Consider the following 111,166-nt stretch of genomic DNA (forward strand, 5'->3'; position numbering starts at 1 on the left):
CGCTCGGGCGAAATCCGCCTGGTGCACGTCGATTGCCGTGCAACTGTTGGTGAAGTGGGTAATGAAGAGCACTCCCTGCGCAAGCTGGGTAAAGCAGGTGCTTCTCGTTGGCGCGGCATCCGCCCGACCGTTCGCGGTACGGCGATGAACCCGATCGATCACCCGCACGGTGGTGGTGAAGGCCGCACTGGCGAAGGCCGCGTGCCGGTTAGCCCATGGGGCACTCCGGCTAAGGGCTTCCGTACCCGTCGCAACAAGCGTACCGACAACATGATCGTACGCCGTCGCTATTCCAACAAAGGGTAATTGACAATGGCACGTTCGCAGAAAAAAGGCCCGTTCGTTGACCTGCATCTCCTGAAAAAGGTTGATGCGGTACGGGCAACCAGCGACAAGCGTCCGATCAAGACCTGGTCCCGTCGTTCGACCATCCTGCCGGACTTCATTGGCTTGACCATCGCTGTACACAACGGTCGCACTCACGTTCCCGTCTATGTTTCTGAAAACATGGTCGGTCATAAACTGGGTGAATTCTCGCTGACTCGCACCTTCAAAGGCCATGCTGCCGATAAGAAGGCGAAGAAGAAGTAAGGTGAAGCGATGAGAGTATCTGCAAATCTGAAAAGTGTTCGCCTGTCGGCACAAAAGTGCCGCCTGGTGGCCGATCTGGTCCGCGGTCAATCCGTGGCCCAGGCGCTGAATATCCTGGCCTTCTCCCCGAAGAAGGGCGCGGTAATCATCAAGAAAGTGCTGGAATCTGCAATCGCTAACGCCGAGCACAACGAAGGCGCTGACATCGACACCCTGCGTGTCACCAGCATCTTCGTTGACAAGGGCGCTAGTCTGAAGCGTTTCACTGCCCGTGCTAAGGGTCGTGGCAATCGCATCGAAAAGCAGACCTGCCACATCTCGTTGACCGTTGGCAATTAAGGGGTAAGAAATGGGTCAGAAGATTCATCCGACGGGATTCCGTCTTGCCGTTAACAAAAACTGGTCTTCCAAGTGGTTCGCGTCTTCGAAGAACTTCCCGGAAATGCTGAAACAGGATATCGAAGTTCGCGAATTCCTGAAGAAGCGTCTGGGTCATGCTTCGGTTGGCCGCGTTACCATCGAGCGTCCGGCCAAGTCCGCCCGCATCACCATTCACAGCGCCCGTCCGGGTGTCGTGATCGGTAAGAAGGGCGAAGACATTGAGGTTCTGAAGCAAGAACTGCAAAAGCGCCTGGGCGTTCCGGTACACGTGAACATCGAAGAAGTTCGCAAGCCGGAACTGGACGCGCAAATCATCGCCGACGGCATCGCTTCCCAGCTGGAGAAGCGCGTGATGTTCCGTCGCGCCATGAAGCGCGCGATGCAGAACGCCATGCGTCTGGGTGCCGAAGGCATCAAGATCATGTCCTCCGGTCGTCTGAACGGTATCGACATCGCGCGTAGCGAATGGTACCGCGAAGGCCGCGTTCCGCTGCATACCCTGCGCGCCGACGTGGATTACGCTACCTCGGAAGCCAAGACTACCTACGGTATCATCGGCATCAAGGTATGGGTATACAAAGGCGAGCTGAAGCCGGGCCAGGTAGTGGCCACGCCGGCAGCTCCCGAGAAGAAAATGAGAAAGGGTGCCCGCAATGCTGCAGCCAACTAGACTCAAGTACCGCAAACAGCATAAAGGCCGCAACACGGGTATCGCTACTCGTGGCAACAAAGTGAGCTTTGGTGATTTCGGTCTGAAGGCTGTTGGTCGTGGTCGCCTGACCGCGCGCCAGATTGAAGCTGCGCGTCGCGCGATGACCCGCCACATCAAGCGTGGCGGTCGCATTTGGATCCGCATCTTCCCGGACAAGCCGATCACCTCGAAGCCCGCAGAAGTGCGTATGGGTAACGGTAAGGGCTCTCCGGAGTTCTACGTGGCCGAGATTCAGCCTGGCAAGATGCTGTACGAAATGGATGGTGTTTCCGAGGAACTCGCTCGTGAAGCTTTCCGTCTGGCCGCAGCTAAGCTGCCGATCGCCACTGTGTTCGTAACCAAACAGGTAGGTCAGTAATGAAAGCGTCCGAACTGAAAGCCAAAACTGTTGACGAGCTGAAGGCGGAACTGCTGAGCCTGCTGAAGGCCCAGTTTGCGCTGCGCATGCAGCACGCTACTCAGCAACTCGCCAAGACCTCTGAACTGAAGAAAGTGCGTCGTGAAATCGCTCGCGTTCGCACCGTTCTGAAAGAAAAGGCAGTTTAAGATGAGCGAAACCAAAGTGGTACGTACGCTGACCGGTGTGGTGGTCAGCGACAAGATGGATAAGACTGTTACCGTCCTGGTCGAGCGCAAGGTTAAGCACCCGATCTACGGCAAGATTATCCGTCGCTCCAAGAAGTTCCACGCACACGACGAGAACAACGAGTTCAAGGCGGGCGACCTGGTAGTTATCAGCGAGTCCCGTCCGCTCTCGAAGACCAAGTCGTGGGTGGTAACTGGCCTGGTTGAGAAATCTCGCCAGGTATAAAGCTTGCAGAGGACTTCGGTCCTCTGTATAATGGCCACCTCTTGCATCTACTTTCGCAAGAGTTCCGCCCTTACGGGGTCCAAAACTGGCCGTTGGATACGCCACAGTTTTCTGTGGCGTTTCGTCTGTATGGTCTTGCTTTTATGCGAGAAACCGGCAGGTGAAAGTGACGGATAAAGTTGGATTAGAAAGGTAATCATCAAATGATCCAAATGCAGACCATGCTTGAGGTCGCTGACAACACTGGTGCGCGTCACGTTATGTGCATCAAGGTGTTGGGTGGCTCCAAGCGTCGCTATGCTAGCGTAGGTGACATTATCAAGGTGAGCATCAAGGATGCCGCTCCGCGTGGTCGCGTCAAAAAAGGCGACGTCTACAATGCGGTCGTGGTACGCACTGCCAAAGGCGTGCGCCGTCCGGATGGCTCTTTGATCAAGTTTGACAGCAACGCTGCTGTTCTGCTCAACAACAAGCTTGAGCCGATCGGCACTCGTATCTTCGGGCCCGTTACGCGTGAACTGCGTACCGAACGCTTCATGAAGATCGTTTCGCTGGCTCCTGAAGTGCTGTAAGGAGGTCACATGCGCAAAATTCGTAAAGGTGATGAAGTCGTAGTAATCACCGGCAAAGACAAGGGTAAGCGCGGCACCGTCCTGCGTGTTCTGGACGAGAAGCTGGTCGTCGAAGGCGTCAACATCGCCAAAAAACACCAGAAACCGAATCCGGTACGTGGCGTGGCTGGCGGCATCGTTGAAAAAACCATGCCTGTGGACGCATCGAACGTCGCGATTTTCAATCCGGCAAGCCAAAAGGCTGACCGCGTGGGCTTCAAGGTTCTTGAAGACGGCCGTAAGGTACGCGTGTTCAAGTCTAGCGGCGAAGTTATCGGCGCCTAAGGAGCAAACATGGCACGTCTCTACGATTTCTACAAAGACAGCGTAGTGCCGGAACTGATGAAACAGTTCGGCTACAAGTCGATCATGCAAGTTCCGCGTATCGAGAAGATCACCGTGAACATGGGCGTGGGCGAAGCCGTTGCCGATAAAAAGGTAATGGAATTCGCCGTGGGCGATATGGAAAAGATCGCCGGCCAGAAGCCGGTTGTCACCACCGCCCGCAAGTCCATCGCCGGCTTCAAGATCCGCGACAACTACCCGGTAGGTTGCAAGGTAACTCTGCGTCGCGAACGCATGTACGAGTTCCTGGACCGCCTGGTAACCATCGCGCTGCCGCGCGTTCGCGACTTCCGTGGTGTGTCTGCCAAGTCCTTCGATGGCCGTGGCAACTACAACATGGGCGTCAAAGAACAGATCATCTTCCCGGAAATCGAGTACGACAAGATCGATGCTCTGCGTGGTATGAACATTACTGTCACCACTACGGCGAAGACTGACGAAGAGGCCCGCGCACTGCTGGCCGCGTTCAAGTTCCCGTTCAAGGGTTAAGCACATGGCAAGACTTGCACTGATTAACCGTGAAGAGAAGCGCGTCAAGCTGGCTGAAAAGTATTCCGCCAAGCGTGAAGCCCTGATCGCCACCATCAACAACCAGAGCCTCTCGGAAGAAGAGCGTTTCGCCGCCCGCCTGCAACTGCAGCAACTGCCGCGCAACGCTTCCCCGGTACGCCAGCGTCGTCGCTGCGCCATCACCGGTCGTCCGCGTGGTGTATTCCGCAAATTCGGTTTGGGTCGTAACAAGCTGCGTGAGATCGCCATGAAGGGTGAGATTCCGGGTGTTGTTAAGGCCAGCTGGTAATAGGAGACACATAAATGAGCATGCACGATCCTATTTCCGATATGTTGACCCGCATCCGCAACGGCCAACGCGCTTCCAAGGTGGCAGTTTCCATGCCGTCTTCCAAGCTGAAGGTTGCGCTGGCGCAGGTGCTGAAAGAAGAAGGCTACATTGAAGATTTCGCCGTTGCCGGCGAAGCCAAGAAGCCTGTTCTCGATATCCAGCTCAAGTACTACGCTGGCCGTCCGGTGATCGAGCGCATTGACCGCGTTTCCCGTCCTGGCCTGCGCGTGTACAAGGGCTCCACCGAAATCCCGAAGGTCATGAATGGTCTGGGCGTGGCGATCTTGTCCACTTCCCAAGGCATCATGACTGACCGTAAAGCGCGCTCCACCGGCATCGGTGGCGAGTTGCTCTGCGTCGTGGCTTAAGGGGGTCAAATGTCTCGCGTAGCTAAGAATCCCGTAGCCATTCCGGCTGGCGTTGAAGTGAAGTTCAATGCTGCAGAAGTGATTGTAAAGGGGGCCCTGGGCACCCTGAGCACCGCTCTGTGCGAACAGGTAGAAATCAAGCTGGACAACAACCAGCTGACTTTCGCTGCCAAGAACGACAGCAAGTTCGCGCGTGCCATGTCCGGCACCCTGCGCGCCCTGTTGAACAACATGGTTAACGGCGTATCCAAGGGCTTCGAGAAGAAGCTGCAACTGGTAGGCGTGGGCTATCGTGCCCAGGCTCAGGGCGATATGCTGAACCTGTCTCTTGGTTTCTCCCACCCGGTAGCTCACAAGATGCCCGAAGGCATCAAGGTTGAGACTCCGACTCAGACCGAGATCCTGGTTAAGGGCGCCAACAAGCAGCTCGTAGGCCAGATCGCAGCTGAAATCCGCGCTTACCGCGCTCCCGAGCCTTACAAAGGCAAGGGTGTTCGCTACGCTGATGAAGTTGTGGTTCTGAAAGAAACCAAGAAGAAGTAACTGAGGCACTGATATGGACAAGAAACAAGCTCGACTCCGCCGCGCACGTAAAACCCGTGCCCGGATCGCGGAGCTCAAGATGGTGCGTCTCACTGTGTACCGCACCAACAGCCACATTTACGCCCAGATCGTTGATGAGACCGGCAGCAAGGTACTGGCAAGCGCTTCCTCGCTGGAAGCCGACGTACGCGCTGAACTCTCCAACGGCGGCAACGTGGCAGCTGCGGCCGTGATCGGCAAGCGCATTGCCGAAAAGGCAAAAGCTGCTGGCATCGAGAAAGTTGCTTTCGATCGTTCCGGTTTCAAATACCACGGTCGCATGAAGGCACTGGCTGACGCCGCTCGCGAACACGGCCTCGTATTCTAATTCGGAGTGAAGAATGGCTAAGCACGAAATGGAAGATCGCGGCGACGGTCTGGTCGAGAAAATGATCAGCGTCAACCGCGTCACCAAAGTGGTCAAGGGCGGCCGTATCATGGCTTTCTCTGCCCTGACCGTAGTTGGTGATGGCGACGGCGGTATCGGCATGGGTAAGGGTCGTTCCAAGGAAGTTCCGGTTGCCGTACAAAAAGCAATGGAACAGGCCCGCCACACCATGGTCAAGATCCCGCTGAAGAACGGCACGCTGCAGCACACTGTAGTGGGCAAACACGGTGCAACCACCGTGTTCATCCAGCCGGCCAAAGAAGGTACCGGCGTGAAGGCCGGTGGCCCGATGCGCGCGATCTTCGACGCAATGGGTGTTCATAACGTTTCGGCCAAGATTCATGGTTCCACCAACCCGTACAACGTGGTTCGTGCAACTCTGAACGGCCTGAGCAACATCAGCACTCCGGCGCAAATCGCCGCCAAGCGTGGCCTGAGCGTCGAGGACATCCTGGGGGTGGTTCATGAGTAACGCCAAGACTGTTAAGGTCACTCTGGTAAAGAGCCTGATCGGTCGCCTGGAGTCTCACAAGGCCTGCGCCCGTGGTCTGGGTCTGAAGAAGATTCGCCAGACTGTTGAAGTGCTCGATACCCCTGAAAACCGTGGCATGATCAACAAGATCAGCTACCTGCTCAAATTCGAGGGCTAAGAGATGCTGCTGAACACCGTACAACCGGGTGCCGGCGCCAAGCATGCCAAGCGCCGTGTCGGCCGTGGCATCGGTTCCGGCCTGGGCAAGACTTGCGGCCGCGGCCACAAGGGTCAAAAGAGCCGTGCCGGTGGTTTCCACAAGGTAGGCTTCGAAGGCGGTCAAATGCCGCTGCAACGTCGTCTGCCGAAGCGCGGCTTCAAGTCGCTGACGGCTCGCTTCGTTTGCGAAGTTCGCCTGTCCGAACTGAACCTGCTGCCGGTCGATGAAATCGATCTGCTGGCTCTCAAGCAAGCCGGTCTGGTGGCTGCTCAGGCACTCGTTGCCAAGGTAGTCCTGTCCGGTAAGGTTGAGCGCGCGGTCAAACTGCGTGGTATCAGCGTTACCGCTGGCGCCCGCGCTGCCATCGAGGCTGCCGGCGGCAGCATTGAATAAGGCATAAATTTGTGGCGAATACTTCTCTAGTGGCGAATGCCAATAAGTTTGGTGATCTGAAGCGTAGAATCTGGTTCCTGATTGGAGCATTGATCGTTTACCGTATCGGTGCGCACATTCCGGTGCCAGGTGTGAACCCTGCCGAACTAGCGAAGTTGTTCCACACATCGCAGACGGGCCTGCTCGACATGTTCAACATGTTTTCGGGCGGTGCCCTCTCGAGGTTTACGGTTTTTGCCCTGGGCATCACACCGTACATCTCGGCTTCCATCATTCTGCAGCTCGCGGCCGAGGCATTGCCCAGCCTGAAGCAGCTGAAGAAGGAAGGCGATGCGGGACGTCGCAAGATAACCCAGTACACGCGTTACGCCACCGTGCTGCTCGCGACTTTTCAAAGTTTCGGCATCGCGGTGATGTTGTACAAGCAGCCAAACCTGGTGATGACTGCTCAGTGGGAGTTTTACCTGACATCCGTGGTGTCTCTGGTCACCGGAACCATGTTTCTGATGTGGTTGGGCGAACAGATCACCGAGCGCGGTATCGGCAACGGTATCTCGCTGATCATCTGCGCCGGTATCGCGTCGGGTGTTCCGGCTGCCATCGGTAAAACCCTGACTCTTACCAGTCAGGGCTCGTTGCCTATCCTGTTTGCGATCGTGCTGTTTGTCGCGGTGATCCTGGTGACTTTCGTGGTGGTCTACGCTGAGCGTGGCCAACGCAAGGTTCTGGTGAACTACGCCAAGCGTCAGGTTGGCAATCGCGTCATGCAGGGCCAGAGCACGCATCTGCCGCTCAAGCTCAACATGGCAGGGGTGATTCCTCCGATCTTTGCATCCAGCATCATTCTGTTCCCGGCCACCGTTCTCGGCTGGTTTGGCCAGGGTGAGCACATGTCCTGGTTGAAGGGTGTGGCCGACAAACTGCATCCGGGTCAGCCTATCTATGTGCTGTTGTATGCTGCTGCAATCATCTTCTTCTGCTATTTCTACACGGCGTTGGTTTTCAACCCGAAGGAAACGGCAGACAACTTGAAGAAGAGTGGGGCGTTCATTCCAGGCATCCGTCCAGGTGAGCAGACTTCCCGCTACATCGAGAAGATCATTCTGCGACTGACACTGATCGGTGCGATCTATATCACGCTGGTCTGCCTGCTGCCGGAATTCCTGATCCTGAAGTGGAACGTGCCGTTCTACTTCGGTGGTACATCGCTGCTGATCATGGTGGTGGTGACCATGGACTTCATGGCTCAGGTGCAGTCCTATGTGTTGTCGCATCAGTATGAGAGCTTGCTGAAGAAGGCCAACTTCAAAGGCAACGCCCTTACCCGCTGACACACGAGTTCACGCTGGGTGTGGCTGAGAAGACACTATCCAGTTTCACGACTGGGTCCCGGGGAGTTCCCCGGAGCCTGGCTGGAAATGGACACGTGGTACTGGGATATATCTCTGGGAAGATGCGGATGTCCTGCATCCGCATTCTGCCAGGCGAGCAAGTGATGATGAAGCCCGCTTCATTTGATCAGTCCCGGGCGCACATTGTGTTCCGTGCGAAGTAACGCATTCGCTCTTTATTTGGATTTGAAAGGATCTGAACATGCGAGTACAGCCTTCTGTAAAGAAGATTTGCCGTAATTGCAAAATTATCCGTCGCAATCGCGTAGTACGCGTGATCTGCACGGACCCGCGTCACAAGCAAAAACAAGGCTAACATTTGTTAGACCTCGATTTGCGTGATACAATCGCAAACTTTTCAAGGTCTTAAGGCTTAAGGAAAGAGTATGGCCCGTATTGCAGGGGTAAATATCCCCAATCATGCGCATGCCGTTATCGGCCTGCAGGCAATCTTCGGCATCGGTCAGACTCGCGCCCAGCAGATTTGTGCTGCTGCCAGCGTGAATCCTTCCACGAAAGTGAAGGATCTGACGGACGCCGAGATGGAAACTCTGCGTGATGCAGTGGCGAAGTTCACCGTTGAAGGTGACCTGCGTCGCGAAATCACCATGAGCATCAAACGTCTGATGGACATGGGCTGCTATCGCGGCATGCGCCATCGTCGTGGCTTGCCGTGCCGCGGTCAGCGCACTCGCACTAACGCTCGTACCCGCAAGGGACCGCGTAAGGCGATCGCCGGCAAGAAGTAATCTTAAGGAACACAGAGAATGGCTAAAGCAAACACAGCTGTCCGTGTACGTAAAAAAGTGCGCAAGTCTGTTAGCGAAGGTATCGTGCACGTTCACGCTTCGTTCAACAACACCATCATCACTATCACCGACCGTCAAGGCAATGCACTGTCTTGGGCTACCTCTGGCGGCGCTGGTTTTAAGGGCTCGCGCAAGAGTACACCCTTTGCTGCTCAGGTAGCTGCAGAGCACGCTGGTAAAGTTGCCCAAGAATATGGTGTGAAGAACCTCGAAGTTCGTATTAAAGGCCCGGGCCCGGGTCGTGAATCCGCTGTTCGCGCACTCAACTCGCTGGGCTTCAAGATCACCAGCATCTCCGACGTGACGCCGGTACCGCACAACGGTTGCCGTCCGCCCAAAAAACGTCGTATCTAATTCGGAGAGTGTGAGAACATGGCACGTTATATTGGCCCGAAGTGCAAGCTCGCTCGTCGTGAAGGCACCGACCTTTTCCTGAAGAGCGCGCGTCGTGCACTGGATTCCAAATGCAAACTGGACACCCCTCCTGGTCAGCATGGCGCCCGTCGCGGCCGCCTGTCCGACTATGGCGTCCAGCTGCGTGAAAAGCAGAAAATCCGCCGCATCTACGGCGTACTCGAGCGTCAGTTCCGCAACTACTTTGCGGAAGCTGTGCGCCGCAAGGGCTCTACGGGTGAAAACCTGCTGAAGCTGCTTGAGTCCCGCCTGGACAACGTTGTATATCGCATGGGCTTTGGCTCCACTCGCGCCGAAGCGCGCCAGCTGGTAAGCCACAAGGCTATCGTTGTGAATGGCCAGGTTGTGAACATTCCGTCGTACCAGGTTAAAGCCGGTGACGTAGTGTCCGTCCGCGAAAAAGCCAAGAAACAGGCTCGTATCGCTGAAGGCCTGGCTCTGGCCGAGCAAGGTGGCTTCCCGTCTTGGGTGTCGGTTGACTCCAAGAAAATGGAAGGCGTCTTCAAATCCGCACCGGAACGTTCCGAACTGTCTAGCGATATCAACGAACAACTCGTTGTGGAATTCTACTCCAAGTAATCGCTAGCTCTTAGGGAATGACTATGCAAAACAGCGCTTCGGAATTTCTGAAACCCCGTCTCATCGACGTACAGCCGGTTTCCGCAACTCACGCTCGCGTGTCGATGGAGCCGTTCGAGCGCGGCTATGCCCATACCCTGGGCAATTCGCTGCGCCGTATTCTGTTGTCGTCGATGCCGGGCTACGCTCCGACCGAAGTGACTATCGCTGGCGTTTTGCATGAGTATTCCGCACTTGACGGCGTGCGGGAGGATGTCGTTGACATCCTCCTCAACCTCAAGGGCGTAGTGCTTAAGCTGCATGGTCGCGACAGTGTCGTGCTGACCTTGAAAAAGGACGGTGAAGGCGCTGTCTTGGCTAGCGATATCGAGCTGCCGCATGATGTGGAAGTGATCAATCCGGAACACGTGATTTGTCACCTCTCGTCCGGCGGTAAGATCGACATGGAGATCAAGATCGAAAAGGGCCGCGGTTATCAGCCGGTGTCCGTTCGATCCAGCCATGATGACAACCGTTCCATCGGTACCATCCAACTGGACGCTTCCTTCTCGCCGGTTCGCCGCGTGAGCTTTGCTGTGGAAAGCGCCCGTGTGGAGCAACGTACCGACCTCGACCGCCTGGTTCTCGACATCGAGACCAACGGCGTCATCGAGCCGGAGCAGGCCGTGCGCAACGCGGCCCGCATCCTGATGGATCAGTTGTCCATCTTTGCAGATCTTCAGGGCACAGCGGTTGAAGAAGTCGTTGAAAAGGCGCCGCCGATCGATCCGATCCTGCTGCGTCCGGTAGACGATCTTGAACTGACGGTTCGTTCGGCCAACTGCCTGAAAGCTGAGAACATTTATTACATCGGCGATCTGATCCAGCGTACTGAAACCGAGCTTCTGAAAACTCCGAACCTCGGCCGCAAGTCGCTGAACGAGATCAAGGAAGTTCTCGCTTCCAAAGGCCTGACTCTCGGCATGAAGCTGGAGAACTGGCCGCCTGCTGGCCTCGAAAAGCCGTAAGGTTTGAGATAAAAGGACATTAACAATGCGTCATCGTTACAGTAATCGTAAACTGAACCGCACGACCAGCCATCGTCTGGCGATGCTGCGCAACATGGCCAACTCGCTGCTGAAGCACGAAGTAATCGTGACCACGCTGCCGAAAGCCAAGGAACTGCGTCGTGTGGCCGAGCCGCTCATCACGCTCGGCAAAAAGCCGTCTCTCGCCAACCGTCGTTTGGCGTTCGACCGCACCCGTGACCGCGATATCGTGGTCAAGCTCTTCGACGTACTCGGCCCGCGCTTCTCCGCCCGCAATGGCGGTTACGTGCGTATCCTGAAGTACGGTTTCCGCAAGGGCGACAACGCCCCGATGGCTCTGGTAGAGCTGGTGGACCGTGCTGAAGATGCCGTTGCCGTTGTAGACGACTCCGCCGAGTAATCGGCAGGGTTGAGAAGAAAGCCAGCTCGCGAGAGCTGGCTTTTTTCATTTCCGTGCTCGATCTGGGCGCTTCAGAAGATCGACAGCCCGGTGCGGGTGGTAAAGCGGTCCAGCGCTTCCAGTCCCAGCACCGAATTGCCGCGGCGGTCCAACTGCGGGCTCCATGCTGCGATGCTCATCTTGCCGGGAATCACCGCCAGCAATCCGCCTCCGACGCCGCTTTTCACTGGCAGCCCGACGCGGTAGGCGAATTCGCCGGCCGCATCGTAGGTGCCGCAAGTCAGCATGACGGCGTTCACCTGTTTGGCCTGGCTGCGGCTGAGGTATTGTTGCGCGGTATTGGGCGACAGGCCATGGTTGGCGAGGAACAGGCCGGCGCGGGCCAGCTGGCTGCAGCTCATCTCTATGCTGCAATTGTGGAAGTATTGGTCCAGAACCTGCTCCACCGGATGGTCCAGATTGCCGTAGCTTTTCATGAAGTGGGCCAGCGCCGCGTTGCGGTCGCCGTGTTCGCGCTCGGAGGCGGCGATCTGTTCGTTGGCCGATAGCCGGGGCGCGCCGCTTTCCGCGCGCAGCCAGTCGAGCAGCCGGCCGTGGGCGGCGCCGAAATGGCGGATCGCCCGGTCGGTCACTACCAGCGCGCCGGCGTTGATGAAGGGATTGCGCGGAATGCCGTGCTCGTACTCCAGCTGCACCAGCGAGTTGAACGGGTTGCCGGACGGCTCTTTGCCGACATGCCGCCATAGCGTTTCGCCTTCGGCCTGCAGCGTCAGCGCCAGCATGAAGGCTTTGCTGATGCTTTGGATCGAGAAGGGGGTGGCGGCATCGCCGCAAGCGTAATGCTCGCCATCCAGCGTGCAGATGGCGAGGCCGAACTGATGCGGTGCGACGGACGCCAGGGCGGGGATGTAGTTGGCGACGCGGCCCTGGTCGTAGAACGGCAGCACCTGCTGCCGGATATCTTCAATGAGTGCTTGCAGATTCATTCAATGATTGTAAGCACCCTACGCCGCTTCAGTCTATAAGCTGTAGCGCTGCTCCAGGATTTCCAGCGGCGCGCCCAACTGCAGCATGCCCTCGTTGCGGGCCTTGAGATTCATGCCGAAGCACACCCCTTCTTCCAGCCGGCGCGTGCGCACCAGCGTGCGCAGCGGTTCGCTGTCCGGGTTTTTCTCGCCGCTATCCGGATTCACGGTGGTCAGCACGCAGCGGGCGCAGGGTTTCATCACGTCGAACTCCACTTCGCCGATGCGGATCACCTGCCACTCGTCCTCCATCCATGGGTAATCGCCGTTCACCACCAGATTGGGGCGGAAGTGGCGCAGCGTCACCGGTTGCGCCAGCTGGCTGTTGAGGTCGTCAAGCGAGGCCTGGTTGACCAGCAGGAAGGGGTAGCCGTCGGCGAAGCTCATTTTTTCCGCGCCGCCCTTGAGCGCCCGTCCGGACTGGGCGCCCAGCCACAGCAGCCGGCATTCCTGGCCCAGGATGGCGGCAAACCAGGCGTCCAGCCGCTGGTCGCCGTGCCAAGCCTGGAAAACGTCTTTCCATACCTGGGCGCGATGGGGGCGGGTGAAGACGGTGGTCATCGCGAAGATGGGCGGCTTGCCTTCGTAGTGCAGTAGGATGCCGCCCGGCAGCAGCTCTACCCGGACCCGAACCAGCTGTGGATGGGAACGGGCGGTGATCTGGTCGCCGTCGGGGGTCACCAGCAGCCATTCGCGGTCGTGCAGCAGGCCTAGCTTGCCGGCGAACGCGCGCTCGAAGGCGATGCCGCGGGTCGACTTGAGCGGATGGACGAACATGCCGGTCAATTGCATTGCTATCTCCATATTACATTCAATATGGATGCTACCACTGTGCGGCGATGGCGTGTTGCGGCGCCGGCGCCGCGAGTAGGCGCGCCCGACAATGTTTTTAATCAAAACAGCAGGCGGCGGTGCGGTTGTTTGTAAGGGAACCATTGCATATATTCGCCTGGCAATTTAAATTGATTGGCCAGGCGCTTATTGTCGGATTGTTCTGATGTTGTCCGAAGGGCCGTTCGATGCGGAGATTTTATGATCGGGATCAAACGCCGCCAGTTTGTGTCATGACGGTGTCGATGCAGAGTGAAATCGGGCGTTGAGCTTTGTTCGGTTAGCGACTAAACCAGAGAAGTAATACATCATAACAGTGCCTGACACAGCGGGGCCAAAGCTGTGGCGGCGCCGCAAGTGATTGGGGATAAGGAGAAAGTGCAATGCGCTCTTTGCGTGTCAAACTGATTGCTTTTATTGCCCTATTGTTGGTGGTGTTGGGCGTGGTGATTACGGTTCTGGTGTACAGCCAGATGCGTAGCGAAATAGTCCACGGCGTGGAAAACGAGCTGGACGGCACTTCCAAGGGCTATGCCAGCCTGGTGAGCGGCTGGTATCAGAGCAAGCTCAAGGTGGTGCTGGCGGGCAACCAGGTGCTGGCGATGCCGGAACCGATGCCGATGCTGGCGCGGCTGAGCGACGCCGGCGGCTATGCGATGACCTATATCGGCACCGCCGACCACCGGATGATCCGTTCCGACTTCAAGCCGCAGCCGCAAGGCTACGATCCGGTGGCGCGCCCCTGGTACCAGCAGGCGCAGGCTAGCGGCCAGCCTGGCGTGTCCGATCCTTATGTCGATTTCGACACCAAGAAGCTGGTGGTGACCTTTGTCTCCCCGGTGAAGGACGGTAGCACGCTGAAGGCGGTGATCGGCGGCGACATCTTCATCGACGATCTGGTCAAAACGGTGTTGTCGGTCAAGCTGCGCGGCAATGGCTATGCCTTCCTCACCGACAAGAGCGGCAAGGTGATCGCGCACCCGGATAACAGCCTGACGTTGAAGCCGCTATCGGAGAAGGTGCCGGAACTGACCGGCGAGCGCCTGACGCAACTGGCCAGCAACAACGAGATGGCCGAGGTGGGCATAGGCGGCGAGAGCAAGCTGGTGGAGGTGCAGCCGGTGGAGGGCACCAATTGGCTGCTGGGCGTGGTGACCGACGAGTCGGTGGTGACCAGCCCGCTGCACACCCTGCTGATGACCATCATCGGCCTGGGGGCCTTGTGCGTGGCGATCCTGATTCCGCTGGCCAGCGTGATGCTGAGCAAGATGTTGTCGGGCCTTGGCCGCCTGCGCGGCGCGATGCTGGAAATCTCGCAGGGAGAGGGCGACCTGACCCGCCGCATCCAAGTGAGCGGCCAGGATGAAATCGCCGAGACCGCCACCGCGTTCAACCGCTTCATCGGCCAGCTGCAAAGCATGTTCGTGGCGGTGAAGAGCGAGGCGGAGCGGGTGACCGGCGGCGTGGAGAGCGTGACCCAGACGGTGGACAAGGTGGCCCATGATTCGCGGCAGATCGCCGACGTGTCCAGCTCCAACGCCGCCACGCTGGAGGAGATCACCGTCAGCATTTCCCACATCGCCGACGCTGCGCGCGAGGCGGACAGCCTGGTCAACCATACCGGCGAAGTCTCCAGCGAAAGCGCCAGCGGCATGCAGCGCATCTCCAGTGAAATGAACAGCACGGTGGAGGCGGTGAAGGGGCTGTCCAGCATGCTGTCTTCGCTGGATCAGCGCTCGCAGCAGATCAGCGGCATCACCAATGTGATCAAGGACATCGCCGACCAGACTAATCTGCTGGCGTTGAACGCGGCGATCGAGGCGGCGCGCGCCGGCGAAATGGGCCGCGGCTTCGCGGTGGTGGCGGACGAGGTGCGCAAGCTGGCCGAGCGCACCGGCCAGGCCACGGTGGAGATCTCCGGCATGGTCAGCACCATCCGCGAGGAAACCAGTCAGGCGGTAAGCAATATGCAGCGCACCGTCAGCTCGGTGGACGGCGGCGTGGAACTGACGCTGGGCGCGGTTGAGCGCATCGAACAGATCCAGAAGGCGATGGAGGAGGTGATGGCCAAGATGAACGAAATCACCCTGTCCACCAGCGAACAGCACAAGGCCACCACGCTGATCGCCCAGAGCACCGAGCAGATCAACGGCCGCATCGTCGACAGCGACGACGCGCTGCAGACGGTGCGCGAAACGCTGAGCGAGTTGTCGCACTCCGCCAGCAGCATGCGCCAGCTGTTCTCCAGCTTCCGCGTCTGAGCGCGGCGACGCCGCATCCCAAGCCCGGCTTCGCCGGGTTTTTTGTTGCCGTGGAGCCGGCAAATCGACATGGCGGGCATCGGCGTCGGTTCCTAGAATAAGTCCATAGTAGAAATATCAAAACAAGCACATCATGGATATGTGCCAGGGGAGGGAGCGGGAAATGGCAAACGCGGCGGGCATGAGCTTGAAAACCAGACTGTTCGGCCTGATGGCGCTGGTGGTGCTGGTGGTGTGCGCATTGGGCGCGGCCTCGGTGCTCAACCAGCGCCAGACCATGATGCAGGACCGCCAGGACAAGGTGCGAAACCTGGTCGAGAGCGCGGTGACGTTGGTGTCCACCTATGAGCAATTGGCCCAGAGCGGCAAGATCAGCGAGACGGATGCCAAGCGCGCAGTGTCCAAGGTGCTCAGCTCCATGCATTACGACAAGCGCGAATATTTCTTCTCCTATGACTCCGACTGGAACTACGTGGCGCATGGCGCCAAGCCGGAACTGATAGGCAAGAATCTGGCCGGGGTGAAGGACGCCAACGGCGTCGAGCTGCTGGGGCTGTTCCGCGATGCGATCTCCTCGCCGGCGGGCGGGGGCTTCGCCGAATACGTCTGGAGCAAGCCCGGTTTCGATCAGCCGCAGCCCAAGCTGTCGTATGTGACCACCACGCCGCGCTGGCACTGGGTGGTCGGCACCGGCATCTACCTGGACGACGTCGCCGCTGCCTTCCATAAGCAGCTGTTGTGGCTGGGCGGCGTGCTGGCCTTGGCGCTGCTGGTCTTGCTGGGACTGGGCGGCATGGTGCTGCGTAATGTGCTGGGCCAGTTGGGCGCCGATCCGCTGGAGACGGTGGCGGTGGTCAAGCGCATCGCCTCCGGCCAGCTGGCGGAACCGGTGGAGCTGAAGGCCGGCGACCAGACCAGCCTGATGGCGGCGGTCAGCGGGATGCAGGAGGAGCTGCGGCATCTGGTGCGGGACATCATTGCCGATGCCAATCAGTTGTCGCAAGCGAGCAGCGAGGTGACCGGCGAAGCCGCCGCGGTGGGGAAGGGTTCGGAGCAGCAAAGCGAGGCGGCCACCGCGATGGCGGCCTCGATCGAACAGCTGACGGTCAGCGTCAACCATATCGCCGACCGTTCGCAGGATGCGCGCGATCTGGCCGGCGAGTCGGGCACGCGCTCGAAGAGCGGCAGCGCGGTGATCGCCGAGGCAGTCAGCGAAATGCGCCGCATCAACGAGGCGGTGGATCAGACCTCGGGCATCATCACCAGCCTGGCCGATAAGACTGAGACCATCTCCAGCATCATGCAGGTGATCCGCGACATTGCCGACCAGACCAATCTGCTGGCGTTGAACGCGGCGATCGAAGCGGCGCGCGCAGGCGAGCTGGGGCGCGGCTTCGCGGTGGTGGCCGACGAAGTGCGCAAGCTGTCGGAGCGCACCGCGCAGGCGACGCAGGAGATCGCCGCCATGATCCAGGACGTGCAGCAAGGCGCGCAGAATTCGCGCAGCAGCATGGAGGAGGCGGTATCCCGGGTGAAGGCCGGACTGGGGCTGGCGGAACAGGCGGGCGAGGAGATTTCGCGGATCCAGGACAGCGCCAACGGCGTGATCGCGGTGGTCGGCGACATCTCCTTCGCCTTGCAGGAGCAGAGCGTGGCCAGCCAGACCATCGCCCAGCACGTCGAGCAGATCGCCCACAGCGCCAGCAGCAACGCTGCCGCTTCGCAGTCGGCGTCGCGCGCCATCCACAATATGGACCAGCTGGCGTCCAATCTGCGTCAGCTGGTGTCGCGTTTCTCCGTCGGCGAGCGGCGCTAGCCTAGTGCCTGCCGCGCCGGCGCCAGCCCAGCAATAGCGCGGCCAGCAGCAAAACGCCGCAGCCCAGCACCACCGGTAGGTTGCCGGTCCGCATGTACGGGGTCAGGCCCTGGCGGCTCTGGGCGAAGCCGGTCAGCACCTGGGCGGTGAACGGCGCGGCGATGGCGGAAATCTCGCCGTTCGGGCGGATGATGGCGGTCATGCCGTTGTTGGTGGCGCGCAGCATGTAGCGGCCGGTTTCCAGCGAGCGCGCCTGGGACAGCTGCAGATGCTGGCTCATCGCCTCGCTCTTGCCGAACCAGGCCAGATTGCTGACATTGGCCAGCATGCCGGCCTGCGCTGCCGGTCCCGCCAGCTCTTCGCCGAAACTGTCCTCGTAGCAGACGTTGAACGCCACCTTCTGGCCGGCCAGCAGCAGCGGCGGCTGATTGGCGCCGCCGCGGCTGAAGCCGGACAGCGGCATGTTCATGTACTGGTAGATCCAGCCGATCAGGCCCGGCAGCGGAATGAATTCGCCGAACGGCACCAGGTGGTCCTTGGCGTAATAGGGCATTTTCGGATCGGACAGCGCCACCACCGAGTTCAGGTAGCCGCGGCCGTCGTTGGTGCGGCGCGGAATGCCGCTGGCCAGCGCCATGCCGGCGCGGCTGGCTTCGCCGCGGATCATGGTCAGATAGCCGATCGGCAGGTCGTCGAGAAACAGCGGCAGCGCGGTTTCCGGCAGGATCATCAAGTCGGCGCGGGTCATCGCCACCTGGCGGTAGTAGGTGAGCAGCGACTGTTCCAGGTTTTCCGGCGTCCATTTCAGCTCCTGGGCGATATTGCCCTGCCCCAGCGCCACGCTGATCGGCTTGCCCTGCGGGGTGGTCCATTCCACGTCGCGCAGCCAGAAGCCGCTGCACCACAGCAGGGCGGCGACAATCAGAATGCCCAGCCGCAGACGCATATTGCTGCGCGCCAGCATCATCAACGCGCCGGCCGACAAGGCCACCAGATAGCTTACCAGGTGGATGCCGCCCAGCGGCGCATAGCCGGACAGCGGGCTTTCGGTGATCTGCGAATAGCCGGCCGCCGCCCAGGGGAAGCCGGTCATCACCCAGCTGCGCAACCACTCGCCGAGCTCCCAGGCGGCGGGGAAGGCCACCAGGTAGCGCACCCAGGGGCGCGGGTCGATGCGGCAGGCCACCCAGGCGGCCAGGCCGGGGTACAGCGCCAGGTAGGCGGGCAGCAGCAGCACCAGCGGCGCGGCGATCGCCGCCGGCAGTCCGGCGACGTCGTGCAGGCTGGCGTACAGCCAGTGGAAATTGCTGGTGTAGGCGGCCACGCCCCAGACATAGCCCAGCCAGAAGGCGCGGCGCGGCTCGCGCTGGATCAGTTCCATCAGCGCGGCCAGGCACAGCGGCATCAGCCAGAACAGCCGGTAGGGGGCGAAGGAGAAGACGGTGAGGGCGCCGGCTAGCGCGGCGGCCAGAAGCAGGATCAGTATTCGCATGGGCTAGCGTATTGCCAAGTGTAATGGATGGGCCGGGCAGCCGGCGCAAGGCAGGCTGCCTTCAGCATAGGTCTTATTCGACCTGGCTGGCGGACAGCTGGATGCGTTCCACCAGCAGGCTGTCCAGCCGGCGGCTGTCGGCGCGCAGCACGGTGAAGCGCAGGCCGGCGGCCTCGATCTTTTCGCCGCGCTTGGGCAGGTGGCCGGTGAGCGAGATCACCAGGCCGCCGACGGTGTCGACGTCGTCGTCGGCGTAGTCGGTGCCGAAATAGTGGTTGAAGTCTTCAATCTCGGTCAGCGCCTTGACGCGGTAGCGTTCGTTGCCGCGCACCGGCACGATGTCGTCCTCGTCGTCCTCGATGTCGTACTCGTCCTCGATGTCGCCGACGATCTGCTCGATCACGTCCTCGATGGTCACCAGGCCGCAGACGCCGCCATATTCGTCCACCACCACCGCCATGTGGTTGTGGGTGGCGCGGAAGTCGCGCAGCAGCACGTTCAGCGGCTTGGATTCCGGCACGAACACCGCCGGCCGCAGCACGGTCTTCAGATTGAAGGTGGCCGGCGCATGGAAGTAACGCAGCAATTCCTTGGCCAGCAGGATGCCTTGCACGTCATCCTTGCTTTCGCCTATCACCGGGAAGCGCGAGTGGCCGGAGTCGATCACGGTCGGCAGGAAGCGGGAGATCGGGTCGTCGATGTTGAGCACATGCATCTGGCTGCGCGGGATCATCACGTCCCGGACAGTCAGTTCGCTCACTTCCAGCACGCCTTCTATCATACCGAGGGCTTCGGCATCCAGTAGGTTGCGCTCGAAGGCGTTGTGCAACAGCTCGATCAACTCCTCGCGGTCTTCCGGCTCGCGCAAGAGCATGGTGGACAGGCGTTCAAGCCAGCTGGGTCGCGGTTTACTGGGGTCTTCCATTTCTTAGAACTGCTCCTCGTGGTAGGGATCGGGATATCCTAGCCGCTGAACGATGACGGTTTCAAGCGCTTCCATCGTTTCGGCCTCATCATTTTCTTCATGGTCGAAGCCCTGCAGGTGCAGCATGCCGTGCACCAACAGGTGCGCGTAGTGCGCCATCAGGGCCTTGCCCTGCTCGGCGGCTTCCTGTTCGACGACCGGCGCGCACAGCACCAAGTCGCCGAACAAGGGCAGGCCTGCCACTGTTTCGCCCTCGTTCAGCGCGAAGGACAGCACATTGGTCGCATAATCCTTGCCGCGGTAATCATTGTTGAGCTGACGCCCTTCAGCGGCGTCGACGACGACGATGCTGATTTGCGCCTGCTTGACGTCGCGCTGCAGCGCCGCCTGGCAGGCGCGGCGGATCAGCGCCGGCGGCGGGAGGAAGGCGGCGTCGCTGCGCACGTCCAGGGTCAATTGCAGCCGCGCCGCCAGGCGGGCGAGCAGCGGGTTACGTTTGGCTTGTTTCATCTTGCTGGCTTTGGTAGTTGTCGTAGGCGTCGACGATTTTCTGCACCAGCGGATGGCGCACCACGTCGAGGCTGGTGAAATGGTGGAAATGGATGCCGCGCACCTGGCCCAGGATGCGCTCCACTTCGACCAGGCCGCTCTTCTGATGGCGGGCCAGGTCGATCTGGGTGACGTCGCCGGTGATCACCGCACGCGAGCCGAAGCCGATGCGGGTGAGGAACATCTTCATCTGTTCCGGCGTGGTGTTCTGCGCCTCGTCGAGAATGATGAAGGCGTGGTTCAGCGTGCGGCCGCGCATATAGGCCAGCGGCGCGATCTCGATCAGGTTCTTCTCGAACAGCCGGGTGACGCGGTCGAAGCCCATCAGGTCGTACAGCGCGTCGTACAGCGGGCGCAGATACGGGTCCACTTTCTGCGCCAGATCGCCGGGCAGGAAGCCCAGCTTCTCGCCGGCTTCCACCGCCGGGCGTACCAGCACGATGCGCTTGACCGCGTCGCGCTCCATCGCGTCCACCGCGCAGGCGACGGCGAGATAAGTCTTGCCGGTGCCGGCCGGGCCGATGCCGAAGGTGACGTCGTGCTGCAGAATGGCCTTGATGTAGCGGGCCTGGTTGGGCGTGCGGCCTTTGAGGTCGCCGCGGCGGGTGGCCAGCACCGGCGATTCCTCTTCTTCGCCGCTGGCTTGGCGCTGGTGCAATTCCACCAGCGACAGTTGCACGTCGTCGACGGAAACATCCTGGCTGGCGGCCAGCAGGTAAAGCCGGGTCAAGGCCTCCACCGCCAGCTTGGCCTGCGGCCCTTGCACGCGGAATTTCTCGCCGCGGCGCTGCACGGTGACGTCCAGGCCGATTTCGATCTGTTTCAGATTTTCGTCCAGCGGGCCGGCCAGGCGGGCCAGCCGCTCGTTGTCCACTGGGTTGAAGCTCAAGGGTTCTGTCGTGCTCATGCGTTCCGCAGCTGTTGGCTAAGCGTTGCAAAAATGGCGGCGTGGCTGCCATCGGATACTTGGCAGGCGGCGATGCCCAGCCTCCGCGCCGGGACGATGTCGCGTTCGGCGTCGTCGCCGACCATCAGGCAGGCTTGCGGGGGATGGCCGGCCAGCGCCAGCGCGTGTTGAAAGATGCGCTCGTCCGGCTTGGCCGCGCCGGCGGTTTCGGGCGTGACCTGATGCCGGAAATGATGGTCTATGCCCAGGAATTCAAGCTTGGCCCGCTGCTGTTCCGCGCCGCCGTTGCTGACCAGGATGCGCGTTAGATGACGGGTGGCGTCGAGAAAGGCCGCCGCGCCCGGCAGCAGCCGGCGGTGGCGGCGGTAGGCGTCCATATACGGCTGGAAGACGCGGGCGGCTTCTGCCTCGCTCATCTGAGGCTGATCCAGAAAGTCGCGCAGGCGCTCATGGCGCTGCTGTTCTATGCTCAGCTCGCCCTGTTCGAAGCGGCGCCAGTGGCGGTCGATGCAGGCGCGCCAGCGCGCCTGCAGCTCGGCGGGACCGAGGGCGAAGCGGCGGGCATGAGGGGCGATGAACGCGGCGAAGGCCTGCGCGGTGGCGTGGGCGTCATCGAACAGCGTGTCGTCCAAGTCCAGCAGTACGGCCCTGATGCCCTGCAGCTTCATGCTTCCTGCAGTCCTTCCAGTCCGGCCGCGGTCATGCCGGGAACGAACTCGATGATGTCGTAGCGGGCCACGCCGTTCTGCGCGAACGGGTCCAGCGCCAGCCGCGCCTCCAGCGCCGCGCGCTCGCCGCGGGCCAGGATCACGCCGCCGCTGCGCGGCACCTTGCGGCCGGAGGCCAGGAACAAGCCATCGGCGTAGGCCTGCTTCAGCCAGCCGACGTGCGCGTCCAGCAGCGCGTCGATATCGGACAGCGGGGCGGTATAGCTCAGCGAGACGACGAACATCATGGTTTCTCCGTGTTGGGACGAAGCACAGCATACGCCCGACGCCGCGCCCGCGATAGCATGACAATGGTGTGCACGCGGCTCAGGCGCTTTCGTGAACCAGCACCTCGCCGGCTAGCGAGTGCGGGCGGGCTTCGGTGATCCTGACGTCTATCATCTGGCCCAGCAGCCGCGGATGGCCGATGAAATTGACCACGCGGTTGTTGGCGGTGCGCGCCGCCAGCATGGCGGCATCCCGGCGCGACACATTTTCCACCAGCACGCGCTGCACGGTGCCGACCATCGCCTGGTTGATCTCGAAGCCCCTGGCCTCGATGACCTCGTTCAGCGCTTCCAGCCGGCGCACCTTTTCCGCGTGCGGAGTGTCGTCCGGCAGATTGGCCGCCGGGGTGCCGGGACGCGGACTGTAGATGAACACGTAGCTGAAGTCGAACTCCAGCTCCTTCACCAGCTTCAGCGTCTGCTCGAAATCGGCTTCGGTCTCGCCGGGGAAGCCGACGATGAAGTCCGAACTCAGCGCCAGGCCGGGGCGGATAGCGCGCAGCTTGCGGATGATGGACTTATACTCCAGCGCGGTGTAGCCGCGCTTCATCGCCATCAGCACTCGGTCGGCGCCGCTCTGCACCGGCAGATGCAGATGCGAAACCAGCTTGGGCAGCTTGGCGTAGCAGTCGATGATGCGCTGGGTGAATTCGCGCGGGTGGCTGGTGGTGAAGCGGATGCGTTCGATGCCGGGCACCTCGTGCACGTATTCCAGCAGCAGCGCGAAGTCGGCGATCTCGCCGTCGGCCATCAGGCCGCGGTAGGCGTTGACGTTCTGCCCCAAGAGGGTGATTTCCTTGACGCCCTGGGCGGTCAAGCCGGCGATTTCGGTCAGCACGTCCTCGAATGGACGCGATACCTCTTCGCCGCGGGTGTAGGGCACCACGCAGAACGAGCAGTACTTGGAACAGCCTTCCATGATGGACACCATGGCGGCGGCGCCGTCCACCTTGGCCGGCGGCAGGTGGTCGAACTTCTCGATCTCCGGGAAGGAGATGTCGACTTGGGCCTCGCCGCTTTCGCGCTTGGCGCGGATCATTTCCGGCAGCCGGTGCAGCGTCTGCGGGCCGAACACCACGTCGACGTAGGGCGCGCGCTTGACTATGGTGTCGCCCTCCTGCGAGGCGACGCAACCGCCCACGCCTATGATCAGGTCGGGGCGGGCTTCCTTCAGCGGGCGGACGCGGCCCAGGTCGGAGAAGACTTTCTCCTGCGCCTTTTCCCGCACGCTACAGGTGTTGAACAGGATGACATCGGCTTCTTCCAGATTGTCCGTCTTGACCATGCCTTCGGTACTGCCCAGCACGTCCGCCATCTTGTCGGAATCGTACTCGTTCATCTGGCAGCCGAAGGTCTTGATGTATACCTTCTTCATTGCTACTCGGGTTTCCAGCGGTTCGGTTTTAAGGCGCGGCCTGGGTCTGGCGTTGCTTCAACGCCGCAATTTCATCGTCGCCCAGCACCCAGATGCGGTTGATATTGCCTTGAGGATCGAAGGTCACGCCCACGGTGCGGTCCTTCAGATCGTTCAGTTGTCCGCTCAGCATAAAGCGGTTGTAGGCGTCGAAGACGCGCAGGCCCGGCGACAGCGCAAAGCGCGGCGGCGAGACGGCGATCAATCCGCCCAGCCGCTGCAAGAAGGTCTGGTCGGCGCGGACGAAGGCGATGCCTTCGGCGTTCTGATCGCCCAGCTTGCCCATCACCAGGCTGTCGGGCAGCAGCCTGCCGGCGAGAGCGGGCAGGACCAAGCATAGCAGGCACAGCGTGGCGACGAGTTTTTTCATAGCAAATTGAACACTTTGCGCGCGATTCTACCATAGGCGGCCGGCCGGGTCGGCCCGGCCGAAATGTTTATAGCATTTCCCGCGCTCACTCGGCGACCGGCGCCGCCGGCCGGTAGCGCTCCGCCAGCGCGAACATCATTGGGTTGAGCAGGATGGAGACGATCGCCCCGGCCAGGATCAGCGCCTGGCCGCGCGGGCTGAGCAGGCCCAGCGACATGCCCAGGCCGGCCAGGATGAAGGAGAATTCGCCGATCTGCGACAGGCTGGCGGCGATGCGCATGCTGGTGGCGTGGCTGCGGCGGAACAGCCGCACGATGCCGTAGGCGGCCAGCGACTTGCCCAGCACGATGATCAGCACGGTGGTCAGCAGGATCAGGGTGTCGTCCAGCAGCACTTGCGGATCCAGCAGCATGCCCACCGAGACGAAGAACAGTACCGCGAAGGCTTCGCGCAGCGGCAGCGACTCTTCGGCCGCGCGGTGGCTGAACGGCGACTCCGCCATCACCATGCCGGCGAAGAAGGCGCCCAGCGCGAAGGAGATGTTGAACAGCTGGGTGGCGCCGTAGGCCACGCCCAGCGCGGTGGCCAGCACGCCCAGGCGGAACAGCTCGCGGTTGCCGGTGTGGACGATGCGCTCCAGCATCCACGGGATGAAGCGGCGGCCGACCACCAGCATTAGCGCGACGAAGGCCGCCACCTTGCCCACCGTCAGCGCCAGCGTCCAGCCTAGCTGGCCTAGCGTGGGCGCGGCCTGGCTGCCGCCCAGCGCGCCGGCGACTGCCGGCAGCAGCACCAGGGTCAGCACCATGACCAGGTCTTCCACTACCAGCCAGCCGACGGCGATCTTGCCGTCCTCGGTTTCCAGCCAGCCGTGTTCCTCCAGCGCGCGCAGCAGCACCACCGTGCTGGCCACCGACAACGCCAGGCCGAATACCAGGCCTTCGCCCAGCGGCCAGCCGAGGAAGCGCGACAAGCCCATGCCGAGGATGGTGGCCACCGCGATCTGCACCAGCGCGCCCGGCACCGCGATGGCTTTGACCGCCATCAGGTCCTTGATCGAAAAATGCTGGCCGACGCCGAACATCAGCAGGATCACCCCCAGTTCGGCCAGCTCCGGCGCCAGCGCGGTGTCGGCGTGAAAACCCGGCGTGAACGGGCCCACCAGGATGCCGGCGCACAGATAGCCCACCAGCGGCGGCAGGCGCAGGCGCAGCGCCAGCATGCCGAAGGCGAAGGCGAATACCAGGCCGCCGACTATGGTGGAGATCAGGGGGGTGTCATGGGGCATGGGCAGAATTCCGGTTGAATGACTGAGTGTTATAGAGACGGGATATCGAAAGCCTAGTTCCAATTGATTTGCTTATATGTTTCATCTGATTGGCGGCGTTCGACCCGCCCGAGGGCGGATCGTTCGAACAATGGGCCATGCCCCATTGTACTGGATTGAGGTTTCCGCCTGGCGGGGGATGCCGCCGCGAGGCCTGCTTTCTCACAGGCCCGGAGGCGGAGTGGCTTCACGCCGGTTCGGCGAAAAAGCTCTGCATTTGCAGCAGCCGCGGCATCACCGCCAGTGGTGGCAACTGCGGCTGATGGGGCGTTTCGGCCAGGCCCAGCGTGGCCAGCGTGCGCTGACAGATGAACTCCTTCCAGCGAGCCGCTTCGATGCCGGTCCAGACCTGGCGGGTCGGCGCGTCGTGGCTGTCGACAAATTGGATCAGGCCGTCATTCCGGCCCAGGCTCAGGCAGCGGAACACGTAGCGGAAGACGTAGTCCGGCGCCGGCTGGCCCAACAGGCGCGCGCGCAGCGTATTGGCGATGCCTACCGCCGCCGGCAGAGCGGCGGCGCAGCTCATGCGGCAGGGGCCGCTTTCCGCTGTGGCGATGGCGGCGCAGTCGCCGGCGGCCAAGATTTCGGGGTGGCCGACGCTGGCGAGGCTGGCATCCACCAGCGCCTGGCCGCGCGCGTTGACGCTGAGGCCGGCCGCCCTGGCTAGCGGCGATGGCGCGAAGCCGGCGGAAATGAGGCCGATGTCGAAGTCCAGCGTGCCACCGCGCTCGAAACGGGCGGTGCCGTCCTGGCTGGCTATCACCCGCGCGTCTTGCAGCCAGTCGATGCGCTTCTGCCGGGCCGACTGGATCAGATAGTCCACTGCCTGATGGCTGAGGCCGCCGGGTTGGCTGCTGGCGGCCAGTCGCCCGGCGTCCGCCAGCGTCACGCTGGCCCGCGGCCAGGCGTCAGCGATCTCGAAGGCGCTTTCCAGGCCGGACAGGCCGCCGCCGACGATCAGCACCCGCGCGTCCGGTTGCGCCTGCAGATGCCGGTGCAGGATGGCGGCCTGGATGGGCGAGTCCAGCGGCAGCAGCTGCGGATCGGCCAGGGCCGGGTCTTGCGCGATGTGGCTGCCCAATGTCAGCGCCAGGTAGTCGTATTCCAGCTCCAGCGCCTCTCCGGCAGGGGTTTGCGCCTCGACGCGCCGCGCATGCGGGTGGATGGCGCTGGCCACCGCCTGGACAAAGCGTATGCCCAGGGGAGCGAGCGTTTGCTGGTAATCGAAACGCGGAAGGTTTTGACCGGCGGCCACCTGATGCAGGCGGATGCGCTCCTGCCAGTGGCTGGAGGCATCCAGCAGGGTGATGTCGCTTGGCGGCATGGCCGGATGGGCCAGGCGGCGCGCCAGGCACAGGCCTGCGTAGCCGCCGCCGAGGATCAGGATTCTGGCGGGAGGAGGGGGGAGCGTGGTCATGGTGAGCTTTCTTGCGTCGATGAATGCCCTCCATGACGAGGCAAGCTTTATCATTGTGACATCGACATGATTTTTCCTGGGTTGATACCATGCATCTGCCGCTGTTTATGCAACATCGCCCCCGCCTGCTGGCACTGGGCTACCGCATGCTGGGCTCGCGCGCCGAGGCGCAGGATTTGGCGCAGGAGGCCTGGTTGCGTTGGAGCGAGTGCGATCTGGAGGGGATCGCGGCGCCTGGCGCGTACCTGACGCAACTGATGGCCCGCCTGTGCTTGGACCAGATCAAGTCGGCGCGGCGGCGGCGCGAGCAATATGTAGGAGTCTGGCTGCCGGAGCCGCTGGCGGACGGAGACGACTGCCTGGCGGCGGGGCCGGAGCAACTGGCCGAGCGGGCGCAGCAACTGTCCTACGCTTATCTGTTGGCGTTGCAGAGGCTGGAGCCGCTGGAGCGCGCGGCTTTTCTGCTGCGCGAGGTGTTCGATGTCGAATATCCGCAACTCGCGGCGATTCTGCAGCGCAGCCAGGCCGCCTGCCGCCAGCTGGCCAGCCGGGCGCGCCGACGGCTGCAAGACGGCGGACAGGCAGTGCCGGCGCGGCCTCCCGGCGATCCGCAGGCGTTGGCGGAGGCCTTCGTCGATGCGCTGCAAGGTGGCGATGTCGATAGGCTGGCGGGTTTGCTGGCGATGGATGTCCGCTATCAGGCGGACGGCGGCGGCAAGGCGTTGGCGTTGCCGGCGCCGCTTGCCGGCCGGCGCGCGGTGTCCAGGCTGCTGCGCGGTTTGTGGCGGCGCTCCGAGCGCAAGGGCGCGGCATGGTGCGCGCAACGGCTCAATGGCATGCCCGGCGTTCTGGTGTGGGAGGAGGAGCGATTGCTGATGAGCGTGGCTTTGCAATGCGATGCAGTCGGCCGGGTGTCCGGGCTGTACGTGATGCGCAACCCGGACAAGCTGGCCCACCTAACAGCCGGTGGATGCGGTCAGAAACGTTCGAACGGCTGTAGATAGCGCCACTGTCCCGGCTTGAGGCCGGAGAGCGCCAGGCGGCCGATGCGGATACAGCGGGCGTCCTGCAATTCTATTCCCGCCTCGCGGCAGATGGCCTCCAGCTGGCCCGGACGCGGCGCGTGCAGCACGCAGCGCAGTTGGCGGTCGCTCTGGCGGTTGATCTTGCAGTTGCGCAGCGGTTTGCCGTCCAGGCGGACGGCGGCGACGCGTGCCTTCAGTTCTTCGGCTGCCGGCGCGGCCGCCACTTGCAGCAGGAATTCCATCTCGCAGTCGGCCAGTTTGCGCAGCAGGCGCTTGTCCTGGGTCAGCACCACCATGCCGTGGGCGGTGTCGTCCAGCGCGCCGGCCAGCCACAGTTGCTGGCGGTGGCGCGGCAGCCATGCCTGTTCCGCCTTGTCTTCCGGCGCGCGACTATCCGTTCCCAGCAGTTGCGCCGGCGCTTGCGCGGCGCCAGCGGGCTTGTTGAGCAGCATCGTCACCGGAAGGTCCGCCAGCAGCTGCGGCTTGCCGGTCAATTCGATCTTCTGCTCCGGCAGCACCCGGCTGCCCAGCACGGTCACCGTTTCGCCATCGACCTTTACCAGGCCCTGCTCGATGCAGGCATCGGCTTCGCGGCGCGAGCACAGGCCCAATTCCACCATGCGCTTGGACAGGCGCACGCTTGTATCATCCATTGGCTACATCCTTGCGTGTGTGGCCGGCGATTATCCGTTGCCGGCGCACGGCTGACAAATCCAGTGTAGCGGGCTGGCGGCATGAGATGCGCGCCGCGATCCCAAGATGATTTTATCGGTCATTTGCTTGTAAAAATATTTGATTTAATATCTATTATGATAAACATTTTATTTGATTGTGGCTAGAGCCAGCCGGTGGAAGCCGCGTTGAGCGCGCATGGTCTTCCCCCGCGACTGCCTAGCGAGGCGCGGCGCGTGCCGGCTTGCGGGATGCTTAGTAAAGCGCGGTGGCAGCTGAGCAAACTAGGTGAATTTTAAAAAGGATATTGAAGATGAGCACATCCATGGAGTCTAGGAATGCCGCAGCGGCAAAGAACATGCCATTTACCGGGAATATCGAGGCGGTAGAAGGGCGCAAGCTGAGTAATTTTCAGAAAGCGGCGGCTCAGCAAACGTATGGCGCCATGTTGTGGCAGGCCGAGGGCGGGGGATCGTCCGACAAGGTGAACAAGTATGGTTATGCCGGGAAATACCAGTTGGGCAAGGCGGAAAGGCAGGCGATTGGCAAACAGCTGGGCTTCATTGACAAGCGCACAGGAGCATGGACCGGCAAGGATGGGGTGCATAGCCTGCAGGATTGGTTGAAGAGTCCCAAAGCGCAGGATGAGTTCTTCCAAGCCTATACCAGGGAAAACTGGAAAACGCTGGAACGCTTGGTTGGCAAGGAAAAGCTGAAGGCGGTGATCGGAACCAAGATTGCCGGGATTACCATGACCGAAAGCGGCATATTGGCCGGGGCGCATCTGGGCGGCGCGGGGTCGGTGAGGGACTTCATCAATAGTGGCGGCAAAACGATCGCGGTCGACGGCAGTGGGAAAAAATCAACGGATTACATGGCGATGGGTGCCAATAAGGATGTCAGCAGCGTAACCGGCAATCCGCACCGAGTCTTCAAAGATATCGGTACCTTGGATAACAAAGAGCATTCATACCATGTCGCTGGGCTGTCCGGTTTGACATATATCCACACCAACAAGGATAAGGAAAAGGTCACAGTCCATGTCAAGGTCAGGGAAAGTGAAAACTATCAGGACATGCATGAGCTGGCATTGAAGCGGAGCGGGATGGAGAAAGCGGCGCAAGCCGGCAAATCCGAGCTTGCCAATAGCAAGCTGTCCGGCCAGGCGGCATCACAGGACAAATCCACGCCGCCGCGGCAAGCGGACAAGACGCATTTGCCATCGGCGACGCAGCCCGCCCAGTCGCAAACTGCCAAAGTTCCGCCGGTATCACCCCTGCCAGCCCAAGCGGCTTCGGCTACGCATGACCGGTCATCTCAGCCTGCTGTTCCGGTTCCGCCTCCAGCGGTTGCCGCGCCTGCGCAAGCGGCGGAACAGGTACGGACGCTGTTGCCGGCTGACCAAAAGCACTTGGCGCAGGAGGCCAGGAGCGTCTTGCAGGCGCTACAGCAGCGCGATGCCCGCCTGCAGAAGCTGGATGCCGCGCAACTGGACAATCTGAGCGGGCAACTGGCCGCCGACGCCGCGCGCCAAGGCATGGCCAAGATCAACGGCGCGGTGGTCAACGCCGCCGATCCAGGCAAGATCAGTCTGGTGGGAACGGATGTTGGCAACAAGCCGCAACAAGTCAGCGCGGCGTATGCCGCTGCGCCAGCCGCATTGCGGCAGGGCAAGCCGGCGCCAGTGGCCGCCGAGCCGGTCCCGGCGGGCGCTACCGCGGCGCAACCTGTCCACGCGCCGGCCGCTGCTGCCGGACTGACCGCCGCAGTCAAGCCGCAGTCCGAGCAAGCGAAATCCGTCCCGGAGCAAGCGCACAAGCCCGCTCCACATCCGCAGCAGACCCAGGAAGCTCGCGCGCCGGGCAAAACCGCTCCGGTTGCGCATGTTCAGCCGCACGGGGCGCAGCCTGCCGATCATGCTCAAGCCAAATCGCATCATCCGCAGCCGGTACAGGGCGCAGACCGCGGCTCGCGAATGGTCAACGCCGCGCTGGAGCATTTCGGCGACGGTACTTTTGAATATGGCCGCGGCGACATGGCCGGCCAGTTGGCCAACAAGAAGAAACCCAACGGCAATCGCATCGATGGCAGCCGCCTGGAAGAGGACAAGGATAAAGATGGCAAGAAAGGCGTGGATTGCTCATCGCTGGTGTGGCGCACGCTGCAGCTGGGCAATACCAAGGTGACCGACGATTTCAAGAGCGCGGCGAACTTCACCACCCACACCTTGTTCAACGGCGGACACGGCGGCCAGCATCCCCATGCCAATGTAAGCGACTACGCCAAGCGCAATTTCAATCTGATCGACAACAAGAAAGACCTGCAGCCGGGCGACATCCTGATGTTCAAGATGGAAGGCGGCGGCCAGCATGTGGCGGTCTACAAGGGCAAAAACGAGAAGGGCGAGCAGATTTTCTACGGTTCGCAAACCTCCACCGGACCGGCGGAAGTCAATCTGAGCAGTAACCCCTATTGGAGCAAGCAGGATTTTCTGGGCGCTTTGCGGCCCAAGGACGACTTCTACAAACCGGAAGCCGGCCCTCAGGCGGCGCAACAGGCCAGCCAGCAGAGGGAGGCGGCGCGGCATCCGGGTTTGTCTGAAGGCAAGCAGAGCTTGTTGAACCAGGCTCAACAACATGTGAGCTCGATGCAGCAGCGCGATGGCAGGTTGAAGGATCTGGCATCGCACCATATCGACAACCTCAGCGCGGCGCTAGCGTTGGAGGGCTGGAAGAAAGGCATAGAGAAGGTGGGGGCTGTCGTGGTGAACGCCGTCGATCCCGGCAAGATCAGCATGCTTTACAAGAGCGCGGCCAACAAGGTCGAGCATGCCGCGGTGGAGTTGAAGGATGCGATCAAGCAATCGGCCCAGCATTCCCTATCTCTGCTGGCGGCGGCGCCCGAACACGGGCAGGAGCCGGCCAAGCCGCAGGCGCACCAGCAACTTGCCCGCGCCAAGCAGCCTGGCATGGGGATGTGAGAGCGGCCATCATCAGCGGTTAGCGACGGAGTCTGCTGTTAGCCGAGAGGGGTTTTGGGATTTTGTTGCTTGTATCAAACAGGCGTCATGGCGGAACATAGCAGCCGAGAAGCAATGCGTATGCCGAAAATTGAGATGAAGGAGTATGGAGTGCTGCGTAAAAAAAACCGTTGTGCGTTGGTTTTGTTGTTACTTATCTTGGCTGCCGGGCTGGTGATGAGTGTTTTTTTTGGCGTGAGCGTTCACGGGACCCGTATTGGTTTGTTCAGCCTCAGGCTCCAATGAGCTTTGATTTTAGAATGGATAAGCCTGGTCAAAAGGTGAATTCTGTTTTTTGGATTGTGCCAGGTAAATTTAATAAAAACTTAAATCGATATGGTTTGATTGCTAGGTTTGTTTTCAATAGACCGAAGGACGTGATTCCGGATTTGTTGGAGCATGTCAAGCTTGAGTTTCGGGTCAGTGTTTTTCATTTTAATGGTAAGCAGTGGTTGCCCGTAACCTTGTATGGGGAGCGTGTCGGAAAGAGTGAGGATGCGCATGGGGGTGTTTTTTTGTCGGGTCCTTTATCAGGCAAGCGTGGTGAAGATAATAAGTTGGTTTATATAGACCTTGATGTGCTTGATTATAAATTTGAGCCAGGGCAGTACTATGCAAGTGTTGAGCTTGTAAAAGGAGATGCTCGTTTGGCTGGGTTGCGTTCTAGAGTGGTGTTCGATCATATTGTTTATGGGAAGTAATTGAGATATTTGTTATGTCTTATACTGTGAGTGTTTATGTGGCAGCACCTGGGACAAAATTGTCTGGGGGTGGTTTTGACTCTAATGCGACTTCAGCTGCCGGCCATGTCTGGTATGGGATTTCCAACGGCAAGGCGTATGATGATTATGGTTTTTCGCCTAAAGAACATGGGTGAGCGACTGGGCTTGGTATTGTTGAGAAAGGCGATGCCGCCAAATATGCCTCGCCTTATTATATTCGAACAATCGAGATTTCGAAGGAGCAGTATGAGAGGTTGAAGGAGTATGGAGAGGCTGCCAAGAGTCAATCGGACACGTATTTTAATTTAAATTATAATGGAGCAACCAATAGTTGCATTGATTTTACTTGGAAAGGCTTGGGCCATGCTGGCCTGCATATGCAGATTTATGGCAATGCGGGTTTGCAGGAGATTACCAATTATGAGGGTTCTTTCAAGCCAGTCAGCAATGTTAGGGATTTCGACAGTATCCATACTCCTTTCCCCAGTAGTCCTTTGAACCGGCGCCAGATCAATCCGTTGCCGGCAGACCGGACAATACTGCAGAAGCTGCTTACAGAAAATGACGCGCTGTCGCCCGACAAGCAGAAATTCGCCATGCAAACCGCCAAGGCGGTGGAGGCGTTGCAGCAGCGCGAGCCCAGGCTGGCAGGGCTGAATCCCGGGCAAGTCGACAATCTGAGCGCGTCGTTGGCTAGCAGTGGCTGGAGAGGCGGCATGGACAAGGCCGACGGCGCGGCGCTCAGCGCCGCCGATCCGGGTAAGGCCATGCTGATCAGCCGCATCGGCGAGCAAAAAGTCCGGCACGCCAGCGTGGACGTGGGCAGCGCAGTCCAGCAGCCGGCCGCCGCATCGCTGGCGGCGCTGGCCGCGGCGCCGGAAAAAGCGTCGGCCGCGCCGGTCCAGGCAATCAAAACCGCCTCCCGGTCCTCTGCCGGCATGAATATGGGCTGATTGTCCGCATTGCATTTCTCTACCCTGTTAGTCCGCCGGCGCATGGCTGCCCGGCGGATTTTTTTGCCCATATTTTCGCCTCCGCGGAATGGGCCATTTGCCGAAAACGGCGATCCGCCTAATGCTGTTGCCAACCGTATGCCAGCCGACTGTCCCTTCGGTCAGTCGGTCAGGTCGGATGCCGCAAAGCTTGGCATCAGTCAAATGCCATTGAAATTGTCCAGCCTAGCATCTCCGCTTCCATTTACCCATCTAGCGGGGAAAACGCAGTGCAAGCCTTGAGAATCGTCCTGTTGTCCTCGGCCTTCAACGGCCTTACCCAGCGCGCCTGGCTGGAATTGCGCGAATCCGGCCATCAGCCCAGCGTGGTGTTGTTCAGCGATGCCGACGACGTCTGCCGGCAGATCGAGGCCGCCCGGCCGCAACTGGTGATCTGCCCATTCCTGAAAGACCGGGTGCCGGCGCGGCTATGGCGCGACAGCCCGTTTCCGGTGGTGATCGTCCATCCCGGCATCGTCGGCGACCGCGGCGCTTCGGCGCTGGACTGGGCGATTAGCCTGCAGGAGAAACGCTGGGGCGTGACCGCGCTGCAGGCGGTGGAGGAGATGGATGCCGGGCCGGTGTGGTCCAGCCGCGAGTTCGATCTGCCTGCCGGCCTGCGCAAGTCCGAGCTCTACAATGGCCTGGTCAGCGATGCCGCCATCTATTGCATACGCGATGTGGTGGAGAAATTCATCGGCGGCTATCGTCCCGTGGCGGTGGATTATGCCGATCCGGCGGTGCGCGGCCGGCTGCAGGCCAATATGAAGCAGGCCGACCGCGCTTTCGACTGGCATGCGCCGGCGTTGGAGATCAAGCGCCGCATCGACGCCGCCGACGGCCAGCCCGGCGTGCTGGCGAACCTGGCCGGCGGCCGTTATTACCTGTACGACGCGCACCTGGACCACCGCCGCGGCAGCCCCGGGGAAATATTGGCGGTGCACGACGACGCGGTGCTGGTGGGCACAGGCGACGCCAGCCTGTGGCTGGGCGCCTTGCGGCGTGCGCCGGAGGCCGGCGAGGAAACCTTCAAGCAGCCGGCGCGCCATCTGCTGGCCGGCTTGCTGGATGGCGTGCCCAGGCTGGAGTGGTCCGTCGCCAGCCATCCGCATTGCGAAGAATCCTATCAGCCCATCCGTTACCGCCAGGTGGGCAAGGTGGGCGAGCTGACTTTCGAGTTCTACAATGGCGCGCTCAGCACCGAGCAATGCCTGCGCTTGCAAGAGGCGCTGCAATGGGTCAAGCGCCAGGACAGCGAAGTGCTGCTGCTGCGCAGCGGCCGCGGCAGCTTCTGCAACGGCATCCACCTCAATGTGATACAGGCGGCGGCCGATCCTGGCGCGGAGGCCTGGCGCAACATCCAGGCGATAGACGACGTCTGCCGGGAAATCCTCACCGCGCCGCAACTGGTGGTGGCCGGCGTGGCCGGCAATGCCGGAGCCGGCGGGGTGATGCTGGCGCTAGCCGCCGACGTGGTGTTGGCGCGGCAGGGCGTGGTATTCAATCCGCACTACCGGACCATGGGCCTGTACGGTTCGGAATACTGGACTTACACCCTGCCGCGCGCGGTGGGCGCGGAGGCTGCAGTCCGGCTGTGCAACGACTGCCTGCCGCTTGGCGCGCGCCAGGCCTGGCGGTTGGGAATGGTGCAAGACATCGGACCGCGCGACGAGCAGGAATTCGGCCGCTGGCTGCTGCAGGCGGCGAAACAGGCGCTGTTGACTCCGGCCTGGCAAGTCTGGCGCGAACGCAAGCAGACGCTGGATCTGGAGCAGCTGGAACGGTGCCGGGAGGCGGAGCTGGCGGAGATGCGGCAGGACATGCTGTACAACCGCGGCCAGTTCGTCGAGAAGTGCCGCAACTTCGTTTTCAAGCGCAAGACCTGCGGCACGCCGCAGCGGCTGATCGCGCGGTGGGCGCGGGGAGAATAGGACCGCCGTATACTGGAAGCGTCCGCAGAGGGGGACGCTTCCTATCTTCCGTATCAGCATGGCGGATTCCCGCGTTTTCACCAGGAGGGAAGGCGCATGAACTGGCAAACCCACGAAGTGAGCAATCAGTACGACGAACTGGCCGACTACAACCTGCTGGGCAGCGATCTTGCGCTTGGCGAAGCGCTGGCGCGGGCGGAGGCGGTCTGGGCCGAACCGCGCTTGCTGGACTATGGCGCCCTGCTGGGCAGCGCCGAGACTTTCGAACTGGCCGAGCAGGCCAACCATTTCCCGCCGCAACTGCGGGCCTTTGATCGCCGTGGCCGGCGGGTGGAGCAAGTGGATTTCCATCCGGCCTGGCACCGGCTGCTAGCGCAGTACCGCGGCCAGGGGCTGGTGTCGCTGCCGTTCGAGGACGCGCGCCCAGGCCGCTGGTCCGCCACCTTGGCCGGCATTTACCTGCATGGCCAGGTGGAGGCCGGCACGCTGTGTCCGGCGACGATGACCCAGGCCTGCATCCCGGTGCTGCGGAAGGAGCCGGAATTGTGGGCGCGGCTGCGGGACAAGCTGTTCAGCCACGATTACGATAGCCGCGACCTGCCGCTGGAGCAAAAAGCCTGTGCCTGGATAGGCATGGGCATGACGGAGAAACAGGGCGGCTCCGACGTGCGCGCCAACGCCACCCGGGCCACGCCGCTGGGGCCGGGCGGCCGCGGCGGCGAATACCTGCTGCGCGGCCACAAGTGGTTCTTCTCCGCGCCGATGAGCGACGCCCACCTGGTGGTGGCGCAATTGGCGGACGGCGGACCGTCGTGCTTCTACGTGCCGCGCTGGCGGCCGGACGGCAGCCGCAACCCGGTGGCGATCCAGCGGCTGAAGGACAAGGTGGGCAATCGCAGCAATTCCAGCAGCGAGGTGGAGTTCCAGGATGCCTGGGGCATGCTGCTGGGCGAGCCCGGGCGCGGCATTTCCACCATCATTGAGATGGCCACCCATACCCGGCTCAACTGTGTGATCGGCAGCGCGGCGCTGCTGCGCCAGGCCTTGGTTCAGGCGCTGGTCTACGCCCGCCGGCGGATGGCTTTCGGCAAGGTGTTAGCGGAGCAGCCCATCATGCGTTCGGTGCTGGCCGACCTGGCGCTGGAAAGCGAGGCTGCGCTGCTGTTGGCGATGCGGCTGGCGCAGGCTTTCGAGCGGGACGACGATCCGCTCCAGCGCGCCTGGAAGCGCATCGTCACCCCGGCGGCCAAGTTCTGGGTGTGCAAGCGCGCGGTGGAGCTGAGCGGCGAGGCGATGGAGGTGTTCGGCGGCAACGGCTATGTCGACGCCGGGCCGATGGCGCGGCTGTTCCGCGAGGCGCCGGTCAACTCCATCTGGGAGGGCTCCGGCAACGTGATGTGCCTGGATGTGATCCGCGCGGTGCTGCGGGAGCCGGATGCCTGGCAGACGCTGCTGGATGAGCTGGCTGGCCTGGCTGGCGACGAAGCGGCGCTGCTGGCCGCTATCCAGTCTCTGCGCGCGCTGGCGCAAGCGGCGCCGGACCAGCTGGAGGCGCAGGGCCGGCGCTTTGCCCAGCAACTGGCGTTGACCGCGCAGGGGTGCCTGCTGCGCAGCCAATCCCCGGCCTTCATGGCGGATGGCTTCATCGCCAGCCGCCTGGCCGATGCGCAGTGGGGAAGGGTGGTGGGCGTGCTGGAAGTCGGGCGGATGGATGTAGGGTCCATCCTGCGGCGGGCGCTGCCTGGCTGATTTGAGCTATCTGCCGCCGGATGTCGCAGACTGCTCGGTTTGCATGCGGGGGGAAGATTGTTCAAGGTGATCCCCCGCACCATCAGCAGGCCGCCGCTGGTAATTGGCAGGCAGGCGCCTCGTCCGGCAGCCGCACCACGGTCAGCGGATTTGCTATGCATGCCTGGGGATCGCTGCTTATCCAACTCCTGTCGGGGGGCGGTTCTACTATTGGGCGAATGCCGTCTTCGGCGTATGCGGATAGGCCTTGTTGCGCAAATCAGTCCAGGCGGCGGCTTGGTAACATGGCAGCATGACCAAGCCCGCTCCCAAACAGTACCGAACCACCAACTGGAAAACCTACAACCAAGCTCTGATCCAGCGTGGCTCCCTATCCGTCTGGCTGAACACAAGCATGTCATGGCAGGCAAGACCGCAGGCGAAGCGAGGTCGGGCACAAACCTACAGCAATGCGGCCATTCCATTCTGTTCGGCCTGGCGTTGCGCAGACCATCGGCTTTGTGCAAAGCCTGCCGAAGATCGCGAACTTGGATTGGGCTGTGCCAGACTACAGCGCCCTCTGTCGGCGCCAGCAGACGCTGCAGGTCAACATCTCTTACCAGAAAAGCTCAGCCGCTTTGCATCCGCTGGTCGATAGTACCGGCATCAAGATGCTGGGCGAAGGCGAATGGAAAACCAAGAAGCCCGGCGCGGAATACGGTCGACAATGGATCTTGGCATCGACGCCCAAACCCAGCAAATCAGGGCGATTGAGATGACTGACAACCGCCAGGGCGATGCGCAAATGTTGCCTTCGCTATTGGCGCAAATCCCGGCCGATGAACCGATAACCTGCGTGAGCGGCGATGGCGCTTACGATACCAAGGCTTGCCATGGGGCGATTGTGGCGCGGGAGGCGGCGGGGGGCATTCCGACGCGCAAAAATGCCCGACAGTGGAAAGGGGCATCGCCCGAGGCGCGGGCCCGGAACGAAATTCTCCGCGCCACCAACCGACTTGGTCGAGCGATTTGGAAGCGCTGGAGCGGTTACCATCGCCGCAGCTTGGTGGAGGCGAAGATGCGTTGCTTCAAACTGCTGGGTGAAAGAGTAATGGCGCGGAGCTTTGATGGTCAGGTAGCGGAGTTGCAAGTTCGGGCCGCCATTCTAAACCGCTTCAGCATGCAGGGTCGTCCGCGCACAGTGGCTGTGGCATAAATCCCGTATGGAGAAAGGGGAGACTCACCCTGTTACGGATTTGCGCAACAAGGCCATCGGTCAGTGATCTTTGAGAGATGGATAGGCATGGAGTGAGGCCGATTATAAATGCCCATGCGGATCCGAAAAGCAAAAAAGCCAACTCTTGCAAGCTGGCTTTTTTACTTGATTGGTGGCGAATCAGGGACTCGAACCCCGGACCTGCGGATTATGATTCCGTCGCTCTAACCGACTGAGCTAATTCGCCGCGAAACCTGTCTGGGACAGTCTTCGGAAAACTGTGGTGGCGAATCAGGGACTCGAACCCCGGACCTGCGGATTATGATTCCGTCGCTCTAACCGACTGAGCTAATTCGCCACATTCACGGTGCGTCTGCACCGAGACGCGAACTATACGCAGCCGCCTGATGGCTGTCAACCGGCTTGTGCAAGTTTCTGCGCCGGATCACAGCGTATAGCAACGGTCGCCCTGGGCAAAGCCCAGCCAGTCTATGTCCACGCCCTTGCCGAAGCCTATCGCCTTGAAGGTCTCGCCCATCTCCTGCGGCGTCAAGAGCCGTTGCGCCGCCTTCGCTTGCGGCAGGTAGCGCATCACGTCGTTGGCGTCCAGTTGCTCCAGCAGGCCGACGATGCCGCAGTTGAGCAGGAATTGCGCCTGGCTGGCGTAGCCTATCAGGTCGAGCCCGGCATCGATGCCGCTTTGCGCCACCGCGCTGAAGTCGACGTGGCAGGTGAGGTCCATCAGACCGGGCAAGTAGAACGGGTCCTGCACCGTGTGGTGGCGGTAGTGGCCCAGCAAGGTGCCCATCGCGCGTTCCGGGTGGTAGTACTCGCGGGCGGCGTGGCCGTAATCGATCATCAGAATGGCGCCGCGCTTGAGCGCGCCGGCCAGCGTGGCGATGAAAGCGCGGTTGGCCAGGCTGATCTCGGTTTCGTAGCGCGGGATGTCCGGCACCAGTTCGGCGGCGAGGCCGGCCAGGCGCGCGTCGACGAAGTCGCGGTCTTCATGGCTGAAGCCATCGCCCCTTGCCGCCACGCCGCGTTGCCTGAGCTGGCGCTGTTCGTCGCGGAACACCATCTCGCACGGCATCGCGTCCAGCACTTCATTGCCTATCACCACGCCGTCCAGTTCTCGCGGCAACTGGCTGGCCCATTCCACCCGATCGAAATATTCCGGCAGCGCGGCGCGGATATTGTGTTGCTGGTGCTCGATCAGGTCCGGCGACAGATCGATGATCACGTATTTTTGCGGCAGTCGGCCCAGCGCGGCCAGTTCGCGCAGGAGGTCGATGGCGAGCTGGCCGGTGCCGGCGCCGAACTCGTAAACCATGCCGGCGGTTTGCGGCAGCAGCTCGGCCAACTGGCGCGCCAGCGCGCGGCCGAACAGCGGGGTGAGCTCCGGCGCGGTGACGAAGTCGCCGGCCTCGCCCAGCTTGTGGCTGCCGGCGGCGTAATAGCCCAGGCCGGGCGCGTACAATGCCATTTCCATATAATGCGAGAATGGAATCCAGCCGCCGGCGGCCTGGATGGTCTGGCGGATGTGTCGGCTCAGGGCCTGGCTGGTGGCCAGGGCTTCGGCGCTGGCGGCGGGTAGGGTGGTCATTTGCTTCGTCCTGCTACAATATGGCGCGATTGTGGTGCAATCGGCCCTCGGCGTGAAGAGGGCGCTTGCCGGCGCAACTGAATTCGATTGAGGAAGCAATGCTAACAGAGCAACAACAAGATGAGCGCGTGGTCCTGATTACCGGCGCGGCGCGGCGGGTGGGCGCGGGCATCGCCCGCCATCTGCATGCGCGCGGCTTGCGCCTGGTGTTGCATTACCGCGGCTCGCTCGCGGCGGCGGAACAGCTTGCCGGCGAGCTGAACGCGCGACGCGCCGACAGCGTGCGGCTGGCGCAGGCAGACCTGTTGGACGGCGCAGCGCTGCCGCGGCTGGCGGCGGAGGCGGTGGCGGCGTTTGGGCGTCTGGACGGGCTGGTCAATAATGCTTCCAGCTTTTTCCCCACCGAGGTTGGGCGGATAGACGAGGCTGCCTGGCATGATCTGATGGGCAGCAATCTGAAGGCGCCGCTGTTCCTGTCCCAGGCGTTGGCGCCGGAGCTGAGCCGGCGCGGCGGCGCGATCGTCGGCATCTCGGATATCCATGCGGAGCGGCCGATGGCGCACCATGTGGTGTACAACCTGGCCAAGGCCGGCCACGCGCAGCTGATCCGCAGCCTGGCTCTGGAATTGGCGCCTAGCGTGCGCGTCAACGGCGTGGCGCCGGGCGTCAATCTGTGGCCGGACGATGCCGAATCGTTCAGCGAGGCTGTGCGGGCCAAGATTGAAGCCTCCATTCCGCTGCAGCGCACCGGCGTGCCGGAAGACATCGCGCGCGCGGTGGCTTTCCTGCTGCTGGATGCGACGTATGTCACCGGCCAGATCCTGGCGGTGGACGGCGGCCGCAGCGTGGCGCTGTAGCCTGTTTGCCGCGCCCGCGGCAACGGGCAAAGCTCCGCCGGCGCCGCCCGGAAAATAGTTTGTCCGCCGCCGTGGATTTCGGCGGCGGAAAACAGTAAAATCGCCTGTTTTTCAATTTCTTAGCCGTACCCCATGTCCGAACAGAACGCCGCGCTCGACGACAAGGCCAAGAAGGCCGCGTTTGAAAGCAACAAACTGGCCAAGCGCCTGCGCCACCACGTCGGTGACGCCATCAATGATTTCAACATGATCGAAGAGGGCGACCGCGTGATGGTCTGCCTGTCGGGCGGCAAGGACAGCTACACCCTGCTCGACATCCTGCGCGGCCTGCAGAAGTCCGCGCCGATCAACTTCTCCATCGTGGCGGTGAACCTGGATCAGAAGCAGCCGGGCTTCCCCGAGCACGTGCTGCCGCAATATCTGCAGTCCGTCGGCGTCGAGTACCGCATCGTCGAGGAGGACACCTACTCCATCGTCAAGCGGCTGGTGCCGGAGGGCAAGACCACCTGCAGCCTGTGCTCGCGCCTGCGCCGCGGCATCCTGTACCGGGTGGCGGACGAACTTGGCGCGACCAAGATCGCGCTGGGCCACCACCGCGACGACATCCTGCACACGCTGTTCCTGAACATGTTCTACGGCGGCAAGCTGAAATCCATGCCGCCCAAGCTGGTGTCCGACGACGGCCGCCACATGGTGATCCGTCCACTGGCCTATTGCCGCGAGAAGGATATCGAGCGCTACGCCGAACTGCGCGAATTCCCTATCATCCCGTGCAATCTGTGCGGTTCGCAGCCCAATCTGCAGCGCCAGGTGGTGAAGGAGATGGTCAACGACTGGGACAAGCGCTTCCCGGGCCGCGTCGAGAGCATGTTCCGCGCGCTGCAGAACGTGGTCCCCTCGCATCTGGCCGATACCAGCCTGTTCGATTTCGCCGGCCTCAAGACCGGCGATGCGCCGTTTGACGGCGGCGACACCGCCTTCGACAAGGAAGCGTTCCGCGACCCCGCGCCGCCGCGGCACGATGATGGCGCGGATGCGCCGCAGCAGAAGCGCACCATCAGCATCCTGGACTCGCGCAAGCCGGCCAGCCAGGGGGAGAGCGGCTGTGGCGCGTAGGGCGCTGCATCCGTTCCGCCGCCGCGTGCGCGCCGCGGTGGAGGAAATGCCGGAAGTGGAGATCTCGGAAGAGGGCAATATCCGCTCGCTGCACCTGGGTTCGGAAACCATCCAGAGCTCGATGGACCTGGACGATCCGGCCGAGCTGGTGCTCAGCTACAGCCGGGCGATGATGGGCTTCCTGCTGTGGAACGACGCTCCGCAACATATCCTGCAGATCGGCCTGGGCGGCGGATCGTTCGCCCGCTTCATCGACGAATACCTGCCCGACGCGGTCAGCGTGGCGGTGGACATCAATCCGCAGGTGATCGCGGTGGCGCGCGCCTTCTTCCAGCTGCCGGAGGAGGGCGATTTCTTCGAGATCGTCGAGGCCGACGGCGCCGACTATGTGAAGATTTTCCGCGGCTCCACCGACGCCATCCTGGTGGATGGCTTCGACGGCCTGCAGATCGTCGACGCGTTGACCACCGAAGACTTCTTCGAGGACTGCAAGCGCGCGCTCAGCCCCAAGGGCGTGTTCGTCACCAACTGGTGGAGCGGCGACAAGCGCTATCACAGCTTTGTCGAGCGTTTGTTGAACGTTTTCGAGGGCCGGGTGCTCGAATTGCCTGCGGCCAGCCACGGCAACGTCGCGGTGATGGCCTTCCGCCAGAGCCCCGCGCTGACGCAGTGGGAAGCGCTGAAGAAACGCGCCGATGAGCTGGAGTACCGCTTCGGTCTGGAGTTCATCGAATTCGTCAGCCGGCTGAAGCAGACCAACCAGCAGACCGCCGGCCATCTGCTGATCTAAGAGCGTGGGCGAATCCGCTGGAAAATCGGTGCTCCGGTTACGTTTGCTTACCCAAAAGCGGCGGCAACGAGGCGTATAATGGCCAGTTCCACGCGCTTTGGCCGCAGGTTGCCGGCCTGTCCCCCGAGGCGGGCCGCGCGCGAACAATCAAGTCAGTACCGAGTTAACGGGCGGCAGACGGGCGTCTGCCGCTCAGGCTTTTACATCCTGTTGGGACATTCATCGTGATCAAGCAGCAACTGCTCAATCGTATCGCGGACAAATCCGCTGTGATCGGCATCGTGGGCCTGGGCTATGTCGGCCTGCCCCTGATGCTGCGTTTCGCCGAAGTCGGCTACAAGGTGCTGGGTTTCGACATCGACCAGAGCAAGGTCGATGCCCTGATGGCCGGCAAAAGCTACATCGAGCACATTTCCGCCGACAGCATCGCCACCGCGCTGGAGCGCGGCTTCGAGGCCACCACCGATTTCAGCCGCGTGCCGGAAGCCGATACGCTGATCCTGTGCGTGCCGACGCCGCTGAACAAGTACCGCGAGCCGGACCTCAGCTTCGTGCTGGACACCATGGACAGCCTGGTGCCCTACCTGCGCGAAGGCCAGCTGGTATCGCTGGAGTCCACCACCTACCCGGGCACCACCGACGAAGAGCTGCTGCCGCGGATGCAGTCGCGCGGCCTCAAGGTCGGCGACAACGCCTTCCTGGTGTTCTCGCCGGAGCGCGAAGATCCGGGCAACCCCGACTTCACCACCCGCACCATTCCCAAGGTGTGCGGCGGCGTCACCCCGGCATGCCAGGAAATCGGCGTGGCGCTGTACAGCGCGGTGATCGACAAGGTGGTGCCGGTATCCAGCACCCGCGCCGCCGAAATGACCAAGCTGCTGGAGAACATCCATCGCGCGGTCAACATCGGCCTGGTCAACGAGATGAAGATCGTCGCCGACAAGATGGGCATCGACATCCACGAAGTGATCCGCGCCGCGGCCACCAAGCCGTTCGGCTTCGTGCCCTACTACCCGGGCCCGGGCCTGGGCGGCCACTGCATCCCGATCGACCCGTTCTACCTGACCTGGAAGGCGCGCGAATACGGCGTCAACACCCGCTTCATCGAGCTGGCCGGCGAAGTGAACTCCAATATGCCGGACTATGTGGTGTCCAAGGTGGCGGCCGCGCTGAACCAGCGCAAGAAATCCATCAACGGCAGCCGCGTGTTGGTGCTGGGCATCGCCTACAAGAAGAACGTCGACGACATGCGCGAAAGCCCGTCGGTGTTCCTGATGGAAAAACTGCGCGACCTGGGCGCGGAAGTGGCGTACAGCGACCCACACGTGCCGGTGTTCCCGAAGATGCGCGAACACAAGTTCGACCTCAAGAGCGTGGCGCTGACGGCGGAAACCGTCGCCGGCTACGACTGCGTGCTGCTGGCCACGGACCATGACAAGTTCGACTACGCGATGTTGAAGGCCAACGCCCAGCTGCTGGTCGATAGCCGCGGCAAGTACCTGGAACCGGCCGGACACATCGTCAAGGCCTGATCCATGTGGCAGCGTTTTCCCCGTCTGGGCGCATGGCTGGCGGTGCTGGGTGGTTTCAGCCTGCTGGCCGTGCTGACACTGGCCCCGTTGGTGCGCTATTCCAAGAGCTTGCTGGTGGCGGATGCGCCGCAGCAGCGGGCCGACTGGATCGTGGTGCTGGGCGGGGAGAGCGGACAACGGGTGATTGGCGCGGCGGAATTGTTTCATCAAGGCCGCGCGCCGTTCGTGTTTGTCAGCGGCGAGGGCGATTGTCGGCTGATCGTCAAGCGGCTGGTGATGGCGGGCGTGCCGCGAGCGCGCATTGGCTACGAATGCCTGTCGAAAAGCACGTACCAGAATGCGCAGTTCACCCGGCATTACCTGGCCGCGCAGCAGCCCAGGCGCATCACGCTGGTGACTTCCTGGTTTCACTCGCGGCGCGCGCTGGAGACTTTCCGCCGGGCTTGGCCTGAAGTGGACTGGGGCATGCATATGGTGTATCCCGGCGACGACCTGTACCACAGCCTGGCTATCAATGAAGCCGGCGCGGTGCTGTCCGAATATTTGAAGATACTGGTGTATTCAGTACGTTATTGGACCTTCTGAATGTTAGTGACTCCTCCGATTACCGAGCGCAAGATCCGCTTCGCCCTGGTGGGCTGCGGCCGCATCGCCAACAATCATTTCGGCTCGCTGGAAAAGCACGCCGACCGCGCCGAGCTGGTCGACGTCTGCGACATCGATCCGGTTGCGCTGGCGGCTGCGGTTGAACGCACCGGCGCGCGCGGCCACAGCGACATGAGCGCGATGCTGGCGCAGACCGACGCCGACATCGTCATCCTCACCACGCCGTCCGGCCTGCATCCGCGCCAGAGCATCGAGTGCTCGGAAGCCGGCTTCCACGTGATGACCGAGAAGCCGATGGCCACCCGCTGGGAAGACGGCCTGGCAATGGTGAAGGCCGCCGACAAGGCGCAGAAGCACCTGTTCGTGGTCAAGCAGAACCGCCGCAACGACACGCTGCAGCTGCTCAAGCGCGCGATGCAGGAAAAACGCTTCGGCCGCATCTACATGGTCAACGTCAATGTGTTCTGGACCCGTCCGCAGGAGTATTACGACGCGGCCGGCTGGCGCGGCACCTGGGAGTTCGATGGCGGCGCCTTCATGAACCAGGCCAGCCACTATGTCGATCTCTTGGACTGGCTGATCGGCCCGGTGGAGAGCGTGCAGGCCTACACCGCCACGCTGGCGCGCAACATCGAGGTGGAAGACACTGGCACCGTCAGCGTCAAGTGGCGCTCGGGCGCGCTGGGCAGCATGAACGTCACCATGCTGACCTATCCGAAGAATCTGGAAGGCAGCATCACCATTCTCGGCGAAAAAGGCTCGGTTCGGGTCGGCGGCATGGCCGTCAACGAGATCCAGCACTGGGACTTCGCCGAGCCGCACCCGATGGACGACGAGATCAAGAACGCCAGCTACGCCACTACCAGCGTCTACGGTTTTGGCCATCCGCTGTATTACGACAACGTGATCAAGACCATGCGCGGCGAAGCCACGCCAGAGACCGACGGCCGCGAAGGGCTGAAGTCGCTGGAATTGCTGATCGCGATGTATCTGTCGGCCCGCGATGGCCGCCGCGTCAGCCTGCCGCTGGATTATTGATTCACCCGACGGCCGGACTGCCATGCGCAGGCCGGCCTTGCTACATCGAAGCATTACCGTCATGGCCGAAGAGAAGAAAGAACCCTGGTTGAATTACCTGGCGCTCACCACCGTCATTCTGGCGGTGTGCGCCACGCTGTCCACTTTCAAGGGCGGCGGCTTTTCCACCCGCAGCGTCATCGCCCAGGCGCAGGCGTCGGACCAATGGGCCTATTATCAGGCCAAGGGCATCAAGGGCAATCTGTACGAGATGGAGCACGACCGGCTGCAGTTCGAGCTGGACAATCTGCCGGCAGGCGCCGGCGCCGCGCAGCGCCAGCGCTACCAGGCGGCCATCGATCAGGCGGCCAAGCGCGCCGAGCGCTACGGCGCGGAACGCAAGGCGATAGAGAAGAGCGCCCGCCAGTTGGAAGACGAACGCAACCAGGCGCAGCGCCAGGGCAAGCCCTTCGGCATGGCGGTGATCTTCCTGCAGGTGGCGATCCTGATTTCGTCGATCGCCGGCCTGTTCAAGCGCAAGCGGATCTGGCTGACGGCGCTGCCGGTGGCCGGCCTAGGCCTAGTGTATTTCGCCGACGGCTTTTTCCTGTTTTTCTGATTAGAGGCTTCGCACCATGGAATACACAGTCCACAGCTCCGCCATCGTCGATGCGGGCGCCCAGATCGGCGTCGGCACCCGCGTCTGGCACTGGGTGCATATCTGCGGCGGCGCTCGGATCGGCGCGGGCTGCTCCTTCGGCCAGAACGTGTTCGTCGGCAACGACGTGCTGATCGGCGACAACGTCAAGGTGCAGAACAATGTGTCGATCTACGACGCGGTGACGCTGGAGGACGACGTGTTCTGCGGCCCGTCGATGGTGTTCACCAATGTCAACAATCCGCGCAGCCACGTCAACCGCAAGAACGAATACCGCCGCACCGTGGTGAAGAAGGGGGCGACCATAGGCGCCAACGCCACCGTGGTCTGCGGCCACACGGTGGGCGAGTACGCCTTCATCGGCGCCGGCGCGGTGGTGACGCGCGACGTGCCAGCCTACGCGCTGATGGTGGGCGCGCCGGCCAAGCGCATAGGCTGGATGTGCGGTTGCGGCGAGCGCCTGCCCAACGACATCGGCACCCACACCTGCGCGGCGTGCGGCATCCATTACGAGGTCGGCGGCAACCACTGCACGCCGGTGTGAGTTTTAATCCGGGCGGCGGCGTTTGCCGGGCCGCCGTCATTCGAATATTGAGAAGACCATGTCCATCCAGTTTATTGATCTGAAAGCGCAGTACCAGCATCTTAAAGCCGACATCGATGCCCGCATCCACGCGGTGCTGGACCATGGCCAGTACATCATGGGGCCGGAAGTGAAGGAACTGGAGCAGCAATTGGCGGCCTATACCGGCGCCAAGCACGCCATCGGCGTTTGCGATGGCACCAAGGCGCTGTTGATCGCGATGATGGCGCTGGATATCGGCCCCGGCGACGAAGTCATCACCACCCCGTTCACCTTCATCGCCACCGGCGAAATGATCGCGCTGTTGGGCGCCAAGCCGGTGTTCGTCGACATCGACCCCATCAGCTACAACCTGGACCCTAAGCTGCTGGAAGCGGCGATCACCCCGCGCACCCGCGCCATCATGCCGGTCAGCCTGTACGGCCAGGCGGCCGATTTCAGCGCCATCAACGCTATCGCCGAAAAGCACGGCATCGCGGTGATCGAGGACGGCGCGCAAAGCTTCGGCGCCGGCCAGCACGGCAAGAAATCCGGCAATCTGTCCACCATCGGCACCACCAGCTTCTTCCCGAGCAAGCCCTTGGGCTGCTACGGCGACGGCGGCGCCTGCTTTACCAACGACGACGCGCTGGCGAAGAAGATGCGCGAAATCCGCATCCACGGCCAGGACCGCCGCTACCACCACCCGATCATCGGCATCAACGGCCGCCTGGACACCATCCAGGCCGCAGTGCTGCTGGCCAAGATGCCCAGCTTTCCCGACGAAGTGGCCGCGCGCGAGCGAATCGGCGCGCGCTACAGCGAGCTGTTGCAAGATGTGGCGCGGGTGCCGGTGATCGGCGCGGGCAATACCCACGTCTACGCCCAGTACACCATCGAAGTCGACAATCGCGACGCGGTGCAGGCGGCGCTGAAGGAGCTGGGCGTGCCCACCGCGGTGCATTACCCGATTCCGCTGCACCTGCAGCCGGCCTTCGCCCACCTGGGACAGGGCGAGGGCTGCTTCCCGCTGGCGGAAGCCGCCGGCAAGCGCGTGATGAGTCTGCCGATGCACCCCTTCCTGGACGAAGCCACCCAGGATGCGATCGTGGCGGCGGTGAAGAAGGCTCTGGGTTGAGGGGGATGCTGACGCTGGCCTCCCTGCGCATGCCCAAGAGCGGCTTCATCCGCCACATCATCACCCTGGTCACCGGCGCCGCCGTGGCCCAGGTGGTGCCGCTGCTGGCGTCGCCCTTGATCACCCGGCTGTACAATCCGCATGAAGTGGGCATCCAGACCGTCTACGTGTCGTGGATGTCGACGCTGGCGGTGCTGGCGACCGCCCGCTACGAGATGGCCATCGTGCTGCCGGCAGACGACAAGCGCGCCAGCAACCTGATGGGGCTGTCGCTGCTGTGCGCCAGCGCGCTGGCGCTGCTGATCGGCCTGGTAGTGCTGCTGGGCGGCCATTCCCACATCGCCACCCACCTGGGCGCGCCGGAGCTGCAGGCCTGGCTGCTGCTGCTGCCCTTGTCGGTGTGGCTGGCCGGCCTGATGCAGGCCTGGACCAATTGGAACAATCGCCACCGCCGCTACCAGGCCAACGCCAACGGCCGCATGACGCAGTCGCTGGGCATGGCCGGCACCCAGGTGCTGGCCGGCTGGCTGGGCGCCGGGGCCGGCGGCCTGATTCTGGGCCAGTTGGCGGGGCAGATCGGCTCGCTGCTGTCGCAGGCCTGGGCCGATCTGAAAACCCGTTGCGGTTGGCGGCGCGACATCAGCCGCCAGCGCATGCGCGAAGCCGCCATCGCCTACATCGAGTTTCCCAAGATCAACGCGCCGCATGCGTTGAGCACGGCGATGCTGGATTCGGTCACGCTGGTGGTGCTGGCGATGCTGGCCAGCACCTCGGCCGTCGGCTATTACGGCCTGATGATGCGGGTGTTGAAGCTGCCGGCGGCGCTGATCGGCCAGGCGGTGGCGCAAGTGGCCTACCGCGAGCTGGCGGAGGCGCGCAACCTGGGCAAGCCGCTGCGTCCCATCCTGCGCAAGATGATGCTGACGCTGTTCGGCATGGCGATGTTTCCCTTCCTGGTGATCCAGATCTTCGGCGAGCCGCTGTTCACGCTAGTGTTCGGCCGCAACTGGGCGGAAGCCGGCCGCTACGCCGAGGCGATGTCCTTGTTCATACTGTTCCATTTTGTCGCATCACCGCTGGGAATGGTGCCGCCGGTGATCAACCGCCAGCGCTTCGCCTTCCTGTTGTCTTTGGTGCAGGCGGTGCTGTTTCTGGGGTCGTTGTGGCTGGGTTTCCGCATCTGGCAGGATGCCGTGCCCACTTTTCAGCTGGTATCCGTAGTGATGGCCGGCTATTTCATTGCATATTTCACCTGGCTCTACAAGGCGGCACGATGAACTGGAATGGAATCTTCAGCCGCATCCGCTTTCGGCTGTCGGCATGGGTGCGGCCGCGCATGGTGTACGGTTTTCACCGTGGCGACGGCGTCTTCCTCAAGCGCACCCGCGTCTCCAACATGACGCGGGTCGAGCATATCGACAAGCTGATGGTGGAGGACAATGTCTACATCGGCCACTTCAACCTGATCGACGCCTCCGGCGGCCTGTTCATTGGCGAGGGCTGCCAGATCACCAATTACGTGTCCTTGCTGACCCACTCCAGCCACGTCGCCATCCGTCTTTATGGCCGCGAATACCTGGACCGCGGCGACCACGCCGGCTATCTGAAGAAACCCACCGCTCTGGGGCGCTACAGTTTCGTCGGCCCGCATTCGGTGCTGATGCCCGGGGTGGCGCTGGGCAAAGGCAGCATCGTGTCGGCCTACAGCTTCGTGGCGGCCGGCGACTACCCGGACTTCGCCATCCTGGCCGGCAATCCGGCCAAGGTGGTGGGCGATACCCGCGACATGGACGCCGAATGGCTGGCGCTGCATCCTGACCTGCATCCGCTGTACGAGGCCTGGGCCGATGACTGAACGGATACGCCGCCTGCTGGTGGTGGGCTCGGCCTCGGTGCACACCTGGCGCTTCCTCGCCGGCATTGCGCCGCATGTCGACGAGATCTACCTGGCTTGCAACGACGAAGCGCCGGCCGAGCGCCGGCCGGCCAATCTGAAGGGCGTGCTGCGCGTCGACTTCAGCCTGAAGGCGCTCGCCACAGCCGGCCGCCTGCGCCGCTGGATCCGCGAGCTGCAGCCGGACATCGTCCATGTCCACCAGGCCAATAGCGTGGCCTGGCATGCGCGCCGCGCGCTGCGTGGCATCGACATCCCGATGCTGCTCACCGCCTGGGGCTCGGACGTGCTGTTGCTGCCGCAGCAAAACCGGCTGATGCGGGCGATGGTGCGCGGCAACCTCAAGGCCGCCGGCGCCGTCACTTCCGATTCGCTGTACATGGCGGCCAAAATCCGGGAGTTGGCCGGCGACTGCCGGATCCGACTGCTCAACTACGGCATAGACGCCTTGCCGCCGGAGTCCAATCCGGCCGTCAAGAGGAAGCAGGTGCTGTCCTGCCGGCTGCACAAGCCGCTCTATCGGATAGACGCCATCCTGCGCGCCTGGCAGCGGGTGGAGCAAAGCGGCCATTTTGCCGACTGGAACCTGGTGGTCGCCGCCAGCGGCGGCGAGACCGGGGCCTTGCAGCAGCTGGCGCGCGATTTGAAGCTGCGGAATGTGGAATTCGCCGGCTTCGTCGACAGTCAAACTCTGGGGCGGCTGTACGCCGAATCGCGCGTCTTCGTCAGCGTGCCGCGCTCGGACGCCACCAGCATCAGCCTGCTGGAGGCGATGGGCCACGGCTGCCTGCCTTTGCTGTCCAATCTGCCGGCCAACGGCGAATGGGTGATAGACGGCCTCAACGGCGTCATCGCCGAAGACGTGGGCCGGCTGGGCGACGAAATGTTGCGCGCGATGCGCATGTCCGCCGACGACGCGGCGCTGGCCAGGATCGCCGAGATGAACCGCGGCCTGGTGGCGGCCAAGGCGCTGCACCAGGCCAATATGGCCGGCTTTGCCGATTTGTACCGCGAGCTGGCCGCAGACAAGGTTTGAAAAATGAAAATAGCCCACCTGACTTCCGCCCACCCGCGCCACGACATCCGCATCTTCGTCAAGGAGTGCTGCACGCTGGCTGCTGCCGGCCATGATGTGACGCTGATCGTCGCCGACGGCCAGGGCGAGGAAATCCGAGGCGGCGTGCGCATCCACGACGTCGGCCCCAAGACCGGCGGCCGCCTGTCGCGGATGACCGGCACCGTCAAGCGAGTGTACCAGGCGGCGCTGGCGCTGCGGCCGGACGTGGTCCACTTCCACGACCCAGAGCTGATTCCCGCCGGCGTGCGCTTGAAGCAGGCCGGCATCAAGGTGGTGTACGACGTGCACGAGGACGTGCCGCGCCAGATCCTGGCCAAGCACTGGATACCGGGCGCGGTGCGCCCCTTGGTGTCCGGCGGCTTCGAGACGCTGGAAGACTGGGCGGCGCGCCGCTTCGACGCCATCGTCACCTCCACCCCGCACATCCGCAAGCGTTTCGAGAAACTGGGCGCCAACGCGCTGGATGTGTGCAACTTTCCCATTCTGGCCGAGCTGGTGCGCGACACGCCGTGGGACAGCCGCCGCAACGAGGTGTGCTACATCGGCGGCATCAGCCGCATCCGCGGCATCGAGCCCATCGTCGCCGCGCTGCCGGACACGTCCACCCGCCTGAACCTGGCCGGGCCGTGGAGCGAGAGCGACCTGAAGGCCAAGGTGACCGCCGAGCCCGGCTGGGCGCGGGTGAACGACCTGGGCATGCTGGACCGCAAGGGCGTGGTCGAGGTGCTGGCCAGGAGCAAGATAGGCCTGGTGACCTTGTTTCCCACGCCCAACTACGTCGACGCGCTGCCGATCAAGCTATTCGAATACATGGCTGCCGGCATGCCGGTGATCGCTAGCGACTTCCCGGTGTGGCGCGAGATCGTCGACGACGCCGGCTGCGGCGTGCTGGTTGACCCGCAGGACGTGGCCGCCATTTCCACCGCCATCAACGCGCTGCTGGCCGACGAAGGCCGGATGCGGGCGATGGGCGAGTCCGGCAAGCAGGCGGTATTGAACAAGTACAGCTGGGCGGCGGAAGGCGAGAAGCTGGTTGGTTTGTACCGCCGGCTGGAAGAGGGCGCCAAATGAAGCTGCGAGCGCTGCTGTTTCCCTTGCTGCTGGTGCTGGCGGCGGCCCTGTTGCTGTTCCAGTTGAATCGTTCCATGGCGGGCATTGCCGCCACGCCGCCGATGATCGCCGCGCATCTGATGTTGGCCGCGCTTCTGCTGCTGCCGCTGTGGCTGAACAAAGCCTGGCTGGGCAGGAAACTGGCCGACGCCGGTTGGCCGGCGCTGCGCGCGCAAGGCCAGGTCCGCTTCATTCTGATTTATGGCGTGCTGGGCAGAGGCGTGCCGCTGACGCTGTTCGTATTCGGCATGTCGTCGGTGGCCCAGAGCAAGCCGGCGCTGGCCATGGGGCCAGGGCTGCTGTTCTGGCTCTTAATGGGCGGCGTGTTCGCCAGCAGCCAGTGGCGACAGCTAGAGCGCGCCAACCAGACTCAAGACAAACAATAATATGCGCATTCTCTATATCAACCACTACGCCGGCAGCCCGCGCCACGGCATGGAATTCCGCCCCTATTACCTGGCGCGCGAATGGGTGAAGGCCGGCCATCAAGTGAACATGCTGGCGGCGGACGTGTCGCACCTCAGGCAGCTGCACCCGCAGCTCGCCGGCAAGTATCACGACGAAGACATAGACGGCATCCGCTACACCTGGTGCAAGACCCGTCCTTACGAGGGCAACGGCGTCGGCCGGGTGCTGAACATCTTCAGTTTCCTGGCCCGGGTGATGGGCCTGTCCGGTCGATACTTGAAGCAGTGGAAGCCGGACGTGGTGATCGCCTCGTCCACCTATCCGCTGGACACCGTCCCGGCGGCGTGGATCGCCGGCAAGACCGGCGCGCGGCTGGTCTACGAAGTGCATGACCTATGGCCGCTGACGCCGGTGGAAGTGGGCGGCATGTCGAAGAAGCACCCCTTCATCCGCCTGCTGCAGTGGGCGGAAGATTTCGGCTACAAGCGGGCCGACACGGTGGTGTCCATGCTGCCCTGCGCCAAGGACTACATGATGGCGCACGGCATGGCCGCCGAAAAATACGCGGTGGTTCCCAACGGCGTGGACGTGGGCGAGTGGCAGGGAGATACGCTGGCATTGCCGGCCGAGCACAGGATGCGGCTGGCTGAACTGAAAGCGCAGGGCCGCTTCGTCGTCGGCTATGCCGGCGGCCACGGCCTGGCCAACGCGCTGGATTTCCTGCTGGAGGCCGCCGCGCAGCTGCAAGGCACGCCGATCAGCTTCGCTCTGGTGGGCGATGGCCCGGACAAGGCGGCGCTGGCGGCCCGCGCCGCTGAGCTGAAACTGGATAATGTGCTGTTCTTGCCGTCCATCTCCAAGCGCAGCGTGCCCAATTTCCTGGCCGAGTGCGACGCGCTGTTCATCGGCTGGCGCAAGCTCCCCATCTACCGTTTCGGCATCAATCCGAACAAACTGTTCGACTACATGATGGCCGGCAAGCCGGTGATCCACTCGGTGGAAGCCGGCAACGACATGGTCAGGGACGCCGGCGCCGGCATCAGCGTCGGCGCGGAAGATCCGTCCGCCATCGCCGACGCGGCGCGGCGCATGGCGGTTTTGCCGCTGGCCGAGCGCGAACGGATGGGCGCGGCCGGCAAGGCCTATGTGCTGGCCAACCACGATTACGCGGTGCTGGCGCGGCGTTTTCTGGCGGCGGTGAGGCTGTCGTAGGGCGGAAGCCCGCTGTGCGGGCGTTCCGCCATTGTCGTTATGGATGAAGTTGAGGCGGAGCGCTCCGGTGGGGCTTCCGCCCTGCGGGATGGGCAAAAGATTTTGCGAGCCGTGCGCGTGATCGCGCGCGGCGACGAACATGGACGGCGGCCATAGCGGCCGCGCTAAGACGAAGGACTGAGAAATGAGCGAACAAAAATTCCTGCCGTTCGCCTTGCCGGACATCGGCGAGGAAGAGATCAACGAAGTGGTCGACGCGCTGCGTTCCGGCTGGGTCACCACCGGTCCCAAGACCAAGCAGTTCGAGGCCGACTTCGCGCAGTTCATCGGCGACGGCGTCGAGGCGATCGCGGTGAATTCCGCCACCGCCGGCCTGCACCTGGCGCTGGAAGCCATAGGCGTGAAGGAGGGCGACGAGGTGATCGTGCCGTCCTACACCTTCACCGCCACCGCCGAAGTGGTGCGCTACTTGGGCGCGCACCCGGTGTGCGTGGACGTGGACGCGGCGACGTTCAACATCCGCCCGGCCGCCATCCGCGCGGCAATCACTGACAAGACCAAAGCCATTATCCCGGTTCACTTCGCCGGTCTGGCCTGCGAGATGGACGAAATCATCGCCATCGCCCGCGAGCACGGGCTGAAGATCGTCGAAGACGCCGCCCACGCCATGCCCACCTATTACAAGGGCAAGCTGGTCGGCACGCTGGATTCCGACGTGACGGTGTTCAGCTTCTACGCCAACAAGACCATGACCACCGGCGAAGGCGGCATGGTGGTGTCGAAGAACAAGGACATCATCGCCAGATGCAAGGTGATGCGCCTGCACGGCATCAGCCGCGACGCCTTCGACCGCTACGTGTCCAAGACTCCGGCCTGGTTCTACGAAGTGGTGGCCCCGGGCTACAAGTACAATATGCCGGACACTGCCGCGGCGATGGGCATCCATCAGCTGAAGAAGATCCGCGGCTTCTATGAAAAACGCGAAGCCATGGCCCAGCGTTTCGACCGCGAACTGGCCGACCTGCCGCTGATCCTGCCGGCGCGCGCCAAGGACCAGGGCAGCAACCACGCCTGGCACTTGTACCCGGTGCGGATCAAGCCGGAGGCCGGAATCAGCCGCGACGACTTCATCGCCCAAATGGCGGAGAAGGGAATCGGCTGCTCGGTGCACTTCATTCCGCTGCACCGCCAGCCGGTATGGCGCGACGGCTACCAGCTGACCCGGGAACAGTTCCCGGTGGCTGATGCCGCTTTCGAGGCCGAAGTGACGCTGCCGCTGTACACCCGGATGACGGACGAAGACCAGACCCGCGTCATCGCCGCCGTGCGCGGAATCCTGGGCGCATGAGCCAGCTGGGCTCAAACCAGGGCGGCCAGCTGCTGCCGCCCTGCTGCCGGCCGCCGCGCCATGGCTCGCGCCTGGCGAAGCGGCTGTTCGACCTGGCGGCTTCGGCCTGCGGCCTGCTGGCGCTGGCCTTGCCCTTGCTGCTGGTGGCGCTGTGGGTGAAGCTGGACTCGCCCGGACCGGTGTTCTTCCGCCAGGTGCGGGTGGGCCGGAACGGCACGCTTTTCCGCATCCACAAGTTCCGCACCATGCAGGTGAATACCGAGCAGCTGGGCCAGCTGACGGTGGGAGCCGACAGCCGCGTCACCGGCGCCGGCCGCATCCTGCGCAAGACCAAGCTGGACGAGCTGCCGCAGCTCTTGGACGTGCTGTTCGGCGACATGAGCCTGGTGGGGCCGCGGCCGGAGGTGCCCAAATACGTGGCGCACTATCCGGCAGATGTGAGAGAGATCGTGTTGTCGGTGCGCCCCGGCATCACCGACTGGGCATCGATCAAGATGATCGATGAAAACGAGATACTGGGCCGCGCCGCCGATCCGGAGCGCGCCTATATCGACGAAATCCTGCCGCAAAAGCTGGGCTATTGCGTGCGTTACGCCGAAACCCACAGCCTGCTTGGCGACATCCGCATCATCGCCGCCACCTTGATGAAGATCGTGACCCGATGACCACTCTGAGACCGGCCACCCGGGAGGATGCCGAAGCGCTGGCGGAGATTTATCTCGCTTGCCGCCGCGACATGCCCTACGCGCCGTTGGTGCACAGCGACCAGGCGGTGCGGCAATGGTTTGCCGAGGCGCTGCTGCCGGCCGGCGGGGCATGGCTGGCGGAGCGGGACGGCGCGATCGCCGGTTTTGCCGCCTGTTCGATGCAGGATGGCGCGCTGTGGCTGGATCAGCTCTACATCCGCCCCGGACTGCAAGGGCGCGGCGTCGGCGGCGCGTTGTTGGACCATGTGTTGCGGCAGGGGGCGGATGTCTGCCGCCTGCATGTGTTTCAAGCCAATCCGGGTGCGCGCCGTTTTTATGAAGCGCATGGTTTCACATTGCTGAGCCTGGGCGATGGCCGGGATAACGAGGAATGCTGTCCGGACGCGCTGTACCAGTGGGTACGCGTGCCGGCGGGGAATCAATAACATGTTTGAAAAACTGCTTTCCTTCTCCAGACACAACAAGATGGCGCTGTTGGCGCTGATGGATGCGCTGCTGCTGCCGCTGGCCTTGTGGTGCGCGGTGTTTCTGCGTCTGGGCGGCTACTGGGACCCCAAGCTCAACCCGCACCTGTGGATCTTCATGGTGCCGCCCCTGTGGGCGATACCCATCTTCATCAAGTTGGGCCTGTACCGCGCGGTGCTGAAGTATCTGGACGACAAGATCATCGTCACCGTGTTTTTGGGGGTGACCTTGTCGGTGCTGGTGCTGCAGGGCGTGATCCAGATGTTCGCCATCTGGACCATGCCGCGCGCCGCGATCATCATCTTCTGGGTGTTCGCGATGGCCTATATCGGCGGCAGCCGCTTCCTGCTGCGCGGCCTGGTGCGACGCATCGACGTGGTGGACGCGCCGCGCGAGCATGTGATCATCTACGGCGCCGGCCGCGCCGGGGTGCAGCTGATGCTGGCCCTGCAGGCCGGCCGCGAATACCGGCCGATGGCCTTCGTCGACGACAACCCCGAGTTGCGGCGCCGCACTTTCCGCGGCGTGGCGGTGCACGCGCCGGAGGAGTTGCCTAAGCTGATCAAGGACACCGCCGCCAAATGCATCCTGCTGGCGATGCCGTCGGTCAGCCGCGGCCGCCAGCGCGAAATCCTGGAGTCGCTGGAGCGCTTGCGGGTGCCGATCAAGCGCCTGCCCGGCATGGCCGACCTGGTGTCCGGCGAGGCGCGGGTGGAGGAATTGAAGGAAGTGGAGATCGAGGACCTGCTGGGCCGCGATCCGGTGCCGCCGAAGGCCGAGTTGCTGGCGCGCAACATCAAGGGCCGGGTGGTGATGGTCACCGGCGCCGGCGGCTCCATCGGCTCCGAACTGGTGCGCCAGATCGCCCGCAACCAGCCGGCGCGCATCGTGCTGTTCGAGCTGTCGGAATTCGCGCTGTACGCGATAGACCAGGAGCTGGCGCAGCTGGCGCCGGCGATCCCGCGCACGCCCATCCTGGGTTCGGTGATCGATTACGACAGGCTGAGCCAGGTGATGCGCGCGTTCAAGGTGGAGACGGTGTACCACGCCGCCGCTTACAAGCACGTGCCGATGGTGGAGCACAATCCGGTGGCCGGCATCGTCAACAACGCCTTCGGCACGGATACCACCGCCCGCGCCGCCGAGGACTGCGGCGTCGACACCTTCGTGCTGATCTCCACCGACAAGGCGGTGCGTCCCACCAATGTGATGGGCGCCACCAAGCGGCTGGCCGAGCTGACGCTGCAAACCCGCCACGCCCGTGGCAGCCGCACCCGCTTTGTGATGGTGCGCTTCGGCAACGTGCTGGGCAGCTCCGGCTCGGTGGTGCCGCTGTTCCGCCGCCAGATCAAGGCCGGCGGCCCCATCACGCTGACCCACGCCGACATCACCCGCTACTTCATGACCATACCCGAAGCGGCGCAACTGGTGATCCAGGCCGGCGCAATGGGCGACGGCGGCGACGTGTTCGTGCTGGATATGGGCGAACCGGTGCGGATCATCGATCTGGCGCGGCGCATGGTGCATCTGTCCGGCCTGGAGGTGAAGGACGAGCATCACGAGCGCGGCGACATCGCAATCCGCATCACCGGCCTGCGTCCTGGCGAGAAGCTGTACGAAGAGCTGCTGATCGGCGACAACGTGCTGGCCACCGACCACGCCCGCATCATGCGCGCGCAGGAATACCACCTGAGCGCCGAGGAGATGGCCTCCCTGCTGCAGCGGCTGCGCGAGGCCTGCCAGCGGCTGGACGCGCCGGCGGCCTTCGCGCTGATGCAGGAGGCGGTGCACGAGTTCCGCGCCGGAGAGGCGACGCAGGACTGGGTGACGCTGCAGAGCTGAAACTCCCTTGCTCGGCTCCTCAACGGCTGCAAGCTACCACTTGCAGCCGTTGTCCTTGTCCAGCGCGTCCCGCAGCAGGAAGGGCGCCGCCAGCAGGCCCAAGGCGGAGTAGGCGTTTTTGCAGTCTTTGCGCTGCGCCTGGTCGATATTGCGCGCCAGCCGCGCTTTTTCCGCATCGGCTTGCAGCGGCTTGGCGTTGGGATTTTCCGGCTCCAGGCGGCGAATTTGCTGGCGCAAGCCCTCGATGGTGACGCGGGGCGTGCTGGCTTCCGCCTTGTCATGGCGTTTGTCCGCGCTGGCCTGGCGCCGGCGACTTGGCGATGGGGCGGGCTTGCGCGCAGGCTGACGGGAGGCACGGGTGCTTGCCGCGGCCTGAGCCGGCGGCGCCGGTCTGCCGGCCGGGAAATCCCCCCGGCTGGGCAAGGCGATGGGCCTGATATTGACCAGCAGCGGCAAGGCTGGCGGCATCGCCTCCTGTTGCAGGGCGTTCAGTCCGACCAGGGCCAGCAGGTGCAGCAGCAGGCTGGCGGCAATGGCAGGGACTCGTCCGGGAAGGAGGATGGGACGGCGATTGAGCGGAAGCGCGATGGTCATCATGGGAAAGTAGGGCAGGGCATCTCGTATGTCAAAGCTGTAACGGTTTGCATCGGGCCGGATAGGCTTGATCCGGCGCCGCTGCTTGATGGACCGCCTGAATGGCGGAAAGTGCGGGCGAATCCTGTTGCCGCCGCCGCGGTGTACTATCGCAAGTCTTGCAAGGAGGCATACAGGCTATGGAAACCCGCTGGCTGGAAGATTTTCTGGTGCTGGCCGACACCGGCAGCTTCACCCGTTCCGCCGAATTGCGCCATCTGACGCAGCCGGCGTTCTCGCGCCGCATCCGCGCGCTGGAAAGCTGGCTGGGGGCCGACCTGATAGACCGCACCACCTACCCCACCCGCCTTACCGCCGCCGGCAAGCTGTTGCAGGAGCAGGCGGTGCCGCTGCTGGCCCAGCTCAACACCACCCGCACCATGCTGCGCGGCCTTCAGCCGCTGCCGCAGGGCACGCTGGAGTTCGCAGTGCCGCACACGCTGTCGTTTTCCTATTTCCCCAAATGGCTGATAGCGGTGGAGCAGGACTTCGGCCCGCTGTCCTGCCGGCTGCAGGCCAGCAATGTCCACGACGCGCTGCTGGCCTTCGTCGAAGGCGGCAGCGACCTCCTGATGTGCTACCACCATCCCAAGCAGCCGGTGGAGCTGCACGACGCCCGTTACGGCGGCTTGCGTCTGGGCGTGGAGCGGCTGCGGCCGTATTCCGCGGCGCGGGACGGCGCGCCGCGCTTCGCGCTGCCCGGCCGCGCGGAGGCGCCGCTGCCCTTCTTGGGCTACGCCAGCAACGCCTATTTCCGGCTGATGAGCGATTTGATCCTGGTGGGAGGGCCGCAGCCGGCGCACCTGTCGCTGCGCTACGAAACCGATATGGCGGAAGGCTTGAAGCAGATGGCGCTGGCCGGCCATGGCGTGGCTTTTCTGCCGGAAAGCTCGGTGGCGGCTGAGTGCCAGTCCGGCCTGCTGCTGCCGGCCGGCGGCGACGAGTGGAGCGTGCGGATGGAGATCCAGCTGTATTGCGACCGCCGCCGCGCCCGGCCCGAGCTGGAAGCGCTGTGGGACTACCTGTCGGCGCGTTATCCGCCGGTGTGAGCCGGTAGGCTTTGCCAAGGTTATGCATTTCCTGCATGACCCCATCGCCATTCGGAATTGGCCAGCCAGACGGCTCAGGCATACAGTGCGGGCTCATCCGCCGTCCGACGACGGCCTATACGGAGACATGCCGCATGACCACCCGCACCGAACACGATCTCTTGGGCAACCGCGAAGTGCCGGCCGCCGCCTACTGGGGCGTGCACACCCTGCGCGCCATCGAGAATTTCCCGATCACCGGCCAGACCATCGCCAGCTACGGCGACCTGATCCGCGCGCTGGCCTGCATCAAGCAGGCCGCCGCCCAGGCCAACCGCGATCTGGGCATTCTCGATCCGAAACTGGCGCAGGCCATCGTCGACGCCTGCGAGGAGATCCGCGATGGCAAGCTGCATGAAGAATTCGTGGTCGATGTGATCCAGGGCGGCGCCGGCACCTCCACCAATATGAACGCCAACGAGGTGATCGCCAACCGCGCGCTGGAGCTGCTGGGCCACACCAAGGGCGAGTACCAATATCTGCACCCGAACGAGCACGTCAACCTGTGCCAGAGCACCAACGACGTCTATCCCACCGCGCTGCGCCTGGCCGCCTTCTGGGGCGTGCACAAGCTGGTATCGCGGATGGAAGCGCTGCGCGGCGCCTTCGCCGCCAAGGCCGACGAGTTCAAGGACATCCTGAAGATGGGCCGCACCCAGCTGCAGGACGCGGTGCCGATGACGCTGGGCCAGGAATTCCAGACCTACGCGGTGATGCTGGGCGAGGACGAGCAGCGCCTGAAGGAAGCCAGCGCGCTGATGCTGGAGATCAACCTGGGCGCTACCGCCATCGGCACCGGCATCACCTCGCATCCGGACTATGCCCGCCTGGTATGCCTGCACCTGTCCGAGCTGACCGGCCACAAGCTGATCACCGCGCCCAATCTGATCGAAGCCACCCAGGACTGCGGCGCCTTCGTTCAGCTGTCCGGCGTGTTGAAGCGGGTGGCGGTCAAGCTGTCCAAGACTTGCAACGACCTGCGGCTGTTGTCGTCCGGCCCGCGCGCCGGCTTCGGCGAAATCAATCTGCCGGCGCGCCAGGCCGGCTCGTCCATCATGCCGGGCAAGGTGAATCCGGTGATTCCGGAGGTGGTGAGCCAGGTGGCGTACGAGGTGATCGGCAATGACGTTACCATCACCATGGCGGCCGAGGCCGGCCAGCTGCAGCTGAACGCCTTCGAGCCCGTCATCGCCTATAGCCTGTTCCGCAGCGCCGGCCACTTGGCCAACGCTTGCGACACCCTGGCCGAGCATTGCGTCAAGGGCATCACCGCCAACCGCGAGCGCCTGCGCCTGAGCGTGGAAAACTCCATCGGCCTGGTGACCGCGCTCAACCCGGTGATTGGCTACGAGGCTGCCACCCGTGTCGCCGCCGAGGCTCACGCCAACGGCAGCAGCGTGGCCGAGGTGGTGCTGGCCCACGGCTTGCTGACCCGCGAGCAGCTGGACGACATCCTGCAGCCGGAAATGCTGACCCAGCCGCGCTGGGTGACGCTGTAACCTTTTTCCATCCTTGTTTGACTCGTGATTTCCGGCGCCTGTGGCGCCGGTTTTTTTATGTTGCGTCACAAGCCGCTGGCGATTGCGTCCGGCAACAGGTATAACATTTATTGTGCACCGCACAATAAAAGGAGCGCATGATGAGTCTTCTCCTGTGGTGGAGTATCGAATTCCCCGCCCGCACCCTGTCCTGCCTGCTGGACGGCTGGCGCTGCCAGCAGCAGTACTGGCGTTCCAGCCTGTTCCACGGCGCCAGGGTCTGCCTGAGCCCGGCGCCCTTGCCGGACAAGCTGGCGCGGCTGGCCAGGCGTGGCTGCGCCGATGGCATCGCGCTGTGCTATGACGGCTGCCAGCCGCGTTTCGCATGGCTGGAGCATGCCTGCCTGAATCTGCCGCAATGCGGCTGCGCGCGCGAGGAATGGCAAAACTGCCTGCATCGCAGCCGGCAGGCGCTGCAACAAGGCCTGTTGCAGTTGGGACGGGAATGGTCGCGGCTGTAACCGCGGCTGGTGTTCAAGCCGGCGTGGCCGCGTTTTCGCAGCGGGTTTGCTGGCGATGGCGATAGCCCTTTCCATTTAATGCTCATGATATAGAATGCGTGGAAATATCCAATTTGGATATTTCCATTTAAATGGAAAGGGTATTCCTATGATGCGCAGGGCGATTTTTCTAGCGGGACTGCTTGTGACTAGTGGTGCGCAGGCGGACTGGGCGGCGAAAGTGCTTGCAGACCAATATCTGGCGACGGTCAACTATGGCGGCGGCACGCTGAGCTATGGCGAAGACGCTTCGGCGATGGGGCCGTTGCAGCAGGTGGCGAATCAAATGCAGAGCCTGCCCTCCGATTTGCAGCAGGCTTTGAACGGGCCGGTGTCGCAACTGGTGGCGAGGAACGGCGCCAGCTTCCAGAGCGGGACGATCAGCGGCAATGCGCAGCTGACAATCACCCCGGATGCCAGCGGCGTGGCCCGCATGACGGTATCCGGACTCGGTTATCAGGTGCGCAGCCAGTATTCCGGCAGCAAATGGGGCGTGATCCACTACAGCTGCACCAATACGCTGACGCTGAGCAACATCGTCATCACCGCCCAGTATGGCACGGCCAGCGGCGCAATGCAGGACGGCAAGACCGGCATGACGGCGACGACCAGTTCCTCTACCGACTGCGATTCCAATTTGAGCTGGATTCTGCCGGGAGTGGGCGACGTGCTGATCGGCAAGGCCCAGGACAAGATCAATGACCTACTGCTGAGCAATGTGCAGGTTCAGATGGCCAAAGCGAAGGACGCGCTGTTGTACGGCACCGATCAGAACATGCTCAATGGACTGAGTCGTCTGGTGCCGCCGGGCAAGGTGGTGGCGCTGCCGGGGGGCGGCTCGTTTCCGCTGGGACAATATCTGCAGAACAATCTCGCCTATCTGCTGGGCAACAGTCAGTTGAGCATTCAGCTGGGAAGTCCGATCGCGCTGAAAAAATACATAGGCTTGGGCAGGCCGCCGGTATCGAATGTTACCGCCGATGCGGTGACGATCGCGCTTTCGTCGCCGGCGCTGTCGTTCTCGATCAAGGTGAGCGAAACCGTAAACTTGGGATGGGTGTGCCTTCCCATTCATGGCAACTGCTAGACCTCTTGCCGCAGGGAGGCCGGCGCGCTGGCGCCTTAGGCGTTCAGCCGCCTGGCCTTGTTCAGGCCGCTGTTCCCCTGGGGCTGAGGGGGCGACGAGGAACAGGGACCGAGCCTGGAGCGCGAGTCCGGAGCGCTATCCGCGCCTTCGGAGGGAAGCGCGAGCCGGCGGCCATGCTCGCGTGTTGGCCCGCGAGCCATGCGATAATCGCCATTTTGATCCGGATGCGACAATGGCGACCCAATTTCTTCTGAGCGAGCAGCAAATGCAACAATTGGCGCCGCAACTGCAAGGCTATCTATCGGACCAGCTTGGCCTGGAGATCGGCAGTTTCGATGCCCGTTTCTTGCTGGACTTCCTTGCCGACAAGATGGGGCGCGATATCTACAACAAGGCGCTGCAGGATGCGCAGACCGCGCTGGCGGCCAGGCTGGAGACATTGCAGGCGGCGATCTGGGAGCTGGAGAAGTAGGCCCCGGACCATTCGGCCGGACAAGCGCAAGCTGCCGGCCGCCGGCAATTGCGGTTACAATCGTGCATCCTTCCCCTTTATGCTGCTGTGCCGATGCTCTACTTGCGTTTGATGATAAAAGGCTTCTTGCTGGCGGTGCTGCTGGTGGTGCTCGGCTTCGCCTACATCGCCTGGACCATCGTCGACTACGGCAGCGGCGGCGAGCAGAACGGCGCCGATGCCGCGCTGGTGCTGGGCGCGGCGGCCTGGGGCAACAAGCCGTCGCCGGTGTTCCGCGAGCGCATCAACCACGCGGTCAAACTGTATCAGGGCGGCAAGGTGCGCTGGATCGTGTTCACCGGCGGCACGCCGCAGCCCGGCTATCCGTCCGAGGCCGACGTCGGGCGGGAATTCGCCGCCCGCCAGGGCGTGCCGATGACCGCGATGCTGGCCGAGACCGAGTCGCGCACCACCTGGCAGAACCTGTCCAACGCCCGCGACCTGGGCCGCCAGTTTGGCATCCGTTCCTATCTGCTGGTCAGCGACCCCCTGCACATGCGCCGCGCGGTGCTGATGGCCGGCGATCTGGGGCTGAGCGCCTATCCGGCACCCACCCAGTCCAGCCGCTTCCGCACCCTGTCCAGCTGGTCGCGCTTCCTGGCGCGTGAAACCTGGCTGTATCTGGGTTACCGGGTTTTTCGCCAGTTGTCTTGAGGGAGTGTGGATAACCCAGCGATTTTTAGATTGCTGTGGATAAGTAGCTGGCCCATTGCCAAAAGAAAAAGCCGCCAATTGGCGGCTTTGTTCATTGCTGCGCGATGTTCAGGCGGCGTGCCACAGATCGATCAGCTCGCCGGCTTCCAGCGATTGAACCTCGCTGCGGGCTTCGAGCCAGGCCACCAGCTCGCCGCGCAGCGCTTCGCTGATCTTGAGCTCGTTCACCGGGAAGGCCACGCCTTCCAGCTTGTTCTTGCCGTCGAAATGGCCGCCGAAGCTGATGCCGGCTTCATCCACGCGGGTCAGCCAGCCGTCCAGCAGATCATCGGCGTCCACGCCTTCGTGCAGATTGGCGATCAGGTGGAAGCCCAACTCGCGGAATTCGCCGACGCGCATTTTCTTGCGCTGACGGGCGTTGAGGCGTTTCAGACGTTGGGCGGAATTGGGGTTGCGCAGAAAAGCCATGATGATTCCTTATTCAAAGACGTGGCGATGATAGCAGGTTTGCGGTGTGGTCAGGTGGTGGCGGTCTGGGCGACTTATTCTCTATTGTTCTTAAATGGTAACAGTTGTGATTGTTATGTCATAAATGGTGTGGCTAGTATCGAACGAGCAATACCCATCAAAACCATAACGATAGCGACAAAGAGATGCATGCCAATAAAAAACCAATAGCAGTTTCCGTGATATTAGCTTCATTGCTGAGCGCCTGCGGCGGCGGCGGGACAAGCGGCCCGGATGGCAATGCAGCCGCCGGCGCGCAGGCCGCCAGCAGCAAACTTGCGCAGCCTTCCGGCAAGGAGGTGGCGCTGATCGCCTGCAGCGGCGCGCGCTGCCAGTTGCCGGCCAGCGCGGCCGGCGCCGCTTCCGGCTCGGTTTACCAGTACAGCAACGCCAGCGGCCAGGCGCAAACCATCACCTTGACCGGACTGGCGGCCGGAGGCTGGAATGCCGAGGTCGCCCGCATCAGCAGCGGCGATACTTCGACGCAGGCCAGGCGCGGGGCGGGCGGTTTGCGCGGCGGCGACGTGGCGCGGCAGGACAGGCTGGAGGCGGAAAGTCAACTGGTGTTGCGCGCGGTGGCGCAGCACAGCCGTAGCGGCGCCATGCAGCGTCAGCTGTTGCGGCAGTCGGCCAAGTTGAGCGGCGCGCAGAATGCTTTGCAACAGCAAAACTACGCCTTGGGCGACTCGCGGCTATGGCATGACATGGACGCCGACAGCGTCACCACGCTGCAGGCGGCGCGCGACTTGCCCAACGGCGGCAAGGTGTACGTCTGGGCGCAGCAGGGGCTCAACGTCAGCGCCAGCAACGCCCAGGCCGACGCGCTGGCCGAGCGTTTCGCCAACAGCGTTTATCCGCTGGAGGCCAGCGTGGTCAGCGAGCCGTGGGGCAACGACATCCACCCGGACTGGCGCGCGCTGGCGCTGCCGGGCAGCACCAAGGATGTTCATCTGGTGCTCAGCCGGCTGAACGATCCGGCCCAAGTTGGCGGCAGCCGTCTGTTGGGCTATGTGCGCTGGACCAACGCGCTGCTAGCCACGGCGGCGCCGGCGGTGTGCGGCGGCGACGCCGACTGCGAGAAGATCATAGGCAACAGCAACCAGGCGCTGGCGACTTTCGTCGACCTGGACACTTTCGTCAAGGCGGACAGCCCGGGCAACTGGTCGATGAAGGACAATGGTCCCAGTCTGGCGCTGTCCACGCTGGCGCATGAGTATCTGCACGTGCTGTATTCCTACAACAAGATTCTGCGGCAGCAGCCGGGCTCGGATTCGCCCACGGTATGGGAGAACGAGTTGGCGGCGCAGACCATGGGCTATCTGGTGTCGGCCGACACCTTCACCGGCGGCCGCGGCCGCGACGCCAACTCGCATCCCGACTTGCGTCCGGGTGGAGATTTCGAGTCTCTGCTGCGGCAACCTGCGTGCAATCTGAAAGGCTGGAGCGTGGCGGCGGGCGATTACACCTGCTATCCGAAAGCATTGACGCTGGGCATGCAGATGCTGCACCAGTTCGGCGCCGGCGTGATGAAACCATGGGTGACCGGCGCCAGCCGGGGCGAGCAGGCGCTGGACGACGGCCTGCGCGCGGTGGGCGGCGGCAATTACAGTAGCCTGCTGCTGCGGCTGACCACCACGCTGGCATTGGCCGAAGGCGGTTCGGCGGTGCCTGGCTACGGCTTCCCGGCCAAAACTCTGCAGCTGCCGGCCAACCAGTACTTCCCGCAGGGTAAAACTCTGCAATTGCCGGCAATCGCCTTCCAGGCGCGGGAGGTCAACTGGTCCGGCGACACCGGTGCGGAAACCTATCGCCAGGCGCTGGCGGTGAGGCGCGGTAGCGCGCAGATCACCGTGCCGGCCAATAGCCATCTGTTGCTGGTGAAGCCATGAGCCGACGCTGGCCGCTGTGGTGCCTGCTGCCCTGGCTGATGGCGATGGCCACCGCGCCATGGGAGCAGGGCACGCTGGTGGCGGTCGGCGCCCAGCCGTTGCTGCGGCTGGGGATAGCGCGCGGCGGCGAGGTGCTGACCATCCGGCCGGCCGGCGATGGCCAGGGGGTGGACCGCGCCCGCCTGCGGCAATTGCGGCCGCAGACCGGGCAGCGCATCCGCTACCGTGTGGCCGGCGAGGCCAGCAGTCCGGCTTACGGCCGCGAGGTCATTCTGCGCCAGGTGGAAGTCTTGCCTTGAGGCGCGGCGATGGCGGCCGACGGGCCCATCCGGCATCATGCCGGCTGGGCCTTTTACGTTTGGGAGACCGACACCATGCGATTGTTCAGCGCGGATGATTTCCGTTCCATGCCCTGGGCCAACGGCGGCGGCCAGACTTGCGAACTGTTCCGGCTGGCGCATCCCGCGCGGGCGGACGCCTTCGCCGTGCGGCTGTCCATCGCCGATGTGGCGCAGGGAGGCCCGTTTTCCCACTTCCCCGGGGTGGACCGCCTATTGGGTTTGCTGGAGGGAGACGGCATGGAGCTGAGCCTGGACGATGGCGGCTCGCTGCGTCTGGACGCGCCTGGCCAGATAGCGTCCTTTGGCGGCGAGGCCGCCGTCCAGTGTCGTCTGCTGGGCGGCGCGTTGCGCGACTGCAACCTGATGCTGGCGCGCGACTGGGGACGCGGTGAGCTCAGCCGCTTGAGCTTGTCGGCAGGGCAGGACCTGAGCGTGCCGGTGGCCGATATGACCCTGCTGTATCTGCAGCGGGGCGAGTGGCGCTGCGACGGCCGGCTGCTGCCGCCGGCTTGCCTGCTGGCGGCGGAGGGGGAGGCGCTGGCGCTGCAGGCGCAAACCGACGGCGTCGCCTGGCTGGCGCGGGTGAGCCGCCTGGCTTGAGGCCATGAAAAAAGCCAACCGCGCGGTTGGCTTTCCGATTGGGAGCGCGGCGCTTACAGCCCCAGTTCGCTCCAGATGGCGTCCACGCGCTGGCGGGTGGTGTTGTCCATCACGATCGGCGTGCCCCATTCGCGGCTGGTCTCGCCCGGCAGCTTGTTGGTGGCGTCCAGTCCCATTTTGCCGCCCAGGCCAGAGATCGGGCTGGCGAAATCCAGGTAGTCGATGGGGGTGTGGTCTATCAGCGTGGTGTCGCGCACCGGGTCCATCCGGGTGGTGATCGCCCAGATCACTTCCTTCCAGTCGCGGCAGTCGACGTCGTCGTCCACCACCACGATGAACTTGGTGTACATGAATTGGCGCAGGAAGCTCCAGCAGCCCATCATCACCCTTTTCGCGTGGCCCGGGTACTGCTTCTTGATGCTGATCACCGCCATCCGGTAGCTGCAGCCTTCCGGCGGCAGATAGAAGTCGACGATCTCCGGGAACTGCTTTTGCAGGATGGGCACGAACACCTCGTTCAGCGCCACGCCCAGGATGGCCGGCTCGTCCGGCGGCTTGCCGGTGTAGGTGCTGTGGTAAATCGCGTTCTCGCGCATGGTGATGCGGTCTATCGTCAGCACCGGGAAGCGGTCCTGCTCATTGTAGTAGCCGGTGTGGTCGCCATAGGGGCCCTCCAGCGCGGTGTCGTCCGGATGGATGTGGCCTTCCAGCACGATTTCGGCGCGCGCCGGCACTTGCAGGTCCGAGCCGATGCATTTGGTCAGCTCGGTACGGCTGCCGCGCAACAGGCCGGCGAACTGGTATTCCGACAGCGTGTCCGGCACCGGCGTCACCGCGCCGAGTATGGTGGCCGGGTCGCAGCCCAGCACCACCGCCACCGGATAAGGCTGGCCCGGGTGCTGCTGGCAGAACTCGCGGTAGTCCAGCGCGCCGCCGCGGTGCGCCAGCCAGCGCATGATCACGCGGTTGCGGCCTATCACCTGCTGGCGGTAGATGCCCAGGTTCTGCCGTTTCTTGTTGGGGCCGCGGGTGACGGTGAGGCCCCAGGTGATCAGCGGGGCGACATCGCCCGGCCAGCAATGCTGGATCGGCAGCTTTTCCAGGTCGACGGCGTCGCCTTCGCAGACGATCTGCTGGCACGGCGCCTTTTTTACTTCCTTAGGCGCCATCGACAGCACCTGCTTGATGAGCGGCAGCTTGTCCCAGGCGTCCTTCAGGCCTTTAGGCGGTTCCGGTTCCTTCAGATAGGCCAGCGTCTGGCCGATTTCCCTGAGCTGCATCACGTCGCTAGCGCCCATGCCCAGCGCCACGCGCTCCGGCGTGCCGAACAGGTTGGCCAGCACCGGGAAGTCGTAGCTCCGGTTCCGATGGCGCGGTTGTTCGAACAGCAGCGCGGGGCCGCCCGCCTTCAGCACGCGGTCGCCGATTTCCGTCATTTCCAAATGCGGGGACACCGGCGCGCTGATCCGCTTCAGCAGCTGTTTTTGTTCAAGTTGGGCGATGAATTCCCGTAGATCGGCATATTTCATGACTTTTTCATGATCTGGCGCAAAGTGTGGAGTGGGGGGCTTGGATAATCTGCCTTCGAACGTCGCACGCTACTGCCGGCAGGGATCGCTGTCAACGCTGGCCGGCCGCGCGGCCAGTATTTTTAGCCCCATTGGAGAACAGAAAATGAAGAAGCTCGCTCTCGCCGCCATGATAGGCATGCTTTCCGCCGGCGCGTTCGCCGCCCAGGGCGACATCCTCGCCCGTTTCCGCGTGATCGACGTCGATCCTTCGGCCAGCTGGAGCAGTTCGGCTCCTGGCCTGAATGTGGATGCCAAGTCCTCTCCCGCGCTGGAGTTGGACTTCACCTATATGATCACCAACAACATCGGCACCGAGCTGATCCTGGGCACCTCGCGCCACAAGATCACGGCCAACGGCGCGGACATCGGCAAGGTGTCGGTGCTGCCGCCGACCGTGACGGTGCAGTACCACTTCGCGCCGGAAGCCACTTTCCGTCCGTATGTCGGCGCCGGCGTCAACTACACCCGCTTCTATAACGACGGGCTGGGCAACGGCGCGATCACGGTCAAGAAGAACAGCTTCGGTCCGGCGCTGCAGGCGGGCGCGGACATCGCCATCAACAAGAACTGGTTCGTCAACTTCGACGTCAAGAAGCTGTGGGTGCAGACCGACGTCAGCGCCGGCGGCGCCAAGCTGGGTACGCTGCACATCGACCCGTGGGTGTTCGGCGTCGGCGTCGGCACCAAGTTCTGAGCGGTACCGCCTGTGTGAAAAAGGGCGCCTTGCGGCGCCCTTTTTCTTTTGCCGGATAGCCTATATCCATCCATCTGATGGCTTGGGCATGTTCAGGGCCATGACCGCGGCGGTTGATGGCGTCATAATGATTGACGGCGTGAATTTTCCATCGCGGCGGGTGTCGATCAGACACGGCGCGCGGGTTGCCGCCTGCGCAAAGCGCCGATATCGCGTCATGGATTGGCGCCAGCCGGCGGCGGGGACGAAGATTTGCTGGCCCGCGCGGCGGGCTTAGACAATCTTGTTGTCAAAATACATCATTTACAATAATGACAGTCCAGATATTTTTCGCGGCGCCGGCGCATGCCGGGGAGAGTTTTTTTCATTGAAAAGAGCAACTTATCCGGATGGCTTGCCATGTTGGCGAGGATAGGCGGAAAAATGCGCTGAGTTATTGAATTTACAAGGGATTTCAGCGGCCCCGAAAATTGATTTTTTGTTAAACTGGCGCCCTTTTTCGTGGTGGGGAAGATCCATGGCTCTCCTTGAAATCAAAAACGTGGTCAAACGCTTCGGCGACTACACGGCGGTCAACGATGTCAGCCTGTCGGTCGAGGCGGGCGAGTTCTTCACGCTGCTGGGCCCTTCGGGCTGCGGCAAGACCACCTTGCTGCGCATGCTGGCCGGTTTCGAGCAGCCGGATGCCGGGCAGATCCTGCTGGACGGCCAGGACATGTCCCAGGTTGCGCCGGAGAAGCGCCCGGTTCACACGGTGTTCCAAAGCTATGCGTTGTTCCCGCACATTACGGTGCGCGAGAACATCGCCTTCCCGCTGAAGATGGCCAAATGGGACAAGCGCAAGATCGAGGCCCAGGTGGATCAGTTGCTGGCCGACGTGCGCCTGACCCCGTTCGGCAGCCGCTACCCGCATGAAATGTCCGGCGGCCAGCGCCAGCGCGTGGCCATCGCCCGCGCGCTGGTGGACCGGCCGCGGCTGCTGCTGCTGGACGAACCGCTGTCGGCGCTGGACGCCAAGCTGCGCGAGGAGATGCAGATCGAGCTGATCAATCTGCAGAAGGAAGTGGGCATCACCTTCGTCTACGTCACCCACGACCAGGGCGAGGCGCTGGCCCTCAGCCATCGCATCGCGGTGATGAGCCACGGCCAGGTCGAGCAACTGGACGCGCCGGAGCAGTTGTACAGCTATCCGAAAAACCGTTTTGTCGCCGACTTCCTCGGCCAGTGCAATGTGCTGGAAGCCACCGTCAAATCGCTGGACGGCGACGCCATGACGCTGGACATCAAGGGTTGCGGCGAGGTGAGGTGCCTGGCGGTGGCCGGCGCCAAGCCGGGTCAGCAAGGCTGGCTGGCGCTGCGTCCGGAGAAGGTGAGGCTGGACAAGTCGCTGGCGGCCCAGGACGACGAAGCCCACCTGAAGGGCCGCGTGCACGATTGCCTGTATCTTGGCGACGTCACCCTCTATGTGGTGGAAGTGGCCGACGGCGTGCGTATCGAGGCGATGCAGGCAAACAACATTCCCGGCGTCGCAAAATTCTTCGACGATGGCGACAGCGTCGAAATCGCCTGGCGCTTCGACGCCGGCAGCTTCCTGACGGAGTAAGCGATGGCCATCCGTGATCGTTTCGGCAAGTGGGCGCTGTCCTGGCCCCCCTTGCTGTACCTGGTATTGTTCTTCCTGATCCCGTCGCTGATCATGCTGGTGGCGGCGTTTCGCCAGCCCGGCGACTACGGCGGCCTGGCGCCGCTGTTCACCATCGAGGACGGCCAGCGCGTCTGGCAACTGACGCTGGACAACTTCCACCGCCTGGTGGAGGAGCCGCTGTACATCGAGCTGTTCATCAAGTCGGCCGGCTACGCGCTGACCACCACGGTGGTCTGCCTGCTGATGGCTTACCCGCTGGCCTGGCTGATCGCCCGCTCCGGCAAGAAGTACCGCGACCTGCTGCTGCTGCTGGTGATCCTGCCGTTCTGGTCCAACTTCCTGATCCGCATTTACGCCTGGATGATCATCCTGGGTCCGCAGTCGGCGTTCACCAAGGCGCTGAATCTGGCGCTGACCACGCTGGGCTTCGAGCCGGTGCGGCTGTTGTTCACCTCGTTCGCGGTGATCGTCGGCCTGGTATACGTGCATCTGCCCTTCATGGTGCTGCCGCTGTACGCCAATCTGGAAAAGCACGACATGGCGCTGCTGGACGCCGCGCAGGACCTCGGCGCCAATGCCTGGCAGCGTTTCTGGCGCGTGACTTGGCCGCTGAGCCTGCCAGGCGTGTTCGCCGGCTCGGCGCTGGTGTTCATCCCGGCGCTGGGCATGTTCGCCATTCCGGACATCCTGGGCGGCACCGAATCCATCATGATAGGCAATCTGATCAAGCAGCAGATCCTGGATACCCGCGACTGGCCATTCGGCTCGGTGCTGTCCATCATGCTGACCGGCGGCGTATTGCTGATCGCCGTTCTGGGGGCTGTGGTAGCGAGAAAGGGGAAGGCGCGTGGCTAAGAAACAATCGAAGTGGCTGTGGGCTTCGGCCGGCCTGACCTATCTGTTCCTGTACCTGCCGCTGGTGATCGTGGTGCTGTACTCGTTCAACGATTCGCGCCTCAACGCCGAGTGGGTGGGCTTCACCCTCAAGTGGTACGACAAGCTGTTCCACAACGAGAAGATGCTGACCGCGGCCGGCAACTCGCTGCTGATCGGCATCGTCGCCAGCTTCTTCGCCACCATCCTGGGCACGCTGGCCGGCATCGCGCTGCACAAGTACAAGCTCAGGCTGCTGCCCTTCCTGGTGCTGACGCCCATCGCCATTCCGGAGCTGCTGATGGGGGTGTCGCTGGTGATCTTCTTCGTCATCGTCAATCAGCTGATCGGCATTCTGGAGCTGGGCTTCGTTACCATCCTGCTGTCGCATATCGCCTTCTGTATCGGCTTCGTCGCCATCGTGGTGCGGGCGCGGATGCAAGGCATGGACGACAGCCTGGTGGAAGCTGCGCGCGATCTGGGCGCCACGCCGTTCCAGGCCTTCCGCCTGATCACGCTGCCGGTGATCAAGCCCGGCATCATCGCCGGCGCACTGATGGCGTTCACGCTGTCGATCGACGACTTCGTGATCACCTTCTTCACCGCCGGCGCCGGCGCCAGCATGCTGCCGCTAGAGATCTACTCGATGATCAAGATAGCTGTCACGCCGGAAGTGAACGCGGTGTCCAGCTTGTTGATGCTGCTGACGCTGGCCTTGATCGTCATCGCGTCCAGGGTATCGCCCAGCGCGCTGCGCGCCAATGGTTGACACATCCGCGGCTGGCTGCCGCCTTGCGGCGGCTAGGATGTCCGCAGTCGCTTGGCCCGGGCAGTCCTGAGGGGGCGCTGCCCGGTTTCTCCCGTAGTACCACCATGCTGTGCAATACAAAGGAAGCAAAATGAAGAAGATCCTCGCGGTGCTGGCACTGGCAGCCTCAACCCAGGCGTTTGCAGCGGATGAGCTGCATCTGTACAACTGGAACAACTATCTATCCGAAGCCGCAGCCAAAAACTTTGAAGCCTACTGCAAGTGCAAGCTGGTGCAGGACTACTACGGCGACAACGAGGAAATGCTGGCCAAACTGGCCGCCGGCGCCAAGGGCTACGACATGGTGGTACCCACCGGCTTCGCGGTGGACGCGCTGATCAAGCAGGGCAAGGCGCAGCCGCTGGACAAGGCGCAACTGCCCAATTTCAAGAACCTGAACCCGGGCTATCTGAACAGTTTCTTCGACAAGGGCAACAAGTACTCGGCGCCGTACGCCTTCACCACCACCCTGATCGGCTACAATGAAACCAAGCTGAAGCAGCTGGGCCTGGGCGACAAGGTCAATACCTGGGCGCTGATCTTCGATCCGGCGCTGCTCTCCAAGATCAAAGGCAAGATCACCGTGCTGGATTCGCAGCGCGAACTGGTGTCCGCCGCGCTGATGTACCTGGGCAAGCCGGCCAACTCCACCAATCCGGCCGACTGGAAAGCCGCCCGCGATGTGATTCTGAAGGCCAAGCCGTACTGGGCCGCCTTCAACAACCAGTCCTATATCAAGGAGCTGACCGTGGGCAATATCTATGTCGCCTTCGGCTATTCCAACGATATGTTCCAGGCCCAGCAGGACGCCAAGAAGGCCAAGCGCAACTTCGCGCTGAACTTCAGCCTGCAGAAGGAAGGCAACACCCTGTCGCTGGACAACTTCGTGGTATTGAAGGATGCGCCGCGCAAGGACCTGGCCTACAAGTTCATCAACTTCATGCTGGACGGCAAGAACGCGGCTGGCCTGACCAACGAGCTGGGCAACGGCAACCCCAACGCCGCTGCCGGCAAGTTCGTCAAGACCGAGCTGACCAAGATCCCGGCTATCTTCCCGACTGCCACCGACCTGCCGCGCCTGCAGCAGCTGCACGATCTGAACGCCAAGGACCGCCGCGAGTTGAACAAGGTGTGGTCCGAGATCAAGCTGAAGTAAGCCGCCATATCGAGTCAACAGCAAAGGCCGGGATTCCCGGCCTTTTTTTGCGTCCGCATCTATATTATGTGGTTTCAGCTCAGCTTCAGCCGCCGCAGATCCCGGATGCGTTCGATGCGGAAATCCACATACGCCGGCCGGCGCGTCTCCTTGCTCACCCACACGGTAGTCATGCCCAGCTCCTTGGCTGTGAGCAGATTGGGCAATGAGTCCTCCACCATGATGCAGTGCTCGGCGCGCAGGCCTTCGCGTGACAACACCATATGGAATGCGTCGACGTGTGGTTTGGGCACGTAGTTGAGGTTGTCGACGCCGTATACCGAGTCGAAGTGATGGCGGATGCTCATCCGGTGCAGAATGCCCTCCACATAATGATTGGGGCCGTTGGACAGGATGATCTTGCGGCCGGGCAGCGCCGACAGGCTGTCGGCCAGTTGATCTTCAAACTGCAGCCATTGCGCCAGCGCCTCCACCGGATGGGTCTCGGTCAGGAAGTGCTGCGGATCGATGCCGTGATGAGTGGAGAGTCCGTGCATGGTAGCGCCGTATTGCGCCCAGTAACGCGAGCGCAGCGCGCAGGCTTCCGCTTCGTCCACGCCGAGATGGCGCATCATGTATTCGCTCATCAGCTTGTTGATGTGCTCGAAGATGCCGCCGCTGGCATGGTGCAGGGTGTCGTCCAGGTCGAAAATCCAGGTCTTGTGGCTCACGGTAAGGCTTTTTTGCTGAAAAGATGGGGTCGTCGATTATCCATTTCCCGTGCGAAACAGGCCAGAAAAAGCGCGGCAGGGTGGTTGCGCCGATGTTGGCGTGCAGACGTTCCCTTTTTTATCAATGTGTTGCAGGCATCCTGTGAAAATCTTGCAGATTTTTTACCGGAAGGTGTTGACGAGGGTGGGGCGCGGCGGTATAGTTCGCCTCCTCAGCTGACGCAGCGAACGAAACAAGCCGAACGAAACAGGTTCCGGCGGTGTTCGAAGCGGCCGGCACTGCTCTTTAACAGAACGAATAACCGATAGGTGTAAGTGCTTGGCGAAAGCCAAAAACTTGCACTGCAAGAGACAAGAAATACTTGTTTTATTTCTTTGAACTTGCGTGCCAGAAAATTTGCTATGAGATTGAACTGAAGAGTTTGATCCTGGCTCAGATTGAACGCTGGCGGCATGCTTTACACATGCAAGTCGAACGGTAACAGGGAGCTTGCTCCGCTGACGAGTGGCGAACGGGTGAGTAACGCATCGGAATGTACCGTGTAATGGGGGATAGCTCGGCGAAAGCCGGATTAATACCGCATACGCCCTGAGGGGGAAAGTGGGGGACCGTAAGGCCTCACGTTATACGAGCAGCCGATGTCTGATTAGCTAGTTGGTGAGGTAAGAGCTCACCAAGGCGACGATCAGTAGCGGGTCTGAGAGGATGATCCGCCACACTGGGACTGAGACACGGCCCAGACTCCTACGGGAGGCAGCAGTGGGGAATTTTGGACAATGGGCGCAAGCCTGATCCAGCCATGCCGCGTGTCTGAAGAAGGCCTTCGGGTTGTAAAGGACTTTTGTTCGGGAGGAAATCCCGCTGGTTAATACCTGGCGGGGATGACAGTACCGGAAGAATAAGCACCGGCTAACTACGTGCCAGCAGCCGCGGTAATACGTAGGGTGCAAGCGTTAATCGGAATTACTGGGCGTAAAGCGTGCGCAGGCGGTTTTGCAAGTCTGATGTGAAAGCCCCGGGCTCAACCTGGGAACGGCATTGGAGACTGCAAGACTAGAGTGCGTCAGAGGGGGGTAGAATTCCGCGTGTAGCAGTGAAATGCGTAGAGATGCGGAGGAATACCGATGGCGAAGGCAGCCCCCTGGGATGACACTGACGCTCATGCACGAAAGCGTGGGGAGCAAACAGGATTAGATACCCTGGTAGTCCACGCCCTAAACGATGTCAATTAGCTGTTGGGGGTTTGAATCCTTGGTAGCGTAGCTAACGCGTGAAATTGACCGCCTGGGGAGTACGGCCGCAAGGTTAAAACTCAAAGGAATTGACGGGGACCCGCACAAGCGGTGGATGATGTGGATTAATTCGATGCAACGCGAAAAACCTTACCTGCTCTTGACATGTACGGAACTTGCCAGAGATGGCTTGGTGCCCGAAAGGGAGCCGTAACACAGGTGCTGCATGGCTGTCGTCAGCTCGTGTCGTGAGATGTTGGGTTAAGTCCCGCAACGAGCGCAACCCTTGTCATTAGTTGCCATCATTAAGTTGGGCACTCTAATGAGACTGCCGGTGACAAACCGGAGGAAGGTGGGGATGACGTCAAGTCCTCATGGCCCTTATGAGCAGGGCTTCACACGTCATACAATGGTCGGTACAGAGGGTCGCTAAGCCGCGAGGTGGTGCCAATCTCATAAAACCGATCGTAGTCCGGATCGCACTCTGCAACTCGAGTGCGTGAAGTCGGAATCGCTAGTAATCGCAGATCAGCATGCTGCGGTGAATACGTTCCCGGGTCTTGTACACACCGCCCGTCACACCATGGGAGTGAGTTTCACCAGAAGTGGGTAGGCTAACCGTAAGGAGGCCGCTTACCACGGTGGGATTCATGACTGGGGTGAAGTCGTAACAAGGTAGCCGTAGGGGAACCTGCGGCTGGATCACCTCCTTTCTAGAGAAGGCGATCGTCAAGTACTTACAGCCTATCGGTTATTCTGTTAAGGGCAGCCAGCTCCTTGTGGGGCTGGCGTAGAAGTTTACTGGGTTTGTAGCTCAGCTGGTTAGAGCACTGTGTTGATAACGCAGGGGTCGTAGGTTCGAGTCCTACCAGACCCACCAGTTGGGGGATTAGCTCAGTTGGGAGAGCACCTGCTTTGCAAGCAGGGGGTCGTCGGTTCGATCCCGTCATCCTCCACCACAACTCAAACACAAGCGAACTCGGAAGAGTTTGGTTCTGTTTGCGTTGTAATTTTAACGCCCGATCTTTAACAAACTGAAGAAGCCGAATATATAAGACGGCGAAATGAAAGCGTAGAGTTAATTCTGTACGCGGACAAATCGTCATCTTGGGTATTTGATTGTATCTAAGGCTGCGTCGCCATATCAAAAGGGGCGGTGCAGTCGTCGCACAAACACGCTCTGTCATGAAGTGACGTAGGTTACTGAAATGATAGGGTCAAGCGACTAAGTGCATCTGGTGGATGCCTTGGCGATCACAGGCGATGAAGGACGTGTAAGCCTGCGAAAAGCGTGGGGGAGCTGGCAATAGAGCTTTGATCCCACGATATCCGAATGGGGAAACCCGGCCCTTAGGGGTCATCCCGTGCTGAATACATAGGCACGAGGAAGCGAACTCAGCGAACTGAAACATCTAAGTAGCTGAAGGAAAAGAAATCAACCGAGATTCCGTAAGTAGTGGCGAGCGAACGCGGAACAGCCTGTATGTGATAGAGATTGCGTTAGTGGAAGGTTCATGGAAAGGACCGCCATAGTGGGTGATAGCCCCGTACACGAAAACGCATTCTTGGTACTAAGCATACGAAAAGTAGGGCGGGACACGCGAAATCCTGTTTGAAGATGGGGGGACCATCCTCCAAGGCTAAATACTCGTGATCGACCGATAGTGAACCAGTACCGTGAGGGAAAGGCGAAAAGAACCCCGGGAGGGGAGTGAAATAGAACCTGAAACCGGATGCATACAAACAGTGGGAGCGGACTTGTTCCGTGACTGCGTACCTTTTGTATAATGGGTCAGCGACTTACATTCAGTGGCAAGCTTAACCGAATAGGGGAGGCGTAGGGAAACCGAGTCCGAATAGGGCGAATCAGTCGCTGGGTGTAGACCCGAAACCGAGTGATCTATCCATGGCCAGGATGAAGGTGCGGTAACACGCACTGGAGGTCCGAACCCACTAGTGTTGCAAAACTAGGGGATGAGCTGTGGATAGGGGTGAAAGGCTAAACAAACTCGGAGATAGCTGGTTCTCCCCGAAAACTATTTAGGTAGTGCCTCATGTATCACTTCCGGGGGTAAAGCACTGTTATGGCTAGGGGGTCATTGCGATTTACCAAACCATGGCAAACTCTGAATACCGGAAAGTGCCAGCATGGGAGACAGACAGTGGGTGCTAACGTCCATTGTCAAGAGGGAAACAACCCAGACCGCCAGCTAAGGTCCCAAATGATCAGTTAAGTGGTAAACGAAGTGGGAAGGCATAGACAGCCAGGATGTTGGCTTAGAAGCAGCCATCATTTAAAGAAAGCGTAATAGCTCACTGGTCGAGTCGTCCTGCGCGGAAGATGTAACGGGGCTCAAACTGATAACCGAAGCTGCGGATGGGCACAGTCAAATGTGTCCGTGGTAGGGGAGCGTTCTGTAGGTCTGTGAAGGTGTGTCGAGAGGCATGCTGGAGATATCAGAAGTGCGAATGCTGACATGAGTAGCGATAAAGCGGGTGAAAAGCCCGCTCGCCGAAAGCCCAAGGTTTCCTACGCAACGTTCATCGGCGTAGGGTGAGTCGGCCCCTAAGGCGAGGCTGAAAAGCGTAGTCGATGGGAAACGGGTTAAAATTCCCGTACTTTTGTGTAGTGCGATGTGGGGACGGAGAAGGTTAGGTCAGCAGACTGTTGGAATAGTCTGTTCAAGCCGGTAGGTGTGAAGAGTAGGCAAATCCGCTCTTCTTTAACACCGAGACGTGATAACGAGGGTCTACGGACCTGAAGTGACTGATACCACGCTTCCAGGAAAAGCCACTAAGCTTCAGCTACACAAGAACCGTACCGCAAACCGACACAGGTGGGCAGGATGAGAATTCTAAGGCGCTTGAGAGAACTCAGGAGAAGGAACTCGGCAAATTGATACCGTAACTTCGGGAGAAGGTATGCCTGTTGTGGTGTAAGACTTCGCGTCTGAAGCTATGACAGGTCGCAGAGAATCGGTGGCTGCGACTGTTTAACAAAAACACAGCACTGTGCCAACACGAAAGTGGACGTATACGGTGTGACGCCTGCCCGGTGCCGGAAGGTTAAGTGATGGGGTGCAAGCTCTTGATCGAAGCCCCGGTAAACGGCGGCCGTAACTATAACGGTCCTAAGGTAGCGAAATTCCTTGTCGGGTAAGTTCCGACCCGCACGAATGGCGTAACGATGGCCACACTGTCTCCTCCTGAGACTCAGCGAAGTTGAAGTGTTTGTGAAGATGCAATCTACCCGCTGCTAGACGGAAAGACCCCGTGAACCTTTACTGTAGCTTTGCATTGGACTTTGAAGTGGTTTGTGTAGGATAGGTGGGAGGCTATGAAGCCTGGACGCTAGTTCAGGTGGAGCCAACCTTGAAATACCACCCTGACCCCTTTGAGGTTCTAACCTTGGTCCGTGATCCGGATTGGGGACAGTGCATGGTAGGCAGTTTGACTGGGGCGGTCTCCTCCCAAAGTGTAACGGAGGAGTTCGAAGGTTACCTAGGTACGGTCGGAAATCGTGCTGATAGTGCAATGGCAAAAGGTAGCTTAACTGCGAGACCGACAAGTCGAGCAGGTGCGAAAGCAGGACATAGTGATCCGGTGGTTCTGTATGGAAGGGCCATCGCTCAACGGATAAAAGGTACTCCGGGGATAACAGGCTGATACCGCCCAAGAGTTCACATCGACGGCGGTGTTTGGCACCTCGATGTCGGCTCATCACATCCTGGGGCTGTAGCCGGTCCCAAGGGTATGGCTGTTCGCCATTTAAAGTGGTACGTGAGCTGGGTTCAAAACGTCGTGAGACAGTTTGGTCCCTATCTGCAGTGGGCGTTGGAAGTTTGACGGGGGCTGCTCCTAGTACGAGAGGACCGGAGTGGACGAACCTCTGGTGTACCGGTTGTCACGCCAGTGGCATCGCCGGGTAGCTAAGTTCGGAAGAGATAACCGCTGAAAGCATCTAAGCGGGAAACTCGCCTGAAGATGAGACTTCCCTGGAGGCTAGACCTCCCTGAAGAGTCGTTCGAGACCAGGACGTTGATAGGTCGGGTGTGGAAGCGCTGTGAGGCGTGAAGCTAACCGATACTAATTGCTCGTGAGGCTTGATCCTATCATTTGAGTGGCTTGGGAAACTGAGTGACGAAGATGGAGTGTGAGTGCGACACAATTGAGTACCCGAAAAAATATTCAGAACGCGTTGAGAGACGAGTTCAGGCTTCTTGAGTTTGTACCAGTTTATGTCTGGTGGCCATAGCGAGGTGGTCCCACGCCTTCCCATCCCGAACAGGACCGTGAAACGCCTTAGCGCCGATGATAGTGTGGCATTCGCCATGTGAAAGTAGGACACCGCCAGACGCCCGATAGCGGAACCCCAGCTCAATGAGCTGGGGTTTTTGCGTTTGGCGCGCCGGATGAATTTGTTGAAACCCCATGGACCGATTCCATGGGGTTTTTGCTGTTGCTGCGCTCAGCGAATCATCAAGGTGCCGTGGTCAGGTCTGCCGCAATAACTGCTGAATTTCATATTCGTTCCAGACCATGATGCCATCCAAGTCCAGCAGGCTGGCGGTTACGCCCTTGCCATCTTTCAACGTGGCGGAAAATTCGCCGTCGTAAATCCGCCGGTTGCCGCAGGAGGGGCTGTTGGCCTTCAGCAGCGCTGCATGGCAGCCATGCTGGCGGGCGATGTCCAGCGCCATTTTCGCTCCCGCAACAAAGGCCTGGCTGACATCCAGGCCTTGCGCGGTCTTGACCTGGGCTTGTCGGCGCAACACCGCTGCACCATTGTCGCCGACGATTTCGGCCGCCGGCCGCGGGGTGGGCAGGTCGCCCAAGCACTCAGGGCAGGCCGGGATCAAGTCGAACTGTTGGCGCAATAAGCGCCAGTCCTGCTCTGGCATGGGTTTGGACTGGGCATCGTAACGCACGGGTTGCCCCAGCAGGCAGGCGCTGACTAGTAGAGTCGGCTTGTTCATTTCAGGCGGGCTCCCAGTAGTCTTGCGAGTTGTTGGACTGAGGGCAGGATAGTCTGATCTGCAATTCCCGCATAGCCCAGCACCAATCCGCTGCTGGTGGGGGGATTCAGGAAGTGGCGCGCCAGCGGCCGCAGCCACAGCCCTTGTTGTGCGGCGGCCTGTTGCAACTCCCATTCGTCAAAGCCATTCGGCAGTGTCGCCAGCAGATGCATGCCGGCTTGGCCGCCGGCTATCGGCAGTGCATCGCCCAAATATTGCTTCAATGCGTGGCGCAGCAATTGCTGCCGGCGCAAATAGAGCGCGCGCATATTGCGGATATGGCGCGCGAAGTAGCCCCGCTCGATAAAGTCGGCGACCGCAGCCTGCTGCAGATAAGAGGTTTCACCCAGCAGCCTGGCCTGGCAGCGGCGGAAAGGGTCCACCAGTTCCGGCGGCAACACCAGATAGGCCAGCCGCATCGCCGGAAACATCACTTTGCTGAAGGTGCCTAGGTAGATGACGCGATTGTCCTGATCCAGCCCCTGCAAAGCCGCCAGCGGATTGGCGCTATAGCAGAATTCGCTATCGTAGTCGTCTTCTATTATCCAGCTGTCGTGCTGCCTGGCGCTTGCCAGCAATTGCAGGCGCCGTTCCAGGCTCATGACGGCTCCGGTGGGGTATTGATGCGATGGGGTGACATAGATCAGGCGCGGAGCCGGCGCTTGCGGATCGATCTGCAAGCCATGCCTATCGACGCCAACCGGATGACAGAGCAGGCCGCCGGCCCGCATTGCCGCCTGGGCGCCGCTATAGCCGGGCTCCTCCAGCCAGGCAATCTCGCCGGGCTCTGCCAGCAATTGGGCCAACAGCCCCAGCGCGCTTTGTGCCCCCGAGGCGATGACTAGCTGTTCCGGGCTGCAACGCACAGAGCGTGTCAGGTAGAGATACTGGCTTAGAATGGCTCGCAGCTCGGGCAGCCCGCCGCCATGCTGGTAATGCAGCCACTCCAGCGGCGATTGGCGCTGCTGTCTTGTCAGACATTGCTGCCATTGGCGATACGGAAATTGTTCCAGCTCTGGCAGCCCAGGCACAAAAGCGCCCAGCTTGCCGGTGGGAAGCCGGCTGTACTCCACCAGATGTTGGCCGCGGGCGGAAAGCTGACGCGGCCGGGGGATGCTGACCGCCGGCGGCTTGGCGAGGAAGGCGTCGCAGACATAGGTGCCGGAGCCATGCCGGCTTTCCAAATAGCCTTCCGCGATCAACTGATCATAGGCCGCCAGCACGGTATTGCGGCCTAATGACAATGCTTTGCCCAGTGCGCGGCTGGCGGGCAGCGAGCTGTTGCCGGGCAGTCGCCCGGTGCGTATCAGCTCTTGCAATTGCCGATATAGCTGGCGCGACAGATTGTCCGGCTGGTTTCTTTTCAGGCGCGGCCTGAGGTAATCGCAGATCCAGTCGTTGTTCAAAGTGGTTCCATTCAGAACGCCAAGGTGGTGCTGTCTGCAAGATGACTTTGGTCATAGGATAGCAGCACTCCCAATAAGCAAAGGAAACGCCGTGATCAGCCAGCAAGAGTTTTACGCCGCCAAGCTGACGTATGAAATCGATGCCGCCGATATCGCTTTGGCGCTGTCGCAAGGCGACGCCTCCATCTTGCTGGTGGATGCGCGCAGCGCGGAAGCCTTTGCCGATGAAAGCATCCCGGGAGCAATCAATCGGCCGCACCGGCTGATGACGGCGGAGAGCTGCGCGGATTTGCCGCGCGATGTGACGCTGGTGGCCTTCTGCGATGGAATCGGCTGCAATGCCTCCACCAAGGGCGCGTTGAGGCTGTCGCAGCTTGGTTTCACGGTGAAGGAGTTGCAGGGTGGACTGGATTGGTGGAAGCGCGATGGCTACGCCACCACCCGCGGGGCAGGCTGCGGCAAGGAGATGTGCGATGTTTGCTGATTGGCAGCAGCTGGTGCAGCCAGCGGAGATAAACGCCTTGGGGCAAGCGGTCGGTTCCCCGGTGCCTGATTGGAGCGGCGCGCGGCATCCGCCGCACAAAATCTTGGCGGGGCAATACTGTCGGGTGGAGCCGCTGGATGTGGCGAGGCACGGCGGACAGCTATTCGACGCCCTGCATCAGATGCCCGGCGGCGCCAACTGGACTTATCTCAGCCATGGTCCCTTCCCGACGCTTGAGAGCTGGGAGGACTGGATGGGCGAACATATTGCGCAGGGTGATCCGCAATTCTACGCCATCGTCGATCAGACGGATGGCGTCGCGATCGGGCTGGCCAGCTATCTGCGGATCGCGCCGGCGGATGGCAGCATCGAAGTGGGTTTCCTGCATTTCTCGCCGCGCTTGCAACGCAGCCGCCTGGCGACCGAGGCGATGTACCTGATGATGCGCGAAGCGTTTGCGCTGGGCTACCGTCGCTATGAATGGAAGTGCGATGCGCAGAACTCGCCGTCGGTAAAGGCGGCGTTGCGGCTGGGATTCACTTTCGAGGGCCTGTTCCGCCAGGCGCGTACCAACAAGGGCCGCAACCGCGACACTGCCTGGTTTTCCATCCTGGATCACGAATGGCCGGCGCGGCGGGCGGCGCTGGAGAGCTGGCTGGACGAGCAAAACTTCGATGGCGAAGGGCGGCAGCGTTGCAGTCTGGCGCAGATTGTTGCAATGCGGGGCCGAAATCGCGCAGCGGACTTCATGCCAGCTGTTGGCGGCGCTACAATGGATGCCTGTAACCGTTGATAGTGTCGCCTAATGAAATCTCTGCCGCGCAATGCCCGCATCCGGGGTGAGCCTTTCCTGCCCAACCGTTTCATCTTCGGCGATGCCGTCGATGAGCAGGGGCTGGAGGGTGCCGAGTACCTGGTGCATACCGAGTCCCCCGCCTTCATCTGCAGGCTGGTGGGCAATGACGATACCGACTTTCCGGGCCGCGAGCGCGATGGCCTGGCGAGCGCGGTATTGTTCGATGAGTCGGAGAATTTGACCGTCTATCTCTGCAATCTGCGTTTGCGCCTGTTCGACTTCAATTTTTACGGCGAAATCGAGCCCAGCGTCGGCGAATTGCAGGAAATCTGCGATGAGGCGATGAGGACTTACCAGAGGCTGCACAAGGCTTATGCCGAGCGCGATGCAGCCGGTCCGGAACCGCGCGAAATGCGCACCGGTCCGACCAAGCCCCTGCCGCCGGCCGAGCGCCAGCAGGCGATCGGACAATTGGTGGACAAAGCCCGCCTGGCGGTCGGCAAGCCGATGGAGGGAATGCAACTGGCGGCGGCGGTGCAAATGGCGCTGATGGCTGGCGATCAGGCGGTATTCACCGAGGCGCAGCTGGCCCTGCAGGCGGAGCCGGCTGCGCGTCAGCTGCTGGTGAACAGCGCGCGCGACGCGGTGGCCTTCCCCGAAGTGATCCGCAAGGACGGCACCGTGGTGTCGTTCGAATTGTGGGCGCTGCCTTTTGCCTTTTCCCGCAGCCAGGGCGGCGTCTGGTGGCACTTCCCGCGCCTGGAGCAACTGGAAGTGGCGTTGGCGGACGCACTGGAGGTACCGGAGAAGTCCATTCTATGGATTTCCCCCACGTTGTTCACCGTGGACATGCTCAATGAGCGCGCCTGCCAGGATATGGTCCAGCTGGCGCCCATCATGGATGCCGGCTGCGATTTCGCGCCCTTGAGTCCGGAAGCTTCGCGCGCCACTTACGACGCCGCGCGCAAGACCAACGATTCGCAATTGGTGATGGCCTGGATTCCTTTCCTGGTGGAGCGCGGCGCCTTGCCTATGGACAAGGCGCGCCGGCTGGCGCGCAAGGCGCTGGACGCCTCGATGCCGCTGGTGCAGCAGGCGATTGCGGCTGAGATGGAGTACGGCGAGGCCGAACTGTTCGCGCCTCTGCCCTGGTGGGATGCTTTATCCAGCGGCATGCACGCCTGGAACCGCAAGCGCCTGGGCGTATCGGCGGCGCTGCTGGCCGCCAGCCAGGGCGGGATAGACAAGTTGGAGGCGGTGGCCGAGTATCAGCCGGAAATCCAGGGCTATGAAGTCTCGCTGCGAGTGAAGGGCAATGACGAGATCGCGGCGCGGGTGCCCTGGTTGCTGGTGCCGGACGTGGCGCCGGATCGGGAGGCCAGCTGGCGCGATCTGTCTGACTGCCTGCGCGAGGCTGGGGTGCCGTTGTCGCAGAGCGTGGCGCGCTTGCACTAGTTGCTTGTGCGGAGATGTGGGAAAGGGGCCCTTGGCCCCTTTTTTCTTGCCTGGCTATTTTTGCCAGTAGGTTTTCACGTTGACGAACTCGTATAACCCGAACTCGGACAGCTCGCGGCCATAACCCGACGCCTTGACGCCGCCGAAAGGCAGGCGCAGATCGGAACTGGTGTGACGGTTGATGAACACGCTGCCCGCTTCTATTCGCCTGGCCAGTTGCCAGGCGCGCTCGTCGTCGGCGCTGTAGATGCTGGCACCCAGGCCAAACGGCGTGTCGTTGGCCAGCCGCAGCGCGTCGGCCTCATCGCGCGCGCGCAGTATGCCGGCGACCGGCCCAAAGACTTCTTCATGGTAGATGCGGCAGGATGGGTTGACGTGGTCCAGCACCGTGGCTGGGTAGAAGAAACCGGGCGTATGAGGCATCTGTCCGCCCAGCCGGAGTTGGGCGCCATGATGGCAAGCGTCCAAAACTTGCGCATGCAGCGCTTCGCGCAGGTCGGCCCGGGTCAGCGGAGACAGCGTGGTATCGGGCGAACGCGGATCGCCGGCCTTGAGCTTGCCGGCTTCGGCGCAGAAGGCTTCGACAAAGGCATCCGCTATCTCCGGCACCACAATCATCCGTTTGGCGGCATTGCAGCTTTGGCCCGCATCGCGGAAGCGCGAGTTGGCGGCATCGCGGGCCGCGGTCCGGATGTCGGCGTCGGCGAGCACGATGAAAGGGTTGCTGCCGCCCAGCTCCAGTACGGTTTTCTTCAGATGCCTGCCAGCCAGAGAGGCGATCACCCGGCCAGTATGGGTGGAGCCGGTAAAGGCGACTGCATCGCAATGCCGTATCGCCTCTTCGACCAGATCGGTTTCAATCCAGGCCATTTCCAGTACGGCAAGATCAGCTTGATGGACGACGTCGAGCAAGAGCTGGCTGCACTGCGGCACCGAAGGCGCGGGTTTGACCAAGCAGGCGTTGCCGGCCATCAAGGCCGGAATGGCAAAGCGCAGCACTTGCCAGATCGGATAGTTCCAGGGCATCACCGCGATGACCAGGCCCAGTGGCTCGAAAGCCACGCCGCTGCGGCTGGCCTGAGTCGGAATGTTCTGGGGAGACAGGAGGGCCGGCGCCAGTTCGGCGTAGTAGCGGATCAGTTGCACCGATTTGTCGATCTCGGCCAGGCATTCCCCGGTGCGCTTGCCAACTTCCAGCGTGATCAGGTCGGCTAGCGTCTCGCGCTGCATGGCCAATTGGTCAGCCAGGCCCAGCAAATGGCTGGCGCGCTGGTCTATGGTCAGCCCTGCCCAGGCGAGTTGGGCGTGGCGCAGTCGAGTCAGGCTATGTGCGAGTGTGGCGTCATTCCAGGCGGGGCGCGTGAAGCAGACTTCGCCGGTGGCGGGGTTGCAACTGGTAAAGGCGGTCATGGCTTGAAGTGGATGGCAAAGACCTAAATGTAGCAAAAAAAACAGCCTGGAGTCCCTTGCGACGGTGAACTTGTTCGTCCTGAATCCTGCTTCAGGGTGTTTGATGAGGCAAAGATAGAGGGAATGGTGCAAGAATTGTCGGATCGACAAGATTTTTGAGTTGATATTTTGTAGCAATTTTTATTTATAGATTGTCTTGCTAAGTAGAAAACCTGTTCCATAGGACAGATTCAGGTCTTTCGTACTAGTTTTACATTTCCTCCTGCCCACAAACAACCAAAATCAGGAGGCTTAAGTGAAACAGTTTTATCCGTTGCAGTTGGATGGTTTGGTACTGGATCGTGTCGCGGACGAGCGAACTATGTCTGATCTGCTGGTATTCAGGCACAAGATTTTCCGCGAGAAGCTACACTGGTTGCCCGTATGCGATAGTGGGCTGGACCACGATGAGTACGATGCTGTTTCCGACAATCTGGCGATTTTCCTGGAAGGACGAGTGGTAGGGTCGGTAAGGTTTACGCCTGGCACCGAGCGATACATGTTGGAGCGAGATTTCTCAAGGCTGCTAGTGCCGGATGAAATACTCCGGAAAGGGGCGCGCAGCGCCGAAATATCGCGTTTTGCGGTGGATGCGACGGAATTGGGAGGGAGACTGACAGCTCCTGCATCCAGATTGTTATATCTCAGCTTGTGGCAATGGGCGCAGTGGAACAACATCCGTTGGATGTATTTCGTCGTGGAGCCTTGCATGTACCGCCGACTTGTGACGCTAGGTTTCCCAATTCGGCCAGTAGGTGTCCCACGCCCGCTTGATGGCGGCGTGCTGTCCATGGCCGGCTACTTTGATTGGGAGGCAATGCGCGGCGAAGTTATTCGTTCGTTACGATCGAGGGTGGCATTGCCAGGTGCATGCCCAATACAATGGCATGAGTGCGATTATTCGCATTAAGCTTGCGGATCACGTTGGCGACGTGAAACTTCACTGTCCTCTCGCTGATGTCGAGGATGGTGGCGATTTCCCAGTTGGTTTTGCCGCGGCTCATCCAGTGGAAGATGTCGTACTCGCGTTGCGATAGCGGCATATTGTTCGGAGAGGCCGGAGGAAGATTGGCGATGCGGATGGCCGCCTGGTGCAGATGGGGCGTCAAGCAGTTCAGCATCGCCACCAGCGCGGCGTTGCGGCCAGGTTCACGGCCAGCTAGCGACAGTATGCTGCCGATGTTGTTGCGTTCGGAGGCGGCGCTGAAGGTGACGCCGCTGCCCATTCCGTTGAGATTGGCTTCTGCGATGAATCGTTTTTCTTCGGCCCCTTTGGCACGGTTGAAGCGTTCTTCCCACATTACCGGTCCCTGGCCGACGTGAATGCGCATGATGGGATCGTGTTGGGCGTAGTTTTCCTTCATATACTGATCCAACCATTCTGTCGGGTAGCTGACATTCAACACTCTTTCCAGCCGTTGAATCTGGTTTTGATTGTTGAGGCGTCCGAGGGCCAGCACGATGCGTTCGGAAGGGGCCTGAGATAGGACCTGGTCAAGGAAGATCTTGAGTTCGTTCTCGGTCTCGATGTGACCAGCCATGTGGATCCACTCCAACAAAGTCCATTGCTGCGACGCGGTCAGGCCGGCCGGGAGCGGTCTTGCATTGATGGGTTTTGCGATCACCATGAGCGAGTCTTCCTTGGTCTTGTGGGTTTACACAGGCAGATAGTAGCTCACATGCTCCTTGCATGTAAGACTAGGCTCACTAGAAGTCATATGAATTGTTGTTTTTTTCGTCGTCGAGTATACCAAATTTGCAGCAGCAAAAATCCTAGGAAAATTACTGATAATTCATCATTTTATTTGTCATAAATTCATTCGTTACAAATAGAAACATGTTAACAGTGTAAATGATTTGACTTTTTCTAGGCAGATTGCCACGGTTCTGCGTGGCGCGCGCAGATGCCGATCTTGCTGGGGCATGGTCTGGTGTTACTTTACATATAAGTATTTGTTTATGTTTTGATGCGGGCAAAATTTTACTTAGCTTGGTGACGCATGTCGCATGCGATGCAAGGTCATCGGCATAAGTTGTAAGCAAAGGCTAATAAATTCTGGCAAGCAAACGCTTAAAAGCGCATAATTGCATCGCATAAAATAGCGATAAAGCAAGATCTGGAGCCGATTGGCATGATAGATCGGAATGGCGGATCGGGGATGTGGGATTTGCAGATGGTGCGACCGGAGTTGTGATCACGGTTTAATTTAAAATATATCCTTTAATACTGTACAGAATTGATGTAATCTTTTTAAAGAAAATACATATAATTCTGCGGACGGTTGTGCTTGTCGCTTAATCCGCTGGATCGGCAAGCATACACGCCAGTTCAGGAATCGCCCCGCTTATGGATACCTTAAAAGCTCTCATGGTCTTCATGACCACGGCCGAAAACGGCAGTTTCTCGGACGCCGCGCGCAAGCTCGGCGTATCGCCGGCTGCCATCAGCCAGAGTATTGCCCGTCTGGAACAGGAACTGGAAGTTCGCCTGTTCAACCGAACCACCCGCCAGCTGACGCTGACCGAGGATGGCCGCCGTTTCTATGCGCAGTGCCGGGGGCCCGTCAACAATCTGGATTCGGCCATCAATCAGCTGAAGGCCAGCCGGGACGAGCCCGCCGGCCATTTGCGGGTCAGCATGCCCAATTCCTTTGGCCGGCGCTTCATTCTGCCCATCATGGGCGAGTTCTGTGAACGCTATCCTAAGGTCCGGGTGTTTTTCGGCCTGGACGACCATTTTAGCGATCTGATCGAGGACGGCTACGATGTCGGCGTGCGCACCGGCATGATGCCGGACAGCCGGATGGTGGCGCGCAATCTGGCGCAGATGCCGCTGTACGTGGTGGCGTCGCCGGATTACTGGGATCGGCATGGTCGGCCTTCCTCTCCGGAGGAGTTGGGCGGCTACGATTGCATCAATTTCCAGTTTCCGACTTCCGGCCGCCTGTTCAAGTGGGAGTTCGACCGCAAGGGCGAGCGCATCCCGCTGGAAGTCAACGGCACCTATACATTGAACGACATGGAGGCGGTGGCCGAATTGGCCCGCCTGGGCATGGGGGTGGCGCAGCTGCCGGGGCACGAAGTGGTGCACTTGATACGTAGCGGCGAGTTGGAGCCGGTGTTGACCGACATGGTGTCGCTGGAGCGGTCGATCTACATCTGCTTCCCGCATCGCGACCATATCGCGCCGCGTACCCGGGTATTCGTCGATTTCGTGGTGGAGAAGCTGGCCGATCACCCGGACATCATGGCGGACCTGCCGGGCCTGGACCTCTCGGCCAAGCGCAGCGCCCTGTTGCAGAGCGTGGTCTGACGCGAAACGGAACTGCTTTTGCCTCAAGCTCGAAGCCGGCCATGCGCCGGCTTTTTCACGCCTGCAGCTGCGATGCCTCCGAGGTTTGGGCATCGCCGACCACCCGGTTGCGCCCTGCCTGCTTGGCTGCGTATAGATGCATGTCGGCGCGGTGCACCAGGCTGTCCGGGGTGTCGTCGTCGGTCAGGGTGGCCACGCCTATGCTGGCGGTGACTTGCGCCACCGGGGCGACATCGATTTCCTTCAAGAGCGCGCTGATGTTTTCCGCCAGGGTCAGCGCGCCTTGTTGCTCGGTTTCCGGGCAGATGACGATGAATTCCTCGCCGCCCCAGCGCGCGATGGTGTCCAGCTGGCGCGCGCGCCTTTGCAATACCTTGCCGAAACGCTGCAGCACCATGTCGCCGATCAGGTGGCCGTGGGTGTCGTTGATGCTCTTGAAATGATCCAGATCGATCAGCAACACCGAGTAGCGGCGGCCGCTGCGGTAGCTGCGCTCGGTTTCCCGCTGCAGCGCCTGGTTGGCGCGGCGGCGGTTGGCCAGGCCGGTGACTTCGTCGCGCTCCGCCTGTCGCCGCAGCGCCTTGAGCAGGCTGCTGGCCTCCTTAAGGCGGCGCACGGCGAAGATGGACATCGAGATCGCCAGCGTGAAGCCGATCAGCAACACCTCGTCCAGCGAGCTGTCCGGGTGACTGTGGAACCAGTCGTCCAGCTTGTCGAACAGCTCGAAATGCACGAACAGCAGGAAGCTGATCAGATTGAAAAGCGCGATCAAGGCAAGTTCGGTCTTTATCCGCCGCGTGCTGAACGGCCAGTGTCTCATGGCGCCTCTGTTTCATGCCGGTCTAGCTTCTTGCTAGCCCATCGCATCCGCAGGGGCAAGAGGTATGGCTTCAGCCTGCCATCAGGCGGGCTAGCGGGGTTTGGCTCCAGTCCACGCTGTCCAGCAGGTTTTTGACGATCAGGCCCAGCTCGGTGTCGCCCTCGATGCTCAATTTGCGCTGGAAGAACAGGGTGTCGGGGTCTTCCGCGCGCAGCAGCATGCGGGCGAAGTCGCCGCAATTGGCGGCGAGTTTGAGATCCGGTTCGCCGCAGCCCAGCGTGAAGCGCCGCTGGTCGGCGCTGAAGTCCAGCTGCAGACCCGCATCCTGCAGGCAGACGCGGAAGCGTTTGCCCGCCAGCAGGTCCATGTCGGCGGGGAGGATGCCGCGGCTGAGCAATTGGTTGAGCCCGGCCACCAGAAGCCAGCTGGGCGGCGCGGCGGGCAGGCGCGCCAATAGCTTGGCGATACCGCCGGGCAGCGGCCGCTCAGGAATGCGCATGATGGTTCTCCAGCGGATGGATGCCGGCCTGGCCGCGCCAATAGCCGTCTACCGGAAGTCCGGGCGCCAGGCGGCTCAGCTCCGTCATCAGGCCGGCCACTTCGCTCTGGCCGTCCAGCACTTGGCGGAAGGCGCGTACCACGGCGCCGGTTTCTTGGGCCTGCGGGCTGATCCGCACCCGATCCACGCCGATTGCCGCCATCCCGCACAGATGCTGCAGCAGCGCTTGGCAACCATCGGACAGGGTCTGAGTGCCGTTGATGGCGAGGAAGCCTTGGCCGTCGCGGGTGGACAGCCTGAGCCCGTCTGGATGTTCCAGGCAGCGGAACTGGCAGTCGTCTTTGTTCAGCTGGTAGTGGCGGGCGGTGAAGCAGCGCGAGGACAGCGCCAGCGGCAGCCGGCCCCAGGCGAAGACTTCGGTTTCGATGTCCAGTTGCCGGCGGCGGGCGGCTGTCAGCACCGCGGCCAGGATGTCGCGGCTCATTTCCACCGGCGGCAGCCAGCGGTAGGCGCCCAGCGAATGCATCACGGCCAGGGTGTCGGCGTTGTAGATGTTCAAATGGGGGCCGGCGACGAAGGGCAGGTTCCGCTCGCGGGCCAGGCGGGCGGCGCCCAGATCATTGGCTTCGATGGCCAACTGACCGTTGTCCGCCAGCCTGCGCAGCCGCTTGAGGTCGGATTCGCTCTCTAGCAGCGCTTGGCAGGACAACACCACTTCACGGCCGGCGGCGGCCAGCTCGGCGGCCAGGGCGATCCAGTCTTGGCTGCGCAGCTGTTGGCGGCGGCCGCACACCACTTCGCCCAGATAGAGGGTGTCCAGCGGCCAGTCGGCGGCTTCGGCGTAGAAGCGCAGGATGTCGTCGCGGTGCCAGAAAAACAGCACCGGACCGAGGGCGAGCTTGAGAGGAATGGTGGGCATGCTGGTTCCCATGATGGGCGCGCTCATTTCCATGGCCGGTCGTAGGCGCCCAGCGTTTGCTGCCGCCCCTCTGCCACCTTGGCCAGACCTTGCTGCCAGGCCGGTTGCAGCGCGAAGCGCTGGCGTTCGCGGCCGGCGGCGTCCAGCGCCTCGCGCAGGATGCGGGTGACCTGGCCGACGTAGGCCGGGCTGCGCTGGCGGCCTTCCACCTTGATCGCCGCCACGCCGATGTCCAGCAACTGGGGCAGCATGGCCAGCACGTTCAGGCTGGTGGGCTCCTCCAGCGCGTAATAGGTGTCGCCTTGCACTTCGAAGCGGCCTTTGCACAGTGTGGGATAGCCGGCCGGCTGGTCTGGGGTGTACTGGTCGATCAGGATGCCGGAGAGGCGGGCGTCCAGGCTGCGCGGGGTGTGCCGCCATTCTACGAACTTGGCCGGCGAACAGACGCCGTGCGAGTTCGGCGACTCGCCGGTGGCGTAGCTGGACAGCAGGCAGCGGCCCTCCACCATCACGCACAGGCTGCCGAAGCCGAACACTTCGATTTCGACGTCGCTGTGCTCTATCACCTGGCGCACCTGCTCCAGCGTCAGCACCCGCGGCAGCACCGCGCGGCGGATGCCGAATAACTCCTGCGCCAGCCGGATGGCTTCGTAATTGGTGGCGGAGCCCTGTACCGACAGGTGCAGGCGCAAATCGGGATGGCGGCGGCTGGCGTAGGACAGCAGGCCCATGTCGGCCAGGATCACCGCGTCCACGCCCAGATCGGCGGCCTGGTCCACCGCGCGCTGCCAGCGGCTGATGTCGCCGCCCTGGGCATAGGTGTTGATGGCCATCAGCACCTGGCGGCCGCGCTCATGCGCGTAGCGGATGCCGATGCGGGCGGTGTGGTCGTCGAAGTTGAGACCGGCGAAGTTGCGGGCGTTGGTGTCGTTTTTCAGGCCGAAATACACGGTGTCGGCGCCGTGGTCGACGGCGGCCTTCAGCGCGGGCAGGCTGCCCGCCGGACACACCAGTTCCGGCAGTTGCTGACTGGCAGGCATGGGGAAGTCGCAGGGTGAGGGAAATGCGGCGACAGTATCAGAAGCGACAACCCCGGCCTTTGTTCTGGGTCAAGCGCACCGATCAGTCGCCGGCCAGCCGCTCCGGCGCGCTCAGGCTGAGGGTATCGCTGTCGCCCTGGCTGTCCACCCAGCGCACGTCCACGCTGATCGTGCCGCTGGCGGCGCGGCTGCGGCACTGGAAGCGCGAGAGGGTGCCGCTGGCCGCTGCTGGGGCATAGTCGGGCCGGCGGCAGCCGCCGCTGTGCCTTTGCTCCAGCACCGCTTGCGCCAGATTGGTGGCGGCGTTGTAGTCGTTGGCGGCGATCTGGCTGTGCAGCAGTTCGGTCTGCAGCCTGAGCAGGCCCAGCACTCCCACCGCCAGCACCAGCAGGCTGATCATCATTTCCAGCAGCGTGAAGCCGCGGTGCGCGCCGGGCTTCATCATTCGCTGTCCATCCAGCTGTAGGGCAGCGCTTCCACTGCGCGCTTGCCATTGCCGCCGCCGTTGTCGGGCTGGCTACCGGGCTGGAACGATTCCGGCAGGTTGCGCAGGTCTATGGTGGTGCTGGCGCCCCAGCGGTGGGGCTGGCCGGCGCCGGCGCGACCTTGCCGCGCGGCGGTGACGTAGCCGTGTATGGTGGTGCTGCCGCCGGAAAACAGCATATTGCCGGCCCAGACGTTGCCGTGCACCTGGCTGGAGGCGCCCAGCGTGATGTCGCCGCCCTGGTAGCCGCCACCCGCGTAGCCGCCGGCCAGCAGCACCGCATTGCCTATCGGCTTGCCCTTGAACACGCCCAGGCGGCAGTCGTCTTCCGGATACAGCGCGGGAAAGTCGTTGTTGCGGCAGATGCCTATCGCGCCGGCGTAGTTCACCGCGTAGCTGCTGTGCTGGCCGCTGGTGGCGATGTTGCCGCTGGCGATGAAGCTGTTGTGGTAAACGCCGTTGCCCACTTCCAGATTGCCGTCGAACCACAGGATGCCCGGCGCCATGGTCCGGCTGTCCAGCCGCCACTGGCCGGGGCGGCTGCCGGCGAAGCAGTCGTTCTGCGGCGCGTGGCCCTTGCAGATCAGCTGCGCCGGTGCGCCGCTCTTGCAGCGGCCCTGGTTGTCGGTGTCGCGGCACAGGTAGTTGGGCAGCTGGCTGTCGGGCGACAGTCCCAGCCGGTAGACGCCGTCGTCCAGGCCGTGCACCTTGCGCACCATCACCTGGATGCGGCCATGGTCGAACTCGAAGCGGTAGTGCGCCTCGTTCTTGAAGTCGAATGCGTCTATGCGCGGCCGGTCGATTTGCAGCATAGGCACCGGCTCCAGCTTGATCTGCAGCTTGGGATCTTGGATGACGCGAATGTCCGGATTGTTGGCGTTGAAGTTGGCGTGGCCGGCGATGGCGCCGGATATCGGCGCGCCCCAGCCCTGGATCGACAGGTCTCCGCGCGCCTGCAGCGCCTCCATGCCGCCGGACTGATGGATCTCCACCTTGCCTTCGGTGTCCAGCCGGCCGAAGCGGGCGCCGCCCATATCGATTTTGACGTCGCCTTTCACCTCGGCCGCGCGCACGGCCGGATCCATGCCCGGGCTGCTTAGGAACTGGGCATTGCCGTTGACCCGCGCCAGTTGGGCGATGGCGGCGTCGCCGCGCAGCGTCAGATTGCCCACCGCCTTCACAGTTTGGTAGCGGCCGTTGGCCAGCTCGATATTGCCGTTGGAGTGCAGGGTGTTGATGGTTTGCGGGCCATTGATGGCGATGTCGCCGGTGCTTTGCAGCGTGGAGATGCCGTTGATCGAGCCGCTGAGGGCGACTTTGCCGTCCACCGCCATCTCCACCGGCTTGTCGCTGAGCAGGTCGACTGCGCCGCTGAGGTCCAGGTCGCCGATGATGGCCAGCGCGACCGGGCTGTCCGCTCCGCGGCCGCCCAGCCTGATGGTGCGCTGCACCGTGACGCGGTGGCCGTCGTACAGGCCGGTGCTGGACAGGCGGATCAGATTGGGCAGGATTTCGGTCTGCGCCAGCTGGTAGCGTTCGGTGCCGCGCAGTGGCATGCCGGCGGCCAGCGCGGCCTGCGCTTGGTTCAGGCCTTCCTCGGCATAGTCCAGCGCCTGGTGGTAGCGGTGCTGGTTCTGCGCGTTGGCGTGGGCCAGCAGCAGCTGGCGCGAGGCGGCGATCAACACCAGGCTGGCGACGGCCAGCAGCGTCAGCACGGTGAACAGCGTGGCCAGGCCGCGCTGGCGGAGGGGCTTCATCTCACCTCCACGGCGGGGCGGTTGCGCAGCGCGATGCTGGTGCGGATATCCAGCTTCTCCTCTTCGCCGCCCGGCGGCGTGTGCGCCGCCACTTCTACCCCGATCGCGTGGTCCGAGCGGTCCTCGGTAAAGCGCAGCGTGTCGATGATGCCGATGTCCGGCTTGCTCAGATCGTCCCATTTCGCATCGGCGGCGTCGCATTTCCAGCCGGCCTCGTCCGCGCTCAGCCGCTGCAGCCGGCCGCGCTGGGCATCGTCCAGCTTCAGGCGGAAAGCGAAGTAGCGCTGCCCCCCCTTGGGTTGGTTGGGCGGGGTGTCATAGCCGTAGCGCAGGCAGTGGCCACTTTGTTCGATATAGATGCGGCCATAGGGATTAGTCCCGGCTCCGCCGTCGCTGTCCCAGTAGCCGGCGCGGCGCAGCTCCATCGCCATCAGCGACAGCGAGGCGTCCACCATCGCGCCCAGCCGGATCTGGCGCCGCTCGCGCGCCTGGCTGCCCAGCAGGTTGACCAGCAGGCCGGACACCGCCAGCAGCAGCAGCAGGCCTATGGTCATGCCCACCAGCAATTCCAACAGGCTGATGCCGCGCGCGCGCCTCAGAAGCATGTGCCGGCCTCGCTGCTGATCAATCCGGTGGCCAGCAGCCGCAGGCGCGCTGGCCGGCAGGCAGGCCGGCTCAGTTGCAGCTCGGTTTCGGTCAGCAAGCTGCCATCGGGGTTTTGCGGCATGCCGCGCAGCGGGGAGAACGCCAGCTTCAGCGCCAGGGCCTGGCCTGGCCGGCTGAGGGCGATGCCGGCGTGCTGCGCGCTGCCGATGCAGCTCAGATCGCGTCCGGCGTCGCAGCCTTTGCCGCTCTTGTGCTCCGATACCCGCAGCAGCCAGCCGGCGCCATCCCGGCTGAACTCCACCCACACCAGCTTCTGGCGCGTGGTGGCGGTCTTGCGCGCCAGCTCCAGGCTGTGGGTGATGTCGTCCAGCGCGCTCTGCAGCTGCTGGCCCGCGATCCAGCGGCCCAGAGCCGGCAGCGCCAGGGCCAGAAGCAGGGCGGCGAGGGTGATCACCACCAGCAGCTCCAGCAAGGTGACACCGCGGGCGGGCGGCCTCATCGTTTGCCCCAGCAGGGCAGAGGCGTCAGGCTAACCGTGTGCTGGCGCTGGGTGAGGGTGATTTGCCGGCACTCGCTGTCGCCGGCCTGGGCGCCGCCTTCGCGGACGGTGGCCTGGACGAAGTAGCTGGAGGCGGGATCGCCGGCGCTGCCGGTGGACAACTGGTAATAGCCCTGGCGGCTGCCGCCGCCGAACGGGGTTTTCAGTTCGGCCAGATCCTTGGCGTAGGCCGGGTGGAAGCCGCGGTAGCGCAACTGCGCCTGCTGCAGCTGGTACAGCGCGTCCAGCGCGTCGCTGCGCCGGCTGCGCTGCATATAGCCCTGATAGCCGGGAACGGCGAAACCGACGATCAGCGCCGCCACCGCCAGCGCGATCAGCAGCTCCAGCAGGGAGAAGCCGCGCGGCGGCGGCGCAGGAGAAAGGGGATGTGCCGGGGGAGTCATCTGGCCGCGGGCTCCGACATCGATTGCTGGGAGCGGAAGGGCGCCCTGCAGGGACGTGGAGACAGCCGGCGAGGGTGTCGCGCCCCTACTGTGTCCTAGCGTCCGCATCGGGCGCAGTCAAGGGCGGCGATGCGGCTTACAGCAGCGGCAGCGCCATCTTGGTGCGGGCAACCAGCAGGATATAGGCCACCACCGCCAGCGCGGCGACAAAGGCCAGCAGCCGGCTTTTGGGCGTGGCGCCGCGGCGCAGCGCGATGCTGCCCAGCACGATGTAGGCGACAAGGCCGGCGATCTTGGCCAGCAGCCAGGGGCTGTGCAGCACCGGCCAGCCGCCCATCACCACCAGTGCGATGGCACAGGCCAGCAGCAGGGTGTCTATCAGATGCGGCAGGATGCGCAATGGTTTCATGGCCAGCAGATGCTGGCGGCCGCTCAGCATCAGCCCGCCGCGCGCGGCGAACAAAAGTATGGACAGGAAGGCGAAGCCCATATGGGCGTGCTTGACGATCAGGTAGGGATACATGGACGGAAGCCTGAGGAGGCGCGGGAGGCGCCGACGCCCGCCATGGTACACGGCGGCGGCGGCGATTTGTAGCGCGTTCGGGCGGGCGGGGGCCGGCGGAGGATGGCATGGGCATCGTCATGGCGGAATTGAATGCTTTTTAAGCGGGGCGGATATTGACCGTCGTCAATGGATAATCCTTTGTCATGATTCCGCGCCGCGGGCGCAATGCGTTGCGCTTGCCGCAGGCGCGGCCGGCGCGCGATGCTACAATCCGGCCATATCCGCTCCCGGCCGCTGCCATCCTATTCCATGCTGTTCCTTTACCAATCCAACCGTCTCGAGCAACTGGGCGAGCTGTTCTGCGGCATGACCCAGGCGATGCCGCTCGCCGATCCCTTTGCCGCGGAAACCGTCATCGTGCAGAGCCGCGGCATGGGGCGCTGGATCACGCTGGACTTGGCGCGCCAGGCCGGCGTGGCGGCCAATGTCGATTTCGTGCTGCCGGCGGCCTTCGCTTGGCGGCTGATGCAGAAGGTGATGCCGGACTTGCCACGCAAGTCCGCCTTCGTGCCGGAGGTGCTGGCCTGGCGCTTGCTGGCGCTGCTGCCCACGCTGCGGGGCGAGCCCTTTGGCCCGGTGTGCCATTACCTGGAGGGCGGCGAGGGCGCGGCTTTCGAGCTATCGGGCAAGATCGCCGACATCTTCGATCAGTACCTGGTGTTCCGCCCGGACTGGATCCGCGCCTGGGGGCGCGGCGAACTGCTTGGCCTGGGCGAGGACGAGGCCTGGCAGGCGGCGCTGTGGCGCCGGCTGGCCGAGAGCGATCCCGGCCGCCACCGCGTGCGCATGCTGGACGAATTCTTCGCCCAGCTGAAAAGCGAGCACCTGCCGGCGCGGGTGACGCTGTTCGGCATCGCCAGCCTGGCGCCGATGTACCTGGCGCTGGTCAAGCGGCTGGCGGAGCTGACCGACGTCTGCCTGTTCACCCTCAATCCCTGCGAAGCCTACTGGGGGGACATCGTCGACGCCCGCCGCAAGCTCAAGCTGCGCCAGGCCGGCGACCTGTTCGCCAGCGACGGCCATCCGCTGCTGGCGTCGCTGGGCAAGCAGGGGCGGGACTTCTTCGAGCTGATCGCCGCCGATTCCGAGCTGGACGCGCGTCCCCTGTTCGCCGCGCCCAAGGGCGACAGCCTGCTCGCGCGGCTGCAGCGCGACATCCTGCAGTTGAACGAGCCGGCGGCGCAGCCGCGGCCGATGGCGGCGGACGACCACTCAGTGCAGCTGCACGCCTGCCACGGTCCGATGCGCGAGCTGGAGGTGCTGAAGGACCGGCTGCTGGCCATGTTCGCCGACGATCCCCAGCTCAGTCCGGCCGACGTGGCGGTGCTGACCCCGGACATCAACGCCTATGCGCCGTACATCGACGCGGTGTTCGGCCGCCGCGACGACGCGCCCAACATCCCCTACAGCATCGCCGACCGCCGGGTGGAGCGCGAACAGCCGCTGTTGTCCACCTTCGCCGCGGTGCTGCAACTGGCCGATTCGCGCTTCGGCGCCGACGCGGTGCTGGCCTTGCTGGACAGCCCGGCGCTGCTGGCGCGCTTCGATCTGGCCGACGCCGACCTGCCCTTCATCCAGGACTGGGTGCGCGGCGCCGGCATCCGCTGGGGGCGCGACGCCGTCCACAAGGCGCAGCTGGGGCTGCCGGCCGATCCACTGTACACCTGGCGCTGGGGGCTGGACCGGCTGCTGCTGGGCACGGTGCTGCCGCCGGCGCTGGCCGGCGACGAGGCCGGGCTGTTCGCCGGACTGCTGCCGCACACCGGCGCCCAGGGGCAGCTGGGCGAAGTGCTGGCGCGCTTCGCCGACTGTTACGACGCGCTGGACGAACTGGCGCGGGAATGGCGTCAGCCGGCCTCGCCGCGGCAGTGGGCGCAGCGGCTGCATCTGGCCTGCGAGCGGCTGTTCCTGGCCGAGGGCGACGACGAGGCGGCGCTGGAAATGCTGCGCGCGGCCTTCGCCGAGCTGGCGGAGGACGCCGAACTGGCCGGTTTCGACGCGCCGGTGGGGCTGGCGGTGGTGCGCGACTGGCTGCTGCGCCAGCTGGGCGCGGCTTCGGCGCAGGGTTTCCTGTCCGGCGGCGTCACCTTCTGCGCGATGGTGCCGATGCGCTCCATCCCCTTCAAGGCGCTGTGCCTGATCGGCATGAACGACGGCGCCTACCCGCGCGACGAGCGCCCGGTCAGCTTCGACCTGGTGGCGCGCCACCCGCGCCGCGGCGACCGCTCGCGCCGCTTCGACGACCGCTACTTGTTTCTGGAGGCCATCCTGTCGGCGCGCCAGACGCTGTATCTGTCCTATGTCGGCCAGTCGGCGCGCAGCGGCGAAACCTTGCCGCCGTCGCCGCTGGTGGCGGAGCTGATGGACAGCCTGTCGGCGATGTGCGGCGAGGACCTGGCGGCGCGGCTGACGCTGCGCCACCCGCTGCAACCTTTCGCGCCGCAGGCTTACGACGGGGCGGACATGCGGCTGGCCAGCTTCGAGCCGGCTTTCGCCGCCGCGCTGGCCGCGCCGGACGCCGAGCCGCGGCCTTTCCTGGCGCCGCTGCCGGCAGAAGAGCCGGCAGTGGTGTTGAACTTGCACGACTTCATCCGCTTCTGGAAACACCCGGTGCGGGCCTGGTTGTCGGAGCGGCTGGCGATACGGCTGGCCGGAGGCGGCGAGGAACTGGCGGCGCGCGAGCCGTTCAGCATGGAGGCCGACGCCAGCCGCGCGCTGCGCCAGCAACTGGTGGAGGCGATGCTGCACCGCCGGCCGCAGGCGCCGCTGCGCGAAAGGGTGGCCGCCGCCGGCCTGCTGCCCTGCGGCGAGCTGGGCCAGGCCTGGCTGCAGGAGGAAGGGCGCGCCAGCGTGCGGCTGGCCGGCCGGCTGCCGCGGGCACTGGCGAATGAAACGCTGCCGCCGCAGCCGGTGCATCTGCGGATAGACGGCTTCACCCTGGTGGGCGAACTGTACGGCCTGCGGCCGGAGGGCCGGCTCGGCTTCATCGTCGGCAAGCTCAACGCCGCCCAGCGCATCGAATTGTGGCTGACGCATCTGATATTGTGCGCGGCGCGGCCGGAGGGCATCGCCTGCCATAGCGCCGTTTACGACGACGCCGGCAGCATCGCGCTCGCCGACGAGATCGACGCCGCCGGCCTGCTCGCGCCGTGGCTGGCGCGCTGGCGCCAGGGCCAGGATCAGCCCTTGCCCTTCTTCGGCCGCACCAGCTGGGCTTACGCCGAAGCGCTGGCCAAGGCGCCGGACGCGCCGGAGGCGGCGCTGGCGGCCGCCTGGCAAAAATGGCAACCCAGCTTCGTGATGGAGGGCGGCATGGCGCAGCAGGACGAGCCGGCGCTGGCGCTGGCCTTTCGCCACCAGCAGCCGCTGGAAGATCCGCTGTTCGCCCAATTGGCGCAAACCCTGCTGCTGCCGCTGGCCGAACGCCTGGCGGGAAAAGAAAAATGACGACGACGCAAGCCCAGGCGCTGGACGCGCTCAATTGTCCGCTGAGCGGCATCAACCTGATCGAGGCTTCGGCCGGCACCGGCAAGACCTGGACCATCGCCGCGCTGTTCGCCCGGCTGCTGCTGGAGGAGCGCGACGGCCAGACGCCGCCGACCATAGACCGGCTGCTGGTGGTGACCTACACCAAGGCCGCCACCGCGGAATTGCGCGAACGGCTGCGGCACCGGCTGAGCGAGCTGCTGGCGGTGCTGGAAGGCAAGGCCGGCGGCGACGACTTCCTGCAGCGGCTGGCCGGCCGCTTTCCGGCGGGAGGCGCGCGCGAACTGGCGCGGCAGCGGCTCACCGCCGCCATCACCGGCTTCGACGCCGCCGCCATCTACACCATCCACGGCTTCTGCCAGCGGGTGCTGACCGACGCCGCCTTCGAAAGCGGCCAGACCTTCCAGGCCGAATTGATGGAGGACGACGCCGGCCGGCTGGTGGAGATCGTCGACGATTTCTGGCGCAGCCGCATCGTGTCCCAGCCGCTGCTGGCCCAGGTGCTGGTGGAGCAGCGCGCCACGCCGGATGAATGGCTGGCCGAGATCCGCCCCTATCTGTCCAAGCCTTACCTCAAGCTGCAGGCGCCGGACTCCGGCAGGCTGGAAAGCGCGCAGCGGCTGGCCCTGAGCCGCTGGCAGGCGCTGGCGGCAGAGCCACAGCTGGCGGAGGAGGGACTGCGGCTGTTCGCCGAACATCCCGGCTACAAGGGCAATGTCTACAGCGCCGCCATCCTTGAGCGGACGGCTGGCGCCTTGCGCGGCTGGCTGGCGCAGCCGGACGGCCTGCCGGAACTGGACAGCGACAGCCGCAAGGCGCTGGACAAGCTCAGGCCGGAAGCGTTGGCCAAGGGCATGAAGAAAGACTGCCCGCCGCCGGCGCATCCCTTGTTCGAGCGGGTGGAAGCCTGGCTGGCGGCTTGGGATGCCTATATGGGGCAGGTGGCGCACTCCCTGGCAGGCCTCAAGCTGGAGCTGATCGCCTGGGCCAACGCCGAGCTGGCGCGGCGGCGCGGCGGCGAGCGTAGCCGCAGCTTCGACGACCTGCTGACCGACCTGGGCGCGGCGCTGGACCATCCGGACAGCGGCCCCTTGCTGGCGGCCCAGGTGGCGCGCAGCTTCAGCGTGGCGCTGATAGACGAATTCCAGGACACCGATCCCACCCAATACGCCATCTTCCGCCGCTGCTTCGTCGAACAGGCGCGGCCGGTGTTCCTGGTGGGCGACCCCAAGCAGGCGATCTACAGTTTCCGCGGCGCCGACATTTTCGCTTACCTGGCCGCCCGCGGCGACGCCGAGCACCACTACACGCTGGATACCAACCGCCGCTCCGACGCGCCGTTGGTTTCCACCGTCAACGCGCTGTTCGGTCGCGAGCTGCCCTTCCTGATCGCCGGCATCGACTATCAGCCGGTGGCGGCGCAACCATCGTCCGGCGGCCGGCTGGAGGTGGACGACGGGCGGGCGCCGTTCAATGCGCAGTGGCTGTTGGCCGGCGACAAGGCCTTGAGCAAGGAGGCGGCGGAAGAAGCCGCCGCCACCGCCTGCGCCAACGAGATCGCCCGCTTGTTGAGCCTGGCCGGCGAGGACCGCGCCGCCATCGTCAAGGACGAGGCGCGGCGGCGGCTGAAGGGCGGCGACATCGCGGTGCTGGTGGCCACCCATAAACAGGGCGACCGGGTGCGCGCAGCCTTGCGCGAGCGCGGCGTGGCCAGCGTGGCGCTGACCCAGGAAAGCGTGTTTGCCAGCGGCGAAGCCGACGAGTTGCTGGCGCTGCTGCATGCCTGGGCCGAGCCGGCCAGCGAGTCGCGGCTGCGGCTGGCCCTGTCTACCGAATTGGCCGGCCTCGACGCCGCCGAATTGAAGGCGCGGCTGGAGGACGAGGCCAGCTGGGAGCGGCAGCTGCTGAAAAATGCCGACGATCACCAGCGCTGGCGCGAGCACGGCTTCATGGCGGCCTGGCGCCATTACTTCGCCCGCGAACAGCTGGCGGCGCGGCTGCTGCCCTTGCCGGACGGCGAGCGGCGGCTGACCAATCTGGGCCACCTGGCCGAGTTGCTGCAGCAGGAAAGCGAAAGCCGCCAGGGCATGGCGCCGCTGCTGGCCTGGTTCGCGGCGCGGGTGGCCAATCCGCCGCGCGGCGAGGAGGCCGTGCTGCGGCTGGAGAGCGACGCGGCGCTGGTGAAGATCGTCACCATTCACACTTCCAAGGGCCTGCAGTACCCGGTGGTGTTCTGCCCGTTTTTATGGAACGGCGCGCTGGAGCGGCGCGGCGCCAGTTTCTGGAGCTACCACCAGGGAGACGCGCCCTGGCTGGCGCCGGACGTGGTGGCGGACGATGGCGTGCGGCTGGCGGCGCGCAGCGAGATGTTGGCCGAGAAGCTGCGGCTGTTGTACGTGGCGCTCACCCGGGCGCAGTACCGGCAATATCTCGCCTGGGGCTGGGTCAAGGACATGCAGACCGCCTCGCTGTCCTGGCTGCTGCACGCGCCGGGTGTGGCCGATTTGGCCGCCTTGGAGCAACTGAAGTTGGACGGCCCCGCGGTGGAGGGCCAGTTGCGCGCTTTCGCCGCCGGTCGCGGCGGCGCGATGGCGGTATTGGAAGACGAGGGCTGGCGGGCGCTGGCGGCGGGGGCGGCGGCCGAGCGTCGCTACGCCGCGCGGCCGTTTGCGCGCAAACTGTATGCGCCGTGGAAGATCGCCAGCTTCACTTCGCTGACTCATGCGGTGGGCAGCCATCTGGCCGAAGCGCCGGACTACGACCGCGCGCCGCAGCCGGCGTCCGCGCCGGAACCCGCTGCCGAACCTGCGCGCGACCGCTTCAGCTTTCCGCGCGGGTCCAAGGCCGGCATCTGCCTGCACGAGATATTTGAAAACATCAGCTTCGGCGCCGGCGAGGCCGCCATCCGCGAGGCGTCGGCGTCGGCGCTGGCGCGCCACGGTTTTGGCGAGGAATGGCTGGACGCCGGCTGCGAGCTGATACTGAGCACGCTGGAGGCGGAGCTGGCTCCTGGCGCGCGCATGCGCGAGGTGGCGGACGACAGGCGCTTGATCGAAATGGAATTCACGCTGCCGGTAAAGCGGCTGGACGTGGCGGCGCTGATCGGGGTGCTGCAGGATCCGGCGCACGGGCTGGCCGAACCCTTGCGGCTGGCGGCGGGCGGCCTGGACTTCGCCGCGGTGCAGGGTTTCCTCAAGGGCTTCATCGACCTGGTGTGCGAGCTGGACGGCCGCTTTTACCTGATCGACTACAAGTCCAACCACCTGGGCGACCGTTACGACGATTATCGCGAAGACAATCTGGCCGCGGCGGTGGCGCGCGAGCATTATTACCTGCAATACCTGATCTACCTGGTGGCGCTGCGCCGCTATCTGCGCGCGCGCGGGGTCGATTGGGACGGCCGCTTCGGCGGCGTGCGCTACCTGTTTCTGCGCGGCATGGGCCAGGCCGGCTGCGGAGTCTGGGCCGACCGGCCCGCGGACGCGCTACTGGACGCGCTGGACGGCCTGCTGGGCGGGCATTGAATCGAGGGGAGCTCGGTAGTTCTACGCAGTGTGGCCTACCGGGGACTGCAACTAAGCTAAGCAAGTGGACAAGGATGTGAGACATGTTTGAATCCGCCGAGATCGGCCACAGCATCGACAAGGAAACCTTTCGCAAGATGATGCCCTCGCTGCGCGAGGCCTTGCTGGATGTGCAGTACGACCTGAAGGAAAAAGCCGACTTTCCGGTGCTGATCCTGATCCACGGTTTCGATGGCGCCGGCCGCGGCGAGACGATGAACCTGATCAACGAGTGGCTGGACCCGCGGCTGATCCAGACCGTGGCTTTCGACGATCCCAACGACGAGGCGCGCGCGCGGCCGTGGATGTGGCGCTACTGGCGCGAGCTGCCGGCCAAGGGCCGCATTGGCATGTTCTTCGGTTCCTACTATTCCGATACCCTGTTCGAGCGGGTATTCAGCCGCAGCGACCGCGATGCCTTCGACCGGCAGATCTTCGATATCCTGCGCTTCGAGCGCATGCTGACGCTGGACGGCGCGGTGGTGCTCAAGTTCTGGTTCCACTTGAGCCGCGACAAGCAGAAGCAGCGGTTGAAGCTGCTGGAGCAGGACCCGGCCACCAACTGGCGCGTCACCAAGACCGACTGGCTGCACTACGAGCGCTACGACAAAATACGCAAATACGGCGAACACATGCTGCGGCTGACCAATACCGCGCATGCGCCGTGGATCGTGATCGACGGCGAGGATGGCAACTATCGCAGCCTGACGGTGGCCAACACCATTCTGGAGGCGGTGCGCAACCGCCTCGGCCAGCCGATGCTGAGCACCGACCGCGTCGAGGCGCCGCCGCTGTTGGCGCCGATAGACAACAAGCTGGTGCTGGACACGCTGGAATTGGAGCAGAAGCTGGACAAGGACAGCTACCGCGCCAAGCTGGACCAGTTGCAGGGGAGGCTCAGCAAGCTGACGCGCGACGCCCGCTTCGCCCGCCATTCGCTGGTGCTGGTGTTTGAAGGCAACGATGCCGCCGGCAAGGGCGGCAGCATCCGCCGCATCACCCAGGCGCTGGACGCGCGCCGCTACCGGGTGGTGCCGGTGGCGGCGCCCAACCAGGAAGAGAGCGTCAAGCCGTGGCTGTGGCGCTTCTGGCGCAATGTGCCGGGCAAGGGCGGCATCACCATCTTCGACCGCAGCTGGTACGGCCGGGTGCTGGTGGAGCGGGTGGAGGGCTTCGCGCCGGAGGCCGACTGGCTGCGCGCGTATTACGAGATCAACGATTTCGAGCACCAGCTTTCCGAAAACGGCGCCATCGTGCTGAAGTTCTGGCTGGCGATCAGCAAGGATGAACAGTTGACGCGTTTCAAGGGGCGCGAGGAAACCGGTTTCAAGCGTTTCAAGATCACCGACGAGGACTGGCGCAACCGCGACAAATGGGACCTCTACCGGCAGGCGGTCAGCGACATGGTGGACCGCACCAGCACCAGCAAGGTGCCGTGGACGCTGGTGGAGGCCAACAACAAGTATTTTGCCCGCATCAAGGTATTGACCACCGTATGCGACGCTTTGGAGGCGAAGTTGAGTGAATAGGCTGTGCTGTCTGTTTCTGCTGTTGTGCGCGCCGACGCTGGCGCAGCCTTTGCGCGCCGGCGTCGCCAACGATACCAGCGAGCCTCTGCGCCAGGCGGCCGAGGGCGGCTTGCTGCAAACCTACCGCCAGGCGTTGGCCCTGATCGCCAAGCAGAGCGGCGTCCGCTTCCAGCTGGACTATTATCCCACCCAGCGGCTGGAGCAGCTGTTCCAGGTGGGGCGGCTGGACATGGAGGCGGGCGTCAATCCCTCCTGGCGCGCGCTGGCGCCGGTCGCGGGCTTTTATACCCAGCCCTTGGGCGAGGTGGAGTTTGTGCTGTGCCTGCCGCAAGCCAAGGGATATGCGCCGCCCGCGGCGGGCGCGCAAAAAGGATGGACGGTGGGCACTCTGGCCGGCCAGAGCTATCCCTTGCTGGAACCGGCTTTCCAGAGCCGGCGGCTGAGGCGCGACCTGTCCGGCAATGAGGAGGAGCTGCTGGACAAACTGCGCGAGGGCAGGGTGCAGGCGGTGGTGCTAGAGCGCGGCCGCGCGCAGTACTGGAGCCGTCAGACCGAGGGCCGGCGCTGCCTGCCGGGCGAGTCGGCGGGCAGCGTGCCGGTGATGCTGAGGCTGCACCCGCAATACCGCGGACTGCTGCCCAGGCTGAATCAAGCCATCCAGACCTTGAACAGCCAAGGCAAGCTCAAGCCGCTGTTCGGCGCGAAAAACTGACGCCCGCTTCTTCGCAGGCTCTCAACCGTTGACGTCCATATGAATCCCGCCATTTCCCTGTTGCCCGATCAACTCGCCAGCCTGTTCCGCCGGCTGGCTCCCGATGCCGACGATGCGGTGCTGGCGCTGATCCGCGAATTGAGCGGCGCCAATCTGGCCGGCCACGTCTGCCTGCCGCTGGCGCACCGCGCCGAACTGAAAGCCTTGCAGGGCAGCGGCCTGGCCGGCCGTCCCGGCGATTACGCGCCGCTGATCCTTGACGGCGCCGGCCGGCTGTATTTCGCGCGCCACTGGCATGACGAAGACAGGCTGGCGCAGGGATTGGTCCGCTTGGCCGAGCCGCTGCCGCCGCCAGACGAAGCCCGGCTGGCGGCATGGCTGGCGAGGCTGTTTCCCGGCGGCGGCTCGGGCGAGCCGGATCGGCAGAAACTGGCTGCCGCGCTGGCTGCGCGGCAGCGGCTGATGGTGATTTCCGGCGGCCCGGGCACCGGCAAGACCACCACCGTGGTGCGGTTGCTGGCCTTGCTGGCGGCCCTGTCGCCGCGTCCGCTGGTGATGGCGATGGCGGCGCCCACCGGCAAGGCCGCGGCGCGGCTGTCCGAATCGATGCGCGGCGCGCGCGATCGGCTGGATGTGGACGAAGCGGTGCGGCGGCAGTTGCCGGCGCAGGCGGAAACCCTGCACCGCCTGCTGGGCCTGCGTCCCGGCATGGAGGCGCCGCGCCACCATGCCGGCAATCCCTTGCCGCTGGATGTGCTGGTGGTGGACGAGGCGTCGATGATAGACCTGGGACTGATGGCCAGCACCGTGGCGGCGCTGCCGTCGCAGGCCAGGCTGATCCTGCTGGGCGATCGCGACCAGCTGTCGTCGGTCGAGGCCGGCGCGGTGTTGGGAGAGCTGTGCAGCCGGATAGGCTACAGCGAGTCCACGCTACAATGGCTGCAACGGGTATGTGGCGACAGCCTGCCGCGAAGCGGCGAGGATGGGGGCCGCCTCACCGACTGCGTGGCGCTGCTTACCCGCAGTCACCGCTTCGGCGCCGACTCCGGCATCGGCGAGCTGGCGCGGCGGGTGAATGCCGGCCAAGGTCGTCTGGCGCTGGAGCTGCTGCAGGCGGGCGGTCATGCCGACATCAGCATGCGGCAGGCAGTGGATGCCGGGATGCTGTTGGACAAGCGCCAGGGCTATTTGCAGGCGGTGGCGGCCGGCGCGGAGCCGGACGATGTGCTGCGGGCCTTTTCCGCCTTCATGCTGCTGGCGGCTGAGCGCCGCCAGGTGGCCGACTGCAATCAGGGCATCGAGCGCCAGCTGGAAAAGACCGGGCTGAAACAGCCGGGGCGAGATTGGTATGCCGGCCGGCCGGTGATGATCAGCGAAAACGACTACGGCCTGGGTTTGTTCAACGGCGACATCGGTTTTGCCCTGCCGCGCAGCCAGGGCTTGCGGGTGGTGTTCCCCTCCGGCGACGGCGTGTGGCGCGAGTTCGCCCCAGGGCGGTTGCCGGCGCACGACACGGTGTTTGCGATGACGGTTCACAAGAGCCAGGGCTCGGAGTACGACGAAGTATGGCTGCAGCTGCCGCAACAAGCGGGCGCGTTGCTCAACCGCGCGCTGTTGTATACCGCCATTACCCGCGCCCGGGCATGCTTTGTCGCGGCTGGCGGCGAGGAGGTCTGGCTGCGCGGCGTCGAGCTGGCGCCGCGGCGCCATTCCGGCCTGGCCGACCGTTTGCGTTGAGGAGGAATGGACGGAATGCAACACTTGCCGGCTTTGTGCGGTCGAGAATAGTCAAGCCGCGCCAGACACCCGTAAGATGCAGCCTTCCCGAAAAACCGCAGGGGGAGTCGTCATGCAGGTGGATGCCGTATTGGGCTATCTGGACAAGGTAAGCCGTTTCGATGCGCAACAGTTCACGCCGCTTCATATCGGCATCGAGCGCATGGGTTGTGTCAATGCGCAATGGAAAGAGCGCTTGCTGCAGCATGAGGCGTCGCTGTTCGAGGAAAATTACCAGGGCCTGATCTGTAGGCTGGACGGCAGTTACCGCAGCATCAGCCATGCGCTGGGGCTGGCGGCGAGGCGCTGGCAGCAGGCAGGCTGGCTCAATGGCTGGCGCAACGAGAACTTCACCGCCTTTCGCCATGACGGCACGCCATATTTTGAGTTGGAGCGCGCGGCCTTCCGCCCGCTCGGCCTGACCAGCCGCGCCGTCCACGTCAACGGCCTGTGCCGGCAGAGCGACGGCGAAGTGCGGATGTGGGTGGGGCGGCGCAGTCCGAACAAGGCGGTGGATCCCAACCGCATGGACAATCTGGTGGGCGGCGGCGTGGCCGCCGGAGAGACGTTGGCGCTGGCGCTGGAGCGGGAAGCCTGGGAAGAGGCCGGCGTCGCGCGCGAGGCGCTGCAAGGATTGCAACCGGTATCGTTGCTGCTGGCCGAGCGGCCGGTGGCGCGCGGCCTGCACCGCGAGTGGCTGTACGCCCATGATCTATGGCTGCCGCAGGGGCTGCGGCCGGCTTGTCAGGACGGCGAGGTGGCCGAGCATCTATTGCTGCCGCTGGCCGAGGTGGAGCAGTTGCTGGTGGCCGAGCGCTTCATGATAGACGCCGCGCTGGTCAGCCTGGACTGTCTGTGCCGGCTGGGCTATTGGCAGCAGCGCAACGGCCTGGTGGCGGATGCGCTTTCCCGGGTTCGCCATGGGCTGGAGCAGGATCTGGCGACGCTGGCTTAGCCGCGGCCTCGCGTGTTGGCGCGTGGCGCTACGCAAAACCCGGCTTGTGCCGGGTTTTTGCTTGGTCTGGCGGCGCAGTATGTGATTTTCTCATCGTTCGGTCAGGGTGGCCGATATCCGTTATCTTGCTGTTATTCATCGGCTATTGCCATGATTTTCGGGATCTTATTGCAAAGTCATGACAGTGGATGCTGTCAGATAAACTCATGTAGAATGGGGTTGAGGAAATGCATTTAGTATAAAAACATCAATCACGCCGTTTTAGCTAGAGATAATAATAATGTATCGGTTGAAACTGATTTCTCCGGATTTCGGCATAGACGACAGCGGGCCCTTGCACCCCACCCAGGAGCAGGCGCGCAGGGCGGCCGAATTGATGCTTCATGTCTACAAGGGGCGGGTGCGGGCGGAGGTGCACAAGGTGGATCTGAAAGCCAGAACCTCGGAGAAGCTGGAAGAGGTTTACATCAAAATGGTGCCGATGGCATGATGCGGCCGCAGCTGCCGCGTTCTGACCAGAGTCCGCGGCGTTTTTTGGCGGAAGGGCAACTTTTCCGTTGCAGACAAGGCCAGGGTACGCTACCGTCATCGCTCCACTAAACCCTTTATCCGGAACCGCAACGGTTCCAGACAATGGAGCGATCTTTATGTTTTCCTGGTTTGAACGCCGGATATCCCCCTATCCGGAAACGCCTCCTGCCCAGCCTCCGCAGGGCTTTTTCTCCTTCATTTGGTTCTGTACCCGCGGTTTGCGCGGTCTGATCCTGTTCATGACTTTGCTGACCGCCTGCATCGGCGCGTTCGAGGCCTTGCTGTTTTCCATGCTGGGCTCTGTCGTCGACTGGCTGTCCAAGGTGCCGGTGGATCAATTGTGGCTACGAGAGCGCAGTCACCTGCTGTTGCTGGCCGGTATTCTGCTGGGCAGCGTGCTGCTGGTGGCCTTGCAGGCGATGAGCAAGTATCAGGGCCTGTTCTCCAATTTCCCGATGCGGCTGCGCTGGAATTTCCACCGCCATCTGCTGGGGCAGAGCCTGAGCTTCTATCAGGACGAATTCGCCGGCCGGGTGTCGGCCAAGGTGATGCAGACCGCGCTGGCGGTGCGCGACACCGTGCTGATCATCACCGACATCCTGGTGTTCGTGGTGATCTACTTCGTCACCATGATCGCCGTGCTGGGTCATTTCGACGTTTTCCTGCTGCTGCCTTTCCTCGGCTGGCTGGTGTTCTACCTCGCCACGCTGTGGTACTTCGTGCCGCGGCTGGGCAAGGCCGCCACCCGGCAGGCCGACGCGCGCAGCCTGATGACCGGCCGCATCACCGACGCCTACACCAATATCGCCACCGTCAAACTGTTCTCGCACGGCCAGCGCGAAGCCCGCTTCGCCAAGGGCGCGATGCAGGAGTTTCTGAGCACCGCCTACCGCCAGATGCGGCTGGTCAGCGGCTTCGAGATCGTCAACCAGCTCAGCAGCATGTTGTTGATCGGTGTGACCGCCGGCTCGTCGCTGTGGCTGTGGAGCCGCGGCGAAGTCGGCATCGGCGCGGTGGCGGCGGCTACCGCGATGGCGCTGCGCCTGAACGGTATTTCGCACTGGATCATGTGGGAGATGTCCAGCCTGTTTGAAAACATCGGCACGGTGCAGGA

At 62.9% G+C, this 111,166-nt stretch carries 111 protein-coding genes, 4 tRNA genes, 3 rRNA genes and 2 pseudogenes (2 of these 120 running past the window's edge); 86 read left to right on the forward strand and 34 right to left on the reverse strand.

Annotated features, from left to right (window positions below):
* The 25 genes and pseudogenes from rplB to rplQ form a co-directional block, all read left to right on the forward strand.
* Positions 1-306, forward strand: partial view of a 50S ribosomal protein L2 gene (rplB, locus tag BI347_RS22595; RefSeq protein ID WP_083338779.1) — the final stretch only. It extends 528 nt beyond the left edge of the window; only the last 306 of its 834 coding nucleotides appear in the window; the start codon falls outside the window, past its left edge; the stop codon is at positions 304-306.
* Between the two features lie 6 nt (positions 307-312).
* Positions 313-591 (forward strand): 30S ribosomal protein S19, encoded by a 279-nt coding sequence (rpsS, locus tag BI347_RS22600; RefSeq protein WP_011137729.1) that lies wholly within the window; start codon positions 313-315, stop codon positions 589-591.
* 9 nt (positions 592-600) lie between these two features.
* Complete coding sequence (gene rplV, locus BI347_RS09270) at positions 601-930, forward strand: 50S ribosomal protein L22 (protein WP_021478358.1); 330 nt, start codon at positions 601-603, stop codon at positions 928-930.
* Between the two features lie 10 nt (positions 931-940).
* Complete coding sequence (gene rpsC, locus BI347_RS09275) at positions 941-1,642, forward strand: 30S ribosomal protein S3 (RefSeq protein WP_071114281.1); 702 nt, start codon at positions 941-943, stop codon at positions 1,640-1,642.
* Positions 1,626-2,042 carry a 50S ribosomal protein L16 gene (rplP, locus tag BI347_RS09280; RefSeq protein ID WP_071114282.1) on the forward strand — a complete coding sequence of 139 codons (417 nt, stop codon included), beginning with the start codon at positions 1,626-1,628 and terminating at the stop codon, positions 2,040-2,042. Before rpsC ends, rplP begins: the two co-directional genes overlap by 17 nt.
* Positions 2,042-2,230 (forward strand): 50S ribosomal protein L29, encoded by a 189-nt coding sequence (gene rpmC / locus BI347_RS09285; RefSeq protein ID WP_071114283.1) that lies wholly within the window; start codon positions 2,042-2,044, stop codon positions 2,228-2,230. Before rplP ends, rpmC begins: the two co-directional genes overlap by 1 nt.
* Before the next feature lies 1 nt (position 2,231).
* The gene (gene rpsQ, locus BI347_RS09290; protein WP_011137724.1) at positions 2,232-2,495 is read left to right on the forward strand and encodes a 30S ribosomal protein S17; all 264 of its coding nucleotides are present in this window, start codon (positions 2,232-2,234) and stop codon (positions 2,493-2,495) included.
* Positions 2,496-2,698: 203 nt separating this feature from the next.
* Positions 2,699-3,067: a 50S ribosomal protein L14 gene (gene rplN / locus BI347_RS09295; RefSeq protein WP_043579386.1), complete on the forward strand. Its 369-nt coding sequence runs from the start codon at positions 2,699-2,701 to the stop codon at positions 3,065-3,067.
* Between the two features lie 9 nt (positions 3,068-3,076).
* The gene (gene rplX, locus BI347_RS09300) at positions 3,077-3,391 is read left to right on the forward strand and encodes a 50S ribosomal protein L24 (RefSeq protein WP_071114284.1); all 315 of its coding nucleotides are present in this window, start codon (positions 3,077-3,079) and stop codon (positions 3,389-3,391) included.
* 9 nt (positions 3,392-3,400) lie between these two features.
* Positions 3,401-3,940: a 50S ribosomal protein L5 gene (rplE, locus tag BI347_RS09305; protein WP_043579390.1), complete on the forward strand. Its 540-nt coding sequence runs from the start codon at positions 3,401-3,403 to the stop codon at positions 3,938-3,940.
* Positions 3,941-3,944: 4 nt separating this feature from the next.
* Positions 3,945-4,250, forward strand: coding sequence for a 30S ribosomal protein S14 (gene rpsN, locus BI347_RS22605; RefSeq protein ID WP_083338780.1), 306 nt, complete (start codon positions 3,945-3,947; stop codon positions 4,248-4,250).
* 14 nt (positions 4,251-4,264) lie between these two features.
* Positions 4,265-4,660: a 30S ribosomal protein S8 gene (rpsH, locus tag BI347_RS09315; protein ID WP_071114286.1), complete on the forward strand. Its 396-nt coding sequence runs from the start codon at positions 4,265-4,267 to the stop codon at positions 4,658-4,660.
* 9 nt (positions 4,661-4,669) lie between these two features.
* Entirely contained in the window at positions 4,670-5,203 is a 534-nt protein-coding gene (rplF, locus tag BI347_RS09320; protein ID WP_071114287.1) for a 50S ribosomal protein L6, read from the forward strand.
* Positions 5,204-5,216: 13 nt separating this feature from the next.
* Entirely contained in the window at positions 5,217-5,570 is a 354-nt protein-coding gene (rplR, locus tag BI347_RS09325; protein ID WP_043579398.1) for a 50S ribosomal protein L18, read from the forward strand.
* Between the two features lie 13 nt (positions 5,571-5,583).
* Positions 5,584-6,102 (forward strand): 30S ribosomal protein S5, encoded by a 519-nt coding sequence (gene rpsE, locus BI347_RS09330; RefSeq protein ID WP_071114288.1) that lies wholly within the window; start codon positions 5,584-5,586, stop codon positions 6,100-6,102.
* Positions 6,095-6,280 (forward strand): 50S ribosomal protein L30, encoded by a 186-nt coding sequence (rpmD, locus tag BI347_RS09335; protein ID WP_011137715.1) that lies wholly within the window; start codon positions 6,095-6,097, stop codon positions 6,278-6,280. Before rpsE ends, rpmD begins: the two co-directional genes overlap by 8 nt.
* 3 nt (positions 6,281-6,283) lie before the next feature.
* Entirely contained in the window at positions 6,284-6,715 is a 432-nt protein-coding gene (gene rplO / locus BI347_RS09340; RefSeq protein WP_071114289.1) for a 50S ribosomal protein L15, read from the forward strand.
* A gap of 11 nt (positions 6,716-6,726) precedes the next feature.
* Complete coding sequence (secY, locus tag BI347_RS09345) at positions 6,727-8,046, forward strand: preprotein translocase subunit SecY (protein WP_071114290.1); 1,320 nt, start codon at positions 6,727-6,729, stop codon at positions 8,044-8,046.
* Between the two features lie 86 nt (positions 8,047-8,132).
* Positions 8,133-8,270 (forward strand): annotated as a pseudogene (locus tag BI347_RS22610) (S1 domain-containing protein); the annotation flags it as partial.
* Positions 8,271-8,308: 38 nt separating this feature from the next.
* Positions 8,309-8,422, forward strand: coding sequence for a 50S ribosomal protein L36 (gene rpmJ, locus BI347_RS22615; protein ID WP_011137711.1), 114 nt, complete (start codon positions 8,309-8,311; stop codon positions 8,420-8,422).
* A gap of 70 nt (positions 8,423-8,492) precedes the next feature.
* Entirely contained in the window at positions 8,493-8,855 is a 363-nt protein-coding gene (gene rpsM / locus BI347_RS09355) for a 30S ribosomal protein S13 (protein WP_071114292.1), read from the forward strand.
* Positions 8,856-8,873: 18 nt separating this feature from the next.
* A complete protein-coding gene (gene rpsK / locus BI347_RS09360) occupies positions 8,874-9,269 on the forward strand; it encodes a 30S ribosomal protein S11 (protein ID WP_011137709.1) in 396 nt (131 codons plus the stop codon).
* A gap of 18 nt (positions 9,270-9,287) precedes the next feature.
* Positions 9,288-9,908 (forward strand): 30S ribosomal protein S4, encoded by a 621-nt coding sequence (gene rpsD, locus BI347_RS09365; protein WP_043579407.1) that lies wholly within the window; start codon positions 9,288-9,290, stop codon positions 9,906-9,908.
* A gap of 23 nt (positions 9,909-9,931) precedes the next feature.
* Positions 9,932-10,915, forward strand: a complete 984-nt coding sequence (locus BI347_RS09370; protein WP_043579524.1) for a DNA-directed RNA polymerase subunit alpha — start codon at positions 9,932-9,934, stop codon at positions 10,913-10,915.
* 25 nt (positions 10,916-10,940) lie between these two features.
* Entirely contained in the window at positions 10,941-11,336 is a 396-nt protein-coding gene (rplQ, locus tag BI347_RS09375) for a 50S ribosomal protein L17 (RefSeq protein WP_043579409.1), read from the forward strand.
* Between the two features lie 71 nt (positions 11,337-11,407).
* Here the strand turns inward: rplQ and BI347_RS09380 are convergent, their stop codons facing one another.
* Entirely contained in the window at positions 11,408-12,322 is a 915-nt protein-coding gene (locus BI347_RS09380; RefSeq protein WP_071115756.1) for a glutaminase, read from the reverse strand.
* Between the two features lie 33 nt (positions 12,323-12,355).
* Complete coding sequence (locus BI347_RS09385; protein ID WP_071115757.1) at positions 12,356-13,153, reverse strand: MOSC domain-containing protein; 798 nt, start codon at positions 13,151-13,153, stop codon at positions 12,356-12,358.
* Between the two features lie 422 nt (positions 13,154-13,575).
* Here BI347_RS09385 and BI347_RS09390 point away from each other — a divergent pair, with 422 nt between their 5' ends.
* Positions 13,576-15,453, forward strand: coding sequence for a methyl-accepting chemotaxis protein (locus BI347_RS09390; RefSeq protein ID WP_071114295.1), 1,878 nt, complete (start codon positions 13,576-13,578; stop codon positions 15,451-15,453).
* Between the two features lie 181 nt (positions 15,454-15,634).
* Entirely contained in the window at positions 15,635-17,269 is a 1,635-nt protein-coding gene (locus tag BI347_RS09395) for a methyl-accepting chemotaxis protein (RefSeq protein WP_239690853.1), read from the forward strand.
* A gap of 1 nt (position 17,270) precedes the next feature.
* Here BI347_RS09395 and lnt read toward each other — a convergent pair whose 3' ends face one another.
* The 10 genes from lnt to BI347_RS09445 form a co-directional block, all read right to left on the reverse strand.
* Positions 17,271-18,761, reverse strand: a complete 1,491-nt coding sequence (gene lnt, locus BI347_RS09400; RefSeq protein WP_071114297.1) for an apolipoprotein N-acyltransferase — start codon at positions 18,759-18,761, stop codon at positions 17,271-17,273.
* Between the two features lie 73 nt (positions 18,762-18,834).
* The gene (locus tag BI347_RS09405) at positions 18,835-19,686 is read right to left on the reverse strand and encodes an HlyC/CorC family transporter (RefSeq protein ID WP_071114298.1); all 852 of its coding nucleotides are present in this window, start codon (positions 19,684-19,686) and stop codon (positions 18,835-18,837) included.
* Between the two features lie 3 nt (positions 19,687-19,689).
* Positions 19,690-20,196 (reverse strand): rRNA maturation RNase YbeY, encoded by a 507-nt coding sequence (ybeY, locus tag BI347_RS09410; RefSeq protein ID WP_071114299.1) that lies wholly within the window; start codon positions 20,194-20,196, stop codon positions 19,690-19,692.
* Positions 20,177-21,142: a PhoH family protein gene (locus BI347_RS09415; RefSeq protein ID WP_071115758.1), complete on the reverse strand. Its 966-nt coding sequence runs from the start codon at positions 21,140-21,142 to the stop codon at positions 20,177-20,179. Before BI347_RS09415 ends, ybeY begins: the two co-directional genes overlap by 20 nt.
* Complete coding sequence (locus tag BI347_RS09420) at positions 21,139-21,810, reverse strand: HAD family hydrolase (RefSeq protein WP_071115759.1); 672 nt, start codon at positions 21,808-21,810, stop codon at positions 21,139-21,141. Before BI347_RS09420 ends, BI347_RS09415 begins: the two co-directional genes overlap by 4 nt.
* A complete protein-coding gene (locus BI347_RS09425; RefSeq protein ID WP_239690854.1) occupies positions 21,807-22,097 on the reverse strand; it encodes a YciI family protein in 291 nt (96 codons plus the stop codon). Before BI347_RS09425 ends, BI347_RS09420 begins: the two co-directional genes overlap by 4 nt.
* 79 nt (positions 22,098-22,176) lie before the next feature.
* The gene (gene miaB / locus BI347_RS09430; RefSeq protein WP_071115760.1) at positions 22,177-23,511 is read right to left on the reverse strand and encodes a tRNA (N6-isopentenyl adenosine(37)-C2)-methylthiotransferase MiaB; all 1,335 of its coding nucleotides are present in this window, start codon (positions 23,509-23,511) and stop codon (positions 22,177-22,179) included.
* A gap of 28 nt (positions 23,512-23,539) precedes the next feature.
* Positions 23,540-23,920 (reverse strand): hypothetical protein, encoded by a 381-nt coding sequence (locus tag BI347_RS09435; protein ID WP_071114303.1) that lies wholly within the window; start codon positions 23,918-23,920, stop codon positions 23,540-23,542.
* Between the two features lie 85 nt (positions 23,921-24,005).
* Positions 24,006-25,208, reverse strand: coding sequence for a cation:proton antiporter domain-containing protein (locus tag BI347_RS09440; protein ID WP_071114304.1), 1,203 nt, complete (start codon positions 25,206-25,208; stop codon positions 24,006-24,008).
* Between the two features lie 226 nt (positions 25,209-25,434).
* The gene (locus BI347_RS09445) at positions 25,435-26,664 is read right to left on the reverse strand and encodes an NAD(P)/FAD-dependent oxidoreductase (protein ID WP_071114305.1); all 1,230 of its coding nucleotides are present in this window, start codon (positions 26,662-26,664) and stop codon (positions 25,435-25,437) included.
* A 107-nt stretch (positions 26,665-26,771) separates the two neighbouring features.
* Here BI347_RS09445 and sigJ point away from each other — a divergent pair, with 107 nt between their 5' ends.
* Positions 26,772-27,668 carry an RNA polymerase sigma factor SigJ gene (gene sigJ, locus BI347_RS09450; RefSeq protein WP_204378025.1) on the forward strand — a complete coding sequence of 299 codons (897 nt, stop codon included), beginning with the start codon at positions 26,772-26,774 and terminating at the stop codon, positions 27,666-27,668.
* Here sigJ and BI347_RS09455 read toward each other — a convergent pair.
* A complete protein-coding gene (locus tag BI347_RS09455) occupies positions 27,641-28,342 on the reverse strand; it encodes a S4 domain-containing protein (protein ID WP_071114307.1) in 702 nt (233 codons plus the stop codon). The two genes, sigJ and BI347_RS09455, sit on opposite strands and share 28 nt — an antisense overlap.
* A 377-nt stretch (positions 28,343-28,719) precedes the next feature.
* Between BI347_RS09455 and BI347_RS09460 the strand changes: the two genes are divergently transcribed.
* From BI347_RS09460 to BI347_RS09485, 7 genes and pseudogenes are all read left to right on the forward strand, one after another.
* Positions 28,720-31,341, forward strand: coding sequence for an XVIPCD domain-containing protein (locus BI347_RS09460; RefSeq protein ID WP_158020758.1), 2,622 nt, complete (start codon positions 28,720-28,722; stop codon positions 31,339-31,341).
* 87 nt (positions 31,342-31,428) lie between these two features.
* Positions 31,429-31,626, forward strand: a complete 198-nt coding sequence (locus BI347_RS09465) for a hypothetical protein (protein ID WP_071115763.1) — start codon at positions 31,429-31,431, stop codon at positions 31,624-31,626.
* A complete protein-coding gene (locus tag BI347_RS23520) occupies positions 31,623-32,081 on the forward strand; it encodes a hypothetical protein (RefSeq protein ID WP_139167197.1) in 459 nt (152 codons plus the stop codon). The genes BI347_RS09465 and BI347_RS23520 overlap by 4 nt, the downstream gene beginning before the upstream one ends.
* 275 nt (positions 32,082-32,356) lie before the next feature.
* A complete protein-coding gene (locus tag BI347_RS09470; protein ID WP_139167198.1) occupies positions 32,357-33,055 on the forward strand; it encodes an XVIPCD domain-containing protein in 699 nt (232 codons plus the stop codon).
* 269 nt (positions 33,056-33,324) lie between these two features.
* Complete coding sequence (locus tag BI347_RS09475; RefSeq protein WP_071115765.1) at positions 33,325-35,025, forward strand: hydrogenase maturation protein; 1,701 nt, start codon at positions 33,325-33,327, stop codon at positions 35,023-35,025.
* Positions 35,026-35,121: 96 nt separating this feature from the next.
* On the forward strand, positions 35,122-36,774 hold the full coding sequence (locus BI347_RS09480) for an acyl-CoA dehydrogenase family protein (protein WP_071115766.1): 1,653 nt from the start codon (positions 35,122-35,124) through the stop codon (positions 36,772-36,774).
* A 292-nt stretch (positions 36,775-37,066) separates the two neighbouring features.
* Positions 37,067-37,969: pseudogene (locus BI347_RS09485) on the forward strand (IS5 family transposase).
* Positions 37,970-38,139: 170 nt separating this feature from the next.
* Here the strand turns inward: BI347_RS09485 and BI347_RS09490 are convergent.
* From BI347_RS09490 to BI347_RS09500, 3 genes are all read right to left on the reverse strand, one after another.
* Positions 38,140-38,216: transfer RNA gene (locus BI347_RS09490), tRNA-Met, on the reverse strand.
* A gap of 34 nt (positions 38,217-38,250) precedes the next feature.
* A tRNA-Met gene (locus BI347_RS09495) sits at positions 38,251-38,327 on the reverse strand.
* 87 nt (positions 38,328-38,414) lie between these two features.
* Positions 38,415-39,572 (reverse strand): class I SAM-dependent methyltransferase, encoded by a 1,158-nt coding sequence (locus BI347_RS09500; protein ID WP_071115767.1) that lies wholly within the window; start codon positions 39,570-39,572, stop codon positions 38,415-38,417.
* 98 nt (positions 39,573-39,670) lie between these two features.
* On the opposite strand from BI347_RS09500, the gene BI347_RS09505 reads away from it, so the two are divergent.
* The 19 genes from BI347_RS09505 to BI347_RS09595 all read left to right on the forward strand — a co-directional run bounded on the left by BI347_RS09505 (position 39,671) and on the right by BI347_RS09595 (position 57,912).
* Positions 39,671-40,429, forward strand: a complete 759-nt coding sequence (locus tag BI347_RS09505; RefSeq protein ID WP_071114314.1) for a pteridine reductase — start codon at positions 39,671-39,673, stop codon at positions 40,427-40,429.
* A 132-nt stretch (positions 40,430-40,561) separates the two neighbouring features.
* Positions 40,562-41,545 (forward strand): tRNA 2-thiocytidine(32) synthetase TtcA, encoded by a 984-nt coding sequence (gene ttcA, locus BI347_RS09510; protein ID WP_071115768.1) that lies wholly within the window; start codon positions 40,562-40,564, stop codon positions 41,543-41,545.
* A 46-nt stretch (positions 41,546-41,591) separates the two neighbouring features.
* On the forward strand, positions 41,592-42,335 hold the full coding sequence (locus BI347_RS09515; protein ID WP_071114413.1) for a polyamine aminopropyltransferase: 744 nt from the start codon (positions 41,592-41,594) through the stop codon (positions 42,333-42,335).
* Between the two features lie 227 nt (positions 42,336-42,562).
* Positions 42,563-43,867 (forward strand): nucleotide sugar dehydrogenase, encoded by a 1,305-nt coding sequence (locus BI347_RS09520; RefSeq protein ID WP_071116386.1) that lies wholly within the window; start codon positions 42,563-42,565, stop codon positions 43,865-43,867.
* Between the two features lie 3 nt (positions 43,868-43,870).
* The gene (locus BI347_RS09525; protein ID WP_071115769.1) at positions 43,871-44,452 is read left to right on the forward strand and encodes a YdcF family protein; all 582 of its coding nucleotides are present in this window, start codon (positions 43,871-43,873) and stop codon (positions 44,450-44,452) included.
* Positions 44,453-45,511: a Gfo/Idh/MocA family protein gene (locus BI347_RS09530; protein ID WP_071114317.1), complete on the forward strand. Its 1,059-nt coding sequence runs from the start codon at positions 44,453-44,455 to the stop codon at positions 45,509-45,511. It abuts the gene before it with no gap.
* A 61-nt stretch (positions 45,512-45,572) separates the two neighbouring features.
* Complete coding sequence (locus BI347_RS09535; RefSeq protein ID WP_071115770.1) at positions 45,573-46,109, forward strand: DUF4337 domain-containing protein; 537 nt, start codon at positions 45,573-45,575, stop codon at positions 46,107-46,109.
* Positions 46,110-46,125: 16 nt separating this feature from the next.
* A complete protein-coding gene (locus tag BI347_RS09540) occupies positions 46,126-46,692 on the forward strand; it encodes an acyltransferase (RefSeq protein ID WP_071114319.1) in 567 nt (188 codons plus the stop codon).
* A gap of 58 nt (positions 46,693-46,750) precedes the next feature.
* The gene (locus tag BI347_RS09545) at positions 46,751-47,848 is read left to right on the forward strand and encodes a DegT/DnrJ/EryC1/StrS family aminotransferase (RefSeq protein WP_071114320.1); all 1,098 of its coding nucleotides are present in this window, start codon (positions 46,751-46,753) and stop codon (positions 47,846-47,848) included.
* A 5-nt stretch (positions 47,849-47,853) separates the two neighbouring features.
* Complete coding sequence (locus BI347_RS09550) at positions 47,854-49,125, forward strand: lipopolysaccharide biosynthesis protein (protein WP_071114321.1); 1,272 nt, start codon at positions 47,854-47,856, stop codon at positions 49,123-49,125.
* Positions 49,122-49,703 carry an acyltransferase gene (locus BI347_RS09555; protein WP_071114322.1) on the forward strand — a complete coding sequence of 194 codons (582 nt, stop codon included), beginning with the start codon at positions 49,122-49,124 and terminating at the stop codon, positions 49,701-49,703. The genes BI347_RS09550 and BI347_RS09555 overlap by 4 nt, the downstream gene beginning before the upstream one ends.
* The gene (locus BI347_RS09560; RefSeq protein WP_071115771.1) at positions 49,696-50,778 is read left to right on the forward strand and encodes a glycosyltransferase family 4 protein; all 1,083 of its coding nucleotides are present in this window, start codon (positions 49,696-49,698) and stop codon (positions 50,776-50,778) included. The genes BI347_RS09555 and BI347_RS09560 overlap by 8 nt, the downstream gene beginning before the upstream one ends.
* Before the next feature lie 3 nt (positions 50,779-50,781).
* Entirely contained in the window at positions 50,782-51,891 is a 1,110-nt protein-coding gene (locus BI347_RS09565; protein WP_071115772.1) for a glycosyltransferase family 4 protein, read from the forward strand.
* The gene (locus BI347_RS09570; protein ID WP_071115773.1) at positions 51,888-52,316 is read left to right on the forward strand and encodes a hypothetical protein; all 429 of its coding nucleotides are present in this window, start codon (positions 51,888-51,890) and stop codon (positions 52,314-52,316) included. The genes BI347_RS09565 and BI347_RS09570 overlap by 4 nt, the downstream gene beginning before the upstream one ends.
* A gap of 1 nt (position 52,317) precedes the next feature.
* A complete protein-coding gene (locus tag BI347_RS09575) occupies positions 52,318-53,550 on the forward strand; it encodes a glycosyltransferase family 4 protein (RefSeq protein ID WP_071115774.1) in 1,233 nt (410 codons plus the stop codon).
* Positions 53,551-53,734: 184 nt separating this feature from the next.
* A complete protein-coding gene (locus tag BI347_RS09580) occupies positions 53,735-54,898 on the forward strand; it encodes a DegT/DnrJ/EryC1/StrS family aminotransferase (RefSeq protein WP_071115775.1) in 1,164 nt (387 codons plus the stop codon).
* On the forward strand, positions 54,895-55,563 hold the full coding sequence (locus BI347_RS09585) for a sugar transferase (RefSeq protein ID WP_083338784.1): 669 nt from the start codon (positions 54,895-54,897) through the stop codon (positions 55,561-55,563). The genes BI347_RS09580 and BI347_RS09585 overlap by 4 nt, the downstream gene beginning before the upstream one ends.
* Entirely contained in the window at positions 55,560-56,030 is a 471-nt protein-coding gene (locus BI347_RS09590) for a GNAT family N-acetyltransferase (RefSeq protein WP_071115776.1), read from the forward strand. The genes BI347_RS09585 and BI347_RS09590 overlap by 4 nt, the downstream gene beginning before the upstream one ends.
* Position 56,031: 1 nt before the next feature.
* Entirely contained in the window at positions 56,032-57,912 is a 1,881-nt protein-coding gene (locus BI347_RS09595; RefSeq protein ID WP_071115777.1) for a polysaccharide biosynthesis protein, read from the forward strand.
* Positions 57,913-57,945: 33 nt separating this feature from the next.
* On the opposite strand, the gene BI347_RS09600 is transcribed toward BI347_RS09595, so the two are convergent.
* Positions 57,946-58,509 carry a hypothetical protein gene (locus BI347_RS09600; RefSeq protein WP_071115778.1) on the reverse strand — a complete coding sequence of 188 codons (564 nt, stop codon included), beginning with the start codon at positions 58,507-58,509 and terminating at the stop codon, positions 57,946-57,948.
* A 176-nt stretch (positions 58,510-58,685) separates the two neighbouring features.
* On the opposite strand from BI347_RS09600, the gene BI347_RS09605 reads away from it, so the two are divergent.
* The 6 genes from BI347_RS09605 to BI347_RS09630 all read left to right on the forward strand — a co-directional run bounded on the left by BI347_RS09605 (position 58,686) and on the right by BI347_RS09630 (position 63,923).
* Positions 58,686-59,594: a LysR substrate-binding domain-containing protein gene (locus BI347_RS09605; protein ID WP_071115779.1), complete on the forward strand. Its 909-nt coding sequence runs from the start codon at positions 58,686-58,688 to the stop codon at positions 59,592-59,594.
* A gap of 134 nt (positions 59,595-59,728) precedes the next feature.
* The gene (gene aspA, locus BI347_RS09610; protein WP_071115780.1) at positions 59,729-61,132 is read left to right on the forward strand and encodes an aspartate ammonia-lyase; all 1,404 of its coding nucleotides are present in this window, start codon (positions 59,729-59,731) and stop codon (positions 61,130-61,132) included.
* A gap of 137 nt (positions 61,133-61,269) precedes the next feature.
* Entirely contained in the window at positions 61,270-61,632 is a 363-nt protein-coding gene (locus BI347_RS09615; protein ID WP_071114333.1) for a hypothetical protein, read from the forward strand.
* Positions 61,633-61,852: 220 nt separating this feature from the next.
* Positions 61,853-62,758, forward strand: a complete 906-nt coding sequence (locus BI347_RS09620; RefSeq protein WP_204378026.1) for a hypothetical protein — start codon at positions 61,853-61,855, stop codon at positions 62,756-62,758.
* A 232-nt stretch (positions 62,759-62,990) separates the two neighbouring features.
* On the forward strand, positions 62,991-63,230 hold the full coding sequence (locus tag BI347_RS09625) for a DUF2164 domain-containing protein (RefSeq protein ID WP_071114334.1): 240 nt from the start codon (positions 62,991-62,993) through the stop codon (positions 63,228-63,230).
* Between the two features lie 93 nt (positions 63,231-63,323).
* Positions 63,324-63,923, forward strand: coding sequence for a YdcF family protein (locus BI347_RS09630; protein WP_071114335.1), 600 nt, complete (start codon positions 63,324-63,326; stop codon positions 63,921-63,923).
* 108 nt (positions 63,924-64,031) lie between these two features.
* Here BI347_RS09630 and BI347_RS09635 read toward each other — a convergent pair whose 3' ends face one another.
* On the reverse strand, positions 64,032-64,391 hold the full coding sequence (locus BI347_RS09635; protein WP_071114336.1) for a 50S ribosome-binding protein YggL: 360 nt from the start codon (positions 64,389-64,391) through the stop codon (positions 64,032-64,034).
* A gap of 218 nt (positions 64,392-64,609) precedes the next feature.
* On the opposite strand from BI347_RS09635, the gene BI347_RS09640 reads away from it, so the two are divergent.
* From BI347_RS09640 to BI347_RS09650, 3 genes are all read left to right on the forward strand, one after another.
* Positions 64,610-66,319: a M30 family metallopeptidase gene (locus tag BI347_RS09640; RefSeq protein WP_158020759.1), complete on the forward strand. Its 1,710-nt coding sequence runs from the start codon at positions 64,610-64,612 to the stop codon at positions 66,317-66,319.
* Entirely contained in the window at positions 66,316-66,618 is a 303-nt protein-coding gene (locus BI347_RS09645; RefSeq protein WP_071114338.1) for a hypothetical protein, read from the forward strand. The genes BI347_RS09640 and BI347_RS09645 overlap by 4 nt, the downstream gene beginning before the upstream one ends.
* Positions 66,619-66,693: 75 nt before the next feature.
* Positions 66,694-67,260 (forward strand): HutD/Ves family protein, encoded by a 567-nt coding sequence (locus BI347_RS09650; protein ID WP_158020760.1) that lies wholly within the window; start codon positions 66,694-66,696, stop codon positions 67,258-67,260.
* Between the two features lie 53 nt (positions 67,261-67,313).
* Here BI347_RS09650 and ubiD read toward each other — a convergent pair whose 3' ends face one another.
* On the reverse strand, positions 67,314-68,789 hold the full coding sequence (gene ubiD, locus BI347_RS09655) for a 4-hydroxy-3-polyprenylbenzoate decarboxylase (protein WP_071115782.1): 1,476 nt from the start codon (positions 68,787-68,789) through the stop codon (positions 67,314-67,316).
* Between the two features lie 145 nt (positions 68,790-68,934).
* On the opposite strand from ubiD, the gene BI347_RS09660 reads away from it, so the two are divergent.
* The 5 genes from BI347_RS09660 (at position 68,935) to BI347_RS09680 (ending at position 74,007) form a co-directional block, all read left to right on the forward strand.
* Positions 68,935-69,525: an OmpW/AlkL family protein gene (locus tag BI347_RS09660; protein WP_071114341.1), complete on the forward strand. Its 591-nt coding sequence runs from the start codon at positions 68,935-68,937 to the stop codon at positions 69,523-69,525.
* A 517-nt stretch (positions 69,526-70,042) separates the two neighbouring features.
* Complete coding sequence (locus tag BI347_RS09665) at positions 70,043-71,128, forward strand: ABC transporter ATP-binding protein (protein ID WP_071115783.1); 1,086 nt, start codon at positions 70,043-70,045, stop codon at positions 71,126-71,128.
* Between the two features lie 3 nt (positions 71,129-71,131).
* Positions 71,132-72,025 (forward strand): ABC transporter permease, encoded by an 894-nt coding sequence (locus BI347_RS09670; protein ID WP_193431009.1) that lies wholly within the window; start codon positions 71,132-71,134, stop codon positions 72,023-72,025.
* Positions 72,018-72,812, forward strand: a complete 795-nt coding sequence (locus BI347_RS09675) for an ABC transporter permease (protein ID WP_071114343.1) — start codon at positions 72,018-72,020, stop codon at positions 72,810-72,812. Before BI347_RS09670 ends, BI347_RS09675 begins: the two co-directional genes overlap by 8 nt.
* A 130-nt stretch (positions 72,813-72,942) precedes the next feature.
* Positions 72,943-74,007 (forward strand): ABC transporter substrate-binding protein, encoded by a 1,065-nt coding sequence (locus tag BI347_RS09680; RefSeq protein ID WP_071115784.1) that lies wholly within the window; start codon positions 72,943-72,945, stop codon positions 74,005-74,007.
* Between the two features lie 74 nt (positions 74,008-74,081).
* On the opposite strand, the gene BI347_RS09685 is transcribed toward BI347_RS09680, so the two are convergent.
* Complete coding sequence (locus tag BI347_RS09685; protein ID WP_071114345.1) at positions 74,082-74,717, reverse strand: pyrimidine 5'-nucleotidase; 636 nt, start codon at positions 74,715-74,717, stop codon at positions 74,082-74,084.
* A gap of 410 nt (positions 74,718-75,127) precedes the next feature.
* Between BI347_RS09685 and BI347_RS09690 the strand changes: the two genes are divergently transcribed.
* From BI347_RS09690 to rrf, 5 genes are all read left to right on the forward strand, one after another.
* A 16S ribosomal RNA gene (locus BI347_RS09690) occupies positions 75,128-76,663 on the forward strand.
* A gap of 90 nt (positions 76,664-76,753) precedes the next feature.
* Positions 76,754-76,830, forward strand: a tRNA-Ile gene (locus BI347_RS09695).
* Between the two features lie 3 nt (positions 76,831-76,833).
* Positions 76,834-76,909: transfer RNA gene (locus BI347_RS09700), tRNA-Ala, on the forward strand.
* Positions 76,910-77,165: 256 nt separating this feature from the next.
* Positions 77,166-80,061 (forward strand): 23S ribosomal RNA (locus BI347_RS09705).
* A 130-nt stretch (positions 80,062-80,191) separates the two neighbouring features.
* Positions 80,192-80,306 (forward strand): 5S ribosomal RNA (gene rrf / locus BI347_RS09710).
* The 16S, 23S and 5S rRNA genes sit together here with 2 tRNA genes alongside, the layout of an rRNA operon.
* A 137-nt stretch (positions 80,307-80,443) precedes the next feature.
* Here rrf and BI347_RS09715 read toward each other — a convergent pair.
* Positions 80,444-80,926, reverse strand: a complete 483-nt coding sequence (locus BI347_RS09715) for a 2-thiouracil desulfurase family protein (protein WP_071115785.1) — start codon at positions 80,924-80,926, stop codon at positions 80,444-80,446.
* On the reverse strand, positions 80,923-82,371 hold the full coding sequence (gene pdxR / locus BI347_RS09720; protein ID WP_071114347.1) for a MocR-like pyridoxine biosynthesis transcription factor PdxR: 1,449 nt from the start codon (positions 82,369-82,371) through the stop codon (positions 80,923-80,925). Before pdxR ends, BI347_RS09715 begins: the two co-directional genes overlap by 4 nt.
* 91 nt (positions 82,372-82,462) lie before the next feature.
* Between pdxR and BI347_RS09725 the strand changes: the two genes are divergently transcribed.
* From BI347_RS09725 to BI347_RS09735, 3 genes are read left to right on the forward strand one after another with little or no spacing between them, the layout of a single operon-like run.
* Positions 82,463-82,855 (forward strand): rhodanese-like domain-containing protein, encoded by a 393-nt coding sequence (locus BI347_RS09725; RefSeq protein WP_071114348.1) that lies wholly within the window; start codon positions 82,463-82,465, stop codon positions 82,853-82,855.
* Positions 82,845-83,648 (forward strand): GNAT family N-acetyltransferase, encoded by an 804-nt coding sequence (locus tag BI347_RS09730; RefSeq protein WP_071115786.1) that lies wholly within the window; start codon positions 82,845-82,847, stop codon positions 83,646-83,648. Before BI347_RS09725 ends, BI347_RS09730 begins: the two co-directional genes overlap by 11 nt.
* A 12-nt stretch (positions 83,649-83,660) precedes the next feature.
* Positions 83,661-85,106, forward strand: a complete 1,446-nt coding sequence (locus BI347_RS09735) for a hypothetical protein (protein ID WP_071114350.1) — start codon at positions 83,661-83,663, stop codon at positions 85,104-85,106.
* 54 nt (positions 85,107-85,160) lie between these two features.
* Here the strand turns inward: BI347_RS09735 and BI347_RS09740 are convergent, their stop codons facing one another.
* A complete protein-coding gene (locus BI347_RS09740; protein WP_071115787.1) occupies positions 85,161-86,516 on the reverse strand; it encodes an aldehyde dehydrogenase family protein in 1,356 nt (451 codons plus the stop codon).
* 361 nt (positions 86,517-86,877) lie between these two features.
* Here BI347_RS09740 and BI347_RS24965 point away from each other — a divergent pair, with 361 nt between their 5' ends.
* Positions 86,878-87,465 (forward strand): acyl-homoserine-lactone synthase, encoded by a 588-nt coding sequence (locus tag BI347_RS24965; protein WP_420837176.1) that lies wholly within the window; start codon positions 86,878-86,880, stop codon positions 87,463-87,465.
* On the opposite strand, the gene BI347_RS09745 is transcribed toward BI347_RS24965, so the two are convergent.
* Positions 87,386-88,183: a LuxR family transcriptional regulator gene (locus tag BI347_RS09745; RefSeq protein WP_071114352.1), complete on the reverse strand. Its 798-nt coding sequence runs from the start codon at positions 88,181-88,183 to the stop codon at positions 87,386-87,388. The genes BI347_RS24965 and BI347_RS09745 overlap by 80 nt on opposite strands.
* A 719-nt stretch (positions 88,184-88,902) precedes the next feature.
* Between BI347_RS09745 and BI347_RS09750 the strand changes: the two genes are divergently transcribed.
* Complete coding sequence (locus tag BI347_RS09750; protein ID WP_071114353.1) at positions 88,903-89,868, forward strand: LysR family transcriptional regulator; 966 nt, start codon at positions 88,903-88,905, stop codon at positions 89,866-89,868.
* A gap of 55 nt (positions 89,869-89,923) precedes the next feature.
* Here the strand turns inward: BI347_RS09750 and BI347_RS09755 are convergent, their stop codons facing one another.
* The 10 genes from BI347_RS09755 to BI347_RS09800 form a co-directional block, all read right to left on the reverse strand.
* On the reverse strand, positions 89,924-90,688 hold the full coding sequence (locus tag BI347_RS09755) for a GGDEF domain-containing protein (protein WP_071114354.1): 765 nt from the start codon (positions 90,686-90,688) through the stop codon (positions 89,924-89,926).
* Between the two features lie 70 nt (positions 90,689-90,758).
* Complete coding sequence (gene ubiT, locus BI347_RS09760) at positions 90,759-91,187, reverse strand: ubiquinone anaerobic biosynthesis accessory factor UbiT (protein ID WP_071114355.1); 429 nt, start codon at positions 91,185-91,187, stop codon at positions 90,759-90,761.
* Positions 91,174-92,106 carry a U32 family peptidase gene (locus tag BI347_RS09765; protein WP_071114418.1) on the reverse strand — a complete coding sequence of 311 codons (933 nt, stop codon included), beginning with the start codon at positions 92,104-92,106 and terminating at the stop codon, positions 91,174-91,176. Before BI347_RS09765 ends, ubiT begins: the two co-directional genes overlap by 14 nt.
* Positions 92,107-92,129: 23 nt before the next feature.
* Entirely contained in the window at positions 92,130-93,146 is a 1,017-nt protein-coding gene (gene ubiU / locus BI347_RS09770; protein ID WP_071114356.1) for a ubiquinone anaerobic biosynthesis protein UbiU, read from the reverse strand.
* Positions 93,147-93,228: 82 nt separating this feature from the next.
* Entirely contained in the window at positions 93,229-93,591 is a 363-nt protein-coding gene (locus tag BI347_RS09775; protein ID WP_083338787.1) for a type IV pilus modification PilV family protein, read from the reverse strand.
* Positions 93,588-95,387, reverse strand: coding sequence for a DUF4097 family beta strand repeat-containing protein (locus tag BI347_RS09780; protein ID WP_071115788.1), 1,800 nt, complete (start codon positions 95,385-95,387; stop codon positions 93,588-93,590). The genes BI347_RS09775 and BI347_RS09780 overlap by 4 nt, the downstream gene beginning before the upstream one ends.
* Positions 95,384-95,992 (reverse strand): PulJ/GspJ family protein, encoded by a 609-nt coding sequence (locus BI347_RS09785; RefSeq protein ID WP_071115789.1) that lies wholly within the window; start codon positions 95,990-95,992, stop codon positions 95,384-95,386. The genes BI347_RS09780 and BI347_RS09785 overlap by 4 nt, the downstream gene beginning before the upstream one ends.
* Entirely contained in the window at positions 95,983-96,492 is a 510-nt protein-coding gene (locus BI347_RS09790) for a GspH/FimT family pseudopilin (RefSeq protein WP_083338788.1), read from the reverse strand. The genes BI347_RS09785 and BI347_RS09790 overlap by 10 nt, the downstream gene beginning before the upstream one ends.
* Positions 96,489-96,935 carry a type IV pilin protein gene (locus BI347_RS09795; RefSeq protein WP_071114361.1) on the reverse strand — a complete coding sequence of 149 codons (447 nt, stop codon included), beginning with the start codon at positions 96,933-96,935 and terminating at the stop codon, positions 96,489-96,491. Before BI347_RS09795 ends, BI347_RS09790 begins: the two co-directional genes overlap by 4 nt.
* Before the next feature lie 136 nt (positions 96,936-97,071).
* A complete protein-coding gene (locus BI347_RS09800; RefSeq protein ID WP_071114362.1) occupies positions 97,072-97,458 on the reverse strand; it encodes a SirB2 family protein in 387 nt (128 codons plus the stop codon).
* A gap of 291 nt (positions 97,459-97,749) precedes the next feature.
* On the opposite strand from BI347_RS09800, the gene recC reads away from it, so the two are divergent.
* From recC to BI347_RS09840, 8 genes are all read left to right on the forward strand, one after another.
* A complete protein-coding gene (recC, locus tag BI347_RS09805; RefSeq protein WP_071116388.1) occupies positions 97,750-100,947 on the forward strand; it encodes an exodeoxyribonuclease V subunit gamma in 3,198 nt (1,065 codons plus the stop codon).
* Entirely contained in the window at positions 100,944-104,510 is a 3,567-nt protein-coding gene (gene recB, locus BI347_RS09810; RefSeq protein ID WP_071115791.1) for an exodeoxyribonuclease V subunit beta, read from the forward strand. Before recC ends, recB begins: the two co-directional genes overlap by 4 nt.
* An 83-nt stretch (positions 104,511-104,593) precedes the next feature.
* Positions 104,594-106,078, forward strand: coding sequence for a polyphosphate:AMP phosphotransferase (gene pap, locus BI347_RS09815; protein WP_071115792.1), 1,485 nt, complete (start codon positions 104,594-104,596; stop codon positions 106,076-106,078).
* Complete coding sequence (locus BI347_RS09820) at positions 106,071-106,790, forward strand: type 2 periplasmic-binding domain-containing protein (RefSeq protein WP_071114365.1); 720 nt, start codon at positions 106,071-106,073, stop codon at positions 106,788-106,790. Before pap ends, BI347_RS09820 begins: the two co-directional genes overlap by 8 nt.
* A 39-nt stretch (positions 106,791-106,829) precedes the next feature.
* Positions 106,830-108,527 (forward strand): exodeoxyribonuclease V subunit alpha, encoded by a 1,698-nt coding sequence (gene recD, locus BI347_RS09825; protein WP_071114366.1) that lies wholly within the window; start codon positions 106,830-106,832, stop codon positions 108,525-108,527.
* A gap of 112 nt (positions 108,528-108,639) precedes the next feature.
* A complete protein-coding gene (locus BI347_RS09830) occupies positions 108,640-109,521 on the forward strand; it encodes an NUDIX hydrolase (protein ID WP_071114367.1) in 882 nt (293 codons plus the stop codon).
* Positions 109,522-109,801: 280 nt separating this feature from the next.
* Positions 109,802-110,011, forward strand: coding sequence for a hypothetical protein (locus BI347_RS09835; protein ID WP_071114368.1), 210 nt, complete (start codon positions 109,802-109,804; stop codon positions 110,009-110,011).
* Positions 110,012-110,168: 157 nt separating this feature from the next.
* Positions 110,169-111,166, forward strand: partial view of an ABC transporter ATP-binding protein gene (locus BI347_RS09840; protein ID WP_071114369.1) — the 5' portion only. Its footprint extends 865 nt past the window's final position; 998 of the gene's 1,863 nt are visible here — the first part of the coding sequence; its start codon is at positions 110,169-110,171; its stop codon lies off the right edge, out of view.

This window comes from Chromobacterium sphagni (genome assembly GCF_001855575.1).
In the GTDB taxonomy this organism is placed as follows: domain Bacteria; phylum Pseudomonadota; class Gammaproteobacteria; order Burkholderiales; family Chromobacteriaceae; genus Chromobacterium; species Chromobacterium sphagni.

What these genes read in the sequence shown, in the direction of transcription:
- rpsS (WP_011137729.1), top strand. Translation starts at nt 313, where the DNA reads ATGGCACGTTCGCAGAAAAAAGGCCCGTTCGTTGACCTGCATCTCCTG.
- rplV (WP_021478358.1), top strand. Translation starts at nt 601, where the DNA reads ATGAGAGTATCTGCAAATCTGAAAAGTGTTCGCCTGTCGGCACAAAAG.
- rpsC (WP_071114281.1), top strand. Translation starts at nt 941, where the DNA reads ATGGGTCAGAAGATTCATCCGACGGGATTCCGTCTTGCCGTTAACAAA.
- rplP (WP_071114282.1), top strand. Translation starts at nt 1,626, where the DNA reads ATGCTGCAGCCAACTAGACTCAAGTACCGCAAACAGCATAAAGGCCGC.
- rpmC (WP_071114283.1), top strand. Translation starts at nt 2,042, where the DNA reads ATGAAAGCGTCCGAACTGAAAGCCAAAACTGTTGACGAGCTGAAGGCG.
- rpsQ (WP_011137724.1), top strand. Translation starts at nt 2,232, where the DNA reads ATGAGCGAAACCAAAGTGGTACGTACGCTGACCGGTGTGGTGGTCAGC.
- rplN (WP_043579386.1), top strand. Translation starts at nt 2,699, where the DNA reads ATGATCCAAATGCAGACCATGCTTGAGGTCGCTGACAACACTGGTGCG.
- rplX (WP_071114284.1), top strand. Translation starts at nt 3,077, where the DNA reads ATGCGCAAAATTCGTAAAGGTGATGAAGTCGTAGTAATCACCGGCAAA.
- rplE (WP_043579390.1), top strand. Translation starts at nt 3,401, where the DNA reads ATGGCACGTCTCTACGATTTCTACAAAGACAGCGTAGTGCCGGAACTG.
- rpsN (WP_083338780.1), top strand. Translation starts at nt 3,945, where the DNA reads ATGGCAAGACTTGCACTGATTAACCGTGAAGAGAAGCGCGTCAAGCTG.
- rpsH (WP_071114286.1), top strand. Translation starts at nt 4,265, where the DNA reads ATGAGCATGCACGATCCTATTTCCGATATGTTGACCCGCATCCGCAAC.
- rplF (WP_071114287.1), top strand. Translation starts at nt 4,670, where the DNA reads ATGTCTCGCGTAGCTAAGAATCCCGTAGCCATTCCGGCTGGCGTTGAA.
- rplR (WP_043579398.1), top strand. Translation starts at nt 5,217, where the DNA reads ATGGACAAGAAACAAGCTCGACTCCGCCGCGCACGTAAAACCCGTGCC.
- rpsE (WP_071114288.1), top strand. Translation starts at nt 5,584, where the DNA reads ATGGCTAAGCACGAAATGGAAGATCGCGGCGACGGTCTGGTCGAGAAA.
- rpmD (WP_011137715.1), top strand. Translation starts at nt 6,095, where the DNA reads ATGAGTAACGCCAAGACTGTTAAGGTCACTCTGGTAAAGAGCCTGATC.
- rplO (WP_071114289.1), top strand. Translation starts at nt 6,284, where the DNA reads ATGCTGCTGAACACCGTACAACCGGGTGCCGGCGCCAAGCATGCCAAG.
- rpmJ (WP_011137711.1), top strand. Translation starts at nt 8,309, where the DNA reads ATGCGAGTACAGCCTTCTGTAAAGAAGATTTGCCGTAATTGCAAAATT.
- rpsM (WP_071114292.1), top strand. Translation starts at nt 8,493, where the DNA reads ATGGCCCGTATTGCAGGGGTAAATATCCCCAATCATGCGCATGCCGTT.
- rpsK (WP_011137709.1), top strand. Translation starts at nt 8,874, where the DNA reads ATGGCTAAAGCAAACACAGCTGTCCGTGTACGTAAAAAAGTGCGCAAG.
- rpsD (WP_043579407.1), top strand. Translation starts at nt 9,288, where the DNA reads ATGGCACGTTATATTGGCCCGAAGTGCAAGCTCGCTCGTCGTGAAGGC.
- BI347_RS09370 (WP_043579524.1), top strand. Translation starts at nt 9,932, where the DNA reads ATGCAAAACAGCGCTTCGGAATTTCTGAAACCCCGTCTCATCGACGTA.
- rplQ (WP_043579409.1), top strand. Translation starts at nt 10,941, where the DNA reads ATGCGTCATCGTTACAGTAATCGTAAACTGAACCGCACGACCAGCCAT.
- BI347_RS09380 (WP_071115756.1), bottom strand. Translation starts at nt 12,322, where the DNA reads ATGAATCTGCAAGCACTCATTGAAGATATCCGGCAGCAGGTGCTGCCG.
- BI347_RS09385 (WP_071115757.1), bottom strand. Translation starts at nt 13,153, where the DNA reads ATGCAATTGACCGGCATGTTCGTCCATCCGCTCAAGTCGACCCGCGGC.
- BI347_RS09390 (WP_071114295.1), top strand. Translation starts at nt 13,576, where the DNA reads ATGCGCTCTTTGCGTGTCAAACTGATTGCTTTTATTGCCCTATTGTTG.
- BI347_RS09395 (WP_239690853.1), top strand. Translation starts at nt 15,635, where the DNA reads ATGAGCTTGAAAACCAGACTGTTCGGCCTGATGGCGCTGGTGGTGCTG.
- lnt (WP_071114297.1), bottom strand. Translation starts at nt 18,761, where the DNA reads ATGCGAATACTGATCCTGCTTCTGGCCGCCGCGCTAGCCGGCGCCCTC.
- BI347_RS09405 (WP_071114298.1), bottom strand. Translation starts at nt 19,686, where the DNA reads ATGGAAGACCCCAGTAAACCGCGACCCAGCTGGCTTGAACGCCTGTCC.
- ybeY (WP_071114299.1), bottom strand. Translation starts at nt 20,196, where the DNA reads ATGAAACAAGCCAAACGTAACCCGCTGCTCGCCCGCCTGGCGGCGCGG.
- BI347_RS09415 (WP_071115758.1), bottom strand. Translation starts at nt 21,142, where the DNA reads ATGAGCACGACAGAACCCTTGAGCTTCAACCCAGTGGACAACGAGCGG.
- BI347_RS09420 (WP_071115759.1), bottom strand. Translation starts at nt 21,810, where the DNA reads ATGAAGCTGCAGGGCATCAGGGCCGTACTGCTGGACTTGGACGACACG.
- BI347_RS09425 (WP_239690854.1), bottom strand. Translation starts at nt 22,097, where the DNA reads ATGATGTTCGTCGTCTCGCTGAGCTATACCGCCCCGCTGTCCGATATC.
- miaB (WP_071115760.1), bottom strand. Translation starts at nt 23,511, where the DNA reads ATGAAGAAGGTATACATCAAGACCTTCGGCTGCCAGATGAACGAGTAC.
- BI347_RS09435 (WP_071114303.1), bottom strand. Translation starts at nt 23,920, where the DNA reads ATGAAAAAACTCGTCGCCACGCTGTGCCTGCTATGCTTGGTCCTGCCC.
- BI347_RS09440 (WP_071114304.1), bottom strand. Translation starts at nt 25,208, where the DNA reads ATGCCCCATGACACCCCCCTGATCTCCACCATAGTCGGCGGCCTGGTA.
- BI347_RS09445 (WP_071114305.1), bottom strand. Translation starts at nt 26,664, where the DNA reads ATGACCACGCTCCCCCCTCCTCCCGCCAGAATCCTGATCCTCGGCGGC.
- sigJ (WP_204378025.1), top strand. Translation starts at nt 26,772, where the DNA reads ATGCAACATCGCCCCCGCCTGCTGGCACTGGGCTACCGCATGCTGGGC.
- BI347_RS09455 (WP_071114307.1), bottom strand. Translation starts at nt 28,342, where the DNA reads ATGGATGATACAAGCGTGCGCCTGTCCAAGCGCATGGTGGAATTGGGC.
- BI347_RS09460 (WP_158020758.1), top strand. Translation starts at nt 28,720, where the DNA reads ATGCCATTTACCGGGAATATCGAGGCGGTAGAAGGGCGCAAGCTGAGT.
- BI347_RS09465 (WP_071115763.1), top strand. Translation starts at nt 31,429, where the DNA reads ATGGCGGAACATAGCAGCCGAGAAGCAATGCGTATGCCGAAAATTGAG.
- BI347_RS23520 (WP_139167197.1), top strand. Translation starts at nt 31,623, where the DNA reads ATGAGCTTTGATTTTAGAATGGATAAGCCTGGTCAAAAGGTGAATTCT.
- BI347_RS09480 (WP_071115766.1), top strand. Translation starts at nt 35,122, where the DNA reads ATGAACTGGCAAACCCACGAAGTGAGCAATCAGTACGACGAACTGGCC.
- BI347_RS09500 (WP_071115767.1), bottom strand. Translation starts at nt 39,572, where the DNA reads ATGACCACCCTACCCGCCGCCAGCGCCGAAGCCCTGGCCACCAGCCAG.
- BI347_RS09505 (WP_071114314.1), top strand. Translation starts at nt 39,671, where the DNA reads ATGCTAACAGAGCAACAACAAGATGAGCGCGTGGTCCTGATTACCGGC.
- ttcA (WP_071115768.1), top strand. Translation starts at nt 40,562, where the DNA reads ATGTCCGAACAGAACGCCGCGCTCGACGACAAGGCCAAGAAGGCCGCG.
- BI347_RS09515 (WP_071114413.1), top strand. Translation starts at nt 41,592, where the DNA reads ATGCCGGAAGTGGAGATCTCGGAAGAGGGCAATATCCGCTCGCTGCAC.
- BI347_RS09525 (WP_071115769.1), top strand. Translation starts at nt 43,871, where the DNA reads ATGTGGCAGCGTTTTCCCCGTCTGGGCGCATGGCTGGCGGTGCTGGGT.
- BI347_RS09530 (WP_071114317.1), top strand. Translation starts at nt 44,453, where the DNA reads ATGTTAGTGACTCCTCCGATTACCGAGCGCAAGATCCGCTTCGCCCTG.
- BI347_RS09535 (WP_071115770.1), top strand. Translation starts at nt 45,573, where the DNA reads ATGGCCGAAGAGAAGAAAGAACCCTGGTTGAATTACCTGGCGCTCACC.
- BI347_RS09540 (WP_071114319.1), top strand. Translation starts at nt 46,126, where the DNA reads ATGGAATACACAGTCCACAGCTCCGCCATCGTCGATGCGGGCGCCCAG.
- BI347_RS09545 (WP_071114320.1), top strand. Translation starts at nt 46,751, where the DNA reads ATGTCCATCCAGTTTATTGATCTGAAAGCGCAGTACCAGCATCTTAAA.
- BI347_RS09550 (WP_071114321.1), top strand. Translation starts at nt 47,854, where the DNA reads ATGCTGACGCTGGCCTCCCTGCGCATGCCCAAGAGCGGCTTCATCCGC.
- BI347_RS09555 (WP_071114322.1), top strand. Translation starts at nt 49,122, where the DNA reads ATGAACTGGAATGGAATCTTCAGCCGCATCCGCTTTCGGCTGTCGGCA.
- BI347_RS09560 (WP_071115771.1), top strand. Translation starts at nt 49,696, where the DNA reads ATGACTGAACGGATACGCCGCCTGCTGGTGGTGGGCTCGGCCTCGGTG.
- BI347_RS09565 (WP_071115772.1), top strand. Translation starts at nt 50,782, where the DNA reads ATGAAAATAGCCCACCTGACTTCCGCCCACCCGCGCCACGACATCCGC.
- BI347_RS09570 (WP_071115773.1), top strand. Translation starts at nt 51,888, where the DNA reads ATGAAGCTGCGAGCGCTGCTGTTTCCCTTGCTGCTGGTGCTGGCGGCG.
- BI347_RS09575 (WP_071115774.1), top strand. Translation starts at nt 52,318, where the DNA reads ATGCGCATTCTCTATATCAACCACTACGCCGGCAGCCCGCGCCACGGC.
- BI347_RS09580 (WP_071115775.1), top strand. Translation starts at nt 53,735, where the DNA reads ATGAGCGAACAAAAATTCCTGCCGTTCGCCTTGCCGGACATCGGCGAG.
- BI347_RS09585 (WP_083338784.1), top strand. Translation starts at nt 54,895, where the DNA reads ATGAGCCAGCTGGGCTCAAACCAGGGCGGCCAGCTGCTGCCGCCCTGC.
- BI347_RS09590 (WP_071115776.1), top strand. Translation starts at nt 55,560, where the DNA reads ATGACCACTCTGAGACCGGCCACCCGGGAGGATGCCGAAGCGCTGGCG.
- BI347_RS09595 (WP_071115777.1), top strand. Translation starts at nt 56,032, where the DNA reads ATGTTTGAAAAACTGCTTTCCTTCTCCAGACACAACAAGATGGCGCTG.
- BI347_RS09600 (WP_071115778.1), bottom strand. Translation starts at nt 58,509, where the DNA reads ATGATGACCATCGCGCTTCCGCTCAATCGCCGTCCCATCCTCCTTCCC.
- BI347_RS09605 (WP_071115779.1), top strand. Translation starts at nt 58,686, where the DNA reads ATGGAAACCCGCTGGCTGGAAGATTTTCTGGTGCTGGCCGACACCGGC.
- aspA (WP_071115780.1), top strand. Translation starts at nt 59,729, where the DNA reads ATGACCACCCGCACCGAACACGATCTCTTGGGCAACCGCGAAGTGCCG.
- BI347_RS09615 (WP_071114333.1), top strand. Translation starts at nt 61,270, where the DNA reads ATGATGAGTCTTCTCCTGTGGTGGAGTATCGAATTCCCCGCCCGCACC.
- BI347_RS09625 (WP_071114334.1), top strand. Translation starts at nt 62,991, where the DNA reads ATGGCGACCCAATTTCTTCTGAGCGAGCAGCAAATGCAACAATTGGCG.
- BI347_RS09630 (WP_071114335.1), top strand. Translation starts at nt 63,324, where the DNA reads ATGCTCTACTTGCGTTTGATGATAAAAGGCTTCTTGCTGGCGGTGCTG.
- BI347_RS09635 (WP_071114336.1), bottom strand. Translation starts at nt 64,391, where the DNA reads ATGGCTTTTCTGCGCAACCCCAATTCCGCCCAACGTCTGAAACGCCTC.
- BI347_RS09645 (WP_071114338.1), top strand. Translation starts at nt 66,316, where the DNA reads ATGAGCCGACGCTGGCCGCTGTGGTGCCTGCTGCCCTGGCTGATGGCG.
- BI347_RS09650 (WP_158020760.1), top strand. Translation starts at nt 66,694, where the DNA reads ATGCGATTGTTCAGCGCGGATGATTTCCGTTCCATGCCCTGGGCCAAC.
- ubiD (WP_071115782.1), bottom strand. Translation starts at nt 68,789, where the DNA reads ATGAAATATGCCGATCTACGGGAATTCATCGCCCAACTTGAACAAAAA.
- BI347_RS09660 (WP_071114341.1), top strand. Translation starts at nt 68,935, where the DNA reads ATGAAGAAGCTCGCTCTCGCCGCCATGATAGGCATGCTTTCCGCCGGC.
- BI347_RS09665 (WP_071115783.1), top strand. Translation starts at nt 70,043, where the DNA reads ATGGCTCTCCTTGAAATCAAAAACGTGGTCAAACGCTTCGGCGACTAC.
- BI347_RS09670 (WP_193431009.1), top strand. Translation starts at nt 71,132, where the DNA reads ATGGCCATCCGTGATCGTTTCGGCAAGTGGGCGCTGTCCTGGCCCCCC.
- BI347_RS09680 (WP_071115784.1), top strand. Translation starts at nt 72,943, where the DNA reads ATGAAGAAGATCCTCGCGGTGCTGGCACTGGCAGCCTCAACCCAGGCG.
- BI347_RS09715 (WP_071115785.1), bottom strand. Translation starts at nt 80,926, where the DNA reads ATGAACAAGCCGACTCTACTAGTCAGCGCCTGCCTGCTGGGGCAACCC.
- BI347_RS09730 (WP_071115786.1), top strand. Translation starts at nt 82,845, where the DNA reads ATGTTTGCTGATTGGCAGCAGCTGGTGCAGCCAGCGGAGATAAACGCC.
- BI347_RS09735 (WP_071114350.1), top strand. Translation starts at nt 83,661, where the DNA reads ATGAAATCTCTGCCGCGCAATGCCCGCATCCGGGGTGAGCCTTTCCTG.
- BI347_RS09740 (WP_071115787.1), bottom strand. Translation starts at nt 86,516, where the DNA reads ATGACCGCCTTTACCAGTTGCAACCCCGCCACCGGCGAAGTCTGCTTC.
- BI347_RS24965 (WP_420837176.1), top strand. Translation starts at nt 86,878, where the DNA reads ATGTCTGATCTGCTGGTATTCAGGCACAAGATTTTCCGCGAGAAGCTA.
- BI347_RS09745 (WP_071114352.1), bottom strand. Translation starts at nt 88,183, where the DNA reads ATGGTGATCGCAAAACCCATCAATGCAAGACCGCTCCCGGCCGGCCTG.
- BI347_RS09750 (WP_071114353.1), top strand. Translation starts at nt 88,903, where the DNA reads ATGGATACCTTAAAAGCTCTCATGGTCTTCATGACCACGGCCGAAAAC.
- BI347_RS09755 (WP_071114354.1), bottom strand. Translation starts at nt 90,688, where the DNA reads ATGAGACACTGGCCGTTCAGCACGCGGCGGATAAAGACCGAACTTGCC.
- ubiT (WP_071114355.1), bottom strand. Translation starts at nt 91,187, where the DNA reads ATGCGCATTCCTGAGCGGCCGCTGCCCGGCGGTATCGCCAAGCTATTG.
- BI347_RS09765 (WP_071114418.1), bottom strand. Translation starts at nt 92,106, where the DNA reads ATGCCCACCATTCCTCTCAAGCTCGCCCTCGGTCCGGTGCTGTTTTTC.
- ubiU (WP_071114356.1), bottom strand. Translation starts at nt 93,146, where the DNA reads ATGCCTGCCAGTCAGCAACTGCCGGAACTGGTGTGTCCGGCGGGCAGC.
- BI347_RS09775 (WP_083338787.1), bottom strand. Translation starts at nt 93,591, where the DNA reads ATGATGAAGCCCGGCGCGCACCGCGGCTTCACGCTGCTGGAAATGATG.
- BI347_RS09780 (WP_071115788.1), bottom strand. Translation starts at nt 95,387, where the DNA reads ATGAAGCCCCTCCGCCAGCGCGGCCTGGCCACGCTGTTCACCGTGCTG.
- BI347_RS09785 (WP_071115789.1), bottom strand. Translation starts at nt 95,992, where the DNA reads ATGCTTCTGAGGCGCGCGCGCGGCATCAGCCTGTTGGAATTGCTGGTG.
- BI347_RS09790 (WP_083338788.1), bottom strand. Translation starts at nt 96,492, where the DNA reads ATGAGGCCGCCCGCCCGCGGTGTCACCTTGCTGGAGCTGCTGGTGGTG.
- BI347_RS09795 (WP_071114361.1), bottom strand. Translation starts at nt 96,935, where the DNA reads ATGACTCCCCCGGCACATCCCCTTTCTCCTGCGCCGCCGCCGCGCGGC.
- BI347_RS09800 (WP_071114362.1), bottom strand. Translation starts at nt 97,458, where the DNA reads ATGTATCCCTACCTGATCGTCAAGCACGCCCATATGGGCTTCGCCTTC.
- recC (WP_071116388.1), top strand. Translation starts at nt 97,750, where the DNA reads ATGCTGTTCCTTTACCAATCCAACCGTCTCGAGCAACTGGGCGAGCTG.
- recB (WP_071115791.1), top strand. Translation starts at nt 100,944, where the DNA reads ATGACGACGACGCAAGCCCAGGCGCTGGACGCGCTCAATTGTCCGCTG.
- pap (WP_071115792.1), top strand. Translation starts at nt 104,594, where the DNA reads ATGTTTGAATCCGCCGAGATCGGCCACAGCATCGACAAGGAAACCTTT.
- recD (WP_071114366.1), top strand. Translation starts at nt 106,830, where the DNA reads ATGAATCCCGCCATTTCCCTGTTGCCCGATCAACTCGCCAGCCTGTTC.
- BI347_RS09830 (WP_071114367.1), top strand. Translation starts at nt 108,640, where the DNA reads ATGCAGGTGGATGCCGTATTGGGCTATCTGGACAAGGTAAGCCGTTTC.
- BI347_RS09835 (WP_071114368.1), top strand. Translation starts at nt 109,802, where the DNA reads ATGTATCGGTTGAAACTGATTTCTCCGGATTTCGGCATAGACGACAGC.